This is a genomic window from Bacillus sp. ZY-1-1 (genome assembly GCF_003047165.1).
Lineage (GTDB): Bacteria > Bacillota > Bacilli > Bacillales > Bacillaceae > Bacillus > Bacillus velezensis.
Genome location: NZ_CP027061.1, coordinates 1,602,550 through 1,716,900, shown reverse-complemented (window position 1 = coordinate 1,716,900; position 114,351 = coordinate 1,602,550). Strand labels below are relative to the sequence as shown.

The following is a 114,351-nucleotide window of genomic DNA, read 5'->3' as shown; positions in this document are numbered from 1 at the left end:
GGTGGGAGATGGATTTATCCCCCGGAATATGAATTTCACCGTTTAAAGACGTCACTTTTTCTCTTTTCAATGTTTTCCACCTCAGTCAGCGTAAAATGTGTCATATTTGGCGCGGGATTGAATGCAGGTTTCCGCGCGCTTCCGGTCATCATCAGTCTGGAAACTGATTCTGAGAATTCCGTTAATATCTTCTCTTGTTTCGATAATGCGGATGTTGGTGATACTGATTTTTTCTTCTGCCAGTATCGCCGTAATTTCCGAAATGACCCCCGGATGATCGGGAACATCGACATAAAGGTCATAAAAGGACGGGATCGCTCCTTTTTGACGGAGCGGCAGGCCGTCGCGATAATCTTTCGCTTTTTTAAAATATCCGAACAGGCTGTCCGCATCTTCATTTTCTACATAAGATTCGATCGTGTCAATCTCCCGTTTCCATTCTTTGAAGCGGTCAAGCAGTTTATCTTTGTTATGAAGAAGTATGTCCCTCCACATCGCCGGACTGCTTGAGGCGATTCTGGTGATGTCCCGAAAACCGCCGGCTGCGAAACGCTTCAAAAACGGATAATTTTCTTCAGAATGATGAGCCTGATGGACGAGGCTTGCAGCAACGATATGAGGGAAATGGCTGATGACGCTCGTTACGCCGTCATGCTCCTCGGGAGTCATCTCCACAAAGTGGGCGTTTGCCGCTTTCAAAAGCTCCTTCAGATGCGTTACTGACTCTTTAGAAGTTGATTTTCCGGGTGTTAAAATGTAAAACGCATTTTCGAATAAAAATTCTTTGGCGGCAGCGGCCCCGGATTTATGAGACCCCGCCATCGGATGGCCGCCGACAAATTGATAATGAGCCGGAAGCACTTTATCGGCGTAGCTGACGACTTTCTGTTTCGTGCTGCCCACATCCGTAATCAGGAGTTCATGGGTGATGTCTGATGCGGCCAGCATATCGAGCATTTTCAGCGTTTGGGCGACAGGCGTGGCGATAATGACAACAGACGCTTGCTGCGCCCCTTCCGTCAATGAGCCGGCCCGCTCGTCAATAATTCCGAGCTTCAGCGCGGCAGTGAGCTGTTCTTCCGAAATATCCACACCGATAATCCGTTTATGCGGATGCTCCTTTTTGATGGCCAATGCGATCGATCCGCCGATCAGCCCGATCCCCGCAAGCAATATAGTATCCTTCATTTCACTCATTTCCTTTTTCAACTATTTTAATAGAGCAAAGAGGTGATGCTTGATCACCTCTTATAATATTTCAGCTAAGATTGTGAGAATTTCCTCATTCTGCTCTTTCGTACCGACCGTAATCCTTAACGCTGTCGGAAATCCGAGCGCCTGTCCTGAACGGACGATATATCCTTTTTCCAACAGGGCTTGGAACAGTTCATCCGCCGGACGGTTAAAATCAATGAGCACAAAGTTGGTTTGTGAAGGATAACAAGTTAATCCGTGAGTTTCCGCAAAATCATAATACTGCTTAAGGCCCGCTTTATTTTTCTCGACGCATTCCTGAATAAATGTGTGGTCGTCAAGCGCTGCCAGTGCCGAAGCCTGACCGATTCTGCTCGTATTGAACGGCTCTCTCGCCGGTTCAATCTGGCGGATCAGCGCTTCGTCCGCAATGCCGTATCCGACACGCAGCGCGGCAAGTCCGTACGCTTTAGAGAAGGTGCGGAGGATCATGACATTCGGATATTGCTTTAAAAGCGGAATGCTTTCAGGGTAATCGTCCGCCGTAACATACTCGTAGTACGCTTCATCAAGTACAACGAGTATATGCTCGGGAACTCTGTTTAAAAAGGCAATTAGCTCTTGCTCAGAAGTATATGTCCCCGTCGGATTATTGGGGTTGCATACCCATATGACTTTCGTCTCGCCGTCAATTGCTTCCAGCATCCGGTCCAAATCATGAGCGCCGTCACTGCGGAGCGGCACCTCGCGCACCTCAGCGCCTTCAATCACCGCATTGTGTCTGTATTGCGGGAAAGTCGGGGCGGCGGTAATCGTGTTTGCCTGATCATTTAATAAAGAACGGCAGATAATCTGCACTAGCTCATCAGAGCCGTTGCCGAAAATGATCGAAGATTCACTGACCTGCAGATGCTCACTGAGCCGCGTTCTCAAAGCGGCACTGTAACCGTCGGGATACAGCGCAAGCTGCTCAATCTCCTGATGCAGCGCATCTTTTGCGGCCTGTGAACAGCCGAACGGATTTTCGTTAGAAGCGAGTTTTACTACTTTTTCAAGCCCGTATTCCATTTTCACTTCTTCTATTGGTTTGCCCGGCTGATACGGTTTCAGCTGCCGCAGCTGTTCTTTAATCTGCAAATCCAGTCACCTCATTTTACACTGTACAGTCGTCCGAACGTCTTTGCGTATTCTTCAAATTCAAGAAGCGCATCAGCTCTTGTGCCGGGATTCACAAGCTTTGTTTTAAGCTCTTCAACTTTTTTGACAAGCGCGCTGCCGACAACGACACCGTCAGATATTTCATTCATCCCGTCAACCTGTTTGCGGTTTGAAATGCCAAAACCGACCGCCACCGGAACAGAGCTGAATTCTTTCACCTTACGAATGAAAGAGTATACAGACGGATCGAATTCGCTGCGTACGCCCGTCACTCCTAAAGAGGATACACAATACACAAAGCCGCAGGCCTGTTCAGTAATTATTTTCAAACGGTCTTCACTTGTCGGCGCAACCAGCGAGATATAAGCGATGTTCTCCTTTTTGCATGTCATTTGCAAAAGGGCGCTTTCCTCTAATGGAAGGTCGGGTACAAGCAGGCCGTCTATGTCGTTTTCCCGCAGTAAAGCGAAAAAGTATTCTTTTTCTAATTGTAACACAGGATTATAATACGTAAAGAGGATAATTGGAATATGAACGCCGTTTTTTTTCATTTTGCCGCCAAGTTCAATGGCTTTTACGATATTCATTCCGTTTTCCAGAGCCCGTTTTGAAGCCCGTTGTATGACGGGTCCGTCCGCAAGCGGATCTGTGTAAGGAACGCCGATTTCAAGAGCAGAAGCGCCTGCATTCTGTAATGATATTGCCAGTTCAACAGAAATGTCAGGAAGCGGATCGCCCGCTGTGATAAAAGGGATAAACAATTTTTCAGAATCTCGCAGATTAAACATGTGTCTCCACCCCGTTTTCCAAAACATTCATCAGCGTATGAACGTCTTTATCTCCTCTTCCCGACAAACTGACGAGAATGATTTTGTCTTTATCCATGTCCTTTGCCATTTCGAACGCTTTTGCCAGGGCGTGGGCAGATTCAATAGCCGGAAGAATACCTTCTGTTTCAGAAAGCAGACGTAACGCGGCAATCGCTTCATCGTCTGTCACGCTTTTGTACGTTACACGGCCGCTTTTGTGCAGATAGGCGTGCTCAGGGCCGATCCCCGGGTAATCAAGGCCTGCTGAAATGGAATACGGTTCGATAATCTGCCCGTATTCATCTTGTATTAAATAGGTCATTGATCCGTGAATCACCCCGAGCGTCCCTTTTGCGATCGTTGCCGCATGCAGCGGCGTATCAATCCCTTTTCCGGCCGCCTCGGCGCCGATCAGCTCAATATCTTCGTCTAAAAAGGCCTGAAATATGCCCATCGCATTGCTTCCGCCGCCGACACATGCAACAACCTTGTCCGGGAGCGTTCCTTCAACCCGGCGGAGCTGTTCTTTCGCTTCCTCGCCGATGATTTTCTGAAATTCGCGAACGATATACGGATATGGGTGCGGACCCACTACAGAACCGATAAGATAGAAATGATCTTCACAATGCTGGACCCAATACCTGATTGCCTCATTCGTCGCATCTTTCAGCGTGCCGTTGCCGCTTGTGACCGGCACCACTTCCGCGCCGAGCAGTTTCATCCGGAATACGTTCAGCGACTGGCGCGCAACGTCTTCTTCACCCATAAAAACCGTACATTTAAAACCGAATTTTGCGGCGGCTGTCGCGGCAGCCACACCGTGCTGTCCCGCACCGGTTTCGGCGATGATTTTCGTTTTGCCCATCTTTTTAGCAAGCAGAATCTGGCCTAACGCGTTGTTAATTTTATGAGAGCCGGTATGGTTTAAATCTTCTCTTTTCAGATAGATTTTCGCCCCTCCCAAATACTCTGACACCCTGTCTGCGAACGTTAATGCAGTCGGTCTTCCGGAGTAATCAAACAATAGTTTTTTATATTCGGCATGAAAAACAGGATCATTTTTTAATTCTGTGAAAGCCGTTTCGATTTCCTCAAGGGGCCGCATCAATGTTTCAGGGACAAATTTGCCGCCGAATTCGCCGTATCTTCCGATTTCATTTGGATATGGATACATAGTGGTTCATCCTTTCTTCTAAAAGCCGGATCAGTGTTTGATCCTTGTGTCCGTTTTTTTCAATTCCGCTGGCAAGATCTATACCGCACGGACGCGATCTCAGTAAGCCGGTAATCGTTTCAGGATTAACACCGCCCGCAATAAAACAGCGCTTGCTTGCATTTTGAGCCTGCTTTCGGTACAAGGGGACACGGGCCCATGAAAACGCGATTCCCGTTCCGCCTCTCATTCCTGTCACTGAAGAATCAATGACATAGCCGTCGACAGCAGGTGTAAATTGAGCCATCTGACGGAGCGTCCCTTCCCCGTGATGGAGCGCTTTCCATATTTCCGAGCGCACAAGCGGACGGAGGCGAAGGGCATCCTCAGGCGATTCATCACCGTGAAGCTGGATGACGTCAAGTGCCAGATCAGATGCGATTTGCGCGATGTTTTCTATCGTTTCATTTACAAATACTCCGACATGTTTCTTGTCTGTCCGGACCTGCTCTTTCCATTTCCGGACCTCATCCGGCGTTACTCTCCGTTTGCTTGCGGCAAAAATAAATCCCAGATAATCCGCTTCTGAAGCTGCCGCAAGTTCATAATCACGCTTCGATCGTATTCCGCAGTACTTTAACTCAGGCTTTTTCATATCGTCACTCTCCGAACAGTCCGCGGATCGCCTTTTGCTGCGAATCCTCTCTCATTAAGGATTCTCCGACCAATACAGCCTGCGCCCCGTGCTTGTTGACGAATTGCAGGTCAGCCAAAGAACCGATGCCGCTTTCGCTGACCAGCAGGCAGCCGTCCGGCACAAGCTGCGCTATTTTTTCCGTTTGCGAAACAGAAGTACGGAACGTTTTTAAGTCCCGGTTGTTTATGCCGAGAATGTCCGGCTGAAACACTTGTAAAATCCGTTCAAGCACAGTTTCATCATGGACTTCAACGAGAACGTCCATGCCCTTCTCGCGGGCTTCCAAATAAAGCTCATGAAGCTCTGAAGGTTCCAGCGCTTCCCCGATCAGCAAAATGGCATCGGCGCCGATCCTGAACGATTCCTCCACCTGAAGGGAATCAATAATAAAATCTTTTCTCAGCACGGGAAGAGACACGGTTTGTTTAACATCTGTCAGAAATTGATTTCTCCCCTGAAAAAAACGGGTATCCGTGAGAACCGAAAGGGCGTCGGCTTTAGCCGCTTCATAATCCGCCGCAATCGTTTCCGGAACAAAATGCTCTTTAATCAATCCTTTAGACGGCGAAGCTTTTTTCACTTCGGCAATCAGCCCGATAAAACGGTTCGGGTTCAGGAGCGCTTCTTTAAAGGATCTCCGTTCAATTTGACAGGTTTCCGGCAGCACGATGGATTTGATTTCTTCTTTTTTCTGCAGAATGATTTGATCAAGCATACATTTCTTCCTCTTTCTGTTTCAGACGTTCGAGCTGCCTTTTGGCATCTCCGTTTTGAATCGCTTCTAAGGCTGTTTTCGTTCCTTCTTTCAGATCGTTTGCAAGACCTGCCGTATAAATGGCCGCGCCCGCATTTAAGGCGGTAATATGCAGAGCGGATGACGGAGCTCTATTTGCAAAAATATTCTGAATGAGAAGCGCGCTTTCTTCCGATGAACTCACTTGAATATCCTTCAATGAACCTTCTGCAAAACCGAATTGTTCAGGTGAAACGGAATATTCCAGACGTTCACCGTTTTTCAGCTCAATGATATCGGTCGGTGCTGTGATGGACAGTTCATCTAATCCGTCACGCGCCGACACAAGCATGACGTGTCTGACATCAAATTGTTCCAAAGCGCTTGCCATCAGGCGCGCTTTATCAAATGAATAGACGCCGATCACCTGCCGCTTCACCTGCAGCGGGTTGCTGAGCGGGCCCAGCAGATTAAATACGGTTCGGAAGCCAAGCTCTTTTCTTGCGGCGGCGACGTGCTTCATTGACGAATGAAACAGCGGCGCAAACAAAAACCCCATTTGTTTCATTTCAATGCTGCGTTTGACGCTTTCTGGAGTGGCTTGAATGGAAACCCCCAGCTTTTCCAGCACATCCGCGCTGCCGCTTTTAGACGAAACGGAGCGATTTCCGTGCTTGGCAACTTTAGCTCCGGCGGCAGAAGCTGTAATCGCCGCTGCCGTGGATATGTTAAACGTAGAAATCCCGTCTCCGCCTGTTCCGCACGTATCAACGACATCCGCCAAGCCACCCGCCGTCTGTGCCCGCGCCCGCATCACTTTTACAAATCCGGCAAGCTCCTCCGCCGTTTCACCCCGGTGGGCTAATACCGATAAAATCCCCCCGATCTCAGACTGCGACATGGCCCCGTTCATCATCATCTCCATCAGCTGTTCGGCTTCTCCGGTTTTCAGCGTGCGGCCATTAACGCACGATTGCAGAAATTTGTTCATCCGTCTTCTCCTCCCTGCCAGAAAAGATGTCTTCTGCGATTTGAATCGTTTTTAAAAGCGCCCCCGCTTTGTTACAGCTCTCTTCATATTCGGCTTCCGGGACGGAATCAGCGACTATTCCCGCGCCCGCCTGCACCGACGCCGTACCGTTTTTGACACTCATGGTGCGGATGGTGATACACGAATCAATTGACCCGTCAAATCCGATATAAGCGATACATCCGCCGTAGGTTTCTCTGGAAGTCGGTTCTAATTCATTTAAAAGCTGCATCGCGCGGATTTTCGGAGCGCCCGAGAGTGTTCCTGCCGGGAATGCCGACATCAGCGCATCAACCGGATGGACGCCCTGTTTTAAACGGCCGGTTACAACAGAGATGATGTGCATCACATGTGAAAAAGAAACGACCTTTGTGAATTCCGGAACGGCTACGGAACCGTACTCCGCAACTCTGCCGATGTCATTGCGCGCAAGATCGACGAGCATATAATGTTCAGCTTTCTCTTTTTCGTCATTCATCAGCTCTTTTTTGAGGCGATCGTCCTCTTCTTTTCCGGCGCCCCTTCTTCTCGTTCCGGCAATCGGATGAATTTCCAGGTGCCTGTCATCCACGCGGATCAGACGTTCAGGCGAACTCCCGACAATGTCTCTGTCAGGCAGTTTGATATAGTACATATAAGGTGAAGGATTGACGATGCGGAGCACCCTGTACAGCTCAAATGAATGTCTGGATACCGGAATGTCAAACTTTTGCGAAAGCACCCCTTGAAAAATGTCTCCGGCTTTTATATATTCTTTCAGTTTATCGACGCCGGCCATAAACTCTTCTTTTGTATAATTGGATGTCACATCGGCAAAACTTGGCGTTTCAAATGATTCTTTAGAAAAAAACGGCTCTTTCATATCTTTCGGTTCTGTCAAAATACCGATAAGCTTACGAAGCTCCGCGCAATTTTCTTTAAAAACGGCCCGCTTTTCTTCCTCCGTCTCCCGGCCGTTAAGCGCCGCATATTGAATGAAATGCACTTGTTTCGTTTCGTGGTCGTACGCGATGATTTTCCGGCAGACAAACAGCATGCATTTTTCGAAATCTGTTTCTTTCGCGTGGCTCGGCACGGAAGGCTCAATCAAAGGAATCATGTCATAGCTCAGATAACCGACCGCCCCTCCCGAAAACGGGATATCAAGCTCGGGTGTTTTAATGCGGAAGCTTTCATTCATCCAATCAAGCACGGCTTTTAATTCTCCGGCTTCAAACAGCGTATGCCCGTTTGGATCAGCGGCAGTGAATGTGTGATGACTCTCTTTAATCGTGATAAAAGGATCGAGGCCGATAAAAGAGTATCTCGACCAGCTTGACGACTCATCCTTGCTTTCTAAAAGATACGTAATGTTTCTGTCCAGTTTTTCAACCATCTGAATGGGTGTGATCGTGTCGACCGTAAAAGTCTCTGCGATTGGAATGGTGCGGTGTGTCAGACTGTCCTTTAAAAATAAAGAAACATCCGATTGTAAATTCATGATTCTCCTCCTTACGGTAAGGAGAATGAGATGAAGAGTGAGAGGAGTCTTGCGTATAAGAAATAAACCCAAAAGAAAGGCTTCTTTTGGGCAGAATAAAAACGTGTTTATCTCAGCTCAGCTAAACTCATTCTCTGCTACCCTATTCTAAACTCAACTGTTCAATATCTTACTTACCAGCTCTATACACACTCTTGTGTATTTCTAAGCTTTGTTTATCGTATTACATGTCAGTATTTTTTGTCAATGATAAATCCGGCCTTAACACAACGGCTTTTTCTAAATAGACATGCTTGATTTCATCCTGAGGCGTATCCGTCTGAACCGTCATCAGGACACGGATACACTTTTGCAGAGCGCCGGTGACATCCATTTCCTGCATGCACGTCACCGGGACGTACTGCCACCCGGAAAGGCGGCGGACCGCTTTTGCCGGAAATACGGAATGGATATCAGGCGTGGCGGATAACAGGATCTGTACAACGTCTTCCGGCTTGCATCCATTTTGTTCAATGATTTTTTCAAGCAGCTGCTGTGTTTTTTCTAAAATTTCTTGTTCGGTGTCTTGTTCCACCGTTGTTGCTCCGCGAATGCCGCGTATCATCATGCTGTTTCCTCCATTCGCCATTTGTTCAGCAAATTTTCGAGCTCATCTTTTGAAAGCATGCAGTCCCGCGCTTCGCCTAATTCCTTTAACACGATGAACTGTGTCATGCCTCCGCGCGTTTTTTTATCATTCATCATCCGGGCGGAGAGAACCGGCGTTTCAATATCTTGTCTGATGCTTCCCGGGTAGCCGAGCCCAATCAGCCATTGTGTGAGTTCTTTCCTGTTCATCTTGCAACCCGCAACCTGTTCACTCACGTAAAGGGCAAACTGCATGCCGAGGGCGACCGCATCTCCATGAGTAATCCGGCCGTAGCCGTATTCCGCCTCAACGGCATGGCCGAGCGTATGGCCGAAATTCAGAAAAGCTCTTATCCCCTCTTCCTTTTCGTCCTCACGCACGACGGCCGATTTGATTGAAATTCCTTTATAAATCATTTCATTCAGCTCAGCGCTTGTCAGTCCTTGCAACGTGTCAAACGTGAGAAGTTTTTCTAAAAAAGCATCATCGGCGATAAACGCGTGTTTGATCACTTCAGCCATGCCCGATCTCAGCTCTTGTTCCGGCAGGGTTTTCAGAAGCTCCGTATCGTAAATCACAGCTTTCGGCTGATAAAACGCGCCGATTAAGTTCTTTCCGAGTTTATGGTTGACGGCCACCTTGCCGCCGACCGCGCTGTCATGGGCAAGCAGTGTCGTCGGCATTTGAATGAAATCAATTCCTCGCATAAAAGTCGCTGCGCAAAAGCCGGTCAAATCACCCGTCACGCCGCCTCCGAAGGCGATCATACATGAGGAGCGGTCCATATGGAAAGCGATCGCTTCCGTTTGAATCCGTTCATACTCTTTTAGAGACTTCGCTTCTTCTCCGCTTGGAACGATTACTTTTTTCACGGGCCATGTTTCGTTTAAAAGCCGGAACATCTCATCGCCGTAAAGCCGGTCAACTTCAGCATCGATGACGAGAAGGATCTTTGTCAGCGGCCTGTTCAGTGAAGACAAAAGAGCAGCGGCCTGTTTCCTTATGCCTTCACCGATATACACGGGATATGCGGAGGAAGCTGTCCGAACCTCAAGCTCTTTCATCAGAATTCCCTCGATAGTTTTTTCATGTTTTCAACATTTTCTTTAATGCGGTCGATCTGGTCAAGCCCGAATTGTTCTACGACGGCATTTGCGATTTCCCAGGCCACTGCAGCTTCAGCCACTACGCTTGCTGCCGGAACCGCGCAGCTGTCTGAACGTTCAATGCTCGCTGTAAACGGTTCTTTCGTTTCAATGTCGACGCTTTTCAGCGGCTTATACAAAGTAGGGATCGGTTTCATGACGCCGCGGACGACAATCGGCATTCCCGTCGTCATACCGCCTTCTAATCCTCCGAGCCTGTTTGTGGCGCGTGTATAGCCTTTCTCTTCATCCCATACGATTTCATCATGAACTTCACTGCCGTTTTTGCCGGCCGCTTCAAAACCGATGCCGAACTCTACGCCTTTAAACGCGTTAATCGACAGAACGGCTGCAGCGAGCTTGCTGTCAAGCTTACGGTCATAATGGACATAGCTTCCGACACCGACCGGCATACCTTCGACGATCACTTCAACAATTCCGCCGATCGAGTCGCCGTTTGCCTTCGCTTCATCAATGGCTGCCATCATTTGACGGCCTGCTTCTTCATCGTAGCATCTGACCGGTGATTCTTCCGTTACCCGTTTGAGATCCTCAATGGATGTGTAATCGGTTTTCTCTGCTTTTACGCTGCCGATTTGCAGGACGTGTCCGGCGACTTTAATGCCAAGCTCCGCTAAAATCTTTTTAGCGACGGCTCCGGCAGCCACTCGAACCGTTGTCTCACGCGCGGAAGATCGTTCTAACACATTTCTCATATCGCGGTGATTATACTTAATAGCTCCGTTCAAATCTGCGTGTCCCGGTCTCGGTCTTGAAATCTGGCGTTTCATTTCACTTTCTTCTTCTTCTGTAATCGGTGCGGCGCCCATGATTTTTGTCCAGTGAGTCCAATCTTTATTCTCTACAACGAGCGCGATGGGTGAACCGAGTGTCCGGGCATGCCGCACGCCGCTTGTGATCTTCGCTCTGTCCGTTTCAATCTGCATGCGGCGTCCGCGGCCGTGCCCTTTTTGACGTCTGGCAAGCTCAAAATTAATGTCTTCTTCAGTTATATAAAGCCCCGCAGGCACACCTTCTATAATTGTCGTCAGCTGCGGGCCGTGTGATTCTCCGGCTGTTAAGTATCTCATTTCTTTCTTCTCCCTTCATCGCATTAACGCTTTTAAGTAAAACTATACCACAAGTTTTCATTAAATGTCTTCTATCTTTTTTGATAAAAAAATGTATCAGTGCTCTCAAGGCCGAATTTTTCCGGGCTGAAAATCTGCTCTGTGCTTCCGACAAACAGAATTCCGTTCTTTTTCAGGCTGCCCGCCATTTTTACATACAGCTCTTCTTTTGCTTTTTCAGTAAAATAAATAAAGACGTTGCGGCAGACGATCAGATCAAAATCCTGTTCATAGCTGTCGGCGAGCAGGTTGTGCCGCTTAAACCGGATGTTTTTTTGAATCTCTTGTTTTACTTGATAACTGTTGTCAGCCTGCTTGGTGAAATAACGGCTTTTCACGGAAGCCGGCACCTCTTGCAGCGAGCGTTCCTGATAGATGCCCCGCTTGGCTTTGCCAAGCGCCTTTTCATCAATATCTGTCGCCAATATATCAAATCCGGCCAAACCCGCCTGCTGACTGAGAATCATAGCCAAAGTATAGGGTTCCTCCCCCGTTGAACAGGCCGCACTCCATATTTTTAACGGTTTGTTATGCTTTATTAACGGAAGAATTGAGGTTTCAAGAACTTCCCACCGTTTATAATTTCGGTAAAATTCAGAAACATTGATCGTCATTCTGTCCAATGTTTCATTTAATAAAAGCTTGTCTTTCTCCAAAGCGGCGGCAAATTCCTGAAAATCTTTGAATCCCTTTTTTTCATAAAGGGACGTCAGCCGCCTTTTCATTTGTGCTTCTTTGTATAAAGATAAATCAACACCGGTTATTTGTTTCCACTTGGTGATAAAAATGTCGTAAGGCTCCATTGCTTCTCTCCCAATCTCGCTGTCTTTTGTCCTAGTATAGCCTGTTTTCTTTCTAATTTGTACGATTTCAATAAAAAAATCAGCCCGCAGGCTGATTTGTGAGAAATGAAAAGACAGGGCAGCGCAGCCTCTGTCTTTCTTAAAATATGTAAACCTTTTCATAACAAGAGAAAAAGAAAGGCTGACGGCTTAGTACACCCAGTCGGCCATTAATTTTTGATACGGTACAAGCTCTTCCTGTTTGAAGAAAATGTCAATTTCCCGTTCAGCGCTTTCTAAGGAGTCTGAACCGTGAATGATATTTTTGCCGACAAACATGCCGTAGTCACCGCGGATCGTGCCCGGCAGTGCATCTTTCGGGTTCGTTTTTCCGATCAGCTGTCTTGTGATCTCTACTACATTTTCCCCTTCCCATACCATTGCAAATACGGGTCCTGATGTAATGAATTCCACAAGCTCGCCGAAAAACGGCTTCCCTTTATGTTCAGCATAATGGTTTTCAGCCATCTGTTCTGAAACTTGCATTAGCTTGGCTCCTGCCAATTGTAAGCCCTTACGCTCAAATCTGGATAAAATCTCTCCGATCAGCTGGCGCTGTACGCCGTCCGGTTTTACCATGATAAAAGTTTTTTCCATAAGATTCTCCACCCCATCATTATGTATAGGCTTTCAAGTTGCACACCGAAATCGTAACATCTTTCTGACAATTAATCAATCCAGGGCGGAGAATGTTCACATCTTGTTCGTAAAAGGAATTTAAAATTTCCGTTTGCCGATATATTTGGCGATGGCGGCCAATGATGAGCGCGCCCGTCCTCTCGGCAGTGTATTCAGTTTTTCAAACGCTTTTTTTAAGTACCTGTCACTGACGGCCATTGATTTTTCAATTGCGTCTGTGCGTTTAATATTTTCAATAATGGGGGCGAGCTGCTCCTGTGTTGTTTCACTGTTAATTAATTTCAGCTGATTTTTCAATTCAGGCTGACGGAGCGCGTACAAAACGGGCAGAGTGACATTTCCTTGCAGCAGATCCCCTCCGACCGGCTTTCCCAGTTCCTCTTCCGTTGAAGTGAAATCAAGAATGTCGTCAATAATCTGGTAGGACATGCCCACGTAATAGCCGAACCAATATAATGCTTTGTGAATCTTCTCATCAGCTCCCGAAGCGATGGCGCCGAGCTGGCAGCTGACGGCAATGAGAAGAGCCGTTTTCCGTTTGATGCGGCGCAAATAGGTTCTGAGGTTTTGTTCCATATTGTATTTATCTCTGATCTGTTCAATTTCTCCGAGGCATACTTCTACGATGGTTTTGGACAGGATCCGGTGGGCTTTCGGCTCATCCAATCTCGTCATCATCTCCAGTGAGCCCGCAAGCATATAATCACCGGTATACATGGCGATACGGTTGTCCCACTTGGCTTTGATGGTCGGTTTTCCCCTCCGCAGCTCGGCGTCATCAATGACGTCGTCATGCACGAGGGACGCCATATGAATCATTTCCAGCGTCACCGCAACATATTTTATTTTATTAATGTCATAGTCGCCGAACATGCCGGAAAGCAATACGAAAACAGGGCGGATCCGCTTGCCTCCCGCCTGGAGCAGATGGAGCCCGGCTTCACTCAGCAAGGGATAGTCTGACCGCACCGTTTGCTCAAGTTCCCTTTCGATCACATCAATATCGTCATTTAAAAAAGAATAGGCCATTTTAAATTTCATATCATTCACCCAAACATCTGTATATTCATCATTTCCAACCGATATGCGTAGCGGCCACTCCGCCGGTAAACGAATGGTATTTGACATTCGTCAGGCCCGCTTCTTCAAACAGACGCGCAAGTTCTTTCATACCGGGAAATTCTCTTGCCGATTCTTGAAGCCAAGAATATTCTTTATAGCTCTTCGCAAACATTTTTCCGAAGAAAGGCATGATGTATTTAAAATATAGAAAATATGCCTGTCTGAATCCGAACATTTCCGGCTGGGATGTTTCCAGACATACGACCTGCCCGCCCGGTTTGACGACCCGCCGCATTTCTTTCAGCACGGTCAGATAGTCGGGAACGTTCCGCAGCCCGAAGCCGATGGTGACAAAATCAAAAGAATCATCAGCGAAAGGAAGCTCCATCGCATTTCCGTGCAAAAGTTCAATTTGGCTGTAACCGCCCTCTTTCACTTTTTTCTCGCCGATGCTCAGCATATTTTTGCTGAAATCCAGTCCTTTGATTTCGCCGCTTTTTCCGGCCGCTTCTGCGAGGGCAATCGTCCAGTCAGCCGTTCCGCAGCAGACATCAAGCGCTTTTGCGCCTTCTTTTACATTCATGATCTGCATCGTTTTATCGCGCCATTTTTTATGCTGCTGAAAACTGATAACAGAGTTCATTTGGTCATAATTTTTATAGATTTTTTCAAACACGCCGTGTACGCGCTGTTCTTTTGACTCCTGCATGTTGATTACCCTTCTTCCACTTTCTGATGATATGTTTTGTCCTGGCTGATCGCTTTAAGCCGGTTCAGCATGAGGTTTTGGATTGGTGAATTGAGCGGCAGCAGCGTTTCAATGCTTTGCTTTGCCTTTCGGAAGCTATCTTCCATTATGTCAGCCTTTGATTTCCCTGACTGTACAATATTGCCGATGACATCGAGAAATATAGCATTGCCGTTCATCAGTCGCTTATATACAAAAAAATCACTCGCCAGCTCTTTCCAGCGCGGAAGATTAAAGTGGTCTGACACTCTGTGAAACAAGGCCGCTTCCACAATCGCCATGCTTTCGATCAATTGATTCAAGTCATTGACAGACCGATCGTACAGACGGATTTTATGCTCATTGATTTCTTTAATTGCCGTAGCGAGCGTCCGAATCATATAGATATCCTTCATTTCAGATAAAAGCGAATAATACAGTCCGCTGAAATAGTCGCCGGCAAGCACGGTGAGCTGCCGGTTTTTATTTTCGTCTCGCTTTAACGCTCTGGCTGTTGTCACTTCATCGTGGGTATCAAGGGCGCTTTGGACAAGCATCGCAGTTACTATGTAATTTTCTCTGTCGTTGTTCTTAATGTCCGCCTCTTCAAACAAAGCGTGAAAAAGAAGAAGCTTATCCTCATCGATTTTAGGCGCGGAAATATGTTTCGCTAAATAAGGATGAGACAGCTTTTGTTTTAATTTCGTATTTAGATTCGCTAAAGTTCCGTAGATGTCTTGCAAAAATATCACCCTTGTCCCCAAATTCACATTTATTCTAATATGTATGAGATTTACTCGTCATTATTATACGCAGGTATCATTATAGCATAAAAAAAAGAAATTGGCTGTATTCTCCCGCCGTTTGCGGGCATTTGGCAAAAGCGGGAAACAGCCGGCTTATTTTTTTTCGCTGTTCATTTCTCCGTAAGCGGTCTGGATGAGGGCGTTGCCTCTCACTTTGATGGCAGAGGTATGCTCAGTAAACTGAGCGATAATCACTTCGCCTTTGTCCAGTTTTTCGGAATGGTGAAATTTCGTATCCGTTCCTCTCGTTAAACCGATGACGTTCACGCCGTCCTCAACCGCTTTAATGACGACAAAATCACTTGAATGCTTTGAATTCATATCTGCACCCTCTATCATTATTAATCCGCACGTTTAATATGTTCTAACACTTCGGAACGCGCCGCTGCGTCATCTTTAAAAATACCTCTTACAGCGGAAGTCACTGTTTTTGCGCCAGGCTTTCTTACGCCCCTCATCGTCATGCACATATGCTCAGCTTCGACGACAACCATGACGCCGTGGGGATCTAAGGTCTCTACGATGCTTTCTGCAATCGTTGAAGTAATGCGCTCCTGCAGCTGCGGGCGTTTTGAGACGGCTTCCACCGCCCGCGCCAATTTACTCAGGCCCGTCACTTTGCCGCCGCGCGGAATGTAGGCAATATGCGCTTTTCCGTAAAAAGGAACAAGGTGATGTTCACACATGGAATGAAACGCGATATCTTTTACAAGAACAAGCTCCTCATGGTCTTCTCCGAAAACGGTTTTAAAGTGTTCTTTCGGGTCTTCATTTAATCCCGAGAATACTTCCGCGTACATTTTTGCCACGCGTTTCGGCGTATCTAAAAGCCCTTCCCGGTCCGGATCTTCTCCAATCGCCTCTAAAATCTGGCGAACCGCCTGTTCAATCTGTTCTTTATTAACTTCTTTCATTGTCTGTGTCCTCCACCATTGAATACATTTAATTTCGATTCTAGCACATTTGCCGCGCCAAAAGCAAAACGAAAGTCCTGCCCGGTGACCGGGGCTGCTTAAATATGAAAAGCCCCTTTATCAAGGGGCTTTTCTGTGAAGAAACAAAGTGTATGTATCAGATGCATACACGATCTATATTCACAATTATTTTCCTGCAACAGCGTCTTTAAGAGCTTTACCTGGTTTGAAAGCAGGTACCTTGCTTGCAGGGATTTCGATTTCTTCACCCGTTTGCGGGTTACGTCCTTTACGTGCAGAACGCTCGCGCACCTCAAAGTTACCGAAACCGATCAGTTGGATTTTATCACCGTTTTTAAGTGCATCTAAAATCGTATCAAAAACAGAATCAACTGCTTTTGTAGCGTCTTTTTTAGACAATTCGCTTGCTTCAGCAACCGCATTGATTAGTTCTGTCTTGTTCATGCCTTTCACCTCCTCCCAAAAGGGTATCAAATCAGCAGTTTATTATCATTTCTTCACAGTTCAGCCTGATTCTAAACCTGTCTGATAAAAAATCAAAGCAGGGAAGAACAGACAAGTAAACGGCTTTTCATAAGAAAACAGACACTTTGAGGAATGTTTGTCCAACAAAGTGAAGATTTTCTGTATGTAGAGTAACACATATAAAAAGCCATATCAAGCATTTTAAAGCCTCAATCCCTTGCTCGTCAAGGTTTTCACGTGTTTTACCGAACAAATATTCCTTTTTTTGCTTTTTTCCTCCTAATCCTTGATTGATTTCCAGTATCTAAAAAGAATAAAAAAAGACCCCCCGTTTCAGGAAGAGGTCCTTCAGCTTACAAAATAATGGCGATCAGGCCGCCTGAGCCTTCGTTAATAATTCTCTCCAGCGTTTCTTTCAGTTTGTATCTCGCATTTTCCGGCATGAGTGACAGTTTTGCGGAGATTCCTTCTCTTACGATAGAGCTCAATGATCTGCCGAAAATATCGGAATTCCAGATAGAAAGCGGATCATCTTCAAAGTCCTGCATTAAGTAGCGGACAAGCTCTTCACTTTGTTTTTCTGTCCCGATGATCGGTGCGAATTCACTTTCCACATCCACTTTGATCATATGAATGGACGGAGCGACCGCTTTCAGCCTTACTCCGAACCTTGATCCCTGCCTGATGATTTCCGGTTCATCAAGGCTCATATCGGTTAAGGCCGGGGCGGCAATGCCGTAGCCGGTCTGTTTCACCATTTTCAGCGCATCTGATACCTGATCATATTCTTTTTTCGCGTGGGCGAAGTCCTGCATTAATTCAAGCAGGTGGTCTTTCCCGCGGATTTCAACGCCGACCACTTCTTTTAAAATCTGGTCATATAAATGATCCGGCGCATACAAATCAATTTCTGCGACACCCTGGCCAAGTTCGATTCCGGCCAATCCGGCGCTTTCAATAAACTCAAATTCACTGAAGTGGCCGACAACCCGGTCGACATCGCGCAGGCGTTTAATATCTTTTACGGTTTCTTTCACTGATTCCTGGTAGCTCTCTCTGAGCCAATGATTTTCTTTCAGCACCATGACCCAGCTCGGAAGGTTGACATTGACTTCCAGCACAGGGAACTCGTAAAGCGCTTCTCTGAGGACGCTTAACACATCTGTTTCCCGCATGCTTTCAACACTCATGGCGAGGACGGGAATATCATATTTCGCGCTTAATTCAGCTCTGAGCGCTTCTGTTTCCGGGTGGTACGGTTTTACCGAGTTGATGACCATAATAAACGGTTTGCCGACTTCCTTCAGCTCGTCGATGACTCTTTCTTCCGCTTCCACGTAATCGCCCCGCGCAATATCGCCGATTGAGCCGTCTGTCGTAATGACGACCCCGATTGTGGAGTGTTCCTGGATGACTTTTCTCGTACCGATTTCCGCAGCCTCATGAAAGGGAATCGGTTCTTCATACCAAGGTGTATTGATCATTCTCGGACCGTTTTCATCCTCATATCCCTTCGCCCCGGGAACCGTATATCCCACACAATCCACAAGACGGATGTTGACATCAAGTCCTTCCGCGACATGAACGGACATGGCTTGATTCGGGACAAATTTTGGTTCTGTGGTCATTATCGTTTTTCCTGCTGCGCTTTGCGGAAGCTCATCCTGCGCCCGCGCTCGGTCGGCCTCATTGCTGATATTCGGGAGCACCACAAGCTCCATAAATTTTTTAATGAATGTAGATTTCCCTGTACGGACAGCGCCAACGACTCCTAAGTATATATCGCCTCCTGTTCGTTCAGCGATATCCTTGAAAATATCGACCTTTTCCAAGTGATCCCCTCCCGGACTTCCTATCCTTATCATTTTTCATTCACCATTCTCCAATCAAATACAGGACACTATATGTGTATGACGTTGTCCTATTTCAATATGACATCTTTAGAAAATTTTCAGGCAGTCTTTTCTATCAAAATCAAAAAAACCTTTCTCCCTATTTGTATGCGCGGGAAAAAGGTTCATTCCTGTTTCGTTTGACTTTCTAAAAAAACGGGTTCCTGTTTTTCATTTACGGTGTATGTGACTGAAAAGGCCGGGACGAAAGGAGTCTCTTTCCATAAAATATCCTGAATTTCCGCGCCCGGTTTGATTTTCTTTTTGTTTTCCTTCAGGCAGCGGGCGAGATCGACGCGATAGTCGGCATAGATTTCTCCGTCAGCGCCGATTAAAAGCGGCAGAGACGTGCCTGAAACCGGACTTTTGACTGAAGGAGAGTCTTTCATGCCGAGCTTTTTTTTATTTAAAGTGAACAGCCCTTTTGAAACAGCGTCCTCATAGGGAGGATATGTATGCTTTTCCTGATACATTTTGACACGCAGCTTCATGTCGCGGATTGCTTCCGCCATTTGGAGATCGACCAGCTTGACGGTCGGCTTATTTTCCACATCGACAAGCACGTATTGGTACATTCCTCCGCTTTCATAAGCTGAGGCCGGCGGCTCCTCGATGTATCTGGGCGCGAGCCGCTTAAAATCTATCGGATATTTTTGATAGAGCGGTGTTTTCATATCTTTTGTCTGAATCGGCAGAAGTCCGCCGTTCGCCTTTTTAAATTCATCCACTGCCGCTTGCACCTGCTGAAGCTGATGTTTGTAAGATACTTTATTTTCAGTTTTTTTTGCTTCAGGGTACAGACAGCCCGACAGCAGAAGCACCGCCATTGCCGTTATGACGGCCATTTTTAACTTATGCATTCCGCGCCCCCTTTTGGCTTTATTCATTGACAGGCCCGCTGAAAACGACCATTAACACGATCAATCCCGAGATGACCATGCAGGCATAAGCGAGTGAAGAAACCGCTGCTTTTATCAGTTTGTTTTTCACTTTGTACCTGCTGACATAAATAGAGGCGACCGCAACAAACATTAATCCCATAGCACCAAGCGCAAACCACATTTTCATCAATGCCACACTCAAGTTCGTGCCCCCCGTCCCATCATTGTAAGCGTTATATTTCATTTTAATATACAAATGTTGAAAAGATCAACAGGTTTTCCATCTATTGAAAAAACAAAAAAACTGAAGCAAAGAGGGGGACTTTGCTTCAGTCAAGTTGACTATATTCACCTGTACGTCTGAGATACACTCTCTTGGACTTCGATGCTATAGTATGCGTAGATGCGTACGTCTGCATCCTCTTCTGCCTAAATCAGCAAATGTTTTAAGCGATTTCAGCCGGAGAGTTCTGCGTTTTGTACTTTCGTCACTTCAGAATATGCTGACGGCATGTTATTGTCACTTCACCCGGTTTTCGAATGTGTTGACCAAGTCTTCCATCTCATGGGTTTTCACTCTGGCCATTAAGGATTCTACGGCAGTTTCTACCTTCTGCCCATTAAATAATACTTGGTGAAGCGCTTCTGTGATCGGCATTTTCACCTGATATTTTTGAGACAGCTGATACGCAGCTTTCGTCGTCCGCACGCCTTCAACAACCATCCCCATCTTATCCAGGACAGCTTCCAGCTTATATCCTTTGCCGAGCAGGTTGCCGGCGCGCCAGTTTCGGGAATGAACGCTTGTACACGTCACGATTAAATCGCCTACGCCGGTCAGGCCGGAAAAGGTGAGCGGATTTCCGCCCATCTTTGTGCCGAGTCTGGCGATTTCAGCAAGACCTCGGGTGATTAAGGCCGCTTTTGCATTATCTCCGTATCCCAATCCGTCTGTAATCCCCGCTGCAAGAGCGATGATATTTTTTAACGCTCCCCCTATTTCAACACCGATCATATCGGGATTTGTATAGACGCGGAAATGCTGGTTCATGAATAAATCCTGAACCGCTTCTGCAGCCTTGATATTTTTTGAAGATGATGTAACAGTCGTCGGGTGTCTTAATCCGACTTCCTCAGCGTGGCTCGGCCCTGAAAGCACGACGATGTCTTTTCTGTACTCCTCAGGCAGCTCCTCCTCCATTAATTCTGAAATGCGGAGAAGCGAATCCGGCTCAATTCCCTTGCTGACATGAACAAAAATCGATTGTTTCGGGATGTACGGCAGAGCCTTTTTCAGCACTTCCCGAATGGCTTTTGTCGGTACTGCCACAATGATGAAGTCAGCTCCTTTTAAAGCCTCGCTTAAATCGGCTGTCCCGATGATAGAACTTGATAGCTCCACACCCGGCAGGTAATCTTTGTTTTCATGCAGTTCGTTGATTTGATCGATCAATTCGGCACGGTGTCCCCACATCATGACTTGATGTCCGTTATCAGCCAGCACTAAAGAAAGTGCAGTGCCCCAGCTTCCCGCTCCAAGCATTGCCACTTTTTTCATCTCTGTATCACACCTTTTTATTTTCTTGCTCTTGCAAATATTTTAATTGGCGTACCTTCAAATCCGAAAGCGTCCCGGATTCGGTTTTCTAAAAAGCGTTCATAAGAAAAATGCATCAGTTCCGGATCGTTGACAAAAACAACGAAGCTCGGCGGCTTAACAGCGACTTGAGTCGCATAATAAATTTTCAGACGGGAGCCGTTGTGCGTCGGAGTCGGATTCATGGCGACCGCATCCATGATGACATCATTTAAGACATTTGTCTGCACGCGGAGAGAGTGATTTTCACTCGCTTTAATAATCGCAGGCATGAGTGTATGAATCCGCTTTGTCGTCAGTGCCGACATAAACAGCACCGGCGCATAATCGAGAAATTGGAAATGCTCCCGAATATTCTGTTCAAATTCTTTCATCGTGCGCTCGTCCTTATCAACGGCATCCCATTTGTTTACGATAATGACGACGGCTTTCCCGGCTTCATGGGCATATCCGGCGATCCGCTTGTCCTGCTCAAGGATGCCTTCTTCTGCATTCAGCACAACGCCGACGACGTCTGAGCGGTCAATGGCTTTTAACGCCCGCAGCACACTGTATTTTTCTGTTGTTTCATATACTTTACCCTTTTTTCTCATTCCCGCCGTGTCAACGATTACAAATTCCTGCTGATTGTAAGTGAACGCCGTATCCACAGCATCTCTAGTCGTTCCGGCTACGTTGCTCACGATAACCCGCTCTTCGCCGAGCATCGCATTGACAAGGGATGATTTTCCGACATTCGGGCGGCCGATCAGGCAGAATTGAACGACATCATCACTGTACTTCGTCTCCGGAATGTTTTTAAAATGCTCGGCACAAGCATCGAGCAAATCTCCCAATCCTAAACCGTGTGTCCCCGAAATCGGATACGGTTCTCCAAAGCCGAGCGCATAAAAGTCATAGATGTTCGCTCTCATTTCGGTATTATCTAATTTATTAACGGCTAATACGACCGGTTTTTTCGTCCGGTACAGTATTTTTGCCACTTCTTCATCCGCAGACGTCACACCTTCGCGGCCGTTCACCATAAAGATGATCACATCAGCCTCGTCCATGGCGATTTCAGCCTGCTGGCGGATCTGTGTCAGAAACGGCTCGTCTCCGATATCAATTCCGCCCGTATCAATCAGGTTAAAATCATAATTCAGCCATTCCGCCGAACTGTATATCCGGTCCCGCGTCACTCCGGGGGTATCTTCTACTATTGAAATTCTTTCACCCGCAATCCGGTTAAAGATTGTGGATTTTCCCACATTCGGTCTTCCGACAATGGCTACGACAGGTTTACCCATAGTACCCTTCCTTTCAATCCAGCCGCTTACATTTTCACAAAAAATTGTTCAACCGGTTATTAAAAATCATCTTCGCTATGAAAAGAACCCTTCAAACAGAAGGGCTTAACTCATTTATTATATCAGTTTTCACTGAGATCACAATGTATTCTTCAAAATGTTTCGCATTCATGTAACAGTCTCCGTCTGTTTTCAAGACATTTTTGTCGCTCCTTTGCCCTGCTTTTTGCTTTTTTGGCTGATGCGCGCCGCAAGCTGTTCATATGTAGTCAGCCCGACGAGAAGAATCACTCCCGCCGAACAGCCTGATAGCCATTTATAATCACCGACGGCTGCTGCCCCCGCAATGTTGCGGATGACCGCAGCATACAATAACTCCCCCTGGCACATGCCGAGAACAAAAAGACAAAGCCTCTCAGGGAACCGCCCCTCAACAGAAAGCGTAATAACGGTAAGCAGTATAACCGCTGCCCATTCAGGTTTTATGATAAACCAAACAGGGTCATATAATGCAAAAAGAAAAATAAAGCCGTACGCCGCAGCCGCCGTCAGATGAATCACAATATGACGGAGCCGTTTATGCATGCCGAGGCTTCCCGCATAAACAAATGCCGCAGCAAAAAACATGACATATGCCGCGTTCAGCGTAAAATAAGCCGTTATCTGATGTATGCTTGCCATCATATTAGTCAAAATAAAGACTGATACGTAAAAACGGCTTTTTGTTTTGGCAAAAATAAAAGTCGCAAGTATCCATAAAAACCACATTGACCAGTAATAATAAAACGGTTCCATAATCGCTCCTCCTCTGACCAGTATGGAGCGGGAACGCATTTTTTAAACCAATTATGCCTGAAAGGAGCGGATAAAAATGGGAAAAGACAGACAGGAGAAAAAACTGAAAGCCTCCCGCCGGGTGGAATCTGATCGCGATGATTCAATTCACCATAAAGGAGCGACGAGCCTTGAACAAAACGGTGAATTCCGAAAAAGAAAATCGTAAAAAACAGAGAAAGGCATGCGGGTTCGCATGCCTTTTAACGTCTGCTGAAACGGGATGTGTCAATCCCCCGTTCCGAAAGCCAGTGATGTGTGTCACCTTTTATGACCAAAGGCGCCTTTTGCAATTGGGCAACCGATTGGCATCCGAGGGCGGTCATAATCATTTTCAGCTCTTGTAAAAGCGCCGTCATCTCGTCAAACAGCCCCTCTTCTCCTTTGGAGGTGAGAGCTTTCAGGAAGGTGCCGGCCATTCCCGCGCCAGAAGCGCCGAGGGCAATTGATTTGGCAACATCCAGGGCACTTTGCAGCCCGCCGGATGCGATAATTGATTGATCAGCGGAGAGCGAGTGGATTTCCGCTAAGCTTGCGGCAGTGGAAATTCCCCACGTATTAAAAAATTGAAGCGCCTTCTCTCTGCGCATATTTTCAATCTTAGAGAAATTTGTACCGCCGTATCCGCCGGCATCAACTGCTGCCGCACCGGCATCAAATAACTGCCGTGCCGATTCCCTGCTCATTCCGAAGCCGACTTCTTTGACAAAAACGGGAACTCCCGCTTCCGCCGCAATCCGCTCAATACGGCCGAGAGCGCCGGTAAAGCTTCTGTCTCCCTCTGGCATGACGATCTCCTGAATCACATTTAAATGAATCTGGAGGGCATCCGCTTGAATCATATCAATTGCCCTTTTTGCCTGCTCGGCATCCGCCTCGCTGCCTAAATTGGCAAATATCAGCCCGTCCGGATTCTCTTTTCTGACGATCTCGTAAGAATACCGTTCGGAGGGATCTTTTAAAGCCGACATTTGCGAACCGACAGCCAGCGGCATGCCGGCTTTGCGCGCGGCTCTTGCCAGCGATCTGTTAATTTCGTATGTAAGCTGTCCGCCGCCGCCTGTCATCGCATTGATAAAAATCGGCGAACTGCTTGTGAGTCCGCCGATTTTCGTTGATATATCCACTTTTTCCAATGCTAGGTTCGGTAGGCTGACATGAACAAACGTAATATCATCAAGCCCCGTTTCCCGGTTTTGGCCGGTAGACAGCGCATGATTTATATGTTCTCTTTTTCGTTCTGCTCGTGTCACGTTTTATCACCAATTTATTTTAATTTATTAAGCTTGTCTCCGATTAAATCGCCAAGCTGGAAGCCGGTGCTCGGCTCTTCTTTCGCCTGGTATTGACGGAAGTCCTCCTGATCGGCTTTCGGCGCTTCTTCAAGTTCACGCATGCTTAAGGAAATGCGCTCTTCGCTTTCGTTCACGTCCAGCACTTTCACTTTAACAGTCTGTCCTTCTTCAAGCACTTCATGCGGGGTTCCGATATGTTTATTGGAAATTTGCGAAATGTGCACAAGTCCTTCCACGCCCGGAAGAATTTCAACGAAGGCGCCGAAGCTTACAAGGCGCTGCACTTTTCCTTCAAGCACATCTCCCTGTTTTACCTTTTCGCCGATCTGGCTCCAAGGTCCCGGCAGCGTTTCTTTAATAGATAAAGAAATACGCTCGTTATCGCGGTCTACGGACAGCACTTTCACTTTTACGTCCTGACCTTCTTCCACCACGTCAGACGGTTTTTCGACGTGTGAATGAGACAGCTGCGAAATATGAACAAGCCCGTCAATTCCGCCGATGTCGACAAATGCGCCGAAATCAGTCAGACGCTGCACTTTTCCTTCAAGCACGCTTCCAACCTCAAGCGTTTGGAGAAAATCATGCTTTTTGGCTGTCTGCTCTTTTTCCACTACAGCCCGGTGTGACAGAATCACCCGGTTTTTATCACGGTCGAGTTCAACGACGATAAGAGAGAGGGTTTTCCCTTTATAGTCAGTGAAATCCTCGACGAAATGAGCTTCGACAAGTGATGCGGGAATGAAGCCGCGAACGCCGATATCAACGACGAGACCGCCTTTCACCACATCTTTCACTTCAGCTTCAAACACTTCTTTTGTGTCGAATTTTTTTTCAAGGTCTTCCCAAGCGCGGTCAGCATCAACGGCACGTTTAGATAAAATCAAAGCATCGTCTTCCACTTTTGTTACTTTCAGGTCAAGCTCGTCGTCAACTTTTACGACATCCGATGCTTTCTCTACATGAAGACTTGATAATTCACTGATTGGAATGATTCCGGACTGTTTGACATTGACAATTTCGACATCTACATGCTTGTCCTCTACCTTTGTCACAATCCCTTTTACTACATCTCCAACCTCTGGCACTTGAACATCAATTTGATTCATTTCCTCTGTCATTTGAATAACCTCCTTGGTCCAAACCTACACAGCTTAATTAATACGGTTTGAAAGCTGAACATGTGAATGTCCGCTTTTCAGCCGAATATGTATTAAAGAATCATCCAAAAAAGATTTTGAATGATCAATAAAAAGTTTTATTAGTATTAACTTCTAATAAAAGGACTGGTTTGTCAAGCAATAACATCTTGTCTTTTGAAAAAAATTAAAAAGCGCTCCGCCCGAAGTTAACGTGATTTCTGTTCGACGATCTCCAGAATTTTTCCTGCAACTTCGGCAATGCTGAGTGACGTCGTATCGATTTCAATCGCGTCTTCCGCTTTGCGCAGCGGGGAAACTTCCCTCTCTGAATCGAGTTTGTCGCGTCTGGCAATTTCTTCAATGAGCGTCTCGTAATTCACGTCATAGCCTTTTTTCTTATTCTCTTCATATCGGCGCTTCGCTCTTTCCTCTACGGACGCGAGCAGAAAAATTTTCACTTCGGCATCAGGCAGCACGTGAGTACCGATATCACGGCCGTCCATGACGACACCGCCTTTTTGTCCGAGCTGCTGCTGTCTTTTGACCATTTCTTCTCTGACGCCTTTATGCTTGGCGGCGATGGATACTTGGTTGCTGACTTCGTCTTTTCGGATTTCTTCTGTCACATCTTCTCCGTTTACGAGAACGATTTGTCCTTCCGGAGCGGATACAAGCTCAATTTCCGTACGCTTCAAAAGTTCTGTAAGCGCGGCTTCATCGGTTAAATCGGCATTCTGCTTGAGCGCCGTATATGTAATGGCACGATACATCGCCCCTGTATCAATGTACACATATGATTTTTTCTCAGCTACTATTTTAGCAACGGTGCTTTTTCCGGCAGCGGCCGGCCCGTCGATCGCAATTGATAATTTCTTGTCCATAATCTCTCTCCTTGCTCTTTACTCCTCTATGGATTGTATCATGAACTGCCGGAAAAGGGGCGAAAAAATTGAGCTGATTTACCGCTTTACCGTTTCAATCCATTCTTTTTTCTCCATTTTATCAACTCCCTCATATTTCACAGCTTTCGAAATATAAGGTTCAATAGGCTGATAATGAAGCAAAAACTGCACCGCGCCCAAAATTATAAGCTGAATGCAGACCAATTTGACCAGCAGACGTTCAAACGTTTTCATACACGCGCACCTCCATTAGGATTAGTATGGAAAAGTGCGCTGCTGTTTATTCCGACAGACTGTTTCTTCTCTGCTGCAGCTGCGCGCGCATACAATATTGGAGTAAAAGCTGCTGCGCTGCGGGGCCGATTTCTGTAAATTCAAGCGTCATTTTTTGTTTATCCGCCTTTTCATCATAAAAAATCCGCTGGGTAAGAGCCTCGGCCGTTATATCCGCCCCATTTTCCTTGCCGGGAAGAGAAAATGAGACATACAGCTTTTCACCTGGTTCCGCGGAAATATGCTCAGGCATCACAACAGCGATTCCGCCGGCGCTGATATTAGAGGAAACCGTTTGAAAAGCGGTTTTTTTCGCTTCCAATTTGACGGATACATCCAATACTGCGTCTGCACGGACGTATCGGCGTCTTTGAATCCGCTTCATTTCCTCCTGAGGGGGGATGTCCAATCCGATCATCGGGATGGGTTCTTTTTTCTTTCCTTTAATTATGCTTTTAAATTGATACGGTACTTGGCCATTCCCCATAAATTCCGCTGTTATTTCCAATCCTTTATGCAAAAAGACCGTCCGTCCCGAATCCAGATCGACGGGATATGAGATGTGGAGTTCGCCGTTTTCAACGCTTACTGCTTTACTCCTCGCTTTTTTGGGCTCATTGTTCTCTATGTATTCAATCCAAATATAATCTCCGACAGCTATCATGGCCTTCACTCTTTCATTATTTATGCTTTTATTAAAGCATGTAATGAAAAAAAGGAAAAGACTTTTAGTCCTTTCCTCCTTTATTTTTATAGGTCTTTATATATAGGCTCTGCGCTTTTTAATTTTTCTATTTTTTCCTCTTTTCCGTCGTCCGCATTAATGAACATTTGATACGTGTCTTTCCCGATCGTCCCGAGCATTTCGTAGCAAAGCACTTCCTGACCGAGTTCATTCGTGATCAGCGCCTGCCGGGTCTCCCGCACTTCAACATTTTTATTTAGCTTCGCTTTCGCTTCATCAGCTGACAAAGCGGGAGCCGGAATCGTTCTCGTGCGGTGCGCCGCCAGGTAATCACGCGCGGAAAAACCGACGACTTCACCATCATCCAGCGCCACTTTCATTCGGATGGCTTCCGGATAAATGCGGACGTTTTTCTCCACGGGAATAAAAGAAAAGACGCCGATGTTATTATATTGCGCGCTTTCATCAATTTCGAGGCCTTTTGTTTCATATCCGTTTTTCTTTAAAAACGCGACGGCCCGGTTAGATGCTTCATTGAGGCTGATCTTTTGTTTCTTCACGCCCCGTTTTTGAATCAAATAGACAGGATGTCCCCCTTTTTGGGTAATATCCATATAGATAAAAGATTTGTGATCCGCGTCATTCATGCGGATACTGTATACATCCCGATTCGTCTTCCGGCCGCTTTTGACCACTTTAATGGAATAATTATGATCAGGCGCAAACCGTTGTGCGATTTTTACCGCTTCTTTTTCCGTAATTTGTTTTCCTTTCAGATGCGTAAAACCTTTTCGTTCTGTATTTGCTCCCGTAAATGTGGGGCTGATGCTGTCTTCAGAAAAAGCGCCTACATTTTTTTCGACTGTTTTAAAGCTGTCGACGATCGTATTATCGCTTTGTTTTTTGTCAGAGGCGAGCGCCATCTCAACATCCATCCACCGTAAATTTTTGCTCATGACGAGATGCTGAACGCTGCGGAGCTGGTTTTGAATGTTCTCGGCCTGTTTGTACAGGCTGTTCAGTGTTGTATATTCTTTCTTATCAAGCGGTTTTTGGTCTAAATCCCGGACGGATGTTTTATAGCTGAAATCTCCTATATTGGATAAAAACTCCTCCGTCTTATTAAAAGGCATGAGAGTCAGGGGCAGCTGGCTCACATTGTTATGTGCTTCAGATGTAATTCTCCATACATCAATGAGCGCCGGAGACAGAGATTTTTTACTGTTCATTGCAAGCGTCGTCCCGATTTTGTCGTGAAGCTGATCAACATGGTACGTCAGTTCATGAAAAGCCCTCTGATAATTATTTTCCGCGTGCAGAAGGACCGCATCTTTTTCCTGATGCTCTTTATATCCCCAGTATCCGGTTGCGGCGATCGCGACACCGAGAACAGCGATAATGATTCCTCTAATCATGTTAACACCTCATTTTGCGTACTTTTACTCACAGAAAATGTGCTTTCCGATTCTTTTAATCTGCGGACGTCCCCAAATCCATTTGCTTGTCGCCGTATCAGGATTGAAATAATAAAGCGCGTTTTCAGAAGGGTCCCATCCGTTGATCGCATCAAGAACCGCTTCTTTTGCTCTTTCATTCGGCTGCATGTATATTTGGCCGTCGGCAACGGCGGTAAACGCGAGCGGTTCGAAAATGACGCCGGCCACCGTATTCGGAAATAACGGGCTTTTAATACGGTTTAAAATAACCGCGGCAATGGCAACCTGTCCTTCAAACGGCTCACCGCGCGCTTCCCCGTACACAGCCTGCGCCAGAAGATTGATGTCGTTGTTTGAGAAACCGCCAGGCATATTGGCCGCTGTCGTATTTTGCTTTTGATTTGACTGACCGCCTGTATTGTTTTGCGGCTTTTGAGCAGGCTTATTCGTTTCCGCAGGCTTCTGCGCTCCGGCTCTCGGTTTTGTTTGGTTTTCCAATGGGACGTTGCCATAATGAGTGAACGTATTCCCTTTTTGGATCTGCTCCATTACATATTCACGGTAATATTTTGATTTTGAAATCAGCACCTGTTTGGTTTTCGCCCCGACGAGGCCGTCAACCGGCTTCATGCCGAATTTCTCCTGAAAATTTCTCACGGCCCAGTATGTGGTCCAGCCGTAAACACCATCGATTTTCCCGTTATAAAATCCGTTATATTGAAGACGGGCCTGCAATTCTATAACATCATCACCCGTCGCGCCTCTTTGAATCACTTGATTTGAAAACGCATGAACCGTTTCATGATGATCGAAGAAAGCGGCGGCGAAAGAAAATAGAATGAGACATGCCATAAAGGCTCCTTTGCACTTCATCTCTTCAAGCCTCCTACTGCAAAATTTAAAGTGTACCCGTATTGTCTGTCACGCGGATATTTTTATACACCGTTTCCTTCTTATCCCTCATCAAGGCATAAAAAAAGAAACCGCACGCGATGCGCGGTTTCTTCACACTTGGATCATATTGACGGAGCGTGCTTTTTTTGCCTTTCGCAGCCCGAACCACCATAAAAACAGCATAAACGGCAGCATATAATATACCCAATGATTGAGGGCGGTAAGAATAAAATCGTAAGAACCGTGCAGACATGAAGGCACGGCCAGCGAAATCACAAGCCATTTGACACGGGCTTTTTTCTGCGAAAAGCGGGCTTTTCCGAGATAAAATCCCATAATCACTCCGATCAGCGCATGGCAGGAGACCGGCAGAAGCGCTCTTATAAAAGCATGCTCAACGCCGTGGCCGAATAAATACAGAATATTTTCAAGCGTGGCAAAGCCTAAAGACACACTGGCCCCGTAAACGATTCCGTCATAATGCTCATCAAAATGAGCATGCGGGTACACACTGATCATCAGAACGAACCATTTCACCGATTCTTCCAAAAATCCCGAAGACAAAAACGAAACGAAAAAGCTTCCTCCCCCCACATGCTCTTTTTCAAGAACATATTGGATAAACATGGTCGGAAACACAAGGACAACCCCGAGAAAAAAAGACCTCAGCACCATATGTACAGGTTCATTGTCATACTGATCTTTTAAATAAAAATAGCTTAACAGCGCAATGCCGGGAGCAATTCCTGCAGAGATGATTGCAAACATCAGGCAACCTCTTTCCTTTATATTCCTATATCTATGGTACCATGTTGTTCATATTTTTACATCTTTCAATTTTTTAAAAAAGAGCATATGAATGATCATATGCTCTCTGCACCCAGCCGTTTTGATATTTCGTTTGCGATCAAGCCGCCGTGAAAACGGCCGTTCTCGATAAAAATTTCATTGGCGTTATTTCCAGCCGCAATGACTCCGGCGATAAAAACACCGTCAACATTTGTTTCCATCGTTTCTTCCCGGAAAAACGGCCGGCCTGATTCAGCATCAATCTGCACACCGATTTTTTCGAGGAAACCGTGATCGGGATGGTATCCCGTCATGGCAAATACGAAATCGTTTTTCAGCCGGACCGTCTCATTTCGGCCGGAGCGGAAAATGATTTCATCTTCCGTCACTTCTTCAAGACAAGCGCCGAATTCCATCCGGATTGTGCCGTTTCTGACAAGGGCCTCAAACTCAGGCAGAATCCACGGCTTGATGCTCGGGGAATACTCATGTCCTCTGTAGAGCACCGTGACGCGCGCACCGGACTTCACGAGTTCCAAAGCCGCGTCCACACTTGAGTTTTTCCCACCGATCACAGCAACATCTTTATCAAAATAAGGATGGCCTTCTTTAAAGTAATGAAATACCTTAGGAAGCCCTTCACCCGGTATGTTCATATAATTCGGATGATCATAATATCCTGTCGCAATGATACAAAACGGAGTGAGGTAGCGGTCTTTTGACGTTTCTACAAGAAAACGGCCGTCTTCCTGTTTCGTTACGCGCTCCACCGTTTCAAAGGCGTTTACGCGCAGCTCTTTTCTTCTGACAACCTCTCTGTAGTAAGAGAGAGCCTGTATTCGGACCGGTTTTCTGTTTTCCGTAATAAAGGCGACATCGCCGATCTCCAATTTTTCACTTGAACTGAAAAAAGTTTGGTGGGTCGGATAGTTATAAATGCTGTTTACGACATTCCCTTTTTCGATCACAAGCGCGTTCACGCCAATTTGCTTCAGATGTATAGCCGCCGATAATCCGCAAGGACCTCCGCCTATTATAATTGCTTTTTCTTCTGTCATGTCCTTCAACTCCTGCGATTGGCATTTCCATCATAAGTTTCCACTCATATAAAAAATCTCCTATATTATCATAGGAGATTTTTTTTGTTTATGCAAACGATTGGTTTATATCCAGCCTCTGAAACGCGAAGCCTCAGCCATTTTCCGCACGCCGACCATGTAAGCCGCAAGCCTCATGTCAATCCGGCGGTTTTGGGACATTTCATAAATATTATTAAACGATTTTATCATCATATTTTCCAGTTTTTCCTCGACTTCTTCTTCACTCCAGTAGAAGCCCTGGTTGTTTTGAACCCATTCGAAATAAGAAACCGTTACACCGCCGGCGCTCGCCAGAACATCGGGAACCAGCAGCGTTCCTTTGTCTGTCAGGATTTTCGTTCCTTCCAGTGTCGTCGGTCCGTTTGCCGCTTCTACCACGATTTTCGCTTTGATGCGGTCAGCGTTTTCTTCTGTAATTTGGTTTTCGATCGCCGCCGGGACAAGTATATCACAGTCCAGCTCAAGCAGCTCCTGATTCGTAATGGTGTCATTGAAAAGCTTCGTCACCGTTCCGAAGCTGTCTCTGCGGTCAAGCAGATAATCAATATCAAGACCGTCCGGATCGTAAAGGCCTCCGTACGCGTCAGAAATTCCGACAACTTTCGCGCCGGCGTCATGCATAAACTTGGCCAGATAGCTGCCCGCATTTCCGAAACCTTGTACGACGACGCGCGCGTTCTGAATATCGAGACCTTTTTTCTTGGCCGCTTCTTTTATGCAGATGGTGACGCCTTTTGCCGTCGCTGATTCCCTGCCGTGGGATCCGCCGAGTACAAGCGGTTTTCCCGTAATAAAGCCGGGTGAGTTAAATTCATCAATTCTTGAATATTCATCCATCATCCAAGCCATAATCTGTGAGTTTGTAAATACGTCAGGTGCCGGGACGTCTTTAGTCGGTCCGACAATCTGACTGATTGCTCTTACATATCCCCTGCTCAGCCTTTCAAGCTCTCTGAATGACATATTTCTCGGATCACAAACAATTCCGCCTTTACCACCGCCATAAGGAAGATCAATAATTCCGCATTTTAAACTCATCCAGATGGAAAGTGCTTTCACCTCTTTTTCAGTTACATTCGGGTGAAAACGAATGCCGCCTTTTGTCGGACCTACGGAATCATTGTGCTGCGCACGATAGCCTGTAAATATTTTCACAGACCCGTCATCCATCCGAACAGGAATTTTAACCGTTAATAATCTGAGCGGCTCTTTCAGCAGTTCATACACTTCTTCTGGATACCCCAATTTTTCCAGAGCTTTATGTATTACGGTTTGGGTTGATTTTAATACATCATGTTTGTCTTCTTCATTATGACCGGTGAATCGATCGGCTGCCATTTGAGTTAACCTCCTAAAATCTTCTGTTTCTCTCATGCTCCCTTTCAGTGACTAGTATACACCTTCAATATCTCCGTGCATAGAAGAAAGACAATGATTTTTCCATTATTTCGCTTAAAAAAAGACGGCCGCTGAAAACAGCTGCCGTTTCAAATCTTTTTTATGAAAAATGTTTCTGGATGGTTTCCACAGCATTGCCGTCCATGATGAGTTTTCCGTACTCATGGAGCCTGTAAATCGTAATTGTCGCCGGGTGTCCGTATTCAGCCAGCACCGCGATGACGCCTTCGGCGGAACGGGAGCCGAGGTCTTCAAGGCTTACATAGTATTGGTTCTCATAGTGGTAGACGGTGCCGCCGGTAATCCCGATTCGGTGAAGGCTTCCGGCAAGCTGAATGATATCTTCAAACGAATGGAACTGATAAATAATATCCGGGCTTTCGTCAAGTTTGACCTGCATCTCGATATAATCATCGTCATATTCGTCATCTTCTGCGTCCGCGTCATGATTTTTCGTTACAATCACAACCATACCTTGTGCCTGAAGAGAATATACTTCCACCGCGATCGGACCATTCGCTTCAAAGCCGAGCTCTGTATTTGCTTCATTCATCATATCTTTAAATAACTGGTGGACTTTAAACGAGTCCTTCCAGAGGTCTTCTTTTGTCAGTCCCCGATCAGTCAGATCGTCGAGGGTTAAAAAGATTTTAATCTTATTATAGTTCAGACGCTCAAGCCGCATAATGTTCCCTCCTGCCTCTTCTTGCACACAAATCATATAACACAGTATATGAATAAATGAGTCATAGGTTCTTAATTTGTTATCAGTTTACACCGTGTACAGCGGGAAGACAAGCAGAATGCCGTTTTTTATCACCGCGGCCGGATTTGTTTCAGGAAAACGGCTCATCCGGTCCGCACAGCGTAATCATATGCGTCTCCGGCTTCGCCCCGAGCCTCAGCGGAACTTTTGTCGTCCCGTAGCCGTTGCTGATTAGATAATGCGCTTTTTTTACCGTTCCCGTCCCGCCCAATTCGTACGGCCCGAACCGGCCGAAACGGATTTGGCCGCCATGCGTATGGCCGCTGAACACAGCGTCAATCCCGTCTGACTCCCTCATCTGCTCATGGATGTCGGGGTTATGGCAAAGCAGGAGGTTTACTTTATCAGCATCCGTATATCTGATTGCAGCTTCGTAATCATCCATCATCATCCTGATATCATCCACCCCGCAGATCGTAACGGTTTCCCCTTTATAAGCAAACTGAACCGATTCATTTCTCAGCGGAATCACTTTGTATGCCCGTAAAAGTGAGAGCAATTTTTGCTGGCTGACCTCGTAATCATTATTTCCCCACACATAAATGACAGGCGCGAGAGCCGTCAGACGTTTGATGTTTTCTTCAATTCTGGCGTAAGGAACTCCGCCCTCCGCCAAATCACCGCCGAGCAAAACGGCATCCGGCTTATAAACTGCCGCTTCGCGGAGAAGCTTTTCATCAATTAAACGGCGGTGCACGTCAGATATAAAGAAGATGGTGAGCGGCTTCATCCCTTTCATTTTATCAAGCGTAAATGTATGTGTTTTCAGATGGCTGCCGTTTGCCGTTTTGTACATGACGGCCGCCATAACCGCAGCCGCTCCCGCCAATGAGCCGAGAATTCCCGCTGTTAGCTTCATAAACGCACTCTCCATTCTGTCATTGTCTTACATTAGACGGACAAACAAAAAAAGACGTTTCTATCCTTTCCGGAAAACGCCTCATTTTATTTGCTTTCAAAATAAAGATTGATATCATACCGATGTTTCATCAAATGAAAAACAGATTCTCTCGCCCTCCATTTTTCAGGCTGGGGCCATAAATCCGTGCTTTTTTGGATAATTTCACATCTCAGTTTATGAAATTCACCCTCAGCTTTTTCTTCCTTTTTTTTAAAATAATAAGAAGTGCAATACGCAAAAGCGGAAGCCATAATCCAGCACAAATAAACCGTATGGCCTAATATTTCCTGCAGGATCAGCTGCGGAGAGGCTTGGGGGGCGTTAAAGCTTTTAAACATCAGCAGTATGCACATCAGGGAAAAACAAACGAGGGACGCCCACTGCCATCTTCGGCACTGTGCGGCATAATTTTCGTATTTTAATTTCCGTTTCACCAGCGCCTGAAGCATTTGTTTCGTCGGTCCGTCAGCAAATCGGTCTAATTGCCTCCATAAAGAATCCATGCGCTTCACACCTTGTCCGTTTTCATTGGTACACTATATGAAAAACGCGGTGAAAACATGCATTTATTTTAATCAGACAGCGGAATGTTCAGAACCTGGCCGGTGTACACGTCGTTTCCGTTTAATCCGTTGTAGCTGCGGATTTTTTCTTCGCCCGCCCGGCTTTTATAATATTTCATTGAAATGCGGTAAAGCGTTTCTTTCGGCTGTACAGTATGCTGTACGGTCCGCATTTTTTTCGGGACAGTCCCGGCTTGATCACTCGCGGCAGCCGGAGCCGCTTTTTCACGGACAGCCGGCGGAGACTGCTGTTTTGTCTCCGCGTATTCGGTGTCTGTCGGCTTTACTTGTTTTTCTGAGGACGTTTCCGTTTTTTCAGGTGTTTTTTCACTTGGTTTTTCTTTTGTTTTTTCAGATGCAGCCGCTTCTTTCTTATCTTTGTCGTCAGACTTTTTTTTCGGTTGTTCTAAAAGAGCGGTTTCTGACGTATCTTTCTGAGCGCCTTTCGGAATAACGGCAGGCGCGCTTTCACTGTGGTCTATGAAGACATCTTCATAGTCCTTCGGGTCAAATCTGCTGCTGTTCGTCATATAAAGAAGACCGAAAAAGACACCGATTGTTACGATAATGAACAGGACGGTCAGAAAAGTGAACAGCGGCGTTTTTGTTTTGGTTTTTTCCTTCACCTGCTCTTCCTTTTTTTTACGCTCCTCTTTTACAGATTGTCTTGTCGGGAGGCTGTCTTCAAGATATTCAATTTGTTCATCCGCGGCCGCGGCAACCTGCTGCTCGGCACGCAGCTGAGCTTTTCTTCTTTCAACTCTTGACATTTCCGTCATGCAAACCCCTCCTAACATATTGAAAACGGATCTGACAGGCAAATACCGCATCAATAATAAAATGCGCTGTAACCGGAACGAATAAATTGCCGGTCCATTCATAGATAAGCCCCAGCAAAAGACTGATGCCCGCAACCATCATAAACAGAAGCCACTTCGCCAAGTATCTGAAATGAAGCACGGTAAAAATGAAGCTGGCGGCCCATAAGCCGATATGTGTCTGCAGAACGCCTCTGAACAAAATCTCTTCGCTGAACGAAATGAGAAGCGTCAAAAACAAAATGTGCAGAACCGGCCTGTTCTTAAAAAGCAATACATTAATGCCGCCGTCATCATATAAATGCGAAGGACACCACTTCATCACCGCCAGATCGGCAAAAATGACAAGGACGGCAAGAGTTACACCGTACCATATGATATTATCGTCACGTATATGCCACAGCTTTAAAAAATCGTGAATGTCGGTGAAAAAGAAAAAGCCGATAACAGCTGAAACCGCCAATATGAGCAATTGGGTGGCATACAGCTGTATCACAATCTCCCGGTCTGAGAGCTGCTGGATCAATTCGCTTTGCCGTCTCAGCTGAACTCACCCGCAGACTCTGAACCGAAAATCCGGCCTAATTCCAGCTTCCAATCTTCAAACCGTTCCATGTTTTTCCGTTCTCCTTTTTGCTCGTACGGAGCCAGATCAAGTCCGCAGCTGCTGCAGCATTGTCCGGTTTGGCCTTCAGGCTCATACGATTCATCAAAATAAGACAGCAGCGCTTTTCTTATACATTCTTTCCGCTCTAATAACGCCGAAAAACGGTTCATTTTACGCAGCTTCTTTTCCACGCGGTATGTCAGTTCTTCCTGCAGCTGCTCTTTTGTGGTTTTTCCTTGCAGATACAGATGGACGGCCGTTCGCGCCTGTGTTTCCTGGACGCCTTTATTGATCAGAACGTCCCGAAGCTTTCGCTCATCATCCGTACCGGCATCCCGTATGACGGCCAAAATGCCTTCCAGATCATAATCAGACAGGCTTTCTGTCTGAATAATCTGCTGCTGAAGCTCGGTATCGCCGGGCGCCCTCAGCAAAATACTGACACTCGGGCTGCCGTCGCGTCCCGCTCTGCCGATTTCCTGCATAAAGGCCTCAGCCGTTTGGGGAGGATAAAAGTGAATGACAAAGCGGATATCTGACTTATCCACACCCATGCCGAACGCATTGGTACAGCAGATGCAATCAAGCTGGTTATGGATAAATTGCTGCTGGATCAAGATTCTGTCCCCTGTATCCATACCGCCGTGATAATAATCCGTCCGCTTTCCCGTTTTTTCATTCAGCTCAGCCGCAAGCTCTTCCGCCCATTTTCTGGTCGGACAATATATGATACCGGGGCCTTCAAGCTTTTCGGCAAGCTCCGTGAGCCTGCTTATTTTTTCGGCATTATCAGCCAAATGTTCTGCCGCCAGGAGAATATTCGGCCGGTTGACTGAATAAAGATGACGCACCGCATGCTCAAGTCCGAGCACATCCGTCACGTCTCTGAGCGTTTCTTTTGTCGCTGTTGCAGTCAGCGCCAATACAGGCGGCTTTCCGAGTGCCTGTCTGAAAGGCCCGAGCTTCGAATAATCAGGCCTGAAATCATGTCCCCATTCCGATATGCAATGAGCCTCATCAATAACAAATAAACTGACCGGAACGTTTTTCAAACGGTTCAGTACATAAGGTGAAGAAAGGGCTTCAGGAGACATATAGAGAAATTTATACCGGCTGATGTTGCTGAGAATAAAATGCCGCTCTGCGGAATTCAGCATGCTGTTTAATGCCGCAACCCGCTTTTCTCCTTTTGCTTTCAGCTGCTGCACCTGATCTTCCATTAATGAAAGAAGCGGTGAAATAATCAGCACCAGCCCGTCCATCATGTAACCCGGGAGCTGATAGCATAATGATTTCCCCCCGCCGGTCGGAAGCATGGCGATCGTATCCTTTTTTTGGAGCACGCTAGTCATAATCTCTTCCTGCCCTTTTTTAAAGGAATGCAAACCAAAATATCTGGATAAAGCTTTATGCAGCTCAGTCATGCTGATTCACCGTCTTTGCCAGCGCCAGCCTGATCTGGAAATAGCTGAAGCGCATCTGCATTCCTTCGCGAATCCGTTTAATTTTATTTGTTTGATGCTGTTTTGCAAATGCCGTTATCATACGCTGTTCCTCTTCAGAAAGATACTGTTCTATAAAAAATGCAGGCTGATGCAATGATATTTCTACGATATGATCTTCGATTGTGGCGGTTTTTAAATTTCTGACCGCGGCGATCCGTTCAATCGGAAACCCTTTTTCCAACAGCTCAAAGGTTTTTCTGGCAGACTGTGTCAGCGCGCTTTCCGCCTGCAGATCGGACAACAGCTCGCGCAGAGCGGGATATGCACATTGCGGAAGCGATTGAATAACATAATGTACCGCTCCCCAAAACTGGACGGACACATACCATTCATCTTCGTTCAGCTGGAGAGCGAGCTGCTTATTCGTTTTGCCGATTCTGTTGAATGAAGTTAAAGAATAGACAAAAATAAGCGCCTGCCTTTCACTTACGCCTTGCAGAAGCTGAAACAGCGCGTCGTGCATTTGGACGGAAAGCTCTTTAGCATCTCTGTTTTTCCGCATGAACCATTTGACCCATCTCAGCGTCTGCACATCGTTGGTAACCGGGATATATTGACTGCATTGATGCTCTTTGTTTGACAGGACTTGAATGAGCAGGGAAAGCCGCCTCCACAGGATGACGGCAGGCGTTTGATAATTTGCGCCGTGGCAGTGCTTCGGCCAAGGCCGCTCAGCAAACGCCCGTTCAAGCCTTTGAACGCCGCGCGCAGTCACTTTCCACGTTCCCTCTTCTTTTCCGGCTGTGATGTATGAGTTCTCGGTGAGTCTATGCATAGAAGCCGCAATATCGCCGCGTTCACACTGTGAAGCCATGCCGAAATATTTAGCGATCTGAAATAAGCCGGCATCCTGAATGGTTTGAGACGACTTTTTTCCTTTTAATAAATGAAACACAGCACTCGGAGTCCGTTCGCCGTCTATTTTGTCCAGACAGTCGAGAACCACGGTATCAAAGTAGTTTATCGCCAATCTAAACACACCTACATTTCTTTTGTGACAAGTTTCGTTTTTTGGTTCTTTTTATTTTAACAGATTTTCATATAAATTTGACGTTTAAAGTCATCTTTTAGGGGGAAGTGCTAAAGAGAATCCCTTATGTGATAAGCATTCTCAATCATTTTTCTGTTGAAATTTGACACTAACATCATTACAATAAGTAAGAGGAATAGGTGTTATATTTAAAAATATATAAGGTAAACCATTTGTTCCAACACGAACAATCTGGGAGGTTTTATTCATGGCAAAGTACACAATTGTAGATAAAGATACGTGTATTGCATGCGGCGCCTGCGGAGCTGCGGCACCAGACATTTATGATTATGATGATGAAGGCATTGCGTTCGTTACGCTTGACGAAAATAAAGGTGTCGTCGAAGTTCCGGAAGTTCTGGAAGAAGATATGATTGACGCATTTGAAGGATGCCCTACTGATTCAATCAAAGTTGCGGATGAACCGTTCGAAGGCGACCCGCTGAAATACGAATAAAAAAGCCCTCCCCGTGAGAGGAGCTTTTTCGTCCTGAATAAGACTCCGGCTGTTATCGGCCGGAGTCTTATTTTTTTGCCGATCAGCACAAACAAAAAAAGCGTCCGGCTGTTCTTCACAGAGCGGACGCTTTAAGCCTTTATTGTGTTTGGATGCTGCGTTTTTGTTCAATCCAAGGTTTCAGCTTCGTAAAGATGAACGTAAAGACGATGGTGATGATAATGCCTTTTACAATGTTAAACGGCAGAATTCCTGCGACAACCGCCGTTTTCAACTGGCTGTTTGACAATGCCGGTGAATGTAAAAACCAAGTATACGCGGGCAGGATAAGAATATAGTTCAAAATACTCATCAGCACGGTCATCGCCGCGGTTCCGGCCAGCAGGCTCACCGCAAGGCCTTTTGCAGAATTGAGCTTTTTAAACATAAACGCCGTCGGCAGAATAAACAGCGTTCCCGCGATAAAATTGGCTGCCTGCCCGACAGGCACGCCGGCCATGCTTCCTTGAATGATATACTGCAGAATATTTTTAATCGCTTCAACCGCAATCCCCGCCGCAGGCCCGTAAACCAAAATGGCGATAATTGCAGGAACGTCACTGAAATCAATTTTCAAGTAATCCGGCAGCCCCGGAAACGGGAAATTTAACAGCATAAGCACAAACGCAATACTGCTAAGCATACTGATGACAACTAATTTTTTTACTTTCACAATGCTCTCTCCTTTTCGATCAAATCTCTCGAAAAGAGGAAAGGTTCTTTTGCGCCCCAATAAAAAAACCGCTTTTGTTAAAAAGCGGGAGCTTACTAAGGCTTGGCAAAGAAACGTTTGATATAAGCATCAAAACGTCTGCTGAACCTCCATCTTCTCCCATCCAGACTATACTGTCGGCTCCGGAATCTCACCGGATCCTGCCGCCGAAGCAGCTCGCGGGCTTAGAGCATGACGCTCATCACCGCCGGTAGGGAATTTCACCCTGCCCCGAAGATTGATCTTATGAATTTATTCACATTATATATGATCAAATTGTAATTGTATAGAGAACTGCTCAAATTTAAATAAAATATTGGGGAAGCCCAATTTCAGCTGATTCAGCGGTTTCCTTTTCTCCTTTACTGCGTCAATACACATTGACACTCTATTGAGAATATGATAAATTATCAGATATTTAGTCAGCTAAACTAGGAGGAAATCTAACAATGTTTCGAGTTTTGGTCTCAGATAAGATGAGCAATGACGGCTTAAAGCCGCTGATGGAATCAGACTTTATAGAAATTGTTCAAAAAAACGTCGCGGATGCAGAAGATGAATTACATACCTTTGATGCCCTGTTAGTCCGCAGTGCCACAAAAGTAACCGAAGAATTGTTTAAAAAGATGACTTCTTTAAAAATCGTCGGCAGAGCCGGTGTCGGCGTAGACAACATCGACATTGATGAGGCCACAAAACATGGAGTTATCGTGATAAACGCGCCGAATGGAAACACCATTTCAACGGCAGAGCATACATTCGCGATGATTTCTTCATTAATGAGACACATCCCGCAAGCCAATATCTCAGTAAAATCAAGAGAATGGAACCGGACGGCTTTTGTCGGGGCGGAGCTCTACGGAAAGACTTTAGGCATTGTCGGTCTGGGCCGGATCGGAAGCGAGATTGCCCAGCGCGCCAGAGCGTTCGGTATGACGGTTCATGTATTCGATCCTTTCTTAACCGAAGAGAGAGCCGGCAAAATCGGCGTAAACAGCCGGACATTCGAAGAAGTGCTTGAAAGCGCGGATATCATTACCGTCCACACGCCTTTAACAAAGGAAACAAAAGGATTGCTTAACAGAGAAACCATTGCCAAAACGAAAAAAGGCGTCCGTCTTATCAACTGCGCAAGAGGCGGCATTATTGATGAAGCGGCGCTTTTGGAAGCGCTGGAAAGCGGCCATGTCGCAGGCGCTGCCCTTGACGTGTTTGAAGTGGAACCGCCAGTTGAATCAAAGCTTCCCGACCATCCGCTGGTGATCGCCACACCTCACTTAGGCGCTTCAACGAAAGAAGCACAGCTGAATGTCGCGGCACAGGTTTCTGAAGAAGTGCTGCAGTTTGCAAAAGGTCTGCCTGTCATGTCAGCGATCAACCTGCCTGCGATGACAAAAGATGAATTCAAAAAAATCCAGCCTTATCACCAAATTGCCGATAAAATCGGAAGTCTCGTGTCACAATGTATGAAGGAACCCGTCAAAGATGTTGCGATTCAATATGAAGGCACCATCGCCAAACTTGAAACATCATTTATTACAAAAAGCCTGCTGTCCGGTTTCTTAAAACCGCGTGTAGACTCAACGGTTAATGAAGTAAACGCCGGCGGTGTAGCAAAAGAACGCGGTATCAGCTTCAGCGAGAAGATTTCCTCCAATGAATCAGGATATGATAACTGCATCAGCGTAAAAGTAACCGGAGACCGGAGCACATTTACGTTAACGGCTACGTATATCCCTCACTTCGGTGAACGAATCGTTGAACTGAACGGCTTTAATATTGACTTAAATCCTGCCGGCCACCTCGTTTATATCCAGCACCAGGATACGACTGGTGTAATCGGACGCGTCGGACGCATCCTCGGCGATAACGATATCAATATCGCTACCATGCAGGTGGGCCGTAAAGAAAAAGGCGGAGAAGCCATTATGATGCTTTCTTTTGATAAACATTTAGATGATAAAGTCGTCAATGAGCTGACTTCGGTTCAGGATATTGTTTCCGTTAAACTGATTGACCTTCCGTAACCAACAGAAAACCCAAAACATTCATATGTTTTGGGTTTTTTTACGTTTAATGGGTCGGAAGCGGATTAGGCGCGGCAGGCACAGCAATCGGTTTTGTCACATCATAATTACCGATTTTCTTTGCGTGCGCATGTGTGAACAGCACCTCAGAATAACCGAATTCCTTCGCGGTTAACAAAAGCCCTTCGATCATTAAAATGCCTTCCAGCGAATCTTCAGCTTTATGTTTTTCGGACAATTGGATCCGCAGCTGCTCGCCGTCTTCCCTTTCCGATACCGATGCAATCGCATCTGCTTCTATAATGCTCGCGGTCTGTGCGCCTCCGTCTGTTGTCTTCATCCCGTCAATAGCCTGATATACTGAATAATAGGTTTGTTCAGACGGGATGAGATACTCTTGTCCCAGACTGTCGCTGTAAGAAAAATACGCCCGGTTTGACTGTTTATGTACGGACATCTCAGCGGAAATGCCGTAAGATTTATAAAAATCCTGTCCGTCTCCGTTTTGAACCTTTTTCAATTTAATCCGCTCGTAAGGACTCCATGTCAAAGTCTCTTTCAGCATCTTTTTCAATAAATCAGAATCGGCAGCTGATTCGATAGAAAGACGTCCGTTTACCTGCACAAGCAAATCCTTCTTATCCGCCGTTACCTGCACACCGTCCAAAAGGTTCGGCACAGAGAGGAAAGATTCGGGCACTTCTAAGTTTTCTGCATCAGATAATGCCTCTGAAACCGATTCGTCAGGCTTCTTTTTTTCAAAACTGACCGGAATGACGGCGGATGTATCTGAATCGGCAAACGCCAAAGTAATGTAATTGTTTTTGTTTTCGTTAGAAACGACAAACGTCTTCTGATCCGGCTTGACAGCAGCTGACTGACTGGCTTTTTCAGCTTGACCGCTGTCAGCTGTAAGATCACCGGCAGATTTGTTTGTCATCAGGTGAGGAGAAATAATCAGAGCGATGCACAATGCGCAGATGCCGGCTGCGGCGGGGCCGATCCAGCTTCGGGCCGGTTTTTTCCTGTACGGTTTACCCGTTTCAATATTCCGGTAAATGGCCTCGGGTGAACGATGATCTCTAACCGCCGGAAGTTGTCTTAACAACTCCTCTACTCTTTCTTCGTTCCAATATGACTTCATCATCCATTAGCTCCTCCCTCAAAAGCTCCATCTGTTTCCGAAGTATTTTGAGCCCTCTGTGTTGGGTCGTTTTGACTTTGCTTTCCGAGAAGCGGAGAGCGGCGGCTGTTTCCTGAATGGAATATCCCTGAATAAATCTCAAGATAATAACAGCTCTTTGATCAATGGTGCAATGATCAAGCGCGGTATAAATTTCCCGGACATTTTCATGCTGTACGGCGAGTTCGTCCGGAAGCAAATGCTGATCTCTGACATCTTGTGTATCCCAATCAAACGTACCCATAATACGCTGTCTGATCGTCTGCTGCTTGCGGAACCAGTCAATCGCCACATGGCGTGCGATGGACAACAGCCATGTTTTTTCACTGCTTCTTCCTTCAAATGTATGATAGGAATTCAAGACGCGGATATACACTTCCTGCGTCAAATCTTCAGCCTGCGACTTATCTTTTACCATATAAAATAAAAATTGATATAAATCTTGATGGTATGCATCGTATAATATCTGAAAGGTTTCTTCCATGGGAAACCCCTCCGTTCACTTTTTTGTCGTAAAAATGCGTTGAAAAGTTACATTACAACTATATTACGAGAAACTGGAATTTGGAAGGAAATTTATATTAACATATTCTTAAATTTTTAAAGGAGAAAAAAACAAAAAACACCCGCATGTTCTGCGGGTGTTTCGTATGGAACAAGATTGTTCGTCAATTTCAGACGTCATCCTGCGCTTTTGTCGGAATATAAAATGTAAACGTCGTCCCTTTGTCGATGCTGCTGTGAACCGCAATTGAGCCGCCGTGGGCTTCCACGATATTTTTTACGATGGCGAGTCCGAGTCCGGTCCCTGCCCTGCCTCTTGTTCTTGCTTTGTCCGCTTTATAAAAACGTTCAAAAATAAAAGGCAGGTCCTCTTCCGGTATTCCCGAGCCGGAATCTTTGATATCGATTTTCAGTCCGTCTTTTACGGTATGAGCCGCGATATGAACGTTTCCGCCTGACTCCGTATGGCGCAGCGCATTATCTATAAGGTTGGTAAACACCTGTTCCATTTTGTCTTCGTCAAAGACACACTCCGGCTGAGACACCGAGATGTCCTCTGTGAGCGAAACGCCTTTTTCCTTCGCTACACCGGAAAATTTGCGGGAGATCTTCTCCAGAAATTCATGCAGGTTTACCGTTTCATAGCGCAGACCCGTATGTCCGGATTCCATTCTGGCCAAATCCAGTAAATCATTGACGAGCCGGCCCATACGAAGAGATTCATCATAAATGATCTGCGCGATTTCTTTTTTCTCCTCTTCGGTGCTTGCAATGTCGTCCACTATCGCTTCACTGTATCCCTGCAGCATAGAAATCGGGGTTCTGAGCTCATGACTGACATTGGCAATGAAGTCTTCACGCAATTTATCCAGCCTGCGCTCTTCGGTCATATCACGGAGCACGGCCACGGCGCCGCGGACGTGTGATTCCGCATAAAGAGGCGACATCAATAAAACCCATGACCTTCCTTGAAGCGTCATTTCAATCATTTGCTCTTTTTCCGTGTTCACTGCATTTTGAAACAGCTCTTTTGCTTCAGGGGGAAGGTTGTCTCCTTCTTTAATGTTCATGTTCTGCTCATAATACCATGCCTGCAGAAAACGTTCGGCCGGCGGGTTGGTCACCAAAATGGTGCCGTCGATATTAATGGTGATGACCCCGTCTGCCATACTGCTTAAAATATTGGACAGCTGTTCTTTTTCCTGATTCAGCGCGTTAATATGGAAATTGAGCTGCCGTCCCATCTGATTAAAGGCAATGGCCAGTTCCCCGATTTCATCTTGGGTCAGAATCGGAATTTTTGTATCAAACTTTCCTTTCGCCAAGTCTTGGGCGCCTTCCCGCATTTTCCGAAGGGGATATGTCACCCTGCTGGATAAAAAGAATGCGAAAAACGTTGTCAAGACGATGGCAATGCCCGCCGCAAGAAAAATATAGCGTGTCGTATGTTTCGTCGTATCTTTGACGGCAAGCAGCGATTGGGATAAAAAGACCATGCCTTTTTTGCCGTCTTTTTCATAGGGCACTCCGACGATCAGCCGTTCATTATCCGAACCGGCATTTTTGGGGACCGCGCGTTTGCTTACTTTATTGCGGTCTGTCAGCGCCTTGTGCAGATCCCGGTCATGTTTAATCTGCTCTAATGTAATAGAGGATAAATGATTATCGTCATTGGGCGAATACCAGACATGCTTATCATCCTGAATGATCGCGATGCTCGTTAAATTGTCCGCCAGTTCCCACGTGATGGATCTGGCAAGCGGCTGGTCTTCATGATTTTCTATTATGACCGCAATTTTATCGGCAAGCTGCGTTAAATCTTTTTCCGCTTCTTCAACGTGGTAATTTTCTATAAATTCCAGAAGCAGCACCGTTAAAATAAATAAAACAATTAACACGAGTGAAAGAATGGTAAACCAAAGCTTTCCTACTACGCTTTTCCAAAACTTCATTCAGCGCCTACCTCAAATTTGTATCCGACTCCCCAGACGGTGACGATTTTTTTCGCCGCTCCCGGGGACACTTTGTTTAATTTTTCACGGAGCCGTTTGACATGAGTGTCCACTGTTCTGAGGTCTCCGAAAAATTCATACTGCCACACTTCTTTTAAAAGCTTTTCCCTGTCGTACACTTTGTCCGGTGTTTTCGCCAGAAAGTACAGCAGTTCATATTCCTTCGGCGTCAGGCTCACCTCCGTGCCGTCCGCAGTCACCCTGTGAGCATCATGATCAATGGATAGATGCGAGAAGACGAGCACATTTTTTGTCGGGGTATTGGCTGTCAGATAAGATGTTTGGGAAGCCCTTCTTAAAAGCGCCTTTACCCGAAGCACCACTTCTCTCGGGCTGAAAGGCTTGACGATATAATCGTCCGTACCCGCTTCAAATCCCTGGACGCGGTTGGCTTCTTCCCCTTTTGCCGTCAGCATGATAATCGGGGTCGCTTTTTTTTCTCTGAGCTGCCGGCATACTTCTATTCCGTCCGTTCCCGGCATCATTAAATCCAAGAGCACCAGATCATAATCTGATGCCAGCCCCATTTTAATGGCCTCGTCTCCGTTTTCCGCTTCTTCAATCACATAGTTTTCCCGTTCAAGGTACATTCTTAAAAGGCGTCGAATTCTGGCTTCATCATCTACTACTAATATTTTAGTTTCATTTGTTTGATCCATCGTTTTCCCCCTGCTTTCCTTCTGTTACTTTCATTTTAACAAACTGTGCGGCAGCTTGAGAACTGTATCGGCTTTTTGCATCTATGCGTACGAATGAAGTCCGGCAAGCACAAGATTCACAAAAATTAAGTTAAACATAATAATGGCGAAGCCGATGACGGCAAGCCACGCGGACTTTTCGCCATGCCAGCCTCTTGACAGCCGCAAGTGCAAATACGCTGCGTAAAATAGAAAAGTGATCAGCGCCCACACTTCCTTCGGGTCCCAGCCCCAAAAACGCGTCCATGCAAGCTGCGCCCAAATCATCGCAAACACAAGCGCGCCGAGTGTGAATACCGGAAAACCGATGGAAACAGCGCGGTAGCCGACTTCATCGACCAAGTCCAGATTCACATTTTTGACGAGCGGGCTTATAAGAGCGCTGATTCTCTTTCTGAATATCAGCCTGAGCGCCCCGTATAAAACGAGACCTGCGCCAAACGACCAGATCACCGTATTGACCTTTCTGCCTGAAAAAATGGCCGGAAGCTCAATAAGCGGCTTCATTGCGCCTTCCGTAAGCAGTTCTCCGTCATGCGGGCCGACAAGCGCAGGCATATCATATATCATCACGCTTTTAGCCTCTTTCTTATCCACCCAATTAAATTCTGCTTTGTAGTCCGCCAGCCGGAATGCCGACGTGACGGCGATAAATGCCACGGTCGTCACGAGTATAAACATGATGACTTCAAGCCAGAACGTTTTTTTGCCCGGTCTGGATTGGTCGACATGCTTTAACAGGAAAATGACGCCGGCTACAAAACTGATCGCAAGAATCGCCTGCCCGAGCGCCGCAGTCGTGACGTGAATGTACAGCCAATTGCTCTGCAGTGACGGAATAAGCGGCGTGATGTCTGTCGGAAACATGCTTGCATATGCGATAAGCAAAAGCGCGATAGACAATGTGAACATGCCTAATGAAGGCAGTCTGTAAATAAAGTAAATAATAATAAAAGCGAGAACAAGCATCATGCCGAATGACGTCGTAAATTCAAACATATTGCTGACAGGCGCATGTCCGCTTGCCGACCATCTCGCAATGAAGTAGCCGAGATGACAAAGAAATCCGAAAATGGTTAACGTGATTCCGATAGCCGACCAGCGGCCCTTACCGTCCTTCGCACCTTTTGTTCCCCGGATGGCGCCGCCGAAAACCGGGACGGCAATTAAATAAATCAAAAAGGCAGCATAAAGAAAATTTGCGCTCAGCTCCGCCATGACACCACTCCTTTTTCACTAGGCCTGATTTTTGGCCAATTCTTTTTGATCGGCCGGCTCTTGAATCCCGGTCCCGCTAAGAACAAATTCGATATCCTTTTTCAGACCGAACCAGTTTTTGTTCGTATGTCCCGCCACAAGCACTTCATGATCACCTGTTTTGATCCAGATCCTTCTGTGCTGCCAGTACATCCCTTGAATGACGCCGATCATAAAGATCGCGCCGCCGACGGCAAGCACCCATAAGGTTAAGTCTTTTCTGACGGTGAGTCCTGTAATGTTTTTCGTTTCCACATGGTCGAATTTTAATTTGTACTTGTTACTTTCGGAACCTTCAACAGTCTGCTGAATCGCAACAAAACTTTTCTCCCCTTTCGGCTTGTCGGGAGCCGTGATTTTAAAGACAAAAGCCGGATTGTTAGGAACCTTCGTTTTCGTGCTCGGTTCTCCGTCTTTGTTAAAATAAAAATCAGGAAGATAACTGGCGATCTGCACTTTGTAACCGTTACCAAGATCGTAGTCCGTGTCGGGATCAAGAAGATTGATCTTCAGTTTGCCGAATGACTGTTTTGTTTTTTGGTCGATCAGCTGAAATACCATCTGATCGAGCTGGTTTTCTTTATAGTCCACCTGATACACAGAATAGGAGTCAAAGCGCAGCGGTTCATTGACGCGGATATTGTTTTCTTTGACTCTTTTAAGCTTCGGCTTTTCACCGAATACAATGTCGCCTTCCCTCTTGTACAGAACCGCGTCCGTAGTGAAGGATTTGGCGACTTTGCCGTTTCCGGCTCTGTCAATGGCGTCGGCGAATACTTTTTTCTCAGTGTCTTTGTTATATGTCTGCATCGTGAACCGGTTGTTTTTTAAGTAATATTTGCCGTCAGTACCGGGGATCTGGGCGGTTTCGCCTTCACGGACCCAGAGCGTTTCATCGACATACATACCGGGTACAAATCTCAGCATGGCTCCGATCAGAAAAATGATCAGGCCGATATGATTGACATAGGGTCCCCACCTTGAAAAACGGCCTTTTTCCGCCAGGATGCTTCCCTCTTGTTCTCGCACTCTATAATGCTTTTTTTTCAATCGTGTTCTGAGGCTATCAGCCGCATCCCCGCTCAGCTCGGTTTCTGTCCGGCTGTATAGACGCTGCCTCTTCAAAAAGACCGGATTCCGCCGAACTCCTTGATTTTTCAGCGCCCTGTACAAAGGAATCACCCGATCCAGGCTGCAGATGACCAGTGATATGCCAATGGATGCGATCAGGAGCATATACCACCATGAGCCGTACAGGTGATGAAACCCCAGCAAATAATACAGTTGGCCGATTATGCCGTACTGCTGTTCATAATATGTATCCGGCTGGGCGCCCGGCGGCAGATAAGCTTCCTGCGGAAAAACCGTGCCGAAAGCAGACGCCGCCAGAGTAATGACGATCAGCCATATTCCGACTTTTACGGAAGAAAAGAAGTTCCATACCTTATCTACGATTGTTTTGTTATATGTTTGCGAACGCCTTGCGCTGCCGTCGTACCGCATATCGGCAAGCGGCGATTTTTGATCATCAAGCGGCTTCCCGCACGACTCGCACAAAACCGTCCCGGCTGGATTCACGTGCCCGCACTCACATTTGACCTTTTTCATGAAGATGCCTCCGGCTTAATTAAATTCATATAGTCATGAACCATGCGTTCTGTCATCGTGCCGGTCACCACTTTCACGACCTTTCCGTCGGGATTGATCAAAAATGTCGTCGGAATAGGTGATACGCCGTACGCGTCCAGCACTTGCCGGTCAGTATCGAGCGCAACCGGGAAATTGACGCCGTATGTTTTCATAAAATTATGTACTGCAATTTTTGATTCGCCGACATTTACCGCAACCACCTCGACACCGAGGTCTTTAAAATGCTTGTATTGATTCTCCATGTAGGGAAATTCCTGCTTGCACGGCTCACACCACGTTCCCCAGAAATTCAGAAAAACACCTTTCCCTTTTAACTGACTCAGTTCTATGAGTCTGCCCTCTGTATCTTTCAGCGCGAAATTCGGGGCTTTGGACCCCTCAGATATACGCTCTCCGTTTGTGTAAACGGCATTATAGATGGTATATCCGAGCGCGCAGAGTAAGATGAGAAGGATGCCGGTCCGAATGAATAAACGCCGCCGTTTTTTGTTCATTGTACACTGCTCCCCTCCCCTGTCTGCAAATCCATTCAATTATATCATCTACACGTTTTGTAATTTTTGAAGGTTATGTGAAAATTAGAAAGCGTTTTTACCGTGTTCAGCTAAAGCCCGCAGCCTTTTCACCTCATGCGGCGTCAATTCTCTTGCGTCTCCTGTGCGCAGGCCTCTTAAATCTAAAAATGCGTATTCTTCACGTTTGAGTTTCAGCACGTCATGACCGATCGCCTCAAACATGCGGCGGACCTGTCTGTTTCGGCCTTCATGAATCGTCAGCTGAATAATGCTCGTCTGCTTTCTTTTGTCCAGGGAAAGCATTTTCGCTCTGGCCGGCGCCGTCTTGCCTTCTTCAAGCTGAATGCCGCGCTCAAGCTTTCTCAGAAGTTCCTTGGAAGGAATCCCCTTCACTTTGGCGACGTACGTCTTATCAATTTCGTATTTCGGATGCATGAGTTTGTTGGCAAACTCGCCGTCATTTGTCAGCAATAAAAGTCCGCTCGTATCATAATCAAGCCTGCCGATCGGATAAATGCGCTGCGGCACTTCTTTGAAAAAGTCGGTCACCACTTTCCGCCCTTTGTCGTCATCAGCTGCTGAGATCACTCCTCTCGGTTTATAAAGCAGAAAGTACACGGGTTCTTCCCGCTCCACCTTTAATCCGTTTACTTCAATCTGATCAGAACCGGTCACTTTTACGCCGAGCTCTGTTATTACTTTTCCATTCACCTTTACTTTTCCTTCTTTTATCAGCTCTTCCGCCTTTCTGCGTGATGCCACGCCGGCATGAGCAATAACTTTTTGCAGTCTTTCCATGTCGTTCACCTCAAGTATAATCTTACTTTTTTCCCCTTGAACAAACAAGCTTTTTCAAGGAGAGTTATTCTGATATATAAAAAGCGCCTGATTTCAGGCGCTTCCAAATAATAACGTAACTATGATGATTGATGCAACCACCCCGATCAGATCAGCAAGAAGACCAACCTTTAAAGCATCCCCCATTTTTTTGATGCCGACCGCCCCGAAATACACCGTCAGGACATACAGCGTCGTGTCAGTCGATCCCTGCATGACCGAGGCCAGTCTGCCGATAAATGAATCAGGCCCGTACACGGCGATCAGATCTGTCGTCATGCCGAGCGCCGCCGTCCCCGAAATCGGGCGGATCAGAGCAAGCGGCACGACTTCTGCGGGAATGCCGAGCGCTGTAAAGAAAGGCTTGCACAGCCCCATGACAAAATCCAGCGCGCCTGAGGCCCGGAATACGGTAATCGCCACCAGCATCCCGACCAAATACGGAATGATGGAAAACGCAATCTCAATTCCTTCTTTTCCGCCTTCAACGAATGATTCATACGTCGGCACTTTTTTGATCGTGCCGTATATCAATATACCGGCGATAATAATCGGAATCATGGCTAAAGACAGCCAATTCACCATTTCCATTCGCTTACCTCCCTTTTCTTTTGCGGCGGTACCAGAAGTAGCGGTCAATGAAAATCGCGCCGATTCCCGAAATTAAAGTCGCTAAGATGGTCGGCCCGACGATATCGGTCGGTGATTTCGCCGAATAAGCCATGCGCACGGCAATGACGGTTGTCGGTATCAATGTAATACTCGATGTATTTACCGCCAAAAAGGTAATCATGGAACGGCTGGCCTCAGACTTACCTCCATTCAGCTTTTTCATCTGCTCCATGGCTTTAATGCCGAGCGGTGTCGCCGCATTTCCCAGTCCGAAAAAGTTTGCCATGAGATTTGATAAGATGTACCCCATGGCCGGATGATCAGGGGGAATATCGGGAAACAGCTTAGAGATAAACGGGCGGCACATTCTGCTGAATATATCCAAAAGGCCGGACTGCTCGGCTATTTTCATCAGGCCGAGCCAGAAGACGAGCACGCTCATTAATCCGAACGAGATCGTAACCGCTTCTTTTGCTCCTTTAAAAACAGCTTCATTCACATCCTGCAAGGTACCGTTAAACATCGCAAAGACAAGTCCGATTACCGTCAGACATACCCAGATTAAATTGACCATGACGAACCGCCCGCCGCGCTCATAAACAGGCTCGTAAACGTCTCAATGAAATGCTTTTTCGGTTTTTTATGGCGCTCGTTTTCATAATAGACGGGAATCTTGGCGATCACTTTCCCATCATGCATAACAGTCATCCGGCCGACGACATCAGGAATGAGAGAGGCGTCCTTTTTCCAGGCTTTTTTCGGTTTTATTAAGGTTGTGCGGATTTTTACATCGTCGATTTCATCCTCTTTTAATAAATATTTGACATCCCGGGCAATAAAAGCGTGTTTTCCGTAAAACGTCTTTTTCAGCTTCGGAATGCCGCCTTTTTTAGCGACGACATAGGTTTTATAGTGTTCAAAGACATAATTAAACATATTCATATGGTCATCCCAGTCATCCGGATCATTTATGGTGACCGCGATGAGATCCGTTCCGTCTTTTGAAGCCGTCGAAACGAGCGTCCGTTTCGCGATTTTTGTGTAACCCGTTTTTCCGCCTGTGCTGTAACGGTAGAGCCCAGTCAGAAGCTTGTTTTTATTTTTCCATACCCGGTCCATCGTTTCCGCCTTATACACTTTTGTGCCTGAAACGATCCGGTATTCCTTGATTTTCATTGCGTATTTAGTCAAAAGCGCCATGTCATACGCCGTTGAATATAAATTCTCATGGTCGTCCAGCCCGTGCGGATTTTGAAATTTTGTATTTTCCATCCCGATTTGCTCGGCTTTTTTGTTCATCATAAATACAAAACCGTCAAGGCTTCCGCCGACATATTCAGCTATTGCCGCAGCGGCGTCATTTCCTGATCTCAGCATAAGCCCGTATACAAGATCTTTCAGCTTTACTTTTTGTCCCGGCTGAAGATAAATGGCTGAGCCTTCCGTTTTTACGGCATTCGGGGAAACCGTCACGGTCTCTTCCATCTTTCCTGATTCAATCGCCAGCACCGCCGTCATGATTTTCGTAATGCTTGCAATCCGCCGCTTATGATGTTCATCCTTGGCGAATAACACCCTGCCAGATGCTCCGTCGATAATAATCGCGCTTTTTGCGCTGACATGTATTTGGGCATGTGCCGTATTGCCGTCTGTAATGGAAAAAAGAATAACAAAAGTCAAAAGAAATACGGCAGCTTTTTTGAGAAAGCGCATGAATGCTCACGTCCTTGTTGTGGGTTTGTACAAGTTTATGCGCCTGTCCATGACTTATGAATACCAATTGCATCACTTTCACATAAAAAAACTCTCCCAAAAGGAAGAGTTTTTATCTGACTGATGCCATATTTGAGCCTGATGCTTCATATTGCGCCAATTCTTCCCGCATCCGCAGAAATTCACTGCTGAGCGAAAGCAGAAGGCTCCGCAGCGAGTCCGGCACTTGCTGGTAGAACTCAATCGCGCTTTGGCCTGTATAAGCGGCGCGGCTGTTTTCGTACCATGTATCCTTTTTCGGCATGAAAAATTCTTCCACGCACTGATGATACACTTTATACAGCGTTTTTTCCGCTCTCACCTCATGAAACGGTTCCTGCATTAAGAGCCGCCGGCAGGCTTCCTGGGCGCCTTCGCAAAAGACGGTCATCCTCCTCAGCACACTGAGCACGTCGCGGCAGTATGCCTCATCCGCCTCTCCTTGAGCCCGCATCTCCGGCAATGTTGTATGATTTAAATAGCTGCTGACCATCGTGACAACCTCGGCTAAAAATTCACCAGTTTCTTCAGTATGGGCCCTCACAATCGAATTTCCCATTTCCGTCCGTTTCCTTCCTCTCTTGTACGTCGTCATTTGCGTCATTCATCAATGGCCTTTCCCTACTATCGTATGATGAAAAACGATTATTATTTAATATCCTCAAAAGTTTGGTTGAAGTTTTCAAAGAATAAATCGGCTTCCTCCTGGAGAACGTCTTCCTCCGCATTTTCAGGAAGCGGCGGGAGCTCCTCCAATGTTTTTAAGCCGAATTGTTCAAGAAATACCGGTGTCGTGCCGTATAAAATCGCCCGGCCGGGACCGTCGGCGCGGCCCACCTCACACAGCAGCGCTTTTGACACGAGGCTGTGCAGAATCCGCTCAGACTTCACGCCCCGGATATCTTCAATTTCCGCCCGTGTGATCGGCTGCTTGTACGAAACGATCGCCAGCACTTCCAAAGAAGCCTGCGACAGCCCTTTTGACGGCACTTCGATTAGTTTTTTCAAATAAGGCACGAATTCTTTTTTCGTTCCAAGCATATACGTATCCGCATATTCGGTAAGCTCGATGCCTCTGTCGTCTTCCTTGTACTGAGCGGCCACTTCTTCCATGATTCCGGCCAGTTCCGCTTCTTCTATTTCAAGCACCGTCACCAATTGCTTTTTGGTCAGTCCTTCATCACCCGCCGCATACAGCAGGGCTTCCACAATCGCTTTCCAATTCACGATATCAAACGCCATGAATGGATTCACTCCCCGTAATGTATATATCTGAAAAGTTTTCTTCCTGTTCAATGATAATCTGCTGATTTTTCATCAGTTCCAGGACTGCTAAAAACGTCACGACGAGATGGTCCCTTTGCCGAGAAGGAAAAAGCTCCGTGAAGTTTATTCTTCTCCCCGCCGTTTTTAAACTTTTTACGATTTCTTTCATTCTGTCTTCAATCGGTATTTCCTGTCTTGTAATGGTCGTTTCTTTCGGCCGCGTGATTTTTTTACGCTGAAGCACCTTTTGAAACGCGCCGATCATGTCATAAACGGTCACCGACAGTTTCTGCTCGGTCTGTTTGATTTCTTTTGCATACTCACTTAAATCACTCGGCGGCTTTGTAAATGACTTTTGTCTTTCTTCTTCCCGCTCTTTTAAATCCTTCGCAGCGGTTTTATACTTTCTATACTCAATCAGCTTTTCAATCAGCTCGTCCCGAGGGTCTTCTTCTTCAAGCATTTCGTCTTCAAACAGCTCTTCCTCTTGTTTCGGAAGCAGCATTCTGCTTTTAATGCTGAGAAGCGTCGCCGCCATGACCAGATATTCACTGGCGACATCAAGTTCAAGCTCTTGCATTGTATGTACATATAATAAATATTGTTCAGTAATGGTTGCCACGGGTATGTCATATATGTCGATTTCAAGACGGTTAATCAGATGAAGCAGCAGGTCCAATGGGCCTTCAAACGTATCAATTTTCACTTGATATTCTACCATTATCTCACCATTTTCAATATCACTCTCATTGCCGGAAAAACTGGCTACCCTTTAGTATAATCCACCGAAATGCTCTCGTCCAATACTTTTATACACGTCCTCCGTTATTTAGAAAATACTGAAAAAGAAGATATACGCCTATACCTTTAAAGGCGGATGCACATAGGATAGCCGTGTAAACTTGAAACAAAGGGAGGCTGATTTCACATGAGCGGAGCTTGTTTCGGCGGAGGTTTTGCATTAATTGTCGTTCTGTTTATTTTGCTCGTTGTCGTAGGAGCATCTTACATCTGCTAGTTCCTCAGGCTTCAGACACCAAGCCGCTCTTTTTTCCTTTTCAAAGCGCTGTGGTACACTGGTTTTAGCATAAAAGGAGGAAGCGGCTTGTATCCTAAAGCTTATATCGGCTTTTTGGCCGAATTTCACGCATCAAGAGATTATTTTGAGTGTCATGAACTGTTAGAGGAATATTGGAAAGAAAGCCCGGCTGAAAAGCGGAGCATTCATTGGGTCGGCCTGATTCAGCTTGCCGTCGCTCTGTATCACCAGCGCAGGGGAAATGAAGCCGGGGCGAAACGGCTGATTGCCAACAGCTTACGTATTCTCCGGTCTGAAAAGCAGGCGGTCTGTTCTCTCGGTCTCAGCCATCCGAAGCTGATTGAGCTGATAGAAACGCTGTCAGACGATATAGAAGCGGGCCTGCCTTACAGAAGTGTTATGCTTCCGATTACAGATGAAGCCCTGAAAGAAGCATGTCTTGCCGAATGCCGCCGAAAGGGCTATACATGGGGGCAAGACGGCGTATCAGATACCTTTCTTATTCATAAACACCGCCTGCGGGACAGGACGGATGTCATTAAGGAACGCGAACGGGAAATTGAGAGAAGAAAAAAAAGCAGAGGCTGACGGTCAGCCCTGCTTTTTCTATATCAAAACAGCTCCCGAAACCGTGAAGATTCCGGGAGCATTTGTCAGTTATTATATGAGATATCCTGATCTTTTTGATGTTGACAGCGTTCAAAAAAGCTTTGCGTTAATTCATTCGGAACGAGTGCCTCCGTTTTGAACAGACGTTTTAAGGCGTCCATCATTTGCTTTCCGATTCCTTGATGGCGGTGAGAAGGATTCACGCTGATATGCCGGATTTCAACCTCTGAGTCCTTTTTTTCGACTCCGATCGCTCCGACGATATCTTCATCCTCTTTCCAAAGAAAGAGCTGGCGGCCAGTATCCGTTTCATAGTCCTTTATTGTCTGCTGAAGCTGCTTGAGATCTTTTTCATTCGGCATAAATGACAGAAGACCCATCGCAATCTTTTCAAACGATTTTTTATAACGAATTAACATAAAAACCCCTCTATATCCAAAATGTCCATTCATGTCCTATCAAACGGATACATAAAGGCGATCCGTTTTCTCACATTATATCATTTTCGCCGCGGTTTTAAACGCTTTTCAACAAATTATTCAAATGAACGGTTTAAATTTGCCATTTCAATGGCAGATACTGCGCAATCCGCTCCCTTATTTCCGGCTTTTGTTCCGGCTCGTTCGATGGCCTGCTCAATGGTTTCAGTCGTCACGATGCCGAAGATAACCGGGACGCCCGTCGCCGTTCCCGCCTGGGCGATGCCTTTTGCCGCTTCATTGCAGACATAGTCATAATGCGTTGTCGCTCCTCTGATAACCGTGCCGAGCGTAATGACGGCATCGTATTTTTTCGTTTCCGCCATTTTCTTTGCCGCAAACGGGATTTCAAACGCTCCCGGCACCCAAGCGACGTCAATGTCGTTTGATTCTACACCGTGGCGAAGCAGCGTGTCTTCCGCTCCGCTTAACAGCTTGCTCGTTATAAATTCATTAAATCTGCCGACGACGATTCCGATTTTAAGTCCTGTTCCTACTAGGTTTCCTTGTATGATATTCATATGTTATCCATCCTTTTTTGTGAGATTTGTTTTTAGAAATGAAGCAGATGTCCAAGTTTTTTCATTTTGGTCTGTAAATACTGCTTGTTATGCTCACTCGCTTCCATTTGAAGCGGCACCCGTTCCGAAATGCTGAGACCGTATCCTTCGAGGCCGGCGATTTTCCGGGGGTTATTGGTTAAAAGTTTCATATGCTGAACCCCTAAGTCGCGGAGAATCTGGGCGCCGATGCCGTAGTTGCGCAGATCAGGCAGAAAGCCGAGCGCTTCGTTCGCTTCAACCGTGTCGTACCCTTGTTCCTGCAATCGGTACGCCTTCAGCTTATTGATTAAACCGATTCCTCTGCCTTCCTGGCGCAAATACAATAGAACGCCGCGGCCTTCTTCAGCAATTTGCGCAAGCGCGGCATGAAGCTGAGGTCCGCAATCACAGCGATGGGATGCAAACACATCGCCCGTCAGGCATTCTGAGTGCACTCTGACAAGAACTGGTTCGCTGTTAAACGGGACATCCCCCATGACAAAGGCGAGATGTTCTTTTCCGTCAACCTCGTTTGTATATCCATAAACTCTAAACGTGCCGAAGTCAGTCGGCAGCGTAATATCAACTTCTCTGTTCACAAGTGTCGTAATGTTGTAACGGTACTCTATTAAGTCTTTTATCGTAATCATTTTCAGCTGGTGACGTTCGGCGATTTCGGCTAACTCCGGCACTCTGGCCATTGTGCCATCTTCATTCATAATTTCACAAATGACGCCCGCTCCCTGAGAGCCGCAGGCTTTTGCAAGGTCAACGGCTGCTTCCGTATGGCCCGCCCGCTTCAGGACGCCTCCTTTTTTTGCGATTAAGGGGAAAATGTGGCCCGGACGCTGAAAATCGTCAGACACAGATTCCTCGTTCAACAGCGCCTGAATGGTAAAAGAACGTTCTTGAGCGCTGATGCCCGTTTTTGTCAGCCTGTGGTCAATACTGACCGTAAAGGCGGTCTCATGTGAGTCCGTATTATGATCGACCATCGGGTGAAGATCCAGCCGGCCGGCGATGTCTTCAGACAGCGGCGTGCAGATCAGGCCTCTCCCATGGGTCGCCATAAAATTCACCACTTCAGGCGTGGCATGCTCAGCCAGCGCTACGAAATCTCCTTCGTTTTCTCTGTCTTCATCATCGACAACAATGATGACTTCACCTTTTTTCAGCGCCTCTAACGCCTCTTCTATCGGATGAAACATATCGATCTTCCTTTCTAAAAGCCGTTCTCGCTTAAAAAGGCTTCCGTGATAGTTTGATTGCTTTTCTTTTGTTCTGTTTTGTGCAAAAAGCGGTATAAGTATTTGCCGATCATGTCACACTCAATATTTACGGTCGATCCGACTGTTTTCGTCTGAAAAATCGTTTCTGAGATGGTATGCGGAATGATGGATACCGTCACGCTTTCATCTGATAGACCGAAAATCGTCAGGCTCACGCCGTCTACCGTAATTGAACCTTTCAATACGAGCGTTTTTGTCAATTCCGGCGAAAGTTTTAAATCGTAATAGACCGCGTTGCTTTTTTTCTCGATCCGCGTAATTTCCGCCGTTCCGTCCACATGCCCTGATACAAAGTGGCCGCCGAACCGTCCGTTGGCGGACATCGCTCTTTCCAGATTTACTTTACTGCCTTTTGACAAGCCGTTCAGCGAAGTGGATTTCACTGTTTCCGGCATGACATCAACCGTAAATTGATTGTCAGAAAATCCGGTTACGGTCAGGCAGATGCCGTTTACCGCAATGCTGTCGCCATGTTTCACATCGCTAGTCACTTTTGAAGCGGCGATGGTTAATGCCATGGAAAGGCCTGTCTTTTTGATTGCTTGGATCGTGCCTGTTTCTTCAACGATTCCTGTAAACATCGTCACCATCCTTTCCATCTTTAGGTATGGCCGTCAGTTTTATATCCGGCCCGATTTGGGTGATTTGTGTGAATTGCAAATGGGGGACATCTTTCATTGATTGAAAACCTTCACCGGAGATCAAGCTGGGAGCAAGCGTTCCTCCGATTAATTTAGGGGCGAAATAGAAATGAAGCTCTTGGAAACAGCCTTCCTTGACAAAACTTCCGTGTACGGATGCTCCGCCTTCCACATAAACGGACATTATTCCGTTTTCAGCGAGAATACTGAGCACCTCAGGGATGTGAATGCGGTCTGTTTCCAGCGGAAAAACTTTTATTCCGAGTGCGGTCAGCCGGTCTTGCTTTTGCACGTCTGCACCTTTGGCCGTAAATATCCATGTCGGCGCAGCACCGTCAGTGAGCACATTTGCCGTTTCAGGAATGGTCAGCTTTGTATCGAGAATCACTCTGACCGGCTGCTTCACCGCATCAGGAAGCCTGCAGGTCAGGCTCGGATTATCGGCTTTGACTGTGCCTGCTCCGACAAGAATGCTTTGATGCGATTTCCTGTATTGCTGGGCATCAAGCCTTGCCGCCTCTGATGTAATCCATTTGCTGTCACCGGTTTCGGTCGCTGTTTTCCCGTCAAGGCTCGCGGCCGCTTTCAAGGTGACATACGGAAGTCCGGTCCGCATGAAGTGAAGAAACATTTTATTCAGCTCTTCTGCCTGCTGCCTGAGAAGTCCGGTTTTCACTTCGATGCCCGCTGCTTCCAGCATTCCGATGCCTTTTCCGGCTACAAGCGGATTCGGATCTTTCACAGCAATGAACACCCTTTTTATCCCCGACTTTATTATCAGTTCGGCGCATGGCGGTGTTTTTCCGTAATGGCTGCAAGGCTCCAGCGTCACATACAAATCGGCGCCTTTTGCGTGTCTGCCGGCCATATTAATCGCGTGAACCTCGGCATGCGCTTCTCCGTATTGCAAATGGGCGCCCATTCCGACGATCTGTCCGTTTTTGACGACGACAGCGCCGACAAGAGGATTGGACTGTGTCTGTCCTTCACCGCGTCTGGCAAGTTCTATTGCCGTATTCATATAATATTCATCCATTGTTATCCCTCCCTTCTTCCACGCAATTTGGCGTCAAAAAAGCCCCGAATGTTTACACAGTTCGGGGCTTTGCCAGTTTTAATCCATAGGAAATAAGACTATACAGTAAGTTTATTTTTTGCATAGCTTCTCTCATCCTTCTCCCATCCAGACTTTCACTGTCGGCTTCAGCTTTTCACTGAATCCACCGTATACAGATGCATACGGGTCACGGGCTGTAAAGCGCAAAGCGCCTTATTACCGCCGGTCGGGATTTTCACCCAGCCCCGAAGGATACAATCAATATTTTTTTGTCCTTATCCGCTATTATAACATCCTTTGCGGCAGGCGCAATGAATTTGCACCTCATTATTCAGAAAAATAAAAAGCGCCCTTTTCCCATAAAAGGCGTCTTTATTTATTCGTTCACTTTGACGACCTTCAATAAGCCGTCAATCCGGTTTGATTTGCTGAAATACGCTTTAATCTTATCACCTTTTTTTACATCGGAGAGATCCTGCTTCAGCTTGTCGCCGTTAAAAATAATTTTTGTGCCGTTCGCTGCCGTACCGTGGTACTCAGTTCCTTCGATTTTCGTAATTTTATATGTTTTGACTGTATATTCTTCTTTTTCCTGGGACAGGGTTTGTCCGATTGCAGTCGGCACGTCTTTCAGTTCAATATCGTTTATGACCATATAACCGCCCGCTAATAACAGCAGCAGTACAAGTAAAATGGCTGCTTTTGTTTTAATTCTTCCCATTTTTCTACCTCCAGCCCGTATCAATCTATTCATTACTATGTCATATTCCTTTTTTTCATGAATAGAAAACCGTTCTTCCCTGCGTGAGTTATTCATATAACGTTTCATAAAGGGAAGATGTTTCATGTATCTGTAAAACTTTCTATCTATTAAATAGATATACGAATTTATGTTCTGTTTTTGAGGGTGGAGAGATAAATTTATATAAAAAAAGCAGTTTTCTCATGAAGAAAACTGCCTGTACGGTTTATTTCGTCTTGCGAATTTCGTTAAACGGGAAGAAGACGAATTTTGATGTGCCCGCTATTTGTTTTTTCGTAAAAAGACCGAGGCCGTTGCGGCTGTCCATAGATTCTCTGCGGTTATCACCCATGACGAAATATTTGTCGTCCGGCACTTTCACCGGGCCGAAGTCTTCTGTCAGCCGGTCATAGCCGTCTTGCTTCGCCTTGTGCTTGTTTGCCGCTAAATACGGTTCGGACACTTTTTTGCCGTTGATATACAGCTGATCGTTTTTCATTTGCACCGTGTCGCCGGGAAGTCCGATAATCCGTTTGACATAGTGCTCATTTTCTCCGTTCAGCACGACGATCTGGCCGCGTTTGAAGTCGCTTATGTATTTGACCGTCATATTGACAAAGATTCTCTCGCGGTCATGCAGCGTCGGATCCATTGATCTTCCATCAACGAGATAAGGGGCAAATAAAAAGTTTCGGATGAGCAGTGCCAGAACGACAGCGATGATAATGGCTTTCGCCCAATCAAGTACGGCGCTTTTTTTAGAAGTTTTTTCTTTTTCTGATTTCAAGTGATTTCCTCCCATTAGCCATGGTCATTTTTATTTTACCATGAATCCCTGCACAGAGGGCAAATAAGCCCCGCACCCCATCCATTTTTTTCATTTTATAAGCCGGATCTGCTGATTTTACGGTATTTCACGAAGCTTCCGATCCGCCAAATGCACAAATACACAAAAGCAAGCTCCATCGTTAAAACGGCGAATTCCGCCGCGTCAATGCTTTTGAAATATTGGCTGAGCGCGATACGGATCGCAATAATCGCGATAATGACATATTTAAAGTTTTTATTCCGCTTGGAGTAGACAAAGCCGTCTTCCCGGATTTCATAGGCGGTTTGCGACAGCATGATGATACCGAATACCGCGCCTAACAGTCCGGCGATGGCGAGCTCCCAAAGAGCGGGAAAATGAAACGGCTTTCCCGGGATATTCATGAGCTGGCTGATACTGAATGTGAAAATGACGGCGATAATCAAAAGCGGGAGAATGATGCCTAAGCCGCCGCCTTTAATCGGCCTGTTTCCCTTTTTTACCCTGAACCAAATCATAAGTGCGAGAATGATAATGACAAATAAAACGGTTGCCAATTGAACCAACGTTTCTACCTCTTTTCATTGTTGTAATCGGTCTTTTTCACTATACCAGAATGATCACCGATGTTCATATATGTATTTTTTCATGATTTACACATGAGAATTTTCATATACATAAAAAAACCCGCCTGAAAAAGGCGGGTTTTCCGTCATTATCCTTCTACACGGATTTCTTTCATTTTGTCTCCGTTAGACATGTTTTTCGCATGCTCTAAACCGCTTGTCACTTTTCCGAATACAGTATGAACGCCGTTTAAATGCGGCTGCGGCTCATGTACGATGAAGAATTGGCTTGAACCCGTGTCTTTACCGGCATGCGCCATTGATAAAGAACCGGCTTCGTGTTTATGCGGATTGCCTTCTGTTTCACATTTGATCGTTTTTCCGCTTCCGCCCATGCCTGTCCCAGTCGGATCTCCGCCTTGGCTGACAAAGCCCGGAATCACGCGGTGGAAAATAACGCCGTCATAAAAGCCCGTATTCGCCAGATTTTCAAAGTTAGCGACTGTATTAGGCGCTTCATTCGGATAAAGTTCAAATTCGATTCTGCTGCCGTTTTCCATTTCGATGTAACCAGTTTTCATTCTCATTCCTACTTCCGTATTGTTTTTTGTCAAAGCCTTCTTTAATATGAATTTCAATTGTAAGCCGGCTTTCTTTTTGATATTCTTTTGAAGGAAGAGGCCTCTGCTCTTCTTTTCGCGGCTATTATACCACACCTTCAGCCGGAAAACGAATCTCCCCGCTTCCGCAGAAAGAAAATGAAACCAGAACAGCTTCACAGCCGTCTATGTATCGGAACTGCTTCACGCAGGTCCTCACAAACCGCTTCAAAACGGCATTTGTGAAAAGAAGGAGGTTAACCGCTTTGAAAAAAATGTGGATTGGATTGCTGGCGGCGGCCGTTGTATTGTGCACAATACCGAAAATCAGCCTGGCCGATGCCGCAGTCGGAGATGTCATCGTCACACTGGGGGCGGATCTGTCAAACGAAAACCGTCAGAAAGTGCTTGACGAATTAAATGTCCCTGATAACGCGACAAAAGTGACGGTCACTAATAAAGAAGAACATGAATATCTGGGAAAATATATATCGAATGCCCAAATCGGCACAAGAGCCATCTCTTCGTCATCCATTACGGTGGCAAAGAAAGGGTCCGGGCTTGACGTTAAGACCCATAATATCGATTCCATTACGGATGAAATGTACTTAAACGCCCTGATGACAGCAGGAGTGAAAGATGCGAAAGTATACGTGACGGCGCCGTTTGAGGTATCAGGCACCGCAGCATTAACGGGAATCATCAAGGCATATGAAGTCTCATCAGACAAAGCGATTTCAGAAGATGTAAAACAGGTCGCCAACCAAGAGCTTGTCACCACTTCAAATCTCGGGGATAAAATCGGGGATAAAAACGCCTCCGCGCTTATCGCAAACATTAAAGATGATTTCGCGAAAAACGGTGTGCCCGATACAAAAGAAGGAATCGAGAAAAAGGTCGATGATGCGGCTTCAAACCTTAATATTACACTGACTGACGCTCAAAAAGACCAGCTCGTTTCATTGTTTAATAAAATGAAAAATGCCAAGATTGATTGGGGCCAAGTCGGCAGCCAGCTCGATAAGGCAAAAGACAAAATCACGAAGTTCATTCAATCCGATGAAGGCAAAAGCTTTGTTCAAAAAGTTATTGATTTCTTCGCTTCGATTTGGAATGCGATCGTGTCTGTATTTACAGGAGACAGCGGATCAAGTTCTGACAGCTGAACGCAAAAAGAGACCGGACGCCATTGTTCCGGTCTCTTTTTTATTTATTGTTTGACCCCCGTCTTAAACGGCAGATCCAGTTTTACAATGTCTTCATAAGTTTCTCTTCTAATGACAAGATGCGCTTCGCCGTCTTCCACAAAAACGACGGCGGGACGCGGAATACGGTTGTAGTTGTTAGCCATGCTGTATCCGTACGCTCCCGTGCAGAAAACGGCGAGAAGATCGCCTTCTTTCACTTCCGGAAGGTCTATATCCCAAATGAGCATATCCCCGCTTTCACAGCACTTACCCGCGATGGATACCGTTTTATCGTGGTGTTCTCCGATTCTGTTTGCCGATACGGCTTCATATTTCGCCTGATAAAGCGCAGGACGGATATTATCGCTCATGCCCCCGTCAACCGCTGCATATTTACGGGTGCCGGGCACTTCTTTTTGCGAACCGATGGTATAAAGCGTCGTTCCGGCATCTCCGACGAGCGAGCGTCCCGGTTCAATCCAGATCTCCGGAATGTCAAAAGCGTGCAGCGCTGCGTTTTCTTTTACCGCTTCGATAATTTTTTCCACATAAACGGCGGGATGAAGGGGTTCATCCTCTTCCGTGTAGCGGATGCCGAAGCCGCCCCCTAAATTCAGCACTTCAGAGACAAAGCCGAATGATTCTCTCCATTCATTCAGTTTTGCAAAGATTTTTTCTGCGGCCAGCACAAAGCCCGCCGTATCAAAAATTTGCGATCCGATGTGGCAGTGAACGCCGAGAAGGCGGATATGGTCTGACTGCAATACTTGTTCAATCGCCTTTTCTATTTGCCCGTTATGCAGATCAAAACCGAATTTGGAATCTTCCTGCCCCGTTGTAATATAATCATGCGTATGGGCCTCTACCCCCGGAGTGATCCTGAGAAGCACATCCATTGTGCGCCCTGATTTGCGGCACAGTTCCGCGAGTAAGGATATTTCATAAAAATTATCAACGACGATGCAGCCGATTTGATGATCGAGCGCCATTTTCAACTCTTCTTTGCTTTTGTTGTTGCCGTGAAAATGAATCCTGTCAGCCGGAAAACCAGCCGCAACCGCCGTAAACAGCTCTCCGCCGGATACAACGTCCAATGAGAGCCCCTCCTGCTCAGCGAGCTGTATCATCGCAACGGAAGAAAACGCCTTGCTCGCGTACGCGACCTGCGCCTTTAAATCCGCGTCAATGAATGCCTGTTTAAAGCTTTTAGCGCGCTCACGTATTAAAGCCACATCGTAAACATAAAGAGGCGTGCCGTAATGCTCCGCTAAATACAGCGCGTCCACACCTCCGATTTCCAAATGACCTAGTTTGTTTTGTCTGCTTGTGCCATGTAAGAACAATGCTCATTCCCTCTTTCTGATCCGCCTATGGGTGAAAAGGACAGCTTCTTTTGAGCTGTCCTTATACAAGTCCCGTATAAGTTAAGACATACAATATCATAATCTTCTGTCGGTTTCAATGCGATTATGAACCGCTTGGCTGTCTTTGACGGTCTTTCGGGTGAACAATGCTCGGTCTGACTTTCGCTCCCGGCACTGTCGTCCGGACGAGCACCTGCCACAGCGCCTTGCCGTTAAACGGTAAAAACGGCCATAAATACGGCGTATGAAACGAACGGATATTCGCCATTATGATCAGCAGCAATGTAAAGCCTATCACAAAGCCTTTCACTTGGAAAATGGCCACGAGCACCATTAAGATGAGGCGTATCATTTTATTGGCGAGGCTGAGCTCATAGCTCGGCGTGGTAAATGATCCGATGGCGGCGATCGATACGTACAGAATCACTTCTGCTGAAAACAGCCCCACCGCTATGGCGATTTGACCGATCAGCACCGCCGCAATCAGACCCATGGCGGTGGATAAAGCGGTCGGCGTATGGATCGCGGCCATCCTGAGAAACTCAATCCCCAAATCGGCTAAAAAGATTTGCAGAATGATCGGGATGTGCGTATTTTTATTTAAACCGATAAAATCCAATCTTTCAGGCAGAAGAGACGGTTCGAGAACAAAGAGAAACCAGATCGGAAGCAGAACCGTTGAAGCGATAATACCGAAGAACCTGATCCATCTTAAAAATGTTCCCACTGAAGGCGCCTGCCTGTATTCTTCCGCATGCTGAACATGGTGAAAAATCGTTGTCGGCGTTATGATCACGCTCGGTGACGTATCAACGACGATGATGACGTGCCCTTCCAAAATGTGATTGGCGGCCACATCCGGCCGCTCCGTGTATCTGACCATCGGAAACGGGTTGTAGCCCTGTTTGACGATGAATTCTTCCACTGTTTTATCAGACATCGTCAATCCGTCAATGTCAATCGCATTCACTTCGTTTTCGACGATGCTGACAAGGTCCGGGTCCGCGATGTCTTCTATATACACAATGGCAAGATCGGTCTTAGAGCGCTCGCCGACTTTCGTAATTTTGACGCGGAGCCTTTCGTCCCTGATTCGTCTTCTGATCAATGCTGTATTAATGACGATATTTTCGATAAAACCGTCTCTTGCCCCGCGGACGACCTTTTCCGTATCCGGTTCTTCCGGTGTGCGTCCGGGGTAACTTCTGACGTCAACGATAAAGGCGAAGCCCGCGTCTTCAACGATAACGGCCACAAGTCCGGAAAGCACTTGATCTGTTGCTTCGTCGAGCGTTTTGACTTTTTGGACCTGCTGATTGACAAGCCTGTTTTCAACAACGTCAATCGCTTCATCCGCATTCTCATCATAATTATTGACGTCGACGAGCTGTTCCATTAAATGAATGATAAACAAAGTATCGGTTAATCCGTTGACAAAGTAAATCTGGACTTCCCGGTCTAATACTCGAACTTTGCGGACGCCGACATCATAGCTCGTTCCCATACCGACGCGGTCTTTAAAAAATTGTTCATTTTTTCTAGGATCCCGGTATACCTTGATCATGTTTTCCGGTTTTTCCGGCATGACTTTCGCTCCTTTCTAAAATGAATTCGACCGCCTTCATCGTAATCGGCGAGCCTTTGGATATGTCATCTTTTCTCCCCATCTTTCCTATGTCGCCGATGCCCACAATGAGAGGAACGTCCAATTTATCCAGACAATACACCGTATCTCCGTTCATTCTGTGCTCGTCCATTTCTCTCATTCCGGTTTTATCGACGCCATACTCCGTCACTTCTCCATCACGGTCAATGGAGACATCGACTTTCGTCCATTCAGCCTGATGGGTCTTAGAAGCGACCGCAATCACCCCCAGCACTTCAATGTCCTGATGTGAGGCGACATATTTCAGCGCCGTTTCGCCCGGCCCTTCCCCTTGCAGGCCTGAATCGTCAAACATGACAAACACCGGGTCATTCGGCGCGGCTTTAATCAGCTGAACAAGTTCGGGGCCGCTTCTGGTTGACGGATTGCCCTTTGATTGGGAAATACACCGCCCGCCTGCTTTTTCCGCGGCATATTCAATTGTTTTGGCGGCGTATACGTCCCCGTCTGTCACAAGAATGACCTTCCGTTTCGTCATCAGGCATTATCCTTTCGGTTTAAAAATAATGGCTATAAGAAATGCGAATAAAATCGCTGAAGATATACCGGCGGAAGTAAGTTCAAAAATCCCCATGGCGATCCCGATAAATCCATGCTCGTGAGCTTGATGCATGGCGCCGTGCAATAAGCTGTGACCGAAGCTGACAATGGGAACCGTCGCGCCCGCACCTGCAAATTCGATAAATTTGTCATATATTCCGAACCCATCCAACAAGGCGCCGATGACGACAAAAGTTGTCATCACATGGGCGGGTGTCAGTTTAAAAATGTCAAGCAGCAGCTGACCGATAATGCATATGATTCCCCCGCAAACAAAAGCCAACAGATATTCCATTTATGATGCACCTCCCGCCCGCTCAAATACCACACCGTGCGCGATGGTCGGAATGGTTTCTTTCTGCTGGATCATTGTCGGACTTAAAAGCGCTCCTGTCGCGACAACGAGCACCCTGTTCAGAGCCCCTGATTTTAATTGATTAAAAATATGTGTGTACGTAACAAGCGCGGAGCAGGCGCAGCCGCTTCCGCCCGCAAACACCTGCTGGTCCGGCGTATAGATGAGAAGACCGCAGTCATCGTGTTTCGTTCCGGCGGGATAGCCTTCTTCTTTGAGCAAATCTTTCACGATCGGCGAGCCGACGCCTGAAAGGTCTCCCGTTAAAATCAGATCATAATCATCCGCCGTGCGGTTTAAGTCCTGCAGGTGCTGTTTGATTGTGTCGGCGGCAGCGGGCGCCATGGCGGATCCCATATCGAACGGGTCCGTAATCCCGAGGTCGCTTACTTTTCCCACTGTTGCGCTTGTAATCTTGATATCAGAAGGGTTTTGGCTGATGATGACCGCCCCGCCCCCCGTGACCGTTGAAGTGGCGGTATCCGGTTTTTGCCCGCCATACTCCGTCGGATTGCGGAATTGCCGTTCTGCCGTCGCGTTATGGCTGCTCGTGGCTGCGATCGCCCGGTTCGCAAAACCGCCGTCAATGAGCGCGGATGCGACGGCAATCGTTTCCATTGATGTCGAACAGGCGCCGAACAGACAGAGGAACGGAATTTTCAGATGTCTGGCGACGTAGTTGGCGGTCACATTTTGATTTAAAAGATCCCCCGCGAGTAACAAATCAATATCGCTCTTTTTCAAATTCTGTTTTTGCAAAGCTGAGTTGATGGCATCTTCCATTAACTGACGTTCCGCCATTTCCCAGTTTTTCTGATTGCAATGCATTTCATCGTATGTCTTATCAAACAGCGAACCGAGCGGGCCGTCTTTTTCTTTCGGTCCGGCTGCCGTCCCCGCCGCATTTACAAATAACGGGTTTTCAAACACCCAGGTTTGCTTTCCGGTTAATTTCATTTTTTCTCCTCCTACGAAAACAGTTTTTCACAAGCAAACCGTATCAGGCCTACGATATAGGCTGCCACGACGCCGAATACAATGACGTTTCCCGCCAATTTAAACATGTTTGTCGCTACTCCGAGCACGAGTCCTTCACTTCTGTGTTCCAGAGCCGCGCTTGTCATACTGTTTGCAAAACCCGTCACCGGCACGGCTGAACCCGCTCCGGCAAACTGCCCGAGTCTGTCATAAATGCCGAATCCGGTCAAAAGGGCGGAAATTAAAATAAGAGTGGCGGCCGTCGGGTTGCCCGCTGTTTTTTCATTAAAATTAAAAAAGTGGATGTAAAAGTCTTGAAGAGCCTGTCCGATCAGACAGATCAAACCGCCGATCAGAAAGGCTTTGACGCAATTCCAAACATATGGCGGTTTCGGCTGATAGTCTTTCACTTTTGTTTTGTAATTTTCTTTTAAGTTTGTCACGTCGGTTCCTCCTTATGAATGATGGATAAAATACAGCCAATGAAATAAAGAGCCGGCTATTTTGCCGAACACAATGGCCATCAGCAATATAATGATTTTGCTGCCGAAGCCGATCCGTTTGGCAAGAATGGGAAGCACATTCAGCACTTCTGTAAGCGCGGCGGCCAGCATGCCGATAAACATGCCGGCCAAAAGCCCGACCGGAACGGCCAGCCATTCAGATAAAAAAAAATGATTCATATTTAAGGTTTCCCAGCCGCCGAACACAGCTCCTGAAATAACAGCTCCTTCGTAGGCCTGTACAAAGCGCATTGTTTTTGTCAGCTGCATAAGGCGGGGGACGATTCCCATAACGGTTAAAAAAGCCACAAAGCCCGCGCCCACGGTCAGCCCTCCGCCAAGCCCGACAAATACAACGAAAAGAATGCTAACGATCATGCAGATCTTTCATCGTCTCTTCATTTTCGTGCATTGCGACATAATGATCGAGATCAAGCTGATAATTAAACATCTCGACTTCCAGCGGGCTTGGCTCTTCATTCAGGCGTTTTTTGAAGATGTGATTAAAAAAGACGATCATACCGAGACCGAGGCCGATGCTGTATGGAATCTGAAGCAGATACGGGTATTCATTCCGTTCGCCCGTTATGATTTCATATAAGGCGATATGAACTTCTCTCATACTGACATCTTCATGAAAATTCATAATGGCAAGACATGAACCGATAAAAAGCAGGAGCCAGACACCGACGAATAAAACGGCTGACAGCTGCTTTTTCTGGTAATGGATTTCCACTATCGTTTCAGCGCCGCCGACGGTCTGTACATCAAGCGCGGGAAAAGCGGTATGAATGGTTTTCAGCACTTTTATGATGTCCAGCACGACGATATTTTTGTCTTTTTTCGTGACCTTATACAGCGGCAGTGCCGACAGTTTTTTTTTCAGCTTTTGCTGTCCCGCAATCTGCGCGGCGTCGCCGACTGTGATGATATCTCCGGTATGAGCCTTCACGCGGTGGCGAAGTCTGAGAAATATTCGTCTTTCCATCTTGCATCACCATCTTTCGGGTGGTTATATATGTAGTATGTGGTTCACTTTTGTTCTCATTCATCAGCGGCAAAAGACCATAAATTACCACCGATGCACAAATAAAAAAAGCCGGCCCGTAAAAGGTCAGCTTTCCGTATGATCCATCTGCACTTTAATCTGCTTTAATATTTTTTTCTCCAGCCTCGATACCTGGACTTGGGAAATCCCGAGCCGTTCGGCTACTTCCGACTGTGTCTGATCTTTATAATATCTCAGATAGACAATGAGTTTTTCCCGTTCTTCCAAATCACTGATCGCTTCCTTGAGGGCGATTTTGTCAAACCACTTCTCTTCTGAATGATCGGCGATCTGATCAAGCAGGGTGATCGGGTCTCCGTCATTTTCATACACGGTCTCATGAATGGATGAAGGCGCCCGCACCGCTTCCTGCGCAAGCACCACATCCTCCGCATCAATTTCTAAATGATCCGCGATTTCCTGGACGGTCGGCACTCTTCCGTATGTTTTTGACAGTTCATCTTTCGCCCGGCGTATTTTATTGCCGAGCTCTTTTAAAGATCTTGATACTTTGACGGTTCCGTCATCACGGATGAAGCGCTGGATTTCTCCGATAATCATCGGCACGGCATAAGTTGAAAAACGGACATCATAGGACAAATCGAATTTATCAACGGATTTTAATAATCCGATACAGCCGATCTGAAACAGATCGTCCGGCTCATAGCCTCTGTTTAAAAACCTTTGAACGACGGACCACACAAGACGCATGTTTTTTTCTATGAGGAGGTCTCTTGCCTGCTGGTCGCCCTCTTGGCTCTTTTTGATTAATTCTTTGACTTCATGGTCCTTGAGCTGCGCGTTTTTGCTGTTTTTCTTAACCTCCACATCCATAACAAATCTCCTTAATTACAAAGCGCTTTGCTTTTTGATAGGTGTTTTGTTAAGCGTATCGTCGTTCCCATCTCCGGCGAGGAATCAATCGTGACATCATCCATAAAGTTTTCCATAATGGTAAAGCCCATTCCGGAGCGCTCAAGCTCGGGTTTTGTCGTAAAGAGCGGCTGGCGCGCTTCCTCAAGATCCGTGATCCCGAGGCCTTCATCACGTATGGTCAGATAGACGACATGATCCTCCAGCGTAACGGAGATGTACACCTTTCCGTCGCAGTTTTCTTCATAGCCGTGGATGATTGCGTTTGTTACCGCTTCTGATACGACGGTCTTGATTTCCGTCAGCTCATCCATCGTCGGGTCAAGCTGCGCGATAAAAGAAGCAACCGTTACGCGCGCAAACGATTCGTTCTGACTGAGGGCTGAAAATTCAAGATGCATCTCGTTTTTCATGAAGCCACCCCCAACGTTAAAAGCGCTTTTTGTTCCGATTGTTCGAACCTGATGATTTTAAACAGGCCGGACATGTCAAACAGACGTCTCACCGCTGGCGAAATCGCGCACACGACCATTTCTCCGCCGAGCTGTTTAATTTGTTTATAACGCCCTAAAATCACGCCGAGGCCGGAGCTGTCCATGAAGGTAAGATCGTCAAGGTTCAGCACAATGTGACGGATGCTGTCAGCCTCCAGCGATTCAGTAACCTTTTGTTTTAATGATTCTGCCGTATGATGGTCGAGTTCACCTGTTAATCGAATACAAAGCACGGATTCTTTGACATGAAAGTCAATTCCAAGGCTCATGCTCATTCCTCCTTGATATGATCGGATAATGAGTGTTTCGATTTTCGGGAAAGCAATTCCTTCACTATGACAAAACTAGTGCCCGTTCGCCACGATTATTTAAATTTTGTCCAATCTCCCATCGTCCGCTTCAGAAAAGTGAGAAAACCCGCTTTTTCCATGTCGTCTTTTGCCGTGACCGGGCTTTCAACGAGCACCTTTCCGTCTTTTTTCAGAACGAGGCTGCCGAGCACCTCTCCTTTTTTAACCGGAGCCGTTACATTGCCGTTGATTTTCACTTCTTTTTTTACTTTGTCCATGTTCTCTCCCTTTTTGGCCAGAAGAGAGATCGGCTCAGATGTGGTCAGCTTGATCAGTTTCTGTTTTCCTTTTTTTACTTTTACCGTTCCGACGATTTGATTCCGTTTGTACAGCGGGTGCGTTTTGAACTGGCTGAAGGCGTAATCAAGCATTTTGGTCACTTGGGCGTTTCTTTCTTTCGGGGTGCTGGCTCCGAAAACGACAGCAATGACCCTCATATTTCCTTTTTTAGCGGTGGCGGTTAAACAATACTTCGCTTCGCCTGTAAAGCCCGTCTTCACGCCGTCTACACCCGGGTAAAATTTGATCAGCCGGTTTGTATTGACGAGCCAGAACTTTTTGTCTGTATTTTCTCTTAAATAATCCTCATACGTTCCCGTAAATTGAGTGATTTTATCGTACTTTAATAATTCCTTCGCCATTTTCGCCATGTCATAAGCAGAGCTGTAATGGTCTTTTTCAGGCAGTCCCGTCGGGTTTTTGAAGGAGGTATCTTTCAATCCCAATTCTTTTGCTTTTTTGTTCATCCGACTGACGAAATCCTCTTCTGAACCGGCGATATACTCCGCCATTGCGACAGATGCGTCATTTCCGGAAGCTATCGCAATTCCTTTGAGCATTTCTTTTACCGTCATTTCTTCTCCGGGTTCAAGGAAAATCTGTGATCCGCCCATGGACGCGGCGTGTTCACTCGTCCTGACTTTATCGCTCATCTTTATTTTCCCTTTGTCAAGTGCTTCCATGATTAAAAGCATGGTCATGATTTTTGTCATGCTTGCCGGCGCCAGACGCTCCCGGCTGTTCTTGTTATAAAGAATGCTTCCCGTATCGCGTTCAATCAGCACGGCGCTTTTGGCTTCATGAGCGAGCTCCGATGTATGTTTTCCGTCCGGCTTTGCAAAAGCGGACGGTGCTGATGCCGTTAATAAAATGCCAATCAACAAAGTGGATATAAGACGTTTCATCTCCAAAGCCCTCCATTTCATAATCCTTTTTATTTTTTCCAAATCCGGTGGTTTTATACGCCTCTTCTGGAAAATGTTTCGTGTTGAGGGCACAAAAAAACAGCTGCTTCCGAAGAAACAGCTGACTTATGCTGACTTATTTTTGAGATCGTGCGACTACAGCTTTTACAAGCTTCAAAAAGCCGCCTTTTACTTTTTCCGTCATTTCCATTACTTCTTCATGGGATAACGGCTGGTCAAGAATACCCGCCGCCGCGTTGGAAATGCATGAGATGCCGAGCACGCGTATCCCCGCGTGGTTGGCGACGATGACTTCCGGCACGGTCGACATGCCGACAGCGTCAGACCCCATCGTTCTTAAAAACCGAACCTCAGCAGGTGTTTCGTAAGACGGCCCCGTAACAGCTGTATACACACCTTTTTGAACAGGAATGCCCAGCTCATCGGCCGTTTTTTCAGCCAAGCTTGACAGCTCTTTGTCATAGGCTTCTGACATGTCTGGGAATCTCGCTCCGAATTCAGCTTCGTTCGGCCCGATTAACGGGTTGGTGCCTGTAAAGTTGATATGGTCTGTAATAATCATCAGATCGCCGGCGCGGAATTCAGTGTTGATACCGCCGGCTGCATTCGTCACGACGAGAGATTCAACGCCGAGCGCTTTCATCACGCGGACTGGAAATGTGACCTGATCCATTGAGTAGCCTTCATAGTAATGAAAGCGGCCCTGCATCGCGATGACCTGCACGCCTTCAAGCGTTCCCATCACAAGCTGGCCGGCATGGCCTTCTACCGTTGAGACCGGAAAATCAGGGATCGTTTCATATGTAAGCTTGACAGCTCCTTCAATTTCATCGGCCAATACGCCGAGCCCTGACCCTAAAATCAGACCGATCTTTGGTGTTTCTTTCACGTGTTCTTTAATAAATGCAGCAGCACGTTCGATCTTTTGTTTCAAAAAAAGTCCCCCTACTGTAATCTTGATAAAAAGCTTTTTCCGTATTCCGGCTTTTCCGTTTTAAAATTATCGGCAATAGTTGCGCCGATATCGGCAAATGTATCCGCAAGCGGCAGCTGTTCTGTATGTTTGTGCTTTTTGCTGTAAACAAGAAGCGGCACATACTCCCGCGTGTGATCCGTGCCGTGATGGACAGGATCATTGCCGTGATCCGCAGTGATAATAAGCAGATCGTCTTCTTTCATTTTTTCAAACACTTCCGGAAGCCTCGCGTCGAATTCCTCAAGCGCTTTTCCGTACCCTTCCGGATCGCGGCGGTGTCCGTACAGCGCGTCGAAATCAACGAGGTTGGCAAAGCTCAGGCCCGTAAACTCTTCACCGAGCGTTTCAATCACTTTGTCCATGCCATCCATATTAGATACCGTGCGGCGGGAAGATGTAATGCCTTCTCCGTCATAAATATCAGAAATTTTGCCGATGGAAATGACGTCTAATCCGCTGTCTTTCATTCCGTTCATTACCGTGCGGCCGAACGGTTTGAGCGCATAATCATGACGGTTCGGCGTGCGTTTGAAGCTGCCCGGCTCTCCGACGAACGGTCTTGCGATAATCCGGCCGACCATGTACTTCGGATCAAGCGTCAGTTCTCTGGCCGTTTCACAGATGCTGTACAGCTCTTCCAGCGGAACGACATCTTCGTGAGCCGCAATCTGCAGCACGGAATCTGCTGATGTGTAAACGATCAGCGCACCCGTTTCCATATGTTCTTTTCCGAGCTCGTCCAGAATCGCCGTGCCTGAAGCCGGCTTATTTCCGATGATTTTCCGTCCTGAACGCCGCTCAAGTTCCTGAAGAAGTTCATCCGGGAATCCTTCCGGGAACACTTTAAACGGTTTTTCAATGTAGAGGCCCATAATCTCCCAGTGCCCCGTCATCGTATCTTTCCCGTTTGACGCCTCCTGCATTTTTCCGTAGTACGCAAGAGGGTGCTCCGTTTTTTCCACGCCCTTAATGTCTCCGATCAGTCCGAGACCGAGCTGCGCCATATGGGGCATATGTAAGCCGTTCATGTGCTCTGCGATATGTCCGAGCGTATTTGCGCCTATATCATTAAAATCGGCGGCGTCCGGCGCTTCACCGATTCCGACAGAATCCATTACAATTAAAAATACCCGGTTATATTTGTATTCAGACATCATAAAAGCCTCCTTTTCTTCCATCTGTCCATTGTAGCTTACAGAGGTCAGACAACTCAAGTATAAACCGTTTACATTCTTGTTGACAATGCCGATTCAAATAATTAGAACCTTCTCTGTATTCCGCCAATCCGGCAAAAAAAGCCGCGGCCCCTCTGGCAGCGGCTCCTAAGCGCGCGGATGATACTGTTTGTACACGTCCTTCAGCCTTGTTTTCGTCACATGCGTATAAATTTGTGTCGTGGAAATATCGGCATGTCCGAGCATCTCCTGCACGGCGCGCAGATCCGCGCCGTTTTCGAGCAGGTGCGTTGCAAAAGAGTGCCGGAGCGTGTGCGGTGTCAGCTCTTTTTTAATCCCCGCTTCCAGGGCGATTTTTTTCAGATTTTTCCAGAATCCCTGACGGCTGATCTGCCTGCCGTGATGATTCAGAAAAAGCGCTTCGGTTACGTTTTTCTTTAATAATTTCCCTCTGGCTTTTTCAATGTATGCTTCTATCGCATGGGAAGCGGCTTCACCAATCGGCACAATCCGCTCTTTCCGCCCTTTTCCGAAGCAGCGGACAAATCCCATCGTCAAATGGACGTCGGATAATTTCAGCTCGATCATCTCGCTGACCCGGATGCCGGTTGCGTACAGCAGTTCAAGCATGGCTTTATCCCTGAGACCGAACGGGCTGTCAAGCTTAGGCGTGTCCAATAACCGCTCAACTTCGTGAAGCGCCAATACTTTCGGAAGCGTCCGCTCTGTTTTTTGTGTTTCAATATGTACCGAAGGATCTTTATCCGCGGCTTTTTCCCTTAACAGAAATTGATGAAAAGACCGGATCGACGCCAAATGCCTGGCAGACGTCTTGCCGGATTTCCCGGAGTCCTTTATATGCTTTAAATATTGAATAATATGAAGACGGGTCACATCATTCCATGAAGTGATCTGAAGGGTTTCAGTTAAGAAGAGAGAATAACTTTTCAGATCACGCTCATAGGACATCATCGTATTTTGGGACAGCCCTCTTTCAACCCTCACATAATGGATGAAATCCTTAATTTGATCCTTCACTCTTGATCTACTCCCCGTTTTGGTAAAAAAAGATCAATCGGCCGAACCAGCCGTCTTTCTCCTCATGTTCCGTTTTGGCCACTTTGACGGCGGAGCCTTCCGGTTTATCGTACCGATGATAGTTTTCATACTCTGAATTCACCCATATCATAGCATAATAGAACAGCGCGGTAAAACCTGTGAACAGAATAAACACTTTGATCGTATCCGCGGCTGTTTTCAGGAATCTGCCCATCTTTCGATCGACCCTTTCTTTGGCGGCTGTTAGTACACCTTATGCCAATTTCAAAGGCTTTTATACATAAAAACAGCAAAAAACCCTTTCCTGGCAGAAAAGGTTCATAGGCTTTTACTCTGTTTCATCCCCGCGGCAGCGGTGGCAGATTCCGTGAAAAGTCAATCTATGATCTTTAATTTTAAATTTCCAATCACGTTCAATCACTTCTTCAACGTCTTCAAGCAGATCTTCTTCAATTTCATCGACGGCTCCGCACTCCATGCACACCAAATGGTGATGAAAGTGAGCCGCGCCTTCTTTGCGAAGGTCGTAGCGGGATACGCCGTCCCCGAAGTTAATTTTATCAACGACTTTTAATTCTGTTAATAATTCTAATGTACGGTATACTGTAGCGAGACCAATTTCAGGAGATTTCTCTTTTACGAGGAGGTATACATCTTCTGCGCTTAAATGGTCTTCTTCGTTTTCAAGCAGCACTCTTACCGTTGCTTCCCGCTGTGGCGTAAGCTTGTAGCTTGACGAGTGCAGCTGCTTTTTAATTCGATCAATACGGTTTTCCATGTCTTTCCCTCCTACGCCGCATTCCATGACTCATTATAACAAAATACGCGCAGAGTTCCAACTATAATTATTATAAACTGATAAATAAAAGTATTATTTTGTGATAATAATTCTAAAATATGCGTGATGACAGCTTTTCCATAAACAGCGGAGACATGTACGCCTCGAGCAGCGAGGCGATGACCGAGAAGAAAACGATGAGAATCAGCACGAAGGCGTAGCGTCCGAACCATTGGATCGGCGCGTCATGAAGGCTGCGTTTGACAAACAGCTGCCGGATCAGTTTCAGTGAAAAAGCGATGGAGCATGTCCCCATGATAAGATATGCCGGAATGAGAACGATGTTTTGCGGCAGAACCGAAATAAATGACAGGAAAAACCCGTTCATTCCCATTTGATTCACTAAAAAACCGACCGTGAAGCCGACGACGATTCCTTTTAAAAACACCATAATGAAAATAACCGGAAGACCGATTACGGAAATACCGAGAATCCACATCAGCCCCAAATATTTTACATCATGAAAGACGGCCTGCCAAAACATTTCTGAAGCGCCGGCATGTTTTCCGTCAGACAGCTGTCCGAAAAACTTGCTTAAATAGTAATACAAATCTTCTTTCTGCGTGATGGTCATGCTGTTGACGATGATCGCCCCGAAAATGACCCCCATCAAAAACAAGACGAACACAAATATATAAAGTGACAGATGATCCTTTACATGGCGAAAAAACAGTTCTTTGTACGATTGTTTTCTCATACCGCTTTCCTCCCGCTAATCTATTGACTTGATTTAGTAGATTGTATGAAAGAAAAGAGAAAACATGACAGAGAAATCATAGAAAGGCGCGAGATTCGGGCATAAAAAAAGAACCCCCGTCATCACTCCGGTGATCATAGGGGTTCCTTTTTTTATGCTTTATTCTTTCAAGCCTGTCTTTTTTGGTTTTCGTCACTCTTTCATGGGTGCTGAAAGGCGGCGCCGTCCCCCTTGACAAGACTGCGTCACGCATCCCGTTTCTTCTGAGATGCTCCCGCATTTTTTTCGTTTTGCTCTTCGCCATGTGCCAATCGCTCCTTTTTGCCTTTTCTTTATCATTACAAAAAAATCCCGATGTGTTCATGAATACGGCTCATGTTTCGACCGGTAAGCGCGCAGAGACGTTTTGGCAGATGAATAGCTCCCCATGGCGGCGTATCCGTAAAAAAATCCCATGAAAATCCCCGCATACACGTGTTCATGGTGACCGAAAACGATAGACACAACATTTCCGGCAGCAAGGGCAATCGTGGGAACGAATATGCCCGGAACCCGGCAGAACACTTTGATCAGCTGTGTAACGCATAAGACGACCGGCACGCCGATCACAGCATCCCAAATATTTGTATGGATCAGCGGAAAATAATCCACATTGACACCTCTTTATTCCGTCTTTTGCTATCTGTTAGCCTGCCTAAGAATTCCGTTTCCTATTCATGATAAAAAAACAGCACCGGCACATGTCCGGTACTGTAAGAGTTGTTTATTTTCCTGCCGCGGCCCGTTCTACGGCTGCTGATACAGCCTGATGCACGTCCGCATCCAAAGGCTGAGGCACGAGATCGCCGTGTTTTGTGCAAGAGGCGATGGCTTCTGCGGCCGCCACAAGCATTTCATGGTCGATTTTCTTGCTTTTGGCGTTCAGCGCGCCGCGGAAAATCCCCGGGAAGCCGAGAACATTATTGACCGAGCGGCCGTCGGCTGCATAAGCGGCTCCGGCTTGTAATGCGTCTTCCGGTTCAATCTCCGGCTTCGGATTAGATAAGGCCAGAATGACATGTCCTTTTCTGACATCCTCTTTTTTAATGAGACCCGGAACTCCGGTGGTGCTGATCACAATGTCACACGTGTCCATTAAATCTTTGATGCTTCCAAGCGGCTGACCTCCGTACTGAGCGAGGCGGTTCATTGCGTCTTCTGACTTGTCCGTTCCGCAGACAGCTTTGACTCCGTATGCCATAAACATGCGGCAGATGGCGACGCCTGCCGCGCCGAGACCGATCTGTCCGACCTTCGCTTCTTTTAAATCAAGACCGGCGCTTTTACAAGCGGAAATGGCGGCGGCGAGCGTGACGACCGCCGTGCCGTGCTGGTCATCGTGCATAACCGGAATGTCCAGTTCTTCTTTCAGGCGGTCTTCAATGTCAAAGCAGTGAGGCGAACCGATATCTTCAAGCAGAATTCCGCTGAACCCCGGAGAAATATGTTTTACCGTGCGAATAATTTCTTCCGGATCAGAGGTATCAAGCAAAATCGGAATTCCGCTGATACCCGCCAGCTGGTCAAAAAGCGCGGCTTTCCCTTCCATTACAGGCATTCCGGCGACAGAACCGATATTGCCGAGGCCGAGAATCGCCGTGCCGTCGGTGACAATGGCGACAGAATTGCTGATTGTCGTATAGATGGACGCTTTTTCAGGCTCGTTTTCAATCAGTCGGCACACATCGGCGACGCCCGGTGTATAAACACGGCCAAGCTCAGCCAATGTCCGGATCGGCATTTTGCTTTTCATCTGAATTTTGCCGCCTTCATGAGCAGAGAGCACTTCATCTGAGACTGTATGAAGCCGGATGCCTTCACCGAGAGCTTCAATGGCTTGAATGATTTCCTGCAGCTGCTCTTCATTTTCGGCCTGCACCGTGATGTTGCGCATTGTGTAGTTCGGGCCGACTTTAACGGTTTCTACTTCCCCGATATCTCCGCCCATCACTCCGATGGCGGTTGCCACTTTTCCGAGATTTCCGGGAACAGTCGGCGTTTCAATCATTAACGTCCGAATCATATGCTTTGTAATCATGAAATGAACCTCCTAACCCAATTTTTGAGATTGCAAGGATTTTTCTTTCGTGTACCAAATGAATTTCCCCGTGTATCCGTACAATATTGCCAGTCCGATAGATACAAAACTGAGCCACATGAACGGCAGATATGAAAATGTGGATACGCCGAGAATGCCGGCCATATAGATGCCGTTATCAGACCACGGCACCATCCCTGAAGTAAGCGTGCCGCCCACCTCTGCGTTCCGGGATAAAACTCTTCTGTCAAGTTTCAGTTTATCATAACTGTTCTCCATGATTTTCGGCGTCAGGATCAATGACACGTACATCGCACAGCCGAAAATGTTTCCTAAAAGGGCGACGATCAATGTCGAAAGCGTCACATTTCCCGGTGTGGTCAGCTTTTTCTCAAAAGTTGAGACAATCACTTTTAATACGCCGAGCTTCTCAAGAATTCCTCCAAAACCGAGACCGAACAGGATAACGACTAACGTATCCAGCATACCGGTAATGCCTCCGCGGTTTAACAGGCCGTTTAAAAATTCGACGTCCGTTTTAATAGAAAAACCATTATAAGCAGTCGCGATGGCACTGGCAAAATTCATTCCCTGAAAGACGGAAGCCCAGATTGCGCCAAGCAAAGCACCGATGATAATAACGGGCATAGACGGCTTTTTCAAAATCAGAAGGACAACGACGACAACAGCAGGAATGAGCATCCATATATGAATGTCAAACGTTTTCTGCAATGAAGATTTTAAAAATTCCACTTTGTCGAGATCAATATTTTTTCCGCCGTATATAAATCCCGTTACGGTAAATAGAATGGCCGTAATAATATAGGACGGAATTGACAGATACATCATCGCTCTGACGTGTGACAGCACATCCACCTTAGAAAGCGTGGAGGCAAGCACCGTACTGTCAGACAGCGGTGAAAGCTTGTCTCCGAAGTAAGCGCCGGACAAAACGGCTCCCGCTACGATCGGAAGCGGTATACCCATTCCCTCTCCGATGGCAATCATGGCGATCCCCGCGGTTCCCACGGTTCCCCACGATGTTCCGGTCGCAACGGACATAACGGAACAGATAACCAGTGTAGCCAGAAGGAAAATATGAGGATTAATAAACTCTAAACCATAATAAATTAACGTCGGCACAACGCCGCCGGCAATCCATGTCCCGATGAGCGCACCGACCGAAACGAGAATCAACACCGCTTCAAGACCGTTTGATATCCCGGTGACAATCGAATCCTGCAAGTCTTTATATGAATATCCCAGCCTGACTCCGAGAATAATAGCGAAAAACCAGGATATTAATAGAGCTAGCTGGATCGGCAGGTCGAAAAACACTGTGAACGATAAGACAAGTGCTAAAAACCCGAATAATAAGATAATAATTTCCAATAAATTTGGCAATCTGACCTCTTTCACAAGAAAATCCCCCTAGAAGAAAAAAGCTAAAACGCTTTCATCAAATGATATAACAAATTATACTATACTGCCTCATCCCTTTGTATGGCAACCGCCTATTCACTGAAAAACGTGAAAAGGCGGCTGTTGTTGCTTTAAAATTTATTTTTCTAATAGATCTTTTCCGGCAATCCCCGGTTTTGTCATTTCATACGGATTCAAAATGATATCCAATTCTTCTTCTGTCAGTACATCATTTTGAAGGCAGAGATCTCTTACAGATTGCCCCGTCATGATGGCTTCACGGGCAATTCGCGCAGCCGCTTCATAGCCGAGGTGCGGATTGACCGCTGTAATGACGCCGACGCTTTTTTCCACGTATTGCTTCAGACGTTTTTCGTTGGCTTCAATTCCCGCCAGACAATGATCGGTAAATGAACGGAACCCGTTATTCATGATGCTGATGGATTGAAGCAGGTTAAATACGAGTACCGGCTCCATTACGTTAAGCTCCAGCTGGCCCGCTTCTGAAGCGAGGCAGATCGTATTGTCATTCCCGATGACCTGGAAGGCGATTTGGTTGATCAGCTCTGCCATTACAGGGTTGACTTTCCCAGGCATAATGGATGATCCCGGCTGACGGGCGGGCAGTGAAATTTCCGCAAGGCCCGCGCGCGGACCTGAAGCCATTAAGCGCAGATCGTTGGCGATTTTAGACATGTTCATCATGCATACTTTCAACGCGGCTGAAACTTCCGTATACGCATCAGTGTTTTGTGTGGCGTCAACCAAATGGCCGGCGCCGACAAGCGGCAGTCCGCTGATGTCAGCCAGGTGCTTTACAACCTGTTCTATGTAGCGCGGATCGGCATTAAGCCCCGTCCCTACGGCCGTTGCCCCCATGTTGACTTCATACAGATGCTGGCGGGATTGTTTAATTCGCTTTATGTCACGCTCGAGCACGCGGCTGTATGCTTCAAATTCCTGTCCGAGACGGATCGGCACAGCGTCCTGAAGGTGTGTGCGCCCCATTTTAATGACAGAATCAAATTGTTTCGCTTTATCCTTAAAGACACTCAGCATATGCGCCATCGTATCAAGGAGCTTATCCAAAAGTTTTAAGGTGGAAATATGGATTGCCGTCGGGAACACGTCGTTCGTCGATTGGGACATGTTGACGTGTGTGTTCGGGCTGAGGTGAATGTATTCACCTTTTTTATGGCCCATGATTTCAAGGGCTCTGTTGCCGATTACTTCGTTGGCATTCATGTTCATGGACGTTCCGGCTCCCCCTTGGATCGGATCGACGATGAATTGGTCATGCCATTTCCCCTCAAGAATCTCGTCTGCGGCCTGGACAATCGCATTTCCGATTCCTTCATACAGCCGTTTTACATCCATGTTGGCAAGCGCCGCCGCTTTTTTGACGATGGCGAGCGCATTAATCATCTCTTCGTGGATGCGGTAGCCGGTAATCGGAAAGTTTTCTTTCGCGCGCAGCGTTTGGATTCCGTAATACACATCAGCTTCAATTTGTTTTTCTCCGAGGAAATCTTTTTCCTGACGATATTCTTTTTGCGCGTTTGTCATGCTAAAACCCTACTTTCTCTTTGTGGTAGTCATGTTTTTACAGTACAACGTCGTCTGCGATCGGTGTCTCCATAATGTTTTTGACTTCAGCCAAGTTGTGAGACTGGCCGAGCGCCCACATTAATTTCGGCACGATGGCTTCCGTGTTCATATTTCTGGAGCGGATAATGAGATCTTGATTGACTCTTCGGCCGACTTCATAGACGCTCATGTCCTCTCCTTCTTCAAGACATTGTGTCGTAATGACGACGACAATGCCGCTTTCAATCATTTCATTGACTTTGGCGAGAATGTCTCTTCCTTCAAACGGCACGCCGCCGCTGCCGTAGCTTTCAATGACGATCCCTTTGTACATGCCCTTTAATGCGTCAAACATTTCCGGTTTCAGCCCCGGGTGGAGCTTGAGCAGGCACACGTCCGTGCAAAGTGAGGTATTGACCGTAAAGGCATCGTCTTTTGGCATGTGCACTTGTTTGTTGTATTCAATTCCGTTTTCGGTAATAAACGCGATATACGGATAGTTAATGCTCTCAAATGCATCATAGCTTTTCGTTCTTAATTTAATGGCGCGTGTGCCTTGAATGACTCTGCCGTCAAATACGACGTATACGCCGCCCACCCCTTCACATGCGAAGCGGATCGCGTCTGTGATATTTTTTTTGGCATCGGTTTTTTGAAATGTAATCGGAATTTGCGAACCCGTAATGACGATCGGTTTATCAGCATGCTGAAGCATATAAGACAGTGCCGCTGATGTATACGCCATTGTGTCTGTCCCGTGCGTAATGACGAACCCGTCATATGCGTCATATTTTTCTTTGACAGCATTTGCGATTTCGGCCCAGTATTCAGGCTGCATATTTGTGCTGTCGATGTTCATTAACGAATGGGTTTCCATCGTGTAATCGTTATCAAGTTTTGATACGTAGGTTAACAATTCGTCTGCTTTCACCCCGGGTGCAAGCCCGTTTTCTCCTTCGACTGAGGCGATTGTTCCTCCGGTTGTTAACAGCAATAATTTTTTCATACCCTGCACCTCTTCATCCATTTCTCAAGATGTGTTAAGCATTCGCTTTTCGCATACTTTTAATCAAATTATAGACAGACGATTGAAATTAATCAAGTGATTATTATTCAATTCGCGTACACTTTTGCATATCGATATGATATAATTTGCTCAAGTGAAAAGGAGCGGTTTTGAATATGAATTTAGATCGTTTAACTGAACTGAGAAAAAAGAAAAATTGGTCTCTTCAATATACGGCTGACCGTCTCGGCATCGCCAAAAGCACGTACGCCGGGTATGAATCAGGATACCGGCGTCCGTCATTCGAGGCGCTGGGCACGCTTGCCGATCTGTTTGACACGACGTGCGACGATTTACTGGGGCGCACTGAAAAAAAGGCGGAGCCGTTTACCCAGACCATCGAATTAACAAACGCCGCACAAGGCCGCGGCACACTGACCGTTGACGGACAGCCGCTGAATCAGGATGAAATCATCGAATTGATTGCGTTTGTCCGCACGAAAAAGAAGGTGCAGGAGGAGCTCCGCTAAAATCCGGCTTTTACGGCTTGATTCTGCCGTACGTCCCTCCGCCCCCGGCCTCAAGGACGAGCTGCCCGGTGCGCGCTTTATGAATGACAGCCGCTATTTTAGGCTGGACGACATGCGCCAATTCCTCTTCTTGCGCCTGATGAAGAATCGCCATCTCCGTCCCGAAAGCCCGCTTCAGTTTGTCTAACGTTTTCGGCCCGACCCCCGGAATGAACTGCAGCGGGATTTGATGAATATACGGCGGCCGCGGCACGCGGCTTTTTTTCGGGCCGCTCAGTTCCTCTAGCCGTTCACTGACCCCTTTTGTCATAGTTTTCCCCCCGCACTCCGGACAGGCGGAAGCTCCTTTTTCAACCGGGCTGCCGCAGCGGTCGCAAGCCGTCCGGTAATACTTCCCGAGCTTCGGGTTCAGCCCGTAATTCGCCGTGATTTTTCTTCCGTCCTTCCCTTTTAAAGCCAGCGAAAATTCCGTGAAATTCGCTTCTTTAAGAAGCATTTCATTATATTCTCTGCCGATTTTTCCTAAGGAATGCGCATCAGAATTTGTTAAAAATGTATACGGATCAAGTTCCGTTACCCGCGAAGCCATGTCGGTGTCGCAGCTTAATCCGAGTTCCGCCGCATCAATGAGCGCCGGGTCGAAAACTTCTGTCAAAGAAGATATGACCCCTTTTCCGTACAGGCTTTTATGCGGGGTGAACATATGGGCGGGAATAAACAGCCCGCCCAATTCCTTTGTTTTCCTTTGAAGATTCAAACCGGTTTCATAAATACGCTGGGAACTGAGATGGATATTTTTAAGCCTTTTTGCGAGCCACTCAGAAAACATCTTCATTTCGGCAAGAGACGGCATAAAGACGAGAACGTGAATCGGCCCGCGGCATGTGTGATCATAGATTTCAAGCTCACTGCCCAACAGAAGCGTCGTATTCCGATACCGGATGCCGCCTTCTTTCAGCTCACGGTATCTGCCTTCATCAATTCCGCGCTCGATTTCTTCTATGACTTCCGGGGAATGGCAGTCGATGATTCCCAATAGTTCAATTCCCTTCCCCTCACTGGCCTCTTCTAAAATCCGATGCAGCGTCAACGTTTTGGCCCCGGTGATTTTGACCGGTTTTCCCGTATAGGTGCGGCCGATATGAATATGCAGATCCGCATAGATGGTTTTCATCATTTTTCCTTCAGCGCTTCTTTCAGCTGGAGATACTGAATCGCATACGCCGTTTTTGCGTCATACACCCTGCGGGATTCAATCAGCTTCACGGCCTCTTCAAGCGTGACCTGCATGACTTCGACAAATTCATCCTCATCCAGTTCGCGCTTTTCTTCCAGCGGCGAAAGCCCTTCCGCAAGAAAGAGATGCACGATTTCATCAGCAAACCCGGGTGATGTATAAAAAGCGGTGATTTTCGTCAAGGTTTCCGCCGTATATCCCGTTTCTTCCTCGAGCTCTCTTAACGCCGTATGTTCCGGCTCTTCCCCCTTTTCAAGCTTCCCGGCCGGAATTTCAACGATTGTCCGTTCCAGCGGCTTTCTGAACTGGTTCACCAAAATGATTTTTCCTTCTTCTGTCACCGCGAGTACGGCCACCGCTCCCGGATGTTTGACGATTTCCCGCTTGCTTGTTTTTCCGTTCGGGAGCTCTACATCCTCTAAGTAAAGATCTATGACTTTCCCGTCATACAGCTTTTTTTTCGCAAGTGTTTTTTCTTCTAAATGTTTCATCATGTCATCTCCCGTTCTGTCTCTCTATTATGCCTCATATATTTTATCATACATGCATGAGAGGGAGGTGCTTTTCGATTGAAGGTGTACCGGAAGGATAAAAGTATCGTATTGGTCGGAAAGGCGTGGGAAGTGCGGGCTAAACTGAAAGAATACGGACGGACATTCCGCTATGTCGGAGATTGGATCACCGGGCCTTAACAGTTGAAAACTTCGCGCCTTTATATTACGGTCAATAAAAGACTATAAAAAGGAGCGAAACGATGAGAAAACGCACACTGGGACATTCTGATTTAGAAATAAGCGAAATCGGGCTCGGCTGTATGTCGCTGGGGACGGATAAAGCTGAAGCGCTGTCTATTTTGGATGAAGCGATCGAGCTTGGAATCAATTATTTAGATACCGCTGATCTTTATGATTTCGGCAGAAATGAGGAAATTGTCGGGGAGGCCGTCAAAAACCGCAGGGACGACATCATTTTAGCCACGAAAGCCGGAAACCGCTGGAATGATGATAAAGACGGCTGGCATTGGGACGCCTCCAAAGGATACATAAAAGAAGCGGTCAAAAACAGTCTGCGCCGGCTGAAAACGGACTATATCGACCTTTATCAGCTGCATGGCGGCACGATGGAAGATCATATTGACGAAACGATCGAAGCGTTTGAGGACTTAAAACAGGAAGGCGTCATCCGGTATTACGGCATTTCCTCGATTCGTCCGAATGTCATTAAAGAATATGTGAAAAAATCAAATATCTCAAGCGTTATGATGCAATACAGCCTGCTGGACCGGCGTCCTGAGGAGTGGCTTCCCCTTTTAGAGGAGAACGGGATCAGCGTAGTCGCCAGAGGGCCTGTCGCTAAAGGGCTTCTTACGGAAAAACCGCTTGATCAAGCAGCCGCAAGCGTAAAAGAGAACGGCTATTTAACATATTCTTTTGCAGAAGTGGAAGAAACCAAAAAAGCGATCGGCGCTGCCGCACCTGACTTGAGCATGACGGAGCTTTCCCTTCAATACTTACTGTCACAGCCGGCCGTCGCTTCTGTCATCACCGGAGCCAGCTCACTTGAGCAGCTGAGAGAAAACTGTTCGGCTGCAGAGGCCCGGCGTTTAAGCAGCCAGGAAATCAAAGCCCTGCAATACCATACAAAACGGGACGTATACGAAGCCCATCGTTCTTAAACAATAAAACCGGCACCTTGTCAGATGCCGGTTTATTTATATTTGTGCCAATCGAGACTGCTTTCATTCAGCAGCTCTTCAAAGCTTTTATGTTTTTCTTTTTCTTTTCGCTTTCTGATTTGTTCCGCTTTTTGCTGCGCCTGTTTTTTCTCGTCTTCTTCCTTCAGCTCACTTTTCATTTGCAAAAGCCTGGCCTTCAGATCTTCCCCCAGATCGTCTTTTAAGCTGTGTTTTTCTTTAGACAGCTGCTTTTTCATCATTACGCCCCCCGTATCTGAATATGGTGAAGCAAGTGTACCACGGAGCGCCGGCGGCCGGCAACGTTCACGGTCCTGAAAAGCCGGAGGAAGGATTTTTCATATGAAAGGAGGGCGCCTGTGTGAAAAAATGGCTGGCGGTGTTCGGTTCGGCTTGCGCAGTCTTTTTGGCTGCCGGATTCGCTTTTACGAATCTCATTATGTTTATGAAGAAAAAGACGGATGAAGATATCATGAAAAAAGAAACGGCGGACGGGCATGATAGATTTGATTCCTTTCAGGCCATGGAAAAAGAAGAGGCCGTCATCCTGTCACGCCACGGGTATGAGATCAAAGGCTTTTACGTCGCCCCGCATCATACGGCAAACACCATGATTATTTGTCACGGCGTTACCGTAAATTCGTTCAATTCATTGAAATACATGGATTTATTTTTAGATTCAGGCTGGAATGTGCTCGTATATGACCACCGCGGGCACGGAAAAAGCGGCGGCAGAACGACGAGCTACGGCTATTTTGAAAAAGATGATTTGGAAGAAGCCGTGAATTGGGTGAGACACAAAACGGGAGACGGCGGTCAAATCGGCATCCACGGGGAATCGATGGGAGCGGTGACGGCCTTATTATACGCGGGCGGGCATCAGGATGAAAAAGGCGCTGATTTTTATATTGCGGACTGTCCGTTCGCAAGCTTTCGCGATCAGCTCGCCTACAGACTGAAGCGGGAGTTCCGGCTGCCTCCGTGGCCGCTTCTGCCTTTGGCTGATTTCTTTTTGCGGATGAGAGAAGGATACCGTATCCGTGATGTATCGCCTCTATCGGTTATCAGCCGAATCCGGCAGCCCGTGCTGTTTATTCACAGTAAGGAAGATGATTATATACCTCCCGCTTCTTCCGAATTGCTGCACCGCAGAAAACGCGGACCGAAGATGCTCTATCTGGCCGAATCGGGCGGGCATGCCATGTCGTACACCAAAAATCCGGAGAGCTACCGCAAAGCCGTTCAAACCTTTTTAGATACCATGACGCAAACGTAAAAAAGCGAAAGAACGTATGCTGGTTCTTTCGCTTTCCCGTCATAAAACGTCGGTAATCCCGTCCATATTTTCTCCGATCCAGTCAATGGCGAGGTCGATTGTCGTAAACTCCTGCGCTTTGAAGGTCATCTCATCCTGAAGCAGCCAGACATCCTTCTGAACGGATTCAGCGCCTCCGATGGACCAGTGCAGCAGACTGTACGGGTGGTTGTTGTTCAGAAAGGATACCCACGTTTTATGCTGTGCCGTCTGTTTAATGGCTTTCAGCTTTTGATTCACTTTCCGTTTCTCCCTGCTTTACTAATATGCTCATTCTCGGGCTCAGCATCTCTGCCGGGCTTTTTAAGACGAGCGTTTTTGCCTTTTCATTGTAATCGATTGTCATTTCCTCGTCAAAAAACACTTTTTGTGAGGTCTGGATGTAAAGCGGAAGTCCGTTGGTTTCAATGGCTTCGCATTGTCCCGTTAATTCGTCCGCCAGCCAGATGGTCGGCACGCCGCTCACCGCGCACCCGCAGCCTTCTGCGTCATAGCGGAGCTGCGCTTTTTTCCCCGGGTTGGCGTCCATCGCCTGCTGAAGTGTGTGTTTCGCCGCATCCGTCACATGTATTTGCATAGATGATCCTCCGTTTTTCATTTTCGCCATTGTAGCATACCGAGCCGCTGTATGCATTGTTTCTGCTTTCTTTACAGAAGCCCGCTCTCCCAGTCCTTTGCCTCTTGTTCAGCCGCCTTGATCCAGTCATTTTTCCCTTCACTATACTTTGCCGTATCGTACGGGTATGCCTTAGCGAGCCGCCGTTTCAGTTCCATGTATTGAGCCGCTTTTTCAGGCTTTTCAGTGAGGTAATCCCGGAACAGCAGATGGCGCTTCACATCCGGATGGCCTGTTTCGTATATGTGGACGTGGTGTGTGCGCTTGCTGCCGCCTTTTTGAAAGAAACGCCGGCCCTCTATCCCGTTTTCCCCTTGCGCCTCATAGCCGAGTGCTTCCAGCTGCGGGCTGAATCGGTCAGCATCTGAAATATCTTTGACCTCCGCCAGTATATCGATAACGGGTTTTGCGGCCATTCCCGGGATGGAGGTGCTGCCGATATGGCTGACAGAATGAAGTGCGGGGCCGAAGATTCGGATCAAGTCCGCCTTCTCTCTTTCAAACATCTCTTTCCATTCCGGCTTGTACGGAACAACTTCCGCTTTCCTCTTCGGATAAAGATGAAAAAACGAGAGGGTCAGCCCTTCCGGCGTCTCTGTCTGTCCGGCTTCTGTAAAGCCGGTTTTTAAATAGAGAGAGACTGCCGGAACGTTTTGACTGGCGGTAGCCGCCTCTATTTTTTGGGCGTCCCGGTTTTGGTCTATCACAAATTGAATAAGCGCCCGTCCGATTCCTTTCCGAAAGCCGGACGGGTGCACCGTCAGCCTGCATATGACAAGGTCATATCCCTTTTTTTCATACGAAATGACGCCTGCAAGCTGATCTTTCTCCTTGAAACCGGCAAACGTCTCCCGTGACCGCTGTATGTCACCGGGTGTTTCATGCAGGGCTGGAATGCCGAAAAAGCCGATCAGCTCGGCTTCTTTTTGATAAGAGCAGCGTTGAACCGCCGCAATTTCCCGCGCCGTCTGTTCTTGTGTATGCCGTAAAAATGTAATCAATCTTCCGCCCCTTTTGACGCAAACATCCGCTGTGACTCCGTCTTCGTAATGCGGACCGCGTACGCTTCATACCAGGCGCTTTTTCCTTTTTGTTTTGCCGCCCGGTGATCAGTATGGTCTTTCCACCTTTTAATCGACTCCAGGCTGTCCCAGTAGGAAACCGTGATGCCGCAGCCGTTTTCCTCCCGAACGCTTTCCGCGCCTAAAAAGCCCGGCTGTCCGCCTGCCAAATTCATCATGCGCTCTGCCGTATGCTCATATTCCTCATCATATTTTCCCTTTATTGATGAAAAAATGACCGCATAATAGGGCGGTTTGGGCGTGTCAGCTAAAAAACCCATATTCATCCCCCTCTACATATATTTCACAAACAGAATCCGGTCTTCTCCCGGACCGTCATAATTCGCAAAAACAGGGATTCCGTTTACGGTTTTGGTTCCTTTTTCAACTTCAAAGCCTAATTTTGTATGATAAGCGATTGATACTTTATTGACGGGCGCCGTCACGCAATTGACTTTTGTGCAGCCCCTTTTTTTCACCGTCTCCATAAATCGATCGTAGAGCTGTTTTCCAATTTGCATTTTTCTGAAATCCGGATGCACACCGGAAAAATGAATGTAGGCTGTCTCAGGGTCTGATTGTGACTGAAAACCGATTAAAAAACCGGTCATTCCCTCCGGCCCGTACGTGATAAAGCTCGTGTCCTGAAAATGTTCAAAAAACAAGCGCGGCAGTTTGTCTTTCATCTGCCTGCCGCCCCACCATTCATTCAAAACAGACGTAACCATTTCATAGTCTTCAGAGGTAATTGTTCGAATATCCATTATCGATTGACTCTCCTTTTCGTCCGGCAAAATGAATGTCAGCTCTTCTCATTGGAATATAAAAAATTATATGTGGGTTGTTTGCAATTGTAAATGATTTCTTTTCAAGCAAACGAATCAGCACGTCTTCCAGCCGGGGAATGATTTACCAGTATAAACGTGATCATTGTTCGGGTACAATGAAAAACAGAACAAACGTTCTCGGAGGTTTTTTTATGGCTGATATTCTTCTTGTTGATATGCAATCGTTTTATGCGTCTGTGGAAAAAGCGGAAGCGCCTCATCTCAAAAGCCGGCCCGTGATTGTCTCGGGAGATCCCGAAAGACGCAGCGGCGTCGTGCTTGCGGCTTGTCCGCTCGCCAAACGATACGGCGTAAAAAATGCCGAACGGCTGTGGGAAGCGCAGGCCAAATGTCCCGACGCCGTTATTGTCCGTCCGCGGATGCAGCGGTATATTGATGTATCCGTCATGATTACCGAACTGTTTGAACGGTATACCGATCTTGTAGAACCCTACTCCATCGATGAGCAGTTTCTCGACGTGACCGGAAGCAGGCGGCTGTTCGGTGATCCTTTTACAATTGCCGAAAGCATTCAGCAAGCGATCATGCGTGAATTCGGAATTTATGCCCGTGTCGGCATCGGGCCGAATAAGGCGCTCGCGAAAATGGCTTGCGACCATTTTGCCAAAAAAAACGCATCCGGCATCCACAGATTGGATATGTCAAATATCAGGGAGGATCTGTGGCCGCTGCCGGTCGGAAAATTATTCGGCATCGGAAAACGGATGGAGCATCATTTAAGACAGATGGGCATCAGCACAATCGGCGGGCTTGCCGGGCACCCCGCCGAACTGCTGAAAAAACGCTGGGGCATTAACGGCGAATTGCTTCAGCGGACAGCCCGCGGCATCGATCCCTCTCCGGTCACCGTCAACACGCACAGCCGGCAAAAAGCGATCGGCCATAACATGACCCTCCCGAGAGACTACAGCCGCTTTGAGGATATCAAAGTCGTGCTGTTGGAGTTAAGCGAAGAAGTGGCCCGCCGCGCCCGTTTCAAACAATACATCGGCCATACGGTTTCGGTCAGCATCAGAGGCGCTGATTTTGAATTCCCTTCAGGTTTTCACAGACAGAGAAAGCTGGTCTCTCCGACTAATTTCGGAATGGATATTTTTAAAGCGGCGGTCAAGCTCTTCAAAGAGCATTGGAACGGTGAGCCCGTCCGCAGCGCCGGCGTCTCCCTTTCCCAGCTGGAGCCCTGTGATTATGTTCAGCTGAGCCTGTTTGATGCTCAGGAAAAAAAGATCAGTCTCGGCAAAGTATTGGATGATATTCATGAGCGGTACGGCCCTGCGTCGCTCCTCCATGCCGCTTCGCTGACAGAGGCCGGCCAAGCCTTTCACCGGGCTGAAAAAATCGGCGGGCATTACAAATAATTGAGGTGATATACATGAATCCGAACAAATTAACACCCGGGTATAATGTCATGTGGGAATCAAGCCGGATGATGCTGCCCGAACATCGGGAGCAGCTGCTTGCAAAAAAACGAAAAGAACGGGAATTCCGGCCTCCGGAACTGAGCGCAGAGCAACTGAACGACATGAACCGCATCATTGCGGCGTCGATTGAAGAAGACAGAGCCATCTCGGTCACCTATGCTTCAGCACGCGGCCCCCGCCGCTTTTGGGGATGGGTGAAACAAGTGAGGCATGACGAAAAACGTTTAAAAATCATAAACGATGAAGATGCGTTAACGCTGCCGTTTCATCTTATTCTCTCGGCTGAACTGGAATAAAAGCCTAAATCGTCCTGACAGAAAATATGATAGAAGAGTGGGAGGATCACATGATATTTAGTAGAATAAAGATGAATGACAAGAATAGGAGAATATATGATGGATCAATTTATAGAAAAAATGCTGGGACAAGCCCTCCGCCAGTATGGACGGAATGTGTCGACAGATCCGCTGAGCCCCTATGAAAAACAGAGTTTAAAAAAAGCTTTAGAAGAAAGAAGGAATGAAGAACCCGATGAGGATCTCCATGCCCATGTAGAAGATATTATCTACGATTACGTCACCAATCAGGGGCAGTTTTCCTGACACGGACGTTTATGCACCGGGCGAAAAGGGAAACGTCCGAGAGTAAACCCTTAAAGATTGCGTGGTGCAGGATATGCCTGTCGGGCCTTATTTCAAGATCGGCTATGCCGTTCTTCTGTTATTTCTCATCATTTATCTTGGAACATTAATAGACTTTTTGTTCCAGCCTGTTGTGATTACGGTTAAAACCTTGTTTCCGCCCATTGTATTATCGGGCGTCCTTTACTATTTGTGCCGCCCGCTCGTCAGAGTGCTGCATGCGAAATTAAAGCTGCCCCAAGGAATCGCGATTTTAGCGATTTATGCGGGAACAGCCGGCCTTTTTGTCCTCTTCCTGTATACGGCGGGCCCTGCCGTTCAAAAACAGTTTACAGCCTTCACAGATCATATTCCGGAGCTTTCCGCAAAAGCTGAAAATTGGATCGGACACCTTCAGGACAGCAAATGGTTTTCCAGGCTTCAGCATGGGGATTCCTTTAAAAAATTAGCGGACAAAGCCGCAAATTATTCCGGTTCAATCGCTGATTCTCTCAGCAGTCTGGCCGGTACGGCTGCCAATGCCGTCATCACCGCAGCCATTATTCCGTTTGCGCTGTATTACATGTTAAAAGAAGGAAATAAAGCCCCCCGGCGACTGCTGCGGCTTCTTCCGGAAAAACATCAAAAAGAAGGAAAACAAATCCTTCGGGACATGGATGAAGCTCTCAGTTCATACATACAAGGACAGCTGCTCGTCAGTTTCTGTGTCGGCGTTCTCGTCACAATCGGCTATTTTATCATCGGGCTCGATTATCCGCTCGTTCTGGGCGCGTTCGCCATGGTGACAAATCTGATTCCGTTTATCGGGCCTTGGATCGGCACATTTCCCGGAGTCATTGTCGGATTGTTCGATTCACCGACCGAGGCGGTGCTGGTGATTACGGTCGTCGTCATTGTCCAGCAGCTTGAAAGCCAGCTGATTTCCCCGCAAATTATGGGACGGAAGCTGGACATTCACCCGCTGACCATTATTTTTCTTCTGCTTGCCGCCGGCAAATTCTCAGGAATTGCCGGGATGCTGCTGGCCATTCCGGGATATGCGGCCGCAAAAGTGGTCATAAGCCACATGCAGAAACTATTCATTCTCAGAAAAAAACAAAGCTAGGAGAGAAATGATTCATCCCCCATGTCTTCACATTGGTTAAAATGAAAAAACGGCGGGCTGAAGAAGCCCGCCGCACACGGAGGTAAAAAAGATGAACATCGGTGATGTCATTTTTCAATTGATTTCATTTATTGCAGCCGCATTTTTCCTGCTTGCCGTGATATACGTATTCAGAAGCTTGAAGCAGCGCCGCATACAATTGGACAGAATCGAAAAGAAACTCGACGCGCTGCGCGAAGAAAAAAACGAGAAGTTATAGTTCATTCAGAGGCAGGCGCAGCCAGCTCCACCTTTATCCGATCCGGGTCCTCCGTGTATACGGCGTAATGCGTGCTTCCGCCTGCATATGGATGGCGGTCCCTGTAAAGCACGGGGCATCCTCTGGCAAGCAGCTTTTCCGTCATCTCGTCAACCTGCTCTCTTGACGCAGCATGAAAAGCCAGATGGTTCAGCCCGACCCGGCATCTGTGGTACTCCGGTGTTAAAAAACGCTCCTCTGTCTGTACAAGCACAACATAAAATCCGGCGTTTTTCCAGCTGATGCCGGAGTCCCAATTTTGAAACTCCCTATAACCGAGCTCACCTAAAAACCATCCCCAAAACCGGGCGGAGGCTTTCAAGTCAGATACATACAATTCAATATGATGCATCATAATATTCGCTTCCTCCTCACATCACACCCGCCTTACCAGCACCTCTTCAACTTTATGGCCGTCACCTTTCCTCAAAATCAAATCCGATCTGAATTTTGTCGGCAGGATATTTTCATACAGATTCGGACGGTTGACGCTCTCCCAAATGGAGGCGGCCATGGTATCCGCTTCTGCATCAGACAAATCCTTAAATTTATGAAAATAAGAAGCCGGATCCTGAAAAGCGGTTTCTCTTAAGAGGCGGAAACGCTCCAAATACCACGTGAAAATCCGGCTTTCTTCGGCATCCACATAGATCGAAAAATCAAAGAAATCCGATACAAAAATCCGCGGATCTTCCCTGTCGTCCTCTAAGGTCGGCGACTGCAGGACATTGATTCCTTCGATAATAACGATATCCGCACCTTCGACAACCTCGACGGCGCCCTCTTCCCTGTCATAGGTAAGGTGGGAGTATACGGGCGCCTCCACTCTCTCTTTCCCTGACTTTATATCGTTCAGAAACTCAAGCAGCGCTTTCACGTCGTAGCTTTCCGGAAATCCCTTTCTGGACAGAAGGTTTTTCCTTTTTAATTCCGCCGTCGGATACAAGAAACCGTCGGTTGTCACCAGGCTCACCTTCGGCCTGTCCGGCAGACGGGAAAGAAGCTTTTGCAAAATTCTCGCCGTCGTGCTTTTGCCGACGGCGACGCTGCCCGCGATTCCGATGATAAACGGGATTTTCGCTGAATGCGGATGTTTCAGAAACACGTTGACATGCTGATTCCGTCTTGCGGCAGACGTGACATGAAGATGGAGCAGTCGCACAAGCGGAATATAAATCGTTTCTACTTCTTCCACCGACAGGTAGTCATTCAGCCCCTCTACGGCCTTGGCTTCTTCCTCCGAAACGGCAATGGAAAGATGGCCGCCGAATCCGGCCCACGACTCGCGGCTGTGCTGCGTATACAATGTATGTAAGTTCAATTCTTTATTTTTCACAATTCACACCAATCTCTCTGTATGGCTTTCCGATTAAAAAACAAACGCTTACAAAGATTGTAACGGAAAACCGCCTCACTGTCTGCCCATTTTTTTCACAAATGAGGAACCGATCCGGCTGTACTCTTCCATTTCCTCCTTGGGAACCATGCTTCCGCCGGTGCTCCACACAAGGTGCACGGCATTTTTCATCTCAAGCCCCCGCTCTTTTATATAACGGTTACCGGCTTCGGTCTGAACGAACTTGACGGCTCCGGCCATACCGGCGAGTGCAGAGGGTTCAAGGCTCTTATTCTCGGCCGCTCTTAATTGATAAAGCAGCGAAAAAAGCGTGCCGTCATCAGCGGTATAACAGCCGCTGAGTACAGGCTCCATCAGAGGGCCGGCCAGTCCGGACGGCCTTCCTACCGCAAGTCCGTCGGCGGCTGTTTGATTATCAAGGCCGATATCCTGCACGCCGATTCCGTCATGCAAGCCGGAAAACAGTCCTAACAGCATACACGGTGAATGCGTCGGCTCACCGAAAAAAATATGGACATGCTCGCCATAGATCAGCTTTAGCGCAAGCGCGACGCCGCCCGGGCCTCCTCCGACCCCGCACGGCAAATAAACGAAAAGCGGTTCATCTGCACCCGGCTTTATGTTCATTTGATCGAGCTGCTTTTTCACACGGCTTCCCGCAACGGCATACCCCAGAAACAGATCCCGGGAATGCTCATCATCAATAAAATAACAATAAGGGTCCTGCTTCGCCTGAATGCGCCCCTCTTTGACAGCCAGACTGTAGTCTGCTTCATATTCGATGACGCGAACCCCCTTTTCCCGGAGCAGCTCCTTTTTCCACTGCTTTGCGTCACTGGACATATGAACGGTCACACAAAAGCCGAGCTTCGCGCCGATTATGCCGATACTCAGACCTAAATTGCCCGTAGAACCGACGGCTATAGAGTATTTTGAGAAAAAAGCGGTAAACCGTTCCTCAGTCAATATGCTGTAATCATCGTCTGTTGAGAGCATTCCCGCTTTTAAAGCGAGATCTTCAGCATGCTTCAGCACTTCATAAATCCCGCCGCGCGCTTTAATAGAACCGGAAATCGGAAGTTCATTGTCGCATTTCAAAAGCAGACGCCCGGGGAAAGCCTGAGCGGCGCTTTGTTCCAGACGCTTTTTCATTTCATTGATGAAGACAAGCGGAGACTCAATGAGGCCTCCCGCCGCTTCCGTCTCCGGAAAAGCCGACGCGATATAAGGCGCAAACCGGCGCAGCCTTTCTTCCGCTTCGGCAATCTCCTTTTTCCATTCAGCGCCATTCTTTACTGGATCATCGGTTTTATGCGGGTTGATCCAAAGTACTTCACGCGCCTCCGCCATTTGCCTGACTAAAGGCTCTGTCATCAATGCCTTGTGTATATCCCGGTCGGACATTCCTTTCTCCCCCTTGTTACTTTTTCTTTAATGCGCGGCCGGCCAGTTTTTCTGTAAACGAAGGGAAAAGCTGATACAGCTTCGTCCCGAGGCTCATCCATCGCGGAAGATTCATTTCCCGTTTATCCGTCAGAATCACGGATGTAATACGCTCTGCCACATGGTCGGCATCAAGCATCCATCTGCCGACGCTTTTCACATAACCGCCCTCTTTATCTGCAATTGTAAAGAAGTCTGTTTTGATCGGACCGGGATTAACCGTTGTCACGGCTACACCCGTACCGGCCAGCTCAAGCCGCAGCGCATTGGAATACCCTAAAACGGCGTGTTTCGTAGCGGAATAAAGGCTTGATTTCGGCGTCGCCAATTTGCCGGCCTGTGAGGCGATATTGATAATATGGCCGCTTTTCGCATGAAGCATCACCGGAAGACAGGCCTTCGTACAGGCGATTAATCCGAAGACGTTCACTTCAAACATTGCCTTCATATCCTCCAAAGATGAATCAGCGGCTGTTTCAAAAATACCGAAGCCGGCGTTGTTGATTAATACGTCAACATGACCGATCAAACGCCTTACGTTTTCAGCCTCTTCTGCATGCCGGACGTCAAACGGAATGACATCACACTGTCCGCCGCGCGCGGTAATCGTTTTTTTCACTTCCTGCAAGCGGTCCTCCCGCCTGGCGGATAAAAAAACATGAGCCCCTTCTGCCGCGCAGGAATATGCAAGCCGTTCTCCGAGTCCGCCGGATGCTCCGGTGATCCAAATCCGCTTATCCGTTAATCTGCCCATTTCCTTCACCCCTTCACAGCTTTAAACATCAGAGTATTTCCCGACTGAAAGGATTCAGCCTCCCCTTTTGCAGCCAGTACGTCAAGATGGCCGATCGTTTCTGACATCGTTAAAAACAATTCATTTTCATACACAGCCGGAAACAGCCGCCGGCATACCTGGAAAGCCGTCAGCGTTTCCTCTGACAACAGGCGCAGCACATATTCCGACCGGTTTCTCTGTTTTTCAAGCCGCCTGTCAAAAGCAGGCTTTACGTCCGTCAGCAGATCGCCGTGTCCCGGATATAAAAGGGACGGGTTTACGTCATACAGCCGCTTCATTGAGTTCAAGTAGTCGAGCATCGGGGCCGCGCGCACGCCCCCCTTTTCCGGAGCTTCCAGAATCGGATTGGTGGAGCTGTTGGACAAAAGCAGATCGCCGCTGAACATTTCACCGCTTTTTTCATGGTAGAGCGCAATGTGAGAAGCGGCATGACCCGGGATTTCGAGCACCGTCCAGCCGTTAAGCCCGTCGATTTTCCCGCCTTCTTCCACTGTTTTCGTTAACGGACGGTTTGCAGAAAATAAGTACGACAGCTTAACTGTTTTCTGTATGTCTTCAGGCGTCAGGGGAACGCCCATTTCAGTCATAAGCGACAGAAAAAAGTCCTCCTGCCGGGCGATATACGACTGATCCTGAGTAATGTACCTGTCATTCAGCGGATGCCCGATCACTTCCGTATCCTCGGAAAAAAGGTGCAGCAGACCTGAATGATCTGCGTGATGATGAGTGAGCACCACCTGTTCTATATCCGCCGCAGAAACGCCGTGTTCCTTAAGCTGAAATGAGAGCGATTCAGCCGCTTCCTTTGTATTCGGGCCGCAGTCAATAAGGGTTAAGGCTTCATCTTTTATTAAATAAACGATAACGTCGCCGACTGCAAACGGAGTCGGCACACGTATCGGAATGATCTTTCTCGCTGCCATGTTTACGCTCCTTCGTTCTTTTCATTCCTGAATAATCATATTTTAGCGTTTTCTTTTCACTGTGTCATTATTGCGCATATCGGAAAAAAAGATTGACATCCCGCTCTTTCGCATAGCATAATGAACAACAAACTAGAAAACACGGAACGCGATGACGAGGAACTAGTATATAAACAACGGCAGCAGAGAGCAATGTCCCCGGCTGAAAGACATTGCGGCCCTCTTGTTTACAGAACCTGCCCTCAGAGCGGTTAGGAAAACCTAAACGTATCCCTCGTTACGGGATTTGAGCTGAGCACGGCTGATTCGTGCTAATGTAAGGTGGTACCGCGAAACCTTTTCGTCCTTTTTGACGGGAAGGTTTTTTTGTGTTTTAGAAGAAGGAGGATTTATATGAAGAAAATCGGTTTTATCGGGGCCGGATCAATGGCGGAAGCAATGGTGAACGGACTGCTGCAAAGCGGAATGACAGCCCCCGGACATATATATATGACAAACCGGTCAAATGACAGCCGGCTTGAAGAGCTCCAAAAAACGTACGGAGTGAAACCGTGCCGGGATAAAGAAGAGTTTTTCAGCAATACCGACATTATTGTTCTCGCCTTTAAACCGAAAGATGCGGCAGAAAGCATTGAGAACATTCGCGAATACGTGAAAGATCAGCTTGTGATTTCTGTCATCGCGGGGCTGACGATTCACACGATTCAGCAATATTTCGGCAGAAAGCTCACCATCATCCGGGCGATGCCGAATACATCCGCGGCCATTCAGCAATCGGCGACCGGTTTTTCCGCAAGCTCTGAGGCGAGTGAAGCTGAAATCCGGACGGCAAAAGAGCTTCTGGAAACAATCGGAGAAGCGACGCTCTTTGAAGAAAAACACCTTGATGCCGTCACAGCCATTGCCGGAAGCGGTCCCGCCTATGTGTACCGGTATGTGGAAGCGATGGAAAAGGCCGCCCTTCAAGCCGGCCTGCCGGAAGAAACGGCAAAAGAGCTGATTTTACAAACCATGGCCGGGGCGACGGAAATGCTCAGAACAAGCAGCAAACGGCCTGAACGCCTGCGTAAGGAAATCACAAGCCCGGGCGGCACGACTGAAGCAGGCCTTCGCGCATTAGACGAGCGCCGCTTTGAAGAAGCCATCATGCACTGCATCGCAAAAACCGCAGCCCGGAGCGCCGAAATTAAAGAACAATTCGCAGGCTCCGTTCTGCAAAAGACGGACCAGTCATAAAGCATGGGGGCATCCCATGCTTTTTTCATTCTGTTTAACTGCCGTATAAGCGGCTGATTCTCTCTTTTACTTCAGGAAGATGGAATGTGGCTTCGTGCATGTTTACCTCTTCCTCAACCGCTTTTGTCAGCTCTCTTTTGATCCGTGCGGTCACATTGGTTTTCAGCGCAACCAGTGAGGCTCTCGGTTTATCCGCCAGCAGCCGGGCCAATTCGCGGCCTCTTTGAAGGGCGTCTTTTTTCGGCAGCACTTCAAACGGAACACCCCGTTTTTCCAGAGCGGCGCCGCTGAAATTCGCGGCCGTAAACAGCATTTCTTCCCCGAGGACAATTCCCAGTTTTTCAGGCACAATATACGTCGCGCCCATTCCCGGTGTAAATCCGTACTTCATATAATTACAAGAATAAAAACTCTCTCTGCTTAAAATGACGAAATCCGAGCTCAGACCGATCGTAAAGCCGGCTCCGATCGCATGCCCCTGCATGACGGAAATCACAGGGATCCTGCAATCCAATAAAAGACTGTGAAGCTTTAAATCTGTAAATTGAAGCTTTCCGCTCTGAATGGTCAAAAGCCCCTCCTGCGTTCCTCCCGTGCAGAAATAATTTCCGTAACCCGTCAGAAGGACAGTTTTATAGGACGGATGGGCATTGATGTCTTGGAATACCCGGTGCAGCTCTCTTACAAACTCTTCTGACAGCCCGTTTTTCCCGGCCGTATCCTGCATTGTGACCTGCACAATGCCCGGTTCTGTTTCCTGTACATCAATCATTGGATTCATGTGTATTCTCCGTTTCTTTAAAAATACTCAAGCCTTTCCGGCTCTTATACTAGGTCGTCCATTCATACTTTCTGTGAAACTCTTTTATTTCAGTCAGCACTAATCGCGTTTTTCCTTGATGCGCATTCGGGATGTCTGCTGCGGGCGCGGCATTTCTTGTGCCGAATTTTACGATGCCGCTGTCTTGGAGCAGCCGGTCATAATCAGTCATCGATAAACGGACGCGTTCATCCAAATGCCGGCTGATCTGAAATTGATTCTGCCGCGCACGGCTTTGCGGCATAACGACACCGCTGTAAAATTCAGAGCAGCAGCCCGAACCGTATGAAAAACAGCCGACGCGTTTCGGCGTTTCAAAAGAGCCGTTATCAATCGTGCTGGCAAGAGATAAAAATACGGTGGCCCCCATGATGTTGCCGACGCGCTGACAGTATTGAATCCCAGGCAGCACGCGTTGCTGAAAATCCGCTTCAATGTCCTGCGGCTTAGCCTTTGCCAATTTTCTCATCATCGTCCGATGCGCTCCTTTTACCATTCCGCCAAACGGAGTATGAAAAGAAAGGTATTGAAATGTATTCTTATAATCCGCCCCGCTCACACGCTTTCGGTATTCCTGAAATGAATTTTCACAGCAATCCAAATAAGACATGAGCGACAGATCAGCATCCCCCGCTTCACTATCCGGAATCGGGCGGCAGGTATCCATGACTTCATACCCGTAATACCCGCTTGCACCTTGATCAAGCAAAAAGACATGAGGGGTGCTGCTGACTAAAAGCGCGACAGCCCCCGCCCCCGCACTCGGTTCGGCATAGGACCATTCCTCCGTCAACGCGTCACCGCCTTCAGCCACTAAAAAGCGGGAAATATCCGTTCCGATGATGAGCGCTTTCGCTCCCGGCGATGTTTGCGACAAGATGAAATTCACGCCCATTTGAAACCCGGCCGTTAAAGAATAGCAAGCCTGCTTCACCTCAAATAACCGGCAATTCCGCTTCAGCTGCAAATAATCATGGACATAGGTACTGATGGATTTGCCAAAATCAATCCCGGATTCCGTACAGGTAATGACCATTTCAATCTGATTCCGTTCCTCTTCTGAGAGAGAATCGATAATCGGTTTTGCGGCATTTACGGCGAACGTAATCGGATCTTCAAACGGAAGCGCCACCACTTTTTCTTTCATCAGCAGGTTCTCAAACCTTTTTTTATCCAGGTTCCGATGTTCCGCAAGCTCCATGACGTCTACATACGCGGTTCCGCCAAACACGTTCATTGCTTCGATTCCTACATTCATTTCTCCAAGCCCCCAGAGTAAAGAGGCTTCCCGTGAAGCCTCTTTTATTTTTTCGTTCAAAACTCAACAAGCAGCCTGTCAACGCCGTGAAATACAGGGCTCGGAACCAGATTCGGCTCTTGATCCTCAGTAAAACGCCATGCGGGCATCTGTTCAAAAAAGTGGGAAAGCGCGATTTTCGCTTCAAGCCGGGCCAGCGGCGCTCCTAAGCAATAATGGCTGCCCTGACCGAATGACAGATGCTGATTCGGCTTTCGTTCCAAGTCAATCTGATCGGGATTTTCAAACTTCTTTTCATCTCTGTTCGCCGATCCAATCCACGCATATACTTTTTCTCCGGCCGGAATCGTTTTTCCGCCAATCTCGCTCTCAACCGCGGTGTAGCGGGTTACCCGCTGAATGGAAGGTCTGAGGCGGATGACTTCCTCAATAAAGTCAGGAAGGAGCGCCTTATTTTCAAGCAGCCGGGGCAGAATATGCGGAAACTCCTTGAGACTGAGAAATGAATTTCCGATCACATTTTCCGTCGTTACGTGCCCCGCGACGATCAACAAGCCGCAAAAACCGATTAATTGCTTGTCTGACAGCGGCTCTCCGTCTAAATCAGCTGAAATTAAATGGCTGATTATATCATTTTGCGGCTGTTTTCTCCGCTGTAAAATAAACTGCATAAAGTATCCGATCATCTGCTTTTGCACTTCATTCATTTTCTTTTCATCTTTTACATTCTGGCTTTGGTCGACCCAGCTTTTAAAGATATCCCTGTCTTTCGGAGGAAATCCTAAAAGCTCTGCGATCACGATAATCGGAAGCGGAAATGCGTAATCTTCAATAATGTCCATCCTGCCTTTTGAACGGACGGCCTGAAGCAGGTCATCAGCGATAGCGGCTATACGCGGTGCAAGAGACTCAACCGATTTCGGCATGAACGGCTGATTGACCAATTTTCTGAAGACGGTGTGTTCAGGCGGGTCCATTTTCAAAAGGCTGTCTTTGTTAATATGCCGGATCATTTTTTCCTGCTTGTCCGCACTTAAGTATTTATGATCGGAAGAAAAATGACTGTAGTCAGAAATCACCCGCTTCACTTCATCATAGGTGAAGATTTCCCAGCAATCTTCCTTTTCATTGTAATGAACGGGAGAGGTTTCTCTCATCGTTTGGTACCACTTGTACGGCTGCTGCTGTCTGATTTTTGTTAAACTGGTCATTTTCATTCCTCCAAGATGTGTCCAAGATTTGAAATGACCCGCCAAAGCTTACGAGTAAACCCGGCGGGCGGATATGTGAATTTACGGTCTTATTTTGGCGGGCTGCTTCAGCATCTCACCATGCACGTTCAGTATCTTTTCCTGCAGTTTCAGAAAGCTGTGTTCTGTCATTCCGTCTGCCGAATATAAAACGCCGCAAAATTCAGAAATCGTTTCGGCTGCGCTGTCTTCAGCCAATAACGTCATATGGTTGGATACCGCCACATCCATGATGGCGATGTTTGTCATATGCTCTTGCCACTGGCTCCAGTAGTTGACGAAATCAGCGGATAAAATATCTGCCCTGATCGTAAAATACGGATCAAGCTCACCCAAGAAAATACCGTTTTTATTTCGGAAATAATAGCATGTCACCCCGTTCGGATCCGGAAGCGGCAGGAGTTCGTAATCAGTGATTTCGTAAGCGTCCTGAACGTTTATATTCTGCCTGATCAGATTTTTCACCAACGCGTCCGTCTTCGTTAACCCCCGCTGTTTGGCTTTTGCTATTAATTGCTCTAAAAATATGTCTTCATGAAGATCGGCATCTAGTTCATCACGGTGAATCAAGGTTTCAGAAATGCGTTCCGGATGTTGATAGATCGGTGCAAATAAAGCCATGTTCACCGTCTGCAGCATCATATTTTTATCAAATAATTCATCAGGAATGTTTATTTCCCGCGCACCCGCCGAGTCAAAGGAGTCGAGCATGACGATTGACTCAACGGTTTCTCCAGCCAGCTGCAATTGCCGGGTGACTTCATAAGCGAGCATGCCCCCTAATGAATAGCCGCCTACATCGTAAGGACCCCGGGGCTGCACGGTACGTATGAGCTTAACGTAATATTCCGCCATGTTTTTAATGCCGCGGATCGGTTCCCGGTCTGTCATCCATCCTCTTGCCTGAATTCCGTAAAAAGGACGCCCGGTCCGTTCGGCAACAGGCTGGTACAGCTCCACTGCCCCCAGCGCGGAATGAAACCAGAAAATCGGTCTTCCCTTTCCCCCCGGGTTAAGACAGATCAGTTCGGGCGGTTCTTGATCATCTGTCTCTTCTGATATATCGTTTTGTTTCGTATGTTCCTCATGTACTTCATCAGTGTCTTTTTGAACGGAACCGGTCAGATACCCGGCTAATTTTGCGATTGTCGGATATTCATAGACCAGATTTGCCGTAATAGACGCTTGATACGTTTTATTAATAGACTGAACCCATTCCACACCGATAATAGAATCCAGCCCCATGTCAATGAATGCCTCATGCTCATCAATATCTTCCGGCTTCAGAAACAGGATGTCCGCAAGGCTTTCTTTAAGCTCTTTGCGCAAAGTGCCGTCAGAGATGCCGGCAAGGGGAGTTTCTGCTTCCGGGATTTGCGGACGTACCGCTGTTTCCTCCGCTTCAGCATACTCGGGTTTCTTTATTTGCCCCGCTATATATTCCGCAAGCTCCTCAAGCGTCGGGTGTTCATACACCTTATTGGCAGTAATCTCAGTGTGGTACGTTTTATTTACTGTTTGTATCCATTCAACCCCGATAATGGAGTCAAGCCCCATGTCGATGAAAGGCTCATCAGCATCAATATCTTCCGGCGACAAAAATAAAATATCTGCCAGGCTTATCCTCAATTCTTCAAGCAATGTTCTATTGTCTTCAGAAACGGCGTTTTCCGGCTGCTGGACAGGAACAGTACAATCCAAAGGCTGTAAGACGATCGGTTTTTGCAATGTCTCCGGTTCAAACGCTGTCATTTCGATCTCAGTTAAAGGACTCAGAGAAATCAGCCCTTCATGTTCAGGCTGTGGCGAAGACAGGGGAACGGTTTGCGTTTCAGACTTTTTCATGGCTTGGCCTGGTAAAGAACTGTTTACATCAGCCGCCCAATACCTTTCTTTTAAAAACGGATAGGCAGGAAGCGGCGTTTTATAATATTGCCCTCCGTCAAAAAGCCGTGTGAAAGGAAGATCATATCCTCTGCAAAAAAGGTCAGCGATATGTGCCAGGCTTTCTCTGTACTGTGCGGGCGAAGCCGCCGAGCGGCACTGTTCAATGCATTCCATTCCGAATGTTTTCATTCCGGCTTCGTCTGCCGGCTTCTGGTCCTTCAAATTGGACACAAACACACCCGGAAGCTCTCTTTTTACAAGCCACTCCGATAATACCCGCTTCAGTTCGTCCGCACTGCTTACGATACAGGCAAACCGGTGATGCAGATGCTTCCTGCCGAGCAGGAGCGTATAACTTATATTTCCCAGATCGCTGTCTTTGTTCTTGCTGAGTGAATCCAGCAGGCGTTCTGCCTGAATTTCCAGCTGACGCTCCGTCCGCGCAGATAAAGGAATGAGGCAGGCCGGTTTTGCCGGTGACCGGCGCACAGTTTGCGGCGCCTCTTCAATAACAAGATGGGCATTTGTTCCGCTGAAACCGAATGAACTGATGGCGGCTCTGCGCGGTGCATCCGAATTCCGTTCCCACGGTATCAGCTTTTCATTCACAAAAAACGGGCTGTCCGCAAATTGAATATGCTGATTGGCTTGATGAAAATGCAAGGAAGCCGGAATCTGCCGATGCTTCAGCGACAGCAGGATTTTAAACAGCCCGGCCATCCCCGCGGCCGCAGCGGCATGTCCGAGATTGGTTTTCACAGAGCCGATGGCGCAATATCCTTTTTTATCCGTATAGCGGCGGAAAGCGCGCGTTAAGGCGCTGAATTCGATCGGGTCGCCCAGTGCAGTGCCCGTTCCGTGAGCTTCCACCATTTGAATGGTTTCCGGATTAATGTGAAAAGTATCATAGACATGCCGTTCCAATCGTTCTTGAGAAAGCGCGCTTGGAGCGGTTATTCCGTTTGTAGCGCCGTCCTGATTCATTGCAGAGCCTTTTATGACGCCGTACACATGATCTCCGTCACTGACGGCGTCGCTAAGACGTTTCAGCACCACCACTCCCACGCCTTCACCCGGCACGAAGCCGTCCGCGCTTTGATCAAACGTATGGCAGCGCCCGGTCGGTGACAGCATATTCGCCTTATTTGACGACTGATAAAAAGCGGGAGTGGATTGAATGAAAACCCCGCCCGCCACCGCCATTTCCGTTTCTTTCGTCCAGAGCCCCTGACATGCCAAATGAATGGCTGTCAGCGAACTGGAACATGCTGTATCAACAGTGATCGCCGGCCCTTGTAAATTAAGGTGATAGGCGATCCTTGCCGGAGTGACGGAATTGTGATTGCCCCAAAAAGCCTGCGCGGGCCCCTGCTGTTTAAAAATGGCCTGGTAATCTCCGCCGCAGGAGCCGGCATACACGCCGCATTCCCGGCCTCTTACCGAGTCTCCCGCATATCCCGCATCTTCAAGCGCTTTCCATGATTCTTCCAGAAACAGCCTCTGCTGCGGGTCCATATAGGTTGCTTCACGTCCCGATATATGAAAGAAAACGGGATCAAAACATTCAATGCCCTCTATAAAACTGCCATACTGGCATTGACTGTCAGAGACATCCCATCTGTCTGCTTTTTTAATCAGATCCCGTCCGGCGGCTAAGTTTTCCCAAAACTCATGGACATTCTCCGATTCAGCAAACCGCCCGCTCATCCCGATAATCGCGATCGGTTCTTTTTCAGGTAACACAGCTGCTGATTTTACCGTTTCGGCCGGATCCTTTTGTTCGGGGCGGTACGTCATTTGATACGGCTCAGAAACGCTGATGACGATTTTCCCGATATTTCCGCGGTCATCCAGACAGTGATACGCTTCTTTTATGTCTTCAAAGGAAAAGATTTTTGAGATGACAGGCTGAATGACTCCCTCTTCCGCCAGCCGCTGCAGTTCCAATTGATAGTCCTTGACCTGATCCGGATTTTGAAGAGACAGCTTCCGCAAATCCACGCTGTGAAACGATTGATTGTTATGAAGGACGGACAAGTCGACTGATTTAGCGGATTTCAGCGCAGTCATGGCAATTTCGATATATCTTCCGCCCGGCGCCAGGCAATTCATTCCTTTTTGCATGGCATCACCGGCCAGGGTATTAATGACAACATCCACCCCACGGCCGCCGGTCATTCGCATGATTTCCGTTTCAAAATCTTCTTCCAAATAGCAAATGGTATTGTGGATCCCGAGCGAATGCAGATACTCAATTTTTTTCTGTGATCCGGCCGTTGCATATATTTCCGCGCCGATATGCCGGGCCATTTGCACCGCGATCAGCCCCGTTCCTCCCGTCGCGGTCTGAATTAATATTTTTTCGCCTTTTTTAAGTCCGGCTTTCCGGAAGGCGTCTATCATTGTCACCGCCACGGTAGGAAGAGCGCATGCTTCTTCAAAGGTCAGCCGGGCCGGTTTATGGTAGACTTGATGTTCTTTACATGTGATGAGATTCGCCTGAGAGCCAAATTCCTCTCCCATGCCGACAATCACTTCATCACCCGGAATGACGGATGTTACATGCCTCCCCGTCTTGATCACGACGCCGCTTGCTTCGAATCCCGGAGTGAACGGATAAGGCGGCATCGTCGGATACAGCCCTCTGACACAAAGCAAGTCTCCGAAGTTTAAAGAAAAGGCGCGGACGGCTATTTGAACTTCGTCATCTTTTGTCTCGGGCACTTCACTCCGGGCAATCATCAGATCTTCAATGCCGCCCGGACGGTCAATCACAACCCGGAACATTCCCGAGTCATCGGACTTTGCGAAAGAAAGCGGCATCCGTTCTTGTTTCGGTTTCTGATAACCGTTTTCCTTTCTTTCCGTCTTCAAAGGTTTTTCAGCAGGCCGTTCTTCCTGAAGCGCCGGGCGGATTTTCGCTCTTTCGGTCTCCAGAGATGAGGCTATGATGGTTTCATATTCTGCCGAGATATAACCGGTCAGCAGTTTCACATGATAGTAATCAAATAAAATCGTTGTCTGCAGTGTAAGATTCAATCGCTTATTAATCTCGTTAATCACATTGACGGCCAAAATGGAATCAATACCGTATTCAGAGAAATTCAGTTCTTCCTGAATATCCTCTTCTTTCATTTTTAATACATCGGCAATACTTGTTTTGATGACAGAGCGGACATGGGAAGCGACCGATTCCCCATCGGCCTTAACAGCTTGATGCTCCTCTGGCGCGCGGCTGCGGGAAACAGGCTGTGCGGGCTTTCGGAAAACTTCGGCCGGGGCGGCGTATGGCTTTCTGCCGTCTCTGATCCCTTGCATCCGGACGAGTCCGTCACTCTCAGCTGCGATAATCTGCTGACCTAAATCATGAGCCGTTTCAGCAGGGAAACAAACCGCTCTGTATCCTTCCGAATGCAGCACACGCTCCCACGATTTTGGATATAGGCCGGGACTTCCCGGAATCCGAAGCTCAGCATCCTCATAGGACCACCAGCCGTCAAGCAGCCCGAAGGTTAAATGGGTAAAAACAGAACGATCGCTGATTTCGTTTATCAAAATCATCCCGTTGTATTTCAGGAGCGCTTTCAGACGGCGCAGTGTCAAACCGATATTTTTTGTGGCGTGAAGCACATTGGCGGCGATGACAATATCGTAAACACCCGTTTTGATATTTTGTGATTCGCAAGGCTCCTCTGCATTAAACAAGGCTGTTGTCAAATACGGCACATCAGGTCCGTATTCCTGTTCGGCATGCATTAAAAAAGCTTTAGAAACATCCGTATAACAATATTCCGCAATCTGTTTTGCAAATGGTTTCAGTTTTGTAAACAGCATGGCGCTCGTTCCGCCCGTCCCGGCCCCTACTTCTATCAGCCTGATACGGGCATCGGGATGTTCTGTAAGGTAGGCTTTCAGGTAAGCGGCCGCGGAATCTGCTAACACTTCATTAAAATAATCCGCAACGGGATTATGCTTATAAACACCTTCAACGAGCCGCATTGATGAATCGGGAAATACGATATCCGTAGCCGGACGTTCTCCTTTTAAAATTGAAGGCATCGCTTTTATCGTCGCCTCGGCCAATTCAGCTTGCGCAAGCTCCCCCTTGGGAAGCAGGCGTTTATGGGCATTCCACTCATTCCAGACTGTGCGGCCGTCCGGGCGCTGATCCGCGAGAAGAGTGATCGTGTATCCGTCATACGCGATATATCCGTTTTCTTTTAATAGATTCAGGCTTTCTTCCAGCCATCTGCCGTATGTGCCGATCACGCCGGCGCTCCGCATGGATGCTGCAGGTGTGGTGACAGGCTCGCTGAAAAACCCGATTGACTGTAATTGGTAAAAGAGCAGTTTGCAAAGAAGGCTGTTCATATGCGCAACTCCATTTCTCGTTTTAAAGTCTCAAGCCGTTCATTCCGATCCGGATTTTGCCGCTTGACGCTTTCCATAAATGAAGGCTCCGGGCCGGATACAACCGATATTGCATCTTGATCCGTCAGTGCGGCTAAGCCGTGCGGAGCAGCTTTGATGAATGCCGCTTGGCTGAACGGTTCTGATAGTAAGACTTCCAGCGCCTCCATTGCTTCATCGGGTTCAATAGAACCGATCCCTGACGCCTCCATCCGTTTTCTGTAAGACGGGTCTGATACAACGCCCAGACTGCCCCAATATCCCCAATTCATGACTTTCACTTCACAATCAAGCAAGGAAGCGATATGGCGGGCAAAGGCGTCTTGAAAGGTACACCCTGCCGCATAGTTGCTTTGCCCGGCATTTTTTGTGAAAGAATTAACGGATGAGAAAAACAGCACAAAATCAAGCGGTTCTCCCTTAAAAGCTTCGATCATTCGGACGCTCGTATTCACCTTAGCTGAAAAAGCGTTTCTGAAAGAAGCTTCATCCATATTCGCCATACTTTTGTCGGCAAGCGTTATCGCGGAATGGATAACTCCCGTTATATTGCCGTATCGCTCTCTTACGGAACGGACGGCCGCTTGAAGCGCTGCGGCATCTTGAGCATCAGCCTGTATATAATGCGGCGCGGGGCCTGATAGGGCCAGCCTGTCTATTTTGCTCTGAATCTCCTGATCCTTCGGCCGCCTGCCGATCCATATCATCCGTGCCTTGTAACGGGTGATCATGTATTTGCTCCATGCTTCTCCGATGCCGCCCGCTCCGCCGATGACAGCATAAACGCCGCCTTCTCTGTACGACATACGCGGAGCGGAACTTGTCAGCACCCGGACTGTTTTTTGCTTGTGCCAAGCTCCGTTACGGTACGCGGCAGCATTTCCGTCCGGATCTGGAGGAAGGCGCCAGATGTTTTTCATCTCAGACGAATCACTGCCTTCTTCTGCATCAATCAGCCTGATGTCCCAGTTCGGATATTCTTTTGCCAATGAACCGATCAAACCGTGTACGCCTGCATGCTCAGGCTGCGGGAGATCACCCGGATACACGGACTGTGTCTGCCGGGTGACCGCCGTAAAGCTGATGTTTCGGTTTCCATACCCGAGTGACAGCAGCGCTTTGATGAAACGGAAACATTGAATCACCCCATTCTCCTGCTCATCAAGCATTTCCTGACTGGCGGATGCGGGTGCGAAACGATCCGGCGCAATCCATAAGAAATGGCGGATATCTTGATAACCGGCTGTCAATTCACGTAATGTTTGCTCGCTTGAATGATCCGGCGTCTCCGCCAGATGGGCGCGGGGCCACATTTTTGCCGCGGCCTTTATGGTATTTCCCGGCTTTCCGATGATCAGCAATTGTTCCTGATCAACCGCTCGATTTTCTTCCAGGGAAAAGAAAGTTTTGTCCCAAACAGGGGCAAGCATCGCCGTCTGAACTTCCTGCCGTTTGCTTTCGGTTTGGTTTGTCTGCCGGACAGCCCGGCAGGAGAAGCCCGTCAATCTCATACAAACAGCGCCGTTTTCATCACATAAATCAATATCCAGCGTCAGCGCTCCGTTATCTGACCGATCGCTCTGTTTGCGGACAAGCGCCCACATCGTTTTCTGAGTCGGCTGAAATATTTCTGCCTGCCGCAGGGAAAACGGCAGCATCGGAGTGTCTCCTGCAGTATCTGAACCGGCACCCAGTGACGCCTGAAACGCGGCATCCAGAAGACTCGGATGGATGACAAACTGATCGGCGGTACTGTCTGCCGTTTCCGGCAGCGACAGCCGGGCTGCAGCCCCCCTCTCTCCGATCATCAGCTGATCAATGCCTTGATGGCTCGGCCCGTAGATCATACCCGCATGCCGGAAAGCCTGATAAACCTCATCAGACGTCATAACCGATTGGCTGCAGCCGGACAGCCAGCCCTCTAAATGAACAGACGGAGCCGCTGCTATCTCTCCCGATACGGCGGTGCCTTTACTGTATAAAATCCGTTCTCCCCCAGGTTCTTCCGATAGGCTGTAAATCGTAAATTCAATGTCTTCATTTTCCTTAAGAATAAGGCTGATATGGACTTCTACATCCGTCCCTTTATGAATGACAGGCCTCATCCATATGAGATCTTTCATATACATTCCTTTACGTCCGTCCGGCACAGCGTATGCGGCACGCTCAACGGCCGCTCTGGCCATTTCGATCACGGCGGCTCCCGGGAGCACCTTCTGTCCATTGACTGAGTGATCAGTGAAAAAGAATTCCCGTCCGGTAAAAACAGAGGTGAATTTCAGCTCCCAAAGATCGGATGTGTTTTCATGGAGCAGCGGATGGATCACCGTTTTGCCGTCATCCCTTTTTGAAACCGCCTCGGCTTCATCTTGAATCCAGCATCTGACTTTTGCAAACGGATAGGCGGGAAGACTGATTCTCTGGGGTTTTTGTCCCGAATATAACAAGTTCCAGTCCACATCAACTCCTTGCACCCACATTTTCAGCAAATGACCGTACTTTCTCTTTTTCAGCCATTTAACCATGGCTTCCTGCAAATCTTCATCAGATTCAAACACAGCCACTGTCTCGTGATTTCGCTTCGCCCGTCCCCTGTAAAGATGCGGTGCGTTTTCATTTTCCAAGTACGATCTGAGCTTGTCCTCCAGCTCCTTAAGGGAGTCCGCAATGAGAGCCAGCCGCTCATCCATCGCTTCGCGCCCCGCTTGTAAAGTGTACGCGACATCAAATAAGTCCGGCTTATTAATATGCTTCTTTTGAAGAAAAGCAAGAAGGCGCTCCGCATATTCTGTCAGACGCTCGCCATTTTTCGCAGACAGCAGAATGACCGCCGGCTCTTGGCTGCTGATTGCTTGTTTGACAGGAGCCTCATATTCTTCAATAATGATATGCGCGTTAGAACCGCCCGCACCAAAGCTGCTGATTCCCGCCCTGAGCGGCTGTTCTTCTCCGTCTGCTGAAATCCGTTTCCAATCTGTTAATTCACGGCAGACGGAAAACGGCCCTTCATCAAATTGAATATTCGGATTTAAAACATCAGCATGCAGAGATGGGGCGATTTGTTTGTGCTTCATCTGCAGCAGCACTTTTGTAACTGCGGCGATGCCTGCTGCCGATTCCCCATGTCCGATATTTGATTTGACAGACCCGACAAGACATGTTTCAGGAACATCACCGAATGCATCGGTTAAAGCCCGGATTTCAATCGGATCGCCTAATTTCGTCCCTGTCCCGTGCGCTTCCACATAGCTGATCCGGCCCGGAGATACCCCCGCTTCCTGTAAAGCTTGAGAAATGACTTCGCTTTGCGCCTTGGGGTTCGGTACGGTGTAACCGCTCGCTCTCCCGCCGTGATTAATGGCAGCTCCTTTAATGACGCCGTAAATCCGATCTCCGTCTTGTACGGCGTCTTCTAAACGTTTAAGAAGCAGCACCCCGACCCCTTCTGCCGGAATATAGCCGTCACCCCCGGCGCCGAAACTCCCGCAGTGTCCTTTAGATGAGATGAACTGCCCCTGGCTCAGCATGAAGTACTTGTTAGGATGAACGGTGAGATTCACTCCGCCGGCAAGCGCCGCGCGAATCCGATGATCCCGCAGATCCCGGCACGCCATGTACAATGAAGTCAGCGAACCCGAACACATCGTATCGACCGAAATGCTCGGCCCTTGAAAGTCACAAAAA

125 protein-coding genes and 2 riboswitches (2 of these 127 cut by a window edge) are annotated in these 114,351 nt (G+C 47.2%); of the genes, 16 read left to right on the top strand and 109 right to left on the bottom strand.

Annotated elements, in window-relative coordinates; genetic code table 11:
• From aroA to C5I45_RS08715, 26 genes are all read right to left on the bottom strand, one after another.
• Positions 1–70, bottom strand: the 5' end (the start) of a protein-coding gene (gene aroA, locus C5I45_RS08840; protein ID WP_107994335.1) for a 3-phosphoshikimate 1-carboxyvinyltransferase. 1,217 nt of this gene lie to the left of the window's left edge; only the first 70 of its 1,287 coding nucleotides appear in the window; it begins with the start codon at positions 68–70; its stop codon lies off the left edge, out of view.
• 11 nt (positions 71–81) lie between these two features.
• Positions 82–1,197 carry a prephenate dehydrogenase gene (locus tag C5I45_RS08835; RefSeq protein WP_024085534.1) on the bottom strand — a complete coding sequence of 372 codons (1,116 nt, stop codon included), beginning with the start codon at positions 1,195–1,197 and terminating at the stop codon, positions 82–84.
• Between the two features lie 51 nt (positions 1,198–1,248).
• Positions 1,249–2,331 (bottom strand): histidinol-phosphate transaminase, encoded by a 1,083-nt coding sequence (hisC, locus tag C5I45_RS08830; RefSeq protein ID WP_003153476.1) that lies wholly within the window; start codon positions 2,329–2,331, stop codon positions 1,249–1,251.
• Between the two features lie 11 nt (positions 2,332–2,342).
• Entirely contained in the window at positions 2,343–3,140 is a 798-nt protein-coding gene (gene trpA, locus C5I45_RS08825) for a tryptophan synthase subunit alpha (protein ID WP_007612229.1), read from the bottom strand.
• Positions 3,133–4,335: a tryptophan synthase subunit beta gene (gene trpB, locus C5I45_RS08820; RefSeq protein WP_025852687.1), complete on the bottom strand. Its 1,203-nt coding sequence runs from the start codon at positions 4,333–4,335 to the stop codon at positions 3,133–3,135. The genes trpA and trpB overlap by 8 nt, the downstream gene beginning before the upstream one ends.
• Complete coding sequence (locus tag C5I45_RS08815) at positions 4,316–4,969, bottom strand: phosphoribosylanthranilate isomerase (protein ID WP_014305306.1); 654 nt, start codon at positions 4,967–4,969, stop codon at positions 4,316–4,318. The genes trpB and C5I45_RS08815 overlap by 20 nt, the downstream gene beginning before the upstream one ends.
• Positions 4,970–4,973: 4 nt before the next feature.
• Positions 4,974–5,726, bottom strand: a complete 753-nt coding sequence (gene trpC, locus C5I45_RS08810) for an indole-3-glycerol phosphate synthase TrpC (protein WP_025852689.1) — start codon at positions 5,724–5,726, stop codon at positions 4,974–4,976.
• Positions 5,719–6,735, bottom strand: coding sequence for an anthranilate phosphoribosyltransferase (trpD, locus tag C5I45_RS08805; protein ID WP_025852691.1), 1,017 nt, complete (start codon positions 6,733–6,735; stop codon positions 5,719–5,721). Before trpD ends, trpC begins: the two co-directional genes overlap by 8 nt.
• Positions 6,707–8,254 carry an anthranilate synthase component I gene (gene trpE / locus C5I45_RS08800; protein WP_025852693.1) on the bottom strand — a complete coding sequence of 516 codons (1,548 nt, stop codon included), beginning with the start codon at positions 8,252–8,254 and terminating at the stop codon, positions 6,707–6,709. The genes trpD and trpE overlap by 29 nt, the downstream gene beginning before the upstream one ends.
• A gap of 223 nt (positions 8,255–8,477) precedes the next feature.
• Positions 8,478–8,861, bottom strand: coding sequence for a chorismate mutase (aroH, locus tag C5I45_RS08795; protein ID WP_003153463.1), 384 nt, complete (start codon positions 8,859–8,861; stop codon positions 8,478–8,480).
• Entirely contained in the window at positions 8,858–9,946 is a 1,089-nt protein-coding gene (aroB, locus tag C5I45_RS08790; RefSeq protein ID WP_025852696.1) for a 3-dehydroquinate synthase, read from the bottom strand. Before aroB ends, aroH begins: the two co-directional genes overlap by 4 nt.
• Complete coding sequence (aroC, locus tag C5I45_RS08785; RefSeq protein WP_003153459.1) at positions 9,946–11,118, bottom strand: chorismate synthase; 1,173 nt, start codon at positions 11,116–11,118, stop codon at positions 9,946–9,948. The genes aroB and aroC overlap by 1 nt, the downstream gene beginning before the upstream one ends.
• A gap of 71 nt (positions 11,119–11,189) precedes the next feature.
• Positions 11,190–11,960, bottom strand: coding sequence for a protein-glutamate O-methyltransferase (locus C5I45_RS08780; RefSeq protein WP_025852698.1), 771 nt, complete (start codon positions 11,958–11,960; stop codon positions 11,190–11,192).
• A 189-nt stretch (positions 11,961–12,149) separates the two neighbouring features.
• Complete coding sequence (gene ndk / locus C5I45_RS08775) at positions 12,150–12,596, bottom strand: nucleoside-diphosphate kinase (protein WP_003153455.1); 447 nt, start codon at positions 12,594–12,596, stop codon at positions 12,150–12,152.
• 120 nt (positions 12,597–12,716) lie between these two features.
• Complete coding sequence (gene hepT / locus C5I45_RS08770) at positions 12,717–13,679, bottom strand: heptaprenyl diphosphate synthase component II (RefSeq protein ID WP_003153454.1); 963 nt, start codon at positions 13,677–13,679, stop codon at positions 12,717–12,719.
• Between the two features lie 28 nt (positions 13,680–13,707).
• On the bottom strand, positions 13,708–14,409 hold the full coding sequence (gene menG, locus C5I45_RS08765; RefSeq protein ID WP_003153453.1) for a demethylmenaquinone methyltransferase: 702 nt from the start codon (positions 14,407–14,409) through the stop codon (positions 13,708–13,710).
• 5 nt (positions 14,410–14,414) lie between these two features.
• Positions 14,415–15,170 (bottom strand): heptaprenyl diphosphate synthase component 1, encoded by a 756-nt coding sequence (hepS, locus tag C5I45_RS08760; RefSeq protein ID WP_003153451.1) that lies wholly within the window; start codon positions 15,168–15,170, stop codon positions 14,415–14,417.
• Between the two features lie 156 nt (positions 15,171–15,326).
• Positions 15,327–15,554, bottom strand: coding sequence for a trp RNA-binding attenuation protein MtrB (gene mtrB, locus C5I45_RS08755; RefSeq protein WP_003153449.1), 228 nt, complete (start codon positions 15,552–15,554; stop codon positions 15,327–15,329).
• Positions 15,555–15,574: 20 nt separating this feature from the next.
• Positions 15,575–16,147 (bottom strand): GTP cyclohydrolase I FolE, encoded by a 573-nt coding sequence (folE, locus tag C5I45_RS08750; protein ID WP_003153448.1) that lies wholly within the window; start codon positions 16,145–16,147, stop codon positions 15,575–15,577.
• Between the two features lie 186 nt (positions 16,148–16,333).
• Entirely contained in the window at positions 16,334–16,612 is a 279-nt protein-coding gene (gene hbs, locus C5I45_RS08745; RefSeq protein WP_003153447.1) for a non-specific DNA-binding protein Hbs, read from the bottom strand.
• Between the two features lie 374 nt (positions 16,613–16,986).
• Positions 16,987–18,465: a stage IV sporulation protein A gene (gene spoIVA / locus C5I45_RS08740; RefSeq protein ID WP_003153438.1), complete on the bottom strand. Its 1,479-nt coding sequence runs from the start codon at positions 18,463–18,465 to the stop codon at positions 16,987–16,989.
• 185 nt (positions 18,466–18,650) lie between these two features.
• Positions 18,651–19,385, bottom strand: coding sequence for a hypothetical protein (locus C5I45_RS08735; protein ID WP_003153436.1), 735 nt, complete (start codon positions 19,383–19,385; stop codon positions 18,651–18,653).
• Positions 19,386–19,404: 19 nt separating this feature from the next.
• The gene (locus C5I45_RS08730; RefSeq protein WP_003153435.1) at positions 19,405–19,608 is read right to left on the bottom strand and encodes a DUF2768 domain-containing protein; all 204 of its coding nucleotides are present in this window, start codon (positions 19,606–19,608) and stop codon (positions 19,405–19,407) included.
• A 318-nt stretch (positions 19,609–19,926) separates the two neighbouring features.
• On the bottom strand, positions 19,927–20,964 hold the full coding sequence (locus C5I45_RS08725) for an NAD(P)H-dependent glycerol-3-phosphate dehydrogenase (RefSeq protein WP_003153434.1): 1,038 nt from the start codon (positions 20,962–20,964) through the stop codon (positions 19,927–19,929).
• Between the two features lie 17 nt (positions 20,965–20,981).
• The gene (gene der, locus C5I45_RS08720) at positions 20,982–22,292 is read right to left on the bottom strand and encodes a ribosome biogenesis GTPase Der (protein ID WP_003153433.1); all 1,311 of its coding nucleotides are present in this window, start codon (positions 22,290–22,292) and stop codon (positions 20,982–20,984) included.
• Positions 22,293–22,484: 192 nt separating this feature from the next.
• Positions 22,485–23,087 (bottom strand): YphA family membrane protein, encoded by a 603-nt coding sequence (locus tag C5I45_RS08715; RefSeq protein ID WP_003153431.1) that lies wholly within the window; start codon positions 23,085–23,087, stop codon positions 22,485–22,487.
• A gap of 76 nt (positions 23,088–23,163) precedes the next feature.
• On the opposite strand from C5I45_RS08715, the gene C5I45_RS08710 reads away from it, so the two are divergent.
• The gene (locus tag C5I45_RS08710; RefSeq protein ID WP_003153429.1) at positions 23,164–23,295 is read left to right on the top strand and encodes a YpzI family protein; all 132 of its coding nucleotides are present in this window, start codon (positions 23,164–23,166) and stop codon (positions 23,293–23,295) included.
• Positions 23,296–23,329: 34 nt separating this feature from the next.
• On the opposite strand, the gene fni is transcribed toward C5I45_RS08710, so the two are convergent.
• The 17 genes from fni to C5I45_RS08630 all read right to left on the bottom strand — a co-directional run bounded on the left by fni (position 23,330) and on the right by C5I45_RS08630 (position 39,170).
• On the bottom strand, positions 23,330–24,379 hold the full coding sequence (fni, locus tag C5I45_RS08705) for a type 2 isopentenyl-diphosphate Delta-isomerase (protein WP_015388064.1): 1,050 nt from the start codon (positions 24,377–24,379) through the stop codon (positions 23,330–23,332).
• 14 nt (positions 24,380–24,393) lie between these two features.
• On the bottom strand, positions 24,394–25,542 hold the full coding sequence (gene rpsA, locus C5I45_RS08700; RefSeq protein WP_003153426.1) for a 30S ribosomal protein S1: 1,149 nt from the start codon (positions 25,540–25,542) through the stop codon (positions 24,394–24,396).
• Between the two features lie 227 nt (positions 25,543–25,769).
• The gene (gene cmk, locus C5I45_RS08695; RefSeq protein ID WP_014305316.1) at positions 25,770–26,444 is read right to left on the bottom strand and encodes a (d)CMP kinase; all 675 of its coding nucleotides are present in this window, start codon (positions 26,442–26,444) and stop codon (positions 25,770–25,772) included.
• 78 nt (positions 26,445–26,522) lie between these two features.
• The gene (locus C5I45_RS19650; protein WP_003153420.1) at positions 26,523–26,699 is read right to left on the bottom strand and encodes a YpfB family protein; all 177 of its coding nucleotides are present in this window, start codon (positions 26,697–26,699) and stop codon (positions 26,523–26,525) included.
• Between the two features lie 46 nt (positions 26,700–26,745).
• Complete coding sequence (locus C5I45_RS08690; protein ID WP_003153418.1) at positions 26,746–27,402, bottom strand: flagellar brake protein; 657 nt, start codon at positions 27,400–27,402, stop codon at positions 26,746–26,748.
• A gap of 86 nt (positions 27,403–27,488) precedes the next feature.
• On the bottom strand, positions 27,489–28,838 hold the full coding sequence (gene ypeB / locus C5I45_RS08685) for a germination protein YpeB (protein WP_043867251.1): 1,350 nt from the start codon (positions 28,836–28,838) through the stop codon (positions 27,489–27,491).
• Positions 28,839–28,862: 24 nt separating this feature from the next.
• Entirely contained in the window at positions 28,863–29,732 is an 870-nt protein-coding gene (sleB, locus tag C5I45_RS08680) for a spore cortex-lytic enzyme (protein ID WP_003153416.1), read from the bottom strand.
• A 132-nt stretch (positions 29,733–29,864) separates the two neighbouring features.
• Entirely contained in the window at positions 29,865–30,521 is a 657-nt protein-coding gene (prsW, locus tag C5I45_RS08675) for a glutamic-type intramembrane protease PrsW (protein ID WP_003153415.1), read from the bottom strand.
• Positions 30,522–30,616: 95 nt separating this feature from the next.
• Complete coding sequence (locus tag C5I45_RS08670) at positions 30,617–31,600, bottom strand: YpdA family putative bacillithiol disulfide reductase (RefSeq protein WP_024085539.1); 984 nt, start codon at positions 31,598–31,600, stop codon at positions 30,617–30,619.
• 105 nt (positions 31,601–31,705) lie between these two features.
• The gene (gene gudB, locus C5I45_RS08665; RefSeq protein ID WP_003153413.1) at positions 31,706–32,980 is read right to left on the bottom strand and encodes an NAD-specific glutamate dehydrogenase; all 1,275 of its coding nucleotides are present in this window, start codon (positions 32,978–32,980) and stop codon (positions 31,706–31,708) included.
• A 160-nt stretch (positions 32,981–33,140) separates the two neighbouring features.
• Entirely contained in the window at positions 33,141–33,725 is a 585-nt protein-coding gene (locus C5I45_RS08660) for a genetic competence negative regulator (RefSeq protein WP_003153412.1), read from the bottom strand.
• A gap of 151 nt (positions 33,726–33,876) precedes the next feature.
• Entirely contained in the window at positions 33,877–34,665 is a 789-nt protein-coding gene (locus C5I45_RS08655) for a metallophosphoesterase (protein ID WP_003153411.1), read from the bottom strand.
• A gap of 86 nt (positions 34,666–34,751) precedes the next feature.
• Positions 34,752–35,210, bottom strand: a complete 459-nt coding sequence (locus C5I45_RS08650; RefSeq protein WP_014305320.1) for a YpbF family protein — start codon at positions 35,208–35,210, stop codon at positions 34,752–34,754.
• Positions 35,211–35,278: 68 nt separating this feature from the next.
• Positions 35,279–36,049 carry a LysM peptidoglycan-binding domain-containing protein gene (locus C5I45_RS08645; protein WP_071543347.1) on the bottom strand — a complete coding sequence of 257 codons (771 nt, stop codon included), beginning with the start codon at positions 36,047–36,049 and terminating at the stop codon, positions 35,279–35,281.
• A complete protein-coding gene (locus C5I45_RS08640) occupies positions 36,027–36,614 on the bottom strand; it encodes a CPBP family intramembrane glutamic endopeptidase (RefSeq protein ID WP_014305323.1) in 588 nt (195 codons plus the stop codon). Before C5I45_RS08640 ends, C5I45_RS08645 begins: the two co-directional genes overlap by 23 nt.
• 14 nt (positions 36,615–36,628) lie before the next feature.
• Positions 36,629–38,119, bottom strand: a complete 1,491-nt coding sequence (locus C5I45_RS08635; protein ID WP_003153405.1) for a RecQ family ATP-dependent DNA helicase — start codon at positions 38,117–38,119, stop codon at positions 36,629–36,631.
• Complete coding sequence (locus tag C5I45_RS08630) at positions 38,112–39,170, bottom strand: YpbB family protein (protein WP_003153404.1); 1,059 nt, start codon at positions 39,168–39,170, stop codon at positions 38,112–38,114. The genes C5I45_RS08635 and C5I45_RS08630 overlap by 8 nt, the downstream gene beginning before the upstream one ends.
• A 268-nt stretch (positions 39,171–39,438) precedes the next feature.
• Here C5I45_RS08630 and C5I45_RS08625 point away from each other — a divergent pair, with 268 nt between their 5' ends.
• Complete coding sequence (locus C5I45_RS08625; RefSeq protein WP_003153403.1) at positions 39,439–39,687, top strand: ferredoxin; 249 nt, start codon at positions 39,439–39,441, stop codon at positions 39,685–39,687.
• Between the two features lie 139 nt (positions 39,688–39,826).
• Here the strand turns inward: C5I45_RS08625 and C5I45_RS08620 are convergent, their stop codons facing one another.
• The gene (locus C5I45_RS08620; protein ID WP_003153402.1) at positions 39,827–40,399 is read right to left on the bottom strand and encodes a riboflavin transporter FmnP; all 573 of its coding nucleotides are present in this window, start codon (positions 40,397–40,399) and stop codon (positions 39,827–39,829) included.
• A gap of 147 nt (positions 40,400–40,546) precedes the next feature.
• Positions 40,547–40,681, bottom strand: a riboswitch (FMN riboswitch).
• A gap of 206 nt (positions 40,682–40,887) precedes the next feature.
• Between C5I45_RS08620 and serA the strand changes: the two genes are divergently transcribed.
• Complete coding sequence (gene serA, locus C5I45_RS08615) at positions 40,888–42,465, top strand: phosphoglycerate dehydrogenase (RefSeq protein WP_003153401.1); 1,578 nt, start codon at positions 40,888–40,890, stop codon at positions 42,463–42,465.
• A gap of 46 nt (positions 42,466–42,511) precedes the next feature.
• Here serA and C5I45_RS08610 read toward each other — a convergent pair whose 3' ends face one another.
• From C5I45_RS08610 to C5I45_RS08545, 14 genes are all read right to left on the bottom strand, one after another.
• Positions 42,512–43,573: a hypothetical protein gene (locus C5I45_RS08610; RefSeq protein WP_025852735.1), complete on the bottom strand. Its 1,062-nt coding sequence runs from the start codon at positions 43,571–43,573 to the stop codon at positions 42,512–42,514.
• A complete protein-coding gene (gene sigX, locus C5I45_RS08605; protein ID WP_003153399.1) occupies positions 43,548–44,132 on the bottom strand; it encodes an RNA polymerase sigma factor SigX in 585 nt (194 codons plus the stop codon). The genes C5I45_RS08610 and sigX overlap by 26 nt, the downstream gene beginning before the upstream one ends.
• 190 nt (positions 44,133–44,322) lie before the next feature.
• Entirely contained in the window at positions 44,323–46,104 is a 1,782-nt protein-coding gene (locus C5I45_RS08600) for an ATP-binding protein (protein ID WP_003153398.1), read from the bottom strand.
• Positions 46,101–46,823, bottom strand: a complete 723-nt coding sequence (resD, locus tag C5I45_RS08595) for a DNA-binding response regulator ResD (protein WP_003153397.1) — start codon at positions 46,821–46,823, stop codon at positions 46,101–46,103. The genes C5I45_RS08600 and resD overlap by 4 nt, the downstream gene beginning before the upstream one ends.
• Positions 46,824–46,904: 81 nt before the next feature.
• Positions 46,905–48,080 (bottom strand): c-type cytochrome biogenesis protein CcsB, encoded by a 1,176-nt coding sequence (ccsB, locus tag C5I45_RS08590; RefSeq protein ID WP_003153395.1) that lies wholly within the window; start codon positions 48,078–48,080, stop codon positions 46,905–46,907.
• A gap of 18 nt (positions 48,081–48,098) precedes the next feature.
• Entirely contained in the window at positions 48,099–49,727 is a 1,629-nt protein-coding gene (gene resB / locus C5I45_RS08585) for a cytochrome c biogenesis protein ResB (RefSeq protein ID WP_003153393.1), read from the bottom strand.
• Positions 49,724–50,263, bottom strand: a complete 540-nt coding sequence (resA, locus tag C5I45_RS08580) for a thiol-disulfide oxidoreductase ResA (protein ID WP_003153391.1) — start codon at positions 50,261–50,263, stop codon at positions 49,724–49,726. Before resA ends, resB begins: the two co-directional genes overlap by 4 nt.
• A gap of 84 nt (positions 50,264–50,347) precedes the next feature.
• On the bottom strand, positions 50,348–51,082 hold the full coding sequence (gene rluB / locus C5I45_RS08575; RefSeq protein WP_015388055.1) for a 23S rRNA pseudouridine(2605) synthase RluB: 735 nt from the start codon (positions 51,080–51,082) through the stop codon (positions 50,348–50,350).
• Between the two features lie 93 nt (positions 51,083–51,175).
• Positions 51,176–51,712 (bottom strand): spore maturation protein SpmB, encoded by a 537-nt coding sequence (spmB, locus tag C5I45_RS08570; protein ID WP_003153387.1) that lies wholly within the window; start codon positions 51,710–51,712, stop codon positions 51,176–51,178.
• 4 nt (positions 51,713–51,716) lie between these two features.
• A complete protein-coding gene (locus C5I45_RS08565; protein WP_003153385.1) occupies positions 51,717–52,307 on the bottom strand; it encodes a nucleoside recognition domain-containing protein in 591 nt (196 codons plus the stop codon).
• Positions 52,295–53,446, bottom strand: a complete 1,152-nt coding sequence (locus C5I45_RS08560) for a D-alanyl-D-alanine carboxypeptidase family protein (protein WP_043867252.1) — start codon at positions 53,444–53,446, stop codon at positions 52,295–52,297. Before C5I45_RS08560 ends, C5I45_RS08565 begins: the two co-directional genes overlap by 13 nt.
• 112 nt (positions 53,447–53,558) lie before the next feature.
• Positions 53,559–54,044 (bottom strand): DUF3907 family protein, encoded by a 486-nt coding sequence (locus C5I45_RS08555; RefSeq protein ID WP_003153380.1) that lies wholly within the window; start codon positions 54,042–54,044, stop codon positions 53,559–53,561.
• Between the two features lie 89 nt (positions 54,045–54,133).
• Complete coding sequence (scpB, locus tag C5I45_RS08550) at positions 54,134–54,727, bottom strand: SMC-Scp complex subunit ScpB (RefSeq protein WP_003153378.1); 594 nt, start codon at positions 54,725–54,727, stop codon at positions 54,134–54,136.
• Positions 54,717–55,472, bottom strand: a complete 756-nt coding sequence (locus tag C5I45_RS08545; RefSeq protein WP_003153377.1) for a segregation/condensation protein A — start codon at positions 55,470–55,472, stop codon at positions 54,717–54,719. The genes scpB and C5I45_RS08545 overlap by 11 nt, the downstream gene beginning before the upstream one ends.
• A 207-nt stretch (positions 55,473–55,679) precedes the next feature.
• On the opposite strand from C5I45_RS08545, the gene C5I45_RS08540 reads away from it, so the two are divergent.
• Positions 55,680–55,769, top strand: a complete 90-nt coding sequence (locus tag C5I45_RS08540; protein ID WP_003153376.1) for a YjcZ family sporulation protein — start codon at positions 55,680–55,682, stop codon at positions 55,767–55,769.
• Positions 55,770–55,856: 87 nt separating this feature from the next.
• On the top strand, positions 55,857–56,378 hold the full coding sequence (locus C5I45_RS08535) for a DUF309 domain-containing protein (protein WP_003153375.1): 522 nt from the start codon (positions 55,857–55,859) through the stop codon (positions 56,376–56,378).
• A gap of 65 nt (positions 56,379–56,443) precedes the next feature.
• On the opposite strand, the gene ribT is transcribed toward C5I45_RS08535, so the two are convergent.
• The 9 genes from ribT to C5I45_RS08485 form a co-directional block, all read right to left on the bottom strand.
• Positions 56,444–56,818: a GNAT family N-acetyltransferase RibT gene (gene ribT, locus C5I45_RS08525; protein ID WP_003153373.1), complete on the bottom strand. Its 375-nt coding sequence runs from the start codon at positions 56,816–56,818 to the stop codon at positions 56,444–56,446.
• Between the two features lie 116 nt (positions 56,819–56,934).
• Positions 56,935–57,399 (bottom strand): 6,7-dimethyl-8-ribityllumazine synthase, encoded by a 465-nt coding sequence (gene ribH / locus C5I45_RS08520; RefSeq protein ID WP_003153372.1) that lies wholly within the window; start codon positions 57,397–57,399, stop codon positions 56,935–56,937.
• A gap of 32 nt (positions 57,400–57,431) precedes the next feature.
• Positions 57,432–58,628 (bottom strand): bifunctional 3,4-dihydroxy-2-butanone-4-phosphate synthase/GTP cyclohydrolase II, encoded by a 1,197-nt coding sequence (locus C5I45_RS08515; RefSeq protein ID WP_003153371.1) that lies wholly within the window; start codon positions 58,626–58,628, stop codon positions 57,432–57,434.
• Positions 58,629–58,642: 14 nt separating this feature from the next.
• On the bottom strand, positions 58,643–59,290 hold the full coding sequence (ribE, locus tag C5I45_RS08510; protein WP_107994334.1) for a riboflavin synthase: 648 nt from the start codon (positions 59,288–59,290) through the stop codon (positions 58,643–58,645).
• A complete protein-coding gene (gene ribD, locus C5I45_RS08505) occupies positions 59,271–60,386 on the bottom strand; it encodes a bifunctional diaminohydroxyphosphoribosylaminopyrimidine deaminase/5-amino-6-(5-phosphoribosylamino)uracil reductase RibD (protein ID WP_024085544.1) in 1,116 nt (371 codons plus the stop codon). Before ribD ends, ribE begins: the two co-directional genes overlap by 20 nt.
• 131 nt (positions 60,387–60,517) lie before the next feature.
• A riboswitch (FMN riboswitch) is annotated at positions 60,518–60,664 on the bottom strand.
• Positions 60,665–60,783: 119 nt separating this feature from the next.
• Positions 60,784–61,128: a hypothetical protein gene (locus tag C5I45_RS08500; protein ID WP_003153366.1), complete on the bottom strand. Its 345-nt coding sequence runs from the start codon at positions 61,126–61,128 to the stop codon at positions 60,784–60,786.
• Positions 61,129–61,375: 247 nt separating this feature from the next.
• Positions 61,376–61,951 (bottom strand): signal peptidase I, encoded by a 576-nt coding sequence (gene lepB, locus C5I45_RS08495; protein ID WP_032861567.1) that lies wholly within the window; start codon positions 61,949–61,951, stop codon positions 61,376–61,378.
• A gap of 80 nt (positions 61,952–62,031) precedes the next feature.
• On the bottom strand, positions 62,032–62,523 hold the full coding sequence (locus tag C5I45_RS08490) for a CcdC protein domain-containing protein (protein ID WP_014305331.1): 492 nt from the start codon (positions 62,521–62,523) through the stop codon (positions 62,032–62,034).
• Positions 62,524–62,672: 149 nt separating this feature from the next.
• Positions 62,673–63,104 carry a peptidylprolyl isomerase gene (locus tag C5I45_RS08485; RefSeq protein WP_003153363.1) on the bottom strand — a complete coding sequence of 144 codons (432 nt, stop codon included), beginning with the start codon at positions 63,102–63,104 and terminating at the stop codon, positions 62,673–62,675.
• A 284-nt stretch (positions 63,105–63,388) separates the two neighbouring features.
• On the opposite strand from C5I45_RS08485, the gene C5I45_RS08480 reads away from it, so the two are divergent.
• A complete protein-coding gene (locus C5I45_RS08480) occupies positions 63,389–64,288 on the top strand; it encodes a DUF1002 domain-containing protein (RefSeq protein ID WP_003153362.1) in 900 nt (299 codons plus the stop codon).
• Between the two features lie 44 nt (positions 64,289–64,332).
• On the opposite strand, the gene lysA is transcribed toward C5I45_RS08480, so the two are convergent.
• The 24 genes from lysA to C5I45_RS08360 all read right to left on the bottom strand — a co-directional run bounded on the left by lysA (position 64,333) and on the right by C5I45_RS08360 (position 84,522).
• The gene (lysA, locus tag C5I45_RS08475) at positions 64,333–65,652 is read right to left on the bottom strand and encodes a diaminopimelate decarboxylase (RefSeq protein ID WP_014305333.1); all 1,320 of its coding nucleotides are present in this window, start codon (positions 65,650–65,652) and stop codon (positions 64,333–64,335) included.
• Positions 65,653–65,776: 124 nt separating this feature from the next.
• Positions 65,777–67,258: a spore germination protein gene (locus tag C5I45_RS08470; RefSeq protein WP_003153360.1), complete on the bottom strand. Its 1,482-nt coding sequence runs from the start codon at positions 67,256–67,258 to the stop codon at positions 65,777–65,779.
• Complete coding sequence (locus C5I45_RS08465) at positions 67,212–67,820, bottom strand: stage V sporulation protein SpoVABEA (protein WP_024085547.1); 609 nt, start codon at positions 67,818–67,820, stop codon at positions 67,212–67,214. Before C5I45_RS08465 ends, C5I45_RS08470 begins: the two co-directional genes overlap by 47 nt.
• A gap of 3 nt (positions 67,821–67,823) precedes the next feature.
• On the bottom strand, positions 67,824–68,174 hold the full coding sequence (spoVAE, locus tag C5I45_RS08460) for a stage V sporulation protein AE (RefSeq protein WP_032857116.1): 351 nt from the start codon (positions 68,172–68,174) through the stop codon (positions 67,824–67,826).
• Entirely contained in the window at positions 68,175–69,191 is a 1,017-nt protein-coding gene (gene spoVAD, locus C5I45_RS08455) for a stage V sporulation protein AD (RefSeq protein ID WP_003153355.1), read from the bottom strand.
• Between the two features lie 11 nt (positions 69,192–69,202).
• Complete coding sequence (gene spoVAC, locus C5I45_RS08450; RefSeq protein WP_003153353.1) at positions 69,203–69,655, bottom strand: stage V sporulation protein AC; 453 nt, start codon at positions 69,653–69,655, stop codon at positions 69,203–69,205.
• A 12-nt stretch (positions 69,656–69,667) separates the two neighbouring features.
• On the bottom strand, positions 69,668–70,093 hold the full coding sequence (locus C5I45_RS08445) for a stage V sporulation protein AB (protein WP_014305336.1): 426 nt from the start codon (positions 70,091–70,093) through the stop codon (positions 69,668–69,670).
• Positions 70,083–70,703, bottom strand: a complete 621-nt coding sequence (locus tag C5I45_RS08440) for a stage V sporulation protein AA (protein WP_003153349.1) — start codon at positions 70,701–70,703, stop codon at positions 70,083–70,085. Before C5I45_RS08440 ends, C5I45_RS08445 begins: the two co-directional genes overlap by 11 nt.
• 126 nt (positions 70,704–70,829) lie before the next feature.
• A complete protein-coding gene (sigF, locus tag C5I45_RS08435; protein ID WP_003153348.1) occupies positions 70,830–71,597 on the bottom strand; it encodes an RNA polymerase sporulation sigma factor SigF in 768 nt (255 codons plus the stop codon).
• 11 nt (positions 71,598–71,608) lie between these two features.
• On the bottom strand, positions 71,609–72,049 hold the full coding sequence (spoIIAB, locus tag C5I45_RS08430; protein ID WP_003153347.1) for an anti-sigma F factor: 441 nt from the start codon (positions 72,047–72,049) through the stop codon (positions 71,609–71,611).
• On the bottom strand, positions 72,046–72,399 hold the full coding sequence (spoIIAA, locus tag C5I45_RS08425; protein WP_025852766.1) for an anti-sigma F factor antagonist: 354 nt from the start codon (positions 72,397–72,399) through the stop codon (positions 72,046–72,048). Before spoIIAA ends, spoIIAB begins: the two co-directional genes overlap by 4 nt.
• Before the next feature lie 95 nt (positions 72,400–72,494).
• Positions 72,495–73,664, bottom strand: coding sequence for a D-alanyl-D-alanine carboxypeptidase family protein (locus C5I45_RS08420; protein ID WP_003153342.1), 1,170 nt, complete (start codon positions 73,662–73,664; stop codon positions 72,495–72,497).
• A 136-nt stretch (positions 73,665–73,800) separates the two neighbouring features.
• On the bottom strand, positions 73,801–74,619 hold the full coding sequence (locus C5I45_RS08415) for a purine-nucleoside phosphorylase (RefSeq protein ID WP_014305339.1): 819 nt from the start codon (positions 74,617–74,619) through the stop codon (positions 73,801–73,803).
• Between the two features lie 11 nt (positions 74,620–74,630).
• Complete coding sequence (gene deoB, locus C5I45_RS08410; RefSeq protein WP_003153338.1) at positions 74,631–75,815, bottom strand: phosphopentomutase; 1,185 nt, start codon at positions 75,813–75,815, stop codon at positions 74,631–74,633.
• A gap of 168 nt (positions 75,816–75,983) precedes the next feature.
• Positions 75,984–76,874: a site-specific tyrosine recombinase XerD gene (xerD, locus tag C5I45_RS08405; RefSeq protein ID WP_012117897.1), complete on the bottom strand. Its 891-nt coding sequence runs from the start codon at positions 76,872–76,874 to the stop codon at positions 75,984–75,986.
• 7 nt (positions 76,875–76,881) lie between these two features.
• Positions 76,882–77,109: a YqzK family protein gene (locus C5I45_RS08400; protein WP_003153331.1), complete on the bottom strand. Its 228-nt coding sequence runs from the start codon at positions 77,107–77,109 to the stop codon at positions 76,882–76,884.
• A gap of 114 nt (positions 77,110–77,223) precedes the next feature.
• On the bottom strand, positions 77,224–77,673 hold the full coding sequence (fur, locus tag C5I45_RS08395; protein WP_003153330.1) for a ferric iron uptake transcriptional regulator: 450 nt from the start codon (positions 77,671–77,673) through the stop codon (positions 77,224–77,226).
• A gap of 112 nt (positions 77,674–77,785) precedes the next feature.
• Positions 77,786–78,430, bottom strand: coding sequence for a stage II sporulation protein M (gene spoIIM / locus C5I45_RS08390; RefSeq protein WP_024085550.1), 645 nt, complete (start codon positions 78,428–78,430; stop codon positions 77,786–77,788).
• A 76-nt stretch (positions 78,431–78,506) separates the two neighbouring features.
• Entirely contained in the window at positions 78,507–78,734 is a 228-nt protein-coding gene (locus C5I45_RS08385) for a hypothetical protein (RefSeq protein WP_024085551.1), read from the bottom strand.
• Between the two features lie 56 nt (positions 78,735–78,790).
• On the bottom strand, positions 78,791–79,081 hold the full coding sequence (locus C5I45_RS08380; RefSeq protein WP_003153325.1) for a hypothetical protein: 291 nt from the start codon (positions 79,079–79,081) through the stop codon (positions 78,791–78,793).
• Positions 79,082–79,193: 112 nt separating this feature from the next.
• Entirely contained in the window at positions 79,194–80,507 is a 1,314-nt protein-coding gene (locus C5I45_RS08375; RefSeq protein ID WP_014305342.1) for an NAD-dependent malic enzyme, read from the bottom strand.
• A gap of 12 nt (positions 80,508–80,519) precedes the next feature.
• On the bottom strand, positions 80,520–81,926 hold the full coding sequence (gene nhaC, locus C5I45_RS08370) for a Na+/H+ antiporter NhaC (RefSeq protein WP_107994333.1): 1,407 nt from the start codon (positions 81,924–81,926) through the stop codon (positions 80,520–80,522).
• 141 nt (positions 81,927–82,067) lie between these two features.
• On the bottom strand, positions 82,068–83,495 hold the full coding sequence (aspA, locus tag C5I45_RS08365) for an aspartate ammonia-lyase (protein ID WP_003153322.1): 1,428 nt from the start codon (positions 83,493–83,495) through the stop codon (positions 82,068–82,070).
• A gap of 37 nt (positions 83,496–83,532) precedes the next feature.
• Positions 83,533–84,522: a type I asparaginase gene (locus tag C5I45_RS08360; RefSeq protein ID WP_003153321.1), complete on the bottom strand. Its 990-nt coding sequence runs from the start codon at positions 84,520–84,522 to the stop codon at positions 83,533–83,535.
• Positions 84,523–84,698: 176 nt separating this feature from the next.
• On the opposite strand from C5I45_RS08360, the gene C5I45_RS08355 reads away from it, so the two are divergent.
• Positions 84,699–85,052, top strand: a complete 354-nt coding sequence (locus C5I45_RS08355; protein WP_003153320.1) for a helix-turn-helix domain-containing protein — start codon at positions 84,699–84,701, stop codon at positions 85,050–85,052.
• A 10-nt stretch (positions 85,053–85,062) separates the two neighbouring features.
• Here C5I45_RS08355 and C5I45_RS08350 read toward each other — a convergent pair whose 3' ends face one another.
• Together C5I45_RS08350 and C5I45_RS08345 are read right to left on the bottom strand one after the other, a co-directional pair.
• Positions 85,063–86,226: a TIGR00375 family protein gene (locus C5I45_RS08350; RefSeq protein ID WP_015388049.1), complete on the bottom strand. Its 1,164-nt coding sequence runs from the start codon at positions 86,224–86,226 to the stop codon at positions 85,063–85,065.
• On the bottom strand, positions 86,226–86,780 hold the full coding sequence (locus C5I45_RS08345; RefSeq protein ID WP_003153317.1) for an NUDIX hydrolase: 555 nt from the start codon (positions 86,778–86,780) through the stop codon (positions 86,226–86,228). Before C5I45_RS08345 ends, C5I45_RS08350 begins: the two co-directional genes overlap by 1 nt.
• 78 nt (positions 86,781–86,858) lie before the next feature.
• On the opposite strand from C5I45_RS08345, the gene mciZ reads away from it, so the two are divergent.
• Together mciZ and C5I45_RS08335 are read left to right on the top strand one after the other, a co-directional pair.
• Positions 86,859–86,981, top strand: coding sequence for a Z-ring formation inhibitor MciZ (gene mciZ, locus C5I45_RS08340; protein ID WP_003153315.1), 123 nt, complete (start codon positions 86,859–86,861; stop codon positions 86,979–86,981).
• Between the two features lie 62 nt (positions 86,982–87,043).
• On the top strand, positions 87,044–87,964 hold the full coding sequence (locus C5I45_RS08335; protein ID WP_024085553.1) for an aldo/keto reductase: 921 nt from the start codon (positions 87,044–87,046) through the stop codon (positions 87,962–87,964).
• A 32-nt stretch (positions 87,965–87,996) separates the two neighbouring features.
• Here C5I45_RS08335 and C5I45_RS08330 read toward each other — a convergent pair whose 3' ends face one another.
• On the bottom strand, positions 87,997–88,221 hold the full coding sequence (locus C5I45_RS08330; protein WP_003153311.1) for a YqkE family protein: 225 nt from the start codon (positions 88,219–88,221) through the stop codon (positions 87,997–87,999).
• Positions 88,222–88,343: 122 nt separating this feature from the next.
• Between C5I45_RS08330 and C5I45_RS08325 the strand changes: the two genes are divergently transcribed.
• Entirely contained in the window at positions 88,344–89,258 is a 915-nt protein-coding gene (locus C5I45_RS08325) for an alpha/beta hydrolase (protein ID WP_003153309.1), read from the top strand.
• Positions 89,259–89,297: 39 nt separating this feature from the next.
• Here C5I45_RS08325 and C5I45_RS08320 read toward each other — a convergent pair whose 3' ends face one another.
• The 5 genes from C5I45_RS08320 to C5I45_RS08300 all read right to left on the bottom strand — a co-directional run bounded on the left by C5I45_RS08320 (position 89,298) and on the right by C5I45_RS08300 (position 91,738).
• Positions 89,298–89,537: a DUF2552 family protein gene (locus C5I45_RS08320; RefSeq protein WP_003153307.1), complete on the bottom strand. Its 240-nt coding sequence runs from the start codon at positions 89,535–89,537 to the stop codon at positions 89,298–89,300.
• Complete coding sequence (locus C5I45_RS08315; protein WP_014305346.1) at positions 89,512–89,874, bottom strand: iron-sulfur cluster biosynthesis family protein; 363 nt, start codon at positions 89,872–89,874, stop codon at positions 89,512–89,514. Before C5I45_RS08315 ends, C5I45_RS08320 begins: the two co-directional genes overlap by 26 nt.
• A 71-nt stretch (positions 89,875–89,945) precedes the next feature.
• Complete coding sequence (locus tag C5I45_RS08310) at positions 89,946–90,914, bottom strand: GNAT family N-acetyltransferase (RefSeq protein ID WP_014305347.1); 969 nt, start codon at positions 90,912–90,914, stop codon at positions 89,946–89,948.
• A complete protein-coding gene (locus C5I45_RS08305; protein ID WP_043867257.1) occupies positions 90,911–91,255 on the bottom strand; it encodes an antibiotic biosynthesis monooxygenase family protein in 345 nt (114 codons plus the stop codon). The genes C5I45_RS08310 and C5I45_RS08305 overlap by 4 nt, the downstream gene beginning before the upstream one ends.
• A 12-nt stretch (positions 91,256–91,267) precedes the next feature.
• Positions 91,268–91,738: a GNAT family N-acetyltransferase gene (locus C5I45_RS08300; RefSeq protein ID WP_003153297.1), complete on the bottom strand. Its 471-nt coding sequence runs from the start codon at positions 91,736–91,738 to the stop codon at positions 91,268–91,270.
• Positions 91,739–91,953: 215 nt separating this feature from the next.
• On the opposite strand from C5I45_RS08300, the gene C5I45_RS08295 reads away from it, so the two are divergent.
• From C5I45_RS08295 to C5I45_RS08275, 5 genes are all read left to right on the top strand, one after another.
• Entirely contained in the window at positions 91,954–93,180 is a 1,227-nt protein-coding gene (locus tag C5I45_RS08295; RefSeq protein ID WP_060387030.1) for a DNA polymerase IV, read from the top strand.
• A gap of 14 nt (positions 93,181–93,194) precedes the next feature.
• Positions 93,195–93,539, top strand: coding sequence for a YolD-like family protein (locus tag C5I45_RS08290; protein WP_003153295.1), 345 nt, complete (start codon positions 93,195–93,197; stop codon positions 93,537–93,539).
• Between the two features lie 99 nt (positions 93,540–93,638).
• Positions 93,639–93,845, top strand: coding sequence for a YqzH family protein (locus C5I45_RS08285; RefSeq protein ID WP_003153294.1), 207 nt, complete (start codon positions 93,639–93,641; stop codon positions 93,843–93,845).
• Between the two features lie 73 nt (positions 93,846–93,918).
• Positions 93,919–94,989 carry an AI-2E family transporter gene (locus tag C5I45_RS08280; RefSeq protein WP_025852785.1) on the top strand — a complete coding sequence of 357 codons (1,071 nt, stop codon included), beginning with the start codon at positions 93,919–93,921 and terminating at the stop codon, positions 94,987–94,989.
• Positions 94,990–95,080: 91 nt separating this feature from the next.
• Complete coding sequence (locus C5I45_RS08275; protein WP_095324145.1) at positions 95,081–95,248, top strand: DUF4083 family protein; 168 nt, start codon at positions 95,081–95,083, stop codon at positions 95,246–95,248.
• Position 95,249: 1 nt separating this feature from the next.
• On the opposite strand, the gene C5I45_RS08270 is transcribed toward C5I45_RS08275, so the two are convergent.
• The 5 genes from C5I45_RS08270 to C5I45_RS08250 all read right to left on the bottom strand — a co-directional run bounded on the left by C5I45_RS08270 (position 95,250) and on the right by C5I45_RS08250 (position 99,806).
• Complete coding sequence (locus C5I45_RS08270; RefSeq protein WP_025852786.1) at positions 95,250–95,639, bottom strand: VOC family protein; 390 nt, start codon at positions 95,637–95,639, stop codon at positions 95,250–95,252.
• Between the two features lie 24 nt (positions 95,640–95,663).
• Positions 95,664–96,623 (bottom strand): type I pantothenate kinase, encoded by a 960-nt coding sequence (coaA, locus tag C5I45_RS08265; RefSeq protein WP_107994332.1) that lies wholly within the window; start codon positions 96,621–96,623, stop codon positions 95,664–95,666.
• 75 nt (positions 96,624–96,698) lie between these two features.
• The gene (gene dsdA, locus C5I45_RS08260) at positions 96,699–98,048 is read right to left on the bottom strand and encodes a D-serine ammonia-lyase (protein WP_107994331.1); all 1,350 of its coding nucleotides are present in this window, start codon (positions 98,046–98,048) and stop codon (positions 96,699–96,701) included.
• A 16-nt stretch (positions 98,049–98,064) separates the two neighbouring features.
• Entirely contained in the window at positions 98,065–98,841 is a 777-nt protein-coding gene (locus tag C5I45_RS08255; RefSeq protein WP_025852789.1) for an SDR family NAD(P)-dependent oxidoreductase, read from the bottom strand.
• Positions 98,842–98,846: 5 nt separating this feature from the next.
• A complete protein-coding gene (locus C5I45_RS08250) occupies positions 98,847–99,806 on the bottom strand; it encodes an MBL fold metallo-hydrolase (protein ID WP_014305354.1) in 960 nt (319 codons plus the stop codon).
• A 393-nt stretch (positions 99,807–100,199) separates the two neighbouring features.
• Here C5I45_RS08250 and proC point away from each other — a divergent pair, with 393 nt between their 5' ends.
• Positions 100,200–101,042 carry a pyrroline-5-carboxylate reductase gene (proC, locus tag C5I45_RS08245; RefSeq protein WP_014305355.1) on the top strand — a complete coding sequence of 281 codons (843 nt, stop codon included), beginning with the start codon at positions 100,200–100,202 and terminating at the stop codon, positions 101,040–101,042.
• A gap of 34 nt (positions 101,043–101,076) precedes the next feature.
• Here the strand turns inward: proC and C5I45_RS08240 are convergent, their stop codons facing one another.
• The 5 genes from C5I45_RS08240 to C5I45_RS08220 all read right to left on the bottom strand — a co-directional run.
• A complete protein-coding gene (locus tag C5I45_RS08240; protein ID WP_014305356.1) occupies positions 101,077–101,823 on the bottom strand; it encodes a polyketide synthase in 747 nt (248 codons plus the stop codon).
• Between the two features lie 49 nt (positions 101,824–101,872).
• Positions 101,873–103,120 (bottom strand): hydroxymethylglutaryl-CoA synthase family protein, encoded by a 1,248-nt coding sequence (locus C5I45_RS08235; protein ID WP_003153278.1) that lies wholly within the window; start codon positions 103,118–103,120, stop codon positions 101,873–101,875.
• Positions 103,121–103,176: 56 nt separating this feature from the next.
• On the bottom strand, positions 103,177–104,331 hold the full coding sequence (locus C5I45_RS08230; protein ID WP_107994330.1) for a cytochrome P450: 1,155 nt from the start codon (positions 104,329–104,331) through the stop codon (positions 103,177–103,179).
• An 81-nt stretch (positions 104,332–104,412) separates the two neighbouring features.
• Positions 104,413–110,628, bottom strand: coding sequence for a beta-ketoacyl synthase N-terminal-like domain-containing protein (locus C5I45_RS08225; protein ID WP_107994329.1), 6,216 nt, complete (start codon positions 110,626–110,628; stop codon positions 104,413–104,415).
• On the bottom strand, positions 110,625–114,351 hold the 3' portion of the coding sequence (locus tag C5I45_RS08220) for a type I polyketide synthase (RefSeq protein WP_107994328.1). 2,429 nt of this gene lie beyond the right edge of the window; the window shows 3,727 of its 6,156 coding nt (coding positions 2,430–6,156); its start codon lies off the right edge, out of view; the stop codon is at positions 110,625–110,627. The genes C5I45_RS08225 and C5I45_RS08220 overlap by 4 nt, the downstream gene beginning before the upstream one ends.

Coding starts and splice junctions, on each gene's coding strand:
- ribE (WP_107994334.1), bottom strand. CDS start 59,290: ATGTTTACAGGAATCGTTGAAGAAACAGGCACGATCCAAGCAATCAAA.
- C5I45_RS08780 (WP_025852698.1), bottom strand. CDS start 11,960: ATGGAGCCTTACGACATTTTTATCACCAAGTGGAAACAAATAACCGGT.
- C5I45_RS08655 (WP_003153411.1), bottom strand. CDS start 34,665: ATGAAGCTAACAGCGGGAATTCTCGGCTCATTGGCGGGAGCGGCTGCG.
- aroC (WP_003153459.1), bottom strand. CDS start 11,118: ATGAGATACTTAACAGCCGGAGAATCACACGGCCCGCAGCTGACGACA.
- C5I45_RS08345 (WP_003153317.1), bottom strand. CDS start 86,780: ATGAAACATTTAGAAGAAAAAACACTTGCGAAAAAAAAGCTGTATGAC.
- C5I45_RS08445 (WP_014305336.1), bottom strand. CDS start 70,093: ATGATCGTTAGCATTCTTTTCGTTGTATTTGTCGGGCTTGGCGGAGGG.
- sigX (WP_003153399.1), bottom strand. CDS start 44,132: ATGGAAGAAACCTTTCAGATATTATACGATGCATACCATCAAGATTTA.
- C5I45_RS08560 (WP_043867252.1), bottom strand. CDS start 53,446: ATGCGCTTTCTCAAAAAAGCTGCCGTATTTCTTTTGACTTTTGTTATT.
- C5I45_RS08335 (WP_024085553.1), top strand. CDS start 87,044: ATGAGAAAACGCACACTGGGACATTCTGATTTAGAAATAAGCGAAATC.
- C5I45_RS08290 (WP_003153295.1), top strand. CDS start 93,195: ATGAATCCGAACAAATTAACACCCGGGTATAATGTCATGTGGGAATCA.
- sigF (WP_003153348.1), bottom strand. CDS start 71,597: ATGGATGTGGAGGTTAAGAAAAACAGCAAAAACGCGCAGCTCAAGGAC.
- spoIIM (WP_024085550.1), bottom strand. CDS start 78,430: ATGAGAAAACAATCGTACAAAGAACTGTTTTTTCGCCATGTAAAGGAT.
- mtrB (WP_003153449.1), bottom strand. CDS start 15,554: ATGAATTCAAAGCATTCAAGTGATTTTGTCGTCATTAAAGCGGTTGAG.
- gudB (WP_003153413.1), bottom strand. CDS start 32,980: ATGGCAGCCGATCGATTCACCGGTCATAATGAAGAAGACAAACATGAT.
- fur (WP_003153330.1), bottom strand. CDS start 77,673: ATGGAAAACCGTATTGATCGAATTAAAAAGCAGCTGCACTCGTCAAGC.
- C5I45_RS08280 (WP_025852785.1), top strand. CDS start 93,919: ATGCCTGTCGGGCCTTATTTCAAGATCGGCTATGCCGTTCTTCTGTTA.
- C5I45_RS08645 (WP_071543347.1), bottom strand. CDS start 36,049: ATGACGGAAATGTCAAGAGTTGAAAGAAGAAAAGCTCAGCTGCGTGCC.
- lepB (WP_032861567.1), bottom strand. CDS start 61,951: ATGGGAGGAAATCACTTGAAATCAGAAAAAGAAAAAACTTCTAAAAAA.
- trpB (WP_025852687.1), bottom strand. CDS start 4,335: ATGTATCCATATCCAAATGAAATCGGAAGATACGGCGAATTCGGCGGC.
- trpE (WP_025852693.1), bottom strand. CDS start 8,254: ATGAATTTACAATCGGATGTTTCTTTATTTTTAAAGGACAGTCTGACA.
- C5I45_RS08835 (WP_024085534.1), bottom strand. CDS start 1,197: ATGAGTGAAATGAAGGATACTATATTGCTTGCGGGGATCGGGCTGATC.
- aroB (WP_025852696.1), bottom strand. CDS start 9,946: ATGAAAGAGCTTGAGGTTCGGACAGCTTCCTCCGCATATCCCGTGTAT.
- trpC (WP_025852689.1), bottom strand. CDS start 5,726: ATGCTTGATCAAATCATTCTGCAGAAAAAAGAAGAAATCAAATCCATC.
- C5I45_RS08735 (WP_003153436.1), bottom strand. CDS start 19,385: ATGCATAAGTTAAAAATGGCCGTCATAACGGCAATGGCGGTGCTTCTG.
- C5I45_RS08240 (WP_014305356.1), bottom strand. CDS start 101,823: ATGAATCCAATGATTGATGTACAGGAAACAGAACCGGGCATTGTGCAG.
- proC (WP_014305355.1), top strand. CDS start 100,200: ATGAAGAAAATCGGTTTTATCGGGGCCGGATCAATGGCGGAAGCAATG.
- C5I45_RS08545 (WP_003153377.1), bottom strand. CDS start 55,472: ATGGTAGAATATCAAGTGAAAATTGATACGTTTGAAGGCCCATTGGAC.
- C5I45_RS08330 (WP_003153311.1), bottom strand. CDS start 88,221: ATGAAAAAGCAGCTGTCTAAAGAAAAACACAGCTTAAAAGACGATCTG.
- ccsB (WP_003153395.1), bottom strand. CDS start 48,080: ATGGCGGAGCTGAGCGCAAATTTTCTTTATGCTGCCTTTTTGATTTAT.
- prsW (WP_003153415.1), bottom strand. CDS start 30,521: ATGTTTGCAATCATCTCTGCAGGAATTGCTCCCGGCATTGCGCTGTTA.
- C5I45_RS08235 (WP_003153278.1), bottom strand. CDS start 103,120: ATGAATGTAGGAATCGAAGCAATGAACGTGTTTGGCGGAACCGCGTAT.
- C5I45_RS08670 (WP_024085539.1), bottom strand. CDS start 31,600: ATGACAGAAGAAAAAGCAATTATAATAGGCGGAGGTCCTTGCGGATTA.
- C5I45_RS08555 (WP_003153380.1), bottom strand. CDS start 54,044: ATGGGAAATTCGATTGTGAGGGCCCATACTGAAGAAACTGGTGAATTT.
- C5I45_RS08485 (WP_003153363.1), bottom strand. CDS start 63,104: ATGAAAACTGGTTACATCGAAATGGAAAACGGCAGCAGAATCGAATTT.
- C5I45_RS08295 (WP_060387030.1), top strand. CDS start 91,954: ATGGCTGATATTCTTCTTGTTGATATGCAATCGTTTTATGCGTCTGTG.
- trpD (WP_025852691.1), bottom strand. CDS start 6,735: ATGAACAAATTTCTGCAATCGTGCGTTAATGGCCGCACGCTGAAAACC.
- C5I45_RS08600 (WP_003153398.1), bottom strand. CDS start 46,104: ATGAAGTTTTGGAAAAGCGTAGTAGGAAAGCTTTGGTTTACCATTCTT.
- C5I45_RS08565 (WP_003153385.1), bottom strand. CDS start 52,307: ATGGTCAATTTAATCTGGGTATGTCTGACGGTAATCGGACTTGTCTTT.
- trpA (WP_007612229.1), bottom strand. CDS start 3,140: ATGTTTAATCTGCGAGATTCTGAAAAATTGTTTATCCCTTTTATCACA.
- spoIIAB (WP_003153347.1), bottom strand. CDS start 72,049: ATGAAAAACGAGATGCATCTTGAATTTTCAGCCCTCAGTCAGAACGAA.
- C5I45_RS08470 (WP_003153360.1), bottom strand. CDS start 67,258: ATGCCGGAAAAACCGGAAAACATGATCAAGGTATACCGGGATCCTAGA.
- hepT (WP_003153454.1), bottom strand. CDS start 13,679: ATGAAATTTAAAATGGCCTATTCTTTTTTAAATGACGATATTGATGTG.
- spoVAD (WP_003153355.1), bottom strand. CDS start 69,191: ATGAAATTAACCGGAAAGCAAACCTGGGTGTTTGAAAACCCGTTATTT.
- C5I45_RS08400 (WP_003153331.1), bottom strand. CDS start 77,109: ATGGGCAGATTCCTGAAAACAGCCGCGGATACGATCAAAGTGTTTATT.
- spmB (WP_003153387.1), bottom strand. CDS start 51,712: ATGGAAATGGTGAATTGGCTGTCTTTAGCCATGATTCCGATTATTATC.
- C5I45_RS08420 (WP_003153342.1), bottom strand. CDS start 73,664: ATGAAACGTCTTATATCCACTTTGTTGATTGGCATTTTATTAACGGCA.
- resB (WP_003153393.1), bottom strand. CDS start 49,727: ATGAAAAAGGTCAAATGTGAGTGCGGGCACGTGAATCCAGCCGGGACG.
- C5I45_RS08690 (WP_003153418.1), bottom strand. CDS start 27,402: ATGATAGCTGTCGGAGATTATATTTGGATTGAATACATAGAGAACAAT.
- aspA (WP_003153322.1), bottom strand. CDS start 83,495: ATGACAAACGCGCAAAAAGAATATCGTCAGGAAAAAGATTTCCTCGGA.
- C5I45_RS08440 (WP_003153349.1), bottom strand. CDS start 70,703: ATGGAAAGACGAATATTTCTCAGACTTCGCCACCGCGTGAAGGCTCAT.
- C5I45_RS08500 (WP_003153366.1), bottom strand. CDS start 61,128: ATGGGAAGAATTAAAACAAAAGCAGCCATTTTACTTGTACTGCTGCTG.
- ribH (WP_003153372.1), bottom strand. CDS start 57,399: ATGAATATCATACAAGGAAACCTAGTAGGAACAGGACTTAAAATCGGA.
- C5I45_RS08285 (WP_003153294.1), top strand. CDS start 93,639: ATGGATCAATTTATAGAAAAAATGCTGGGACAAGCCCTCCGCCAGTAT.
- aroH (WP_003153463.1), bottom strand. CDS start 8,861: ATGATGATACGCGGCATTCGCGGAGCAACAACGGTGGAACAAGACACC.
- C5I45_RS08385 (WP_024085551.1), bottom strand. CDS start 78,734: ATGGCGAAGAGCAAAACGAAAAAAATGCGGGAGCATCTCAGAAGAAAC.
- C5I45_RS08660 (WP_003153412.1), bottom strand. CDS start 33,725: ATGCGGCTTGAGCGTCTGAACTATAATAAGATTAAAATCTTTTTAACC.
- C5I45_RS08540 (WP_003153376.1), top strand. CDS start 55,680: ATGAGCGGAGCTTGTTTCGGCGGAGGTTTTGCATTAATTGTCGTTCTG.
- C5I45_RS08305 (WP_043867257.1), bottom strand. CDS start 91,255: ATGGGTTTTTTAGCTGACACGCCCAAACCGCCCTATTATGCGGTCATT.
- deoB (WP_003153338.1), bottom strand. CDS start 75,815: ATGTCTGAATACAAATATAACCGGGTATTTTTAATTGTAATGGATTCT.
- cmk (WP_014305316.1), bottom strand. CDS start 26,444: ATGGACAAGAAATTATCAATTGCGATCGACGGGCCGGCCGCTGCCGGA.
- ndk (WP_003153455.1), bottom strand. CDS start 12,596: ATGGAAAAAACTTTTATCATGGTAAAACCGGACGGCGTACAGCGCCAG.
- spoIIAA (WP_025852766.1), bottom strand. CDS start 72,399: ATGAGCCTTGGAATTGACTTTCATGTCAAAGAATCCGTGCTTTGTATT.
- C5I45_RS08725 (WP_003153434.1), bottom strand. CDS start 20,964: ATGAAAAAAGTGGCAATGCTTGGAGCGGGAAGCTGGGGCACTGCACTT.
- C5I45_RS08360 (WP_003153321.1), bottom strand. CDS start 84,522: ATGAAAAAATTATTGCTGTTAACAACCGGAGGAACAATCGCCTCAGTC.
- C5I45_RS08270 (WP_025852786.1), bottom strand. CDS start 95,639: ATGCATCATATTGAATTGTATGTATCTGACTTGAAAGCCTCCGCCCGG.
- dsdA (WP_107994331.1), bottom strand. CDS start 98,048: ATGTCCGACCGGGATATACACAAGGCATTGATGACAGAGCCTTTAGTC.
- C5I45_RS08255 (WP_025852789.1), bottom strand. CDS start 98,841: ATGGGCAGATTAACGGATAAGCGGATTTGGATCACCGGAGCATCCGGC.
- der (WP_003153433.1), bottom strand. CDS start 22,292: ATGGGTAAACCTGTCGTAGCCATTGTCGGAAGACCGAATGTGGGAAAA.
- spoVAE (WP_032857116.1), bottom strand. CDS start 68,174: ATGGAATATCTGTTGGCTTTTGTTTGCGGGGGAATCATATGCATTATC.
- C5I45_RS08230 (WP_107994330.1), bottom strand. CDS start 104,331: ATGACCAGTTTAACAAAAATCAGACAGCAGCAGCCGTACAAGTGGTAC.
- C5I45_RS08300 (WP_003153297.1), bottom strand. CDS start 91,738: ATGGATATTCGAACAATTACCTCTGAAGACTATGAAATGGTTACGTCT.
- C5I45_RS08625 (WP_003153403.1), top strand. CDS start 39,439: ATGGCAAAGTACACAATTGTAGATAAAGATACGTGTATTGCATGCGGC.
- C5I45_RS08275 (WP_095324145.1), top strand. CDS start 95,081: ATGAACATCGGTGATGTCATTTTTCAATTGATTTCATTTATTGCAGCC.
- C5I45_RS08350 (WP_015388049.1), bottom strand. CDS start 86,226: ATGAAAACCATCTATGCGGATCTGCATATTCATATCGGCCGCACCTAT.
- C5I45_RS08815 (WP_014305306.1), bottom strand. CDS start 4,969: ATGAAAAAGCCTGAGTTAAAGTACTGCGGAATACGATCGAAGCGTGAT.
- C5I45_RS08355 (WP_003153320.1), top strand. CDS start 84,699: ATGAATTTAGATCGTTTAACTGAACTGAGAAAAAAGAAAAATTGGTCT.
- menG (WP_003153453.1), bottom strand. CDS start 14,409: ATGCAGGAGTCAAAAGAACAGCGCGTACACGGCGTGTTTGAAAAAATC.
- hbs (WP_003153447.1), bottom strand. CDS start 16,612: ATGAACAAGACAGAACTAATCAATGCGGTTGCTGAAGCAAGCGAATTG.
- C5I45_RS08710 (WP_003153429.1), top strand. CDS start 23,164: ATGGGAAAAGACAGACAGGAGAAAAAACTGAAAGCCTCCCGCCGGGTG.
- serA (WP_003153401.1), top strand. CDS start 40,888: ATGTTTCGAGTTTTGGTCTCAGATAAGATGAGCAATGACGGCTTAAAG.
- rluB (WP_015388055.1), bottom strand. CDS start 51,082: ATGGAAAGACTGCAAAAAGTTATTGCTCATGCCGGCGTGGCATCACGC.
- C5I45_RS08635 (WP_003153405.1), bottom strand. CDS start 38,119: ATGACTGAGCTGCATAAAGCTTTATCCAGATATTTTGGTTTGCATTCC.
- resD (WP_003153397.1), bottom strand. CDS start 46,823: ATGGATCAAACAAATGAAACTAAAATATTAGTAGTAGATGATGAAGCC.
- C5I45_RS08515 (WP_003153371.1), bottom strand. CDS start 58,628: ATGTTTCATCCGATAGAAGAGGCGTTAGAGGCGCTGAAAAAAGGTGAA.
- C5I45_RS08315 (WP_014305346.1), bottom strand. CDS start 89,874: ATGCAAATACATGTGACGGATGCGGCGAAACACACACTTCAGCAGGCG.
- C5I45_RS08250 (WP_014305354.1), bottom strand. CDS start 99,806: ATGGCAGCGAGAAAGATCATTCCGATACGTGTGCCGACTCCGTTTGCA.
- ribT (WP_003153373.1), bottom strand. CDS start 56,818: ATGTTAATTCGTTATAAAAAATCGTTTGAAAAGATTGCGATGGGTCTT.
- C5I45_RS08375 (WP_014305342.1), bottom strand. CDS start 80,507: ATGATTACAAAGCATATGATTCGGACGTTAATGATTGAAACGCCGACT.
- C5I45_RS08715 (WP_003153431.1), bottom strand. CDS start 23,087: ATGGAACCGTTTTATTATTACTGGTCAATGTGGTTTTTATGGATACTT.
- C5I45_RS19650 (WP_003153420.1), bottom strand. CDS start 26,699: ATGAAAACGTTTGAACGTCTGCTGGTCAAATTGGTCTGCATTCAGCTT.
- sleB (WP_003153416.1), bottom strand. CDS start 29,732: ATGAAGTGCAAAGGAGCCTTTATGGCATGTCTCATTCTATTTTCTTTC.
- C5I45_RS08650 (WP_014305320.1), bottom strand. CDS start 35,210: ATGGATTCTTTATGGAGGCAATTAGACCGATTTGCTGACGGACCGACG.
- rpsA (WP_003153426.1), bottom strand. CDS start 25,542: ATGACAGAGGAAATGAATCAAATTGATGTTCAAGTGCCAGAGGTTGGA.
- scpB (WP_003153378.1), bottom strand. CDS start 54,727: ATGGCGTTTGATATCGTGAATTGGAAAGCGATTGTGGAAGCCCTGCTG.
- folE (WP_003153448.1), bottom strand. CDS start 16,147: ATGAAAGAAGTTAATAAAGAACAGATTGAACAGGCGGTTCGCCAGATT.
- ypeB (WP_043867251.1), bottom strand. CDS start 28,838: ATGATTAGAGGAATCATTATCGCTGTTCTCGGTGTCGCGATCGCCGCA.
- C5I45_RS08225 (WP_107994329.1), bottom strand. CDS start 110,628: ATGAACAGCCTTCTTTGCAAACTGCTCTTTTACCAATTACAGTCAATC.
- ribD (WP_024085544.1), bottom strand. CDS start 60,386: ATGGATGAATATTATATGAATACGGCAATAGAACTTGCCAGACGCGGT.
- resA (WP_003153391.1), bottom strand. CDS start 50,263: ATGAACAAAAAACGGCGGCGTTTATTCATTCGGACCGGCATCCTTCTC.